General features: G+C 67.2%; 97 protein-coding genes, 1 tRNA gene and 3 rRNA genes (1 of these 101 running past the window's edge). 33 read left to right on the top strand and 68 right to left on the bottom strand.

Translation table 11 applies throughout. The features are described from left to right. On the top strand, positions 1–1092 hold the 3' portion of the coding sequence (locus EJL01_RS11640) for a PucR family transcriptional regulator (protein ID WP_125107798.1). The gene continues 360 nt to the left of window position 1, outside the view; the window shows 1092 of its 1452 coding nt (coding positions 361–1452); its start codon lies beyond the left edge, outside the window; the stop codon is at positions 1090–1092. Here EJL01_RS11640 and EJL01_RS11635 read toward each other — a convergent pair. The 13 genes from EJL01_RS11635 to EJL01_RS11575 form a co-directional block, all read right to left on the bottom strand. After that, positions 1089–2186, bottom strand: a complete 1098-nt coding sequence (locus tag EJL01_RS11635; protein ID WP_125107797.1) for a branched-chain amino acid aminotransferase — start codon at positions 2184–2186, stop codon at positions 1089–1091. The genes EJL01_RS11640 and EJL01_RS11635 overlap by 4 nt on opposite strands. A gap of 20 nt (positions 2187–2206) precedes the next feature. Next, on the bottom strand, positions 2207–3256 hold the full coding sequence (locus EJL01_RS11630) for a 3-isopropylmalate dehydrogenase (protein ID WP_125107796.1): 1050 nt from the start codon (positions 3254–3256) through the stop codon (positions 2207–2209). Between the two features lie 41 nt (positions 3257–3297). Beyond that, positions 3298–5121 (bottom strand): ABC transporter ATP-binding protein, encoded by a 1824-nt coding sequence (locus EJL01_RS11625; RefSeq protein ID WP_125107795.1) that lies wholly within the window; start codon positions 5119–5121, stop codon positions 3298–3300. A 70-nt stretch (positions 5122–5191) separates the two neighbouring features. Beyond that, on the bottom strand, positions 5192–6217 hold the full coding sequence (gene ilvC, locus EJL01_RS11620) for a ketol-acid reductoisomerase (RefSeq protein ID WP_125107794.1): 1026 nt from the start codon (positions 6215–6217) through the stop codon (positions 5192–5194). Positions 6218–6264: 47 nt separating this feature from the next. Beyond that, positions 6265–6771 (bottom strand): acetolactate synthase small subunit, encoded by a 507-nt coding sequence (gene ilvN / locus EJL01_RS11615; RefSeq protein ID WP_125107793.1) that lies wholly within the window; start codon positions 6769–6771, stop codon positions 6265–6267. A gap of 5 nt (positions 6772–6776) precedes the next feature. Further along, entirely contained in the window at positions 6777–8537 is a 1761-nt protein-coding gene (locus EJL01_RS11610) for an acetolactate synthase large subunit (RefSeq protein ID WP_125107792.1), read from the bottom strand. A gap of 29 nt (positions 8538–8566) precedes the next feature. Further along, positions 8567–10288, bottom strand: a complete 1722-nt coding sequence (ilvD, locus tag EJL01_RS11605; protein WP_125107791.1) for a dihydroxy-acid dehydratase — start codon at positions 10286–10288, stop codon at positions 8567–8569. A 9-nt stretch (positions 10289–10297) separates the two neighbouring features. After that, entirely contained in the window at positions 10298–10750 is a 453-nt protein-coding gene (gene mnhG / locus EJL01_RS11600; RefSeq protein WP_125107790.1) for a monovalent cation/H(+) antiporter subunit G, read from the bottom strand. Next, on the bottom strand, positions 10740–11168 hold the full coding sequence (locus EJL01_RS13385) for an MrpF/PhaF family protein (protein ID WP_125107789.1): 429 nt from the start codon (positions 11166–11168) through the stop codon (positions 10740–10742). Before EJL01_RS13385 ends, mnhG begins: the two co-directional genes overlap by 11 nt. Beyond that, positions 11168–11848 (bottom strand): Na+/H+ antiporter subunit E, encoded by a 681-nt coding sequence (locus EJL01_RS11590; protein WP_125107788.1) that lies wholly within the window; start codon positions 11846–11848, stop codon positions 11168–11170. The genes EJL01_RS13385 and EJL01_RS11590 overlap by 1 nt, the downstream gene beginning before the upstream one ends. After that, on the bottom strand, positions 11848–13431 hold the full coding sequence (locus tag EJL01_RS11585; protein ID WP_125107787.1) for a Na+/H+ antiporter subunit D: 1584 nt from the start codon (positions 13429–13431) through the stop codon (positions 11848–11850). The genes EJL01_RS11590 and EJL01_RS11585 overlap by 1 nt, the downstream gene beginning before the upstream one ends. Beyond that, the gene (locus EJL01_RS11580; protein ID WP_125107786.1) at positions 13428–13916 is read right to left on the bottom strand and encodes a Na(+)/H(+) antiporter subunit C; all 489 of its coding nucleotides are present in this window, start codon (positions 13914–13916) and stop codon (positions 13428–13430) included. The genes EJL01_RS11585 and EJL01_RS11580 overlap by 4 nt, the downstream gene beginning before the upstream one ends. Then, positions 13913–16894 (bottom strand): Na+/H+ antiporter subunit A, encoded by a 2982-nt coding sequence (locus EJL01_RS11575; RefSeq protein ID WP_125107785.1) that lies wholly within the window; start codon positions 16892–16894, stop codon positions 13913–13915. The genes EJL01_RS11580 and EJL01_RS11575 overlap by 4 nt, the downstream gene beginning before the upstream one ends. 77 nt (positions 16895–16971) lie before the next feature. On the opposite strand from EJL01_RS11575, the gene EJL01_RS11570 reads away from it, so the two are divergent. Then, a complete protein-coding gene (locus EJL01_RS11570; protein ID WP_125107784.1) occupies positions 16972–17775 on the top strand; it encodes a sugar phosphate isomerase/epimerase family protein in 804 nt (267 codons plus the stop codon). Between the two features lie 94 nt (positions 17776–17869). On the opposite strand, the gene rrf is transcribed toward EJL01_RS11570, so the two are convergent. From rrf to EJL01_RS11540, 6 genes are all read right to left on the bottom strand, one after another. Then, a 5S ribosomal RNA gene (rrf, locus tag EJL01_RS11565) occupies positions 17870–17986 on the bottom strand. 97 nt (positions 17987–18083) lie between these two features. Then, positions 18084–21153: ribosomal RNA gene (locus EJL01_RS11560) — 23S ribosomal RNA — on the bottom strand. A 457-nt stretch (positions 21154–21610) separates the two neighbouring features. Next, positions 21611–23133: ribosomal RNA gene (locus EJL01_RS11555) — 16S ribosomal RNA — on the bottom strand. Together the 16S, 23S and 5S rRNA genes form the textbook arrangement of a ribosomal RNA operon. 433 nt (positions 23134–23566) lie before the next feature. Further along, positions 23567–25906 (bottom strand): YhgE/Pip domain-containing protein, encoded by a 2340-nt coding sequence (locus tag EJL01_RS11550; protein ID WP_125107783.1) that lies wholly within the window; start codon positions 25904–25906, stop codon positions 23567–23569. Beyond that, the gene (locus EJL01_RS11545) at positions 25903–28842 is read right to left on the bottom strand and encodes an MMPL family transporter (RefSeq protein ID WP_125107782.1); all 2940 of its coding nucleotides are present in this window, start codon (positions 28840–28842) and stop codon (positions 25903–25905) included. The genes EJL01_RS11550 and EJL01_RS11545 overlap by 4 nt, the downstream gene beginning before the upstream one ends. 12 nt (positions 28843–28854) lie before the next feature. Continuing rightward, on the bottom strand, positions 28855–29433 hold the full coding sequence (locus EJL01_RS11540) for a TetR/AcrR family transcriptional regulator (RefSeq protein ID WP_125107781.1): 579 nt from the start codon (positions 29431–29433) through the stop codon (positions 28855–28857). A 168-nt stretch (positions 29434–29601) separates the two neighbouring features. Here EJL01_RS11540 and EJL01_RS11535 point away from each other — a divergent pair, with 168 nt between their 5' ends. Then, complete coding sequence (locus EJL01_RS11535) at positions 29602–29796, top strand: hypothetical protein (RefSeq protein WP_125107780.1); 195 nt, start codon at positions 29602–29604, stop codon at positions 29794–29796. A 104-nt stretch (positions 29797–29900) separates the two neighbouring features. Continuing rightward, a complete protein-coding gene (locus EJL01_RS11530) occupies positions 29901–30731 on the top strand; it encodes a hypothetical protein (protein WP_125107779.1) in 831 nt (276 codons plus the stop codon). 69 nt (positions 30732–30800) lie between these two features. Here EJL01_RS11530 and EJL01_RS11525 read toward each other — a convergent pair whose 3' ends face one another. From EJL01_RS11525 to EJL01_RS11495, 7 genes are all read right to left on the bottom strand, one after another. Further along, positions 30801–31445 carry a vitamin K epoxide reductase family protein gene (locus tag EJL01_RS11525; protein WP_125107778.1) on the bottom strand — a complete coding sequence of 215 codons (645 nt, stop codon included), beginning with the start codon at positions 31443–31445 and terminating at the stop codon, positions 30801–30803. Between the two features lie 3 nt (positions 31446–31448). Beyond that, the gene (locus tag EJL01_RS11520; protein ID WP_125107777.1) at positions 31449–32312 is read right to left on the bottom strand and encodes a DsbA family protein; all 864 of its coding nucleotides are present in this window, start codon (positions 32310–32312) and stop codon (positions 31449–31451) included. Positions 32313–32407: 95 nt separating this feature from the next. Continuing rightward, on the bottom strand, positions 32408–33691 hold the full coding sequence (locus EJL01_RS11515; protein WP_164509813.1) for an FAD-binding protein: 1284 nt from the start codon (positions 33689–33691) through the stop codon (positions 32408–32410). A gap of 125 nt (positions 33692–33816) precedes the next feature. Further along, a tRNA-Lys gene (locus tag EJL01_RS11510) sits at positions 33817–33889 on the bottom strand. A gap of 83 nt (positions 33890–33972) precedes the next feature. Next, positions 33973–34752 (bottom strand): amino acid ABC transporter ATP-binding protein, encoded by a 780-nt coding sequence (locus EJL01_RS11505; protein ID WP_125107775.1) that lies wholly within the window; start codon positions 34750–34752, stop codon positions 33973–33975. Continuing rightward, positions 34749–35711: an amino acid ABC transporter permease gene (locus EJL01_RS11500; protein WP_125107774.1), complete on the bottom strand. Its 963-nt coding sequence runs from the start codon at positions 35709–35711 to the stop codon at positions 34749–34751. The genes EJL01_RS11505 and EJL01_RS11500 overlap by 4 nt, the downstream gene beginning before the upstream one ends. Next, entirely contained in the window at positions 35701–36621 is a 921-nt protein-coding gene (locus EJL01_RS11495; RefSeq protein WP_125107773.1) for a transporter substrate-binding domain-containing protein, read from the bottom strand. The genes EJL01_RS11500 and EJL01_RS11495 overlap by 11 nt, the downstream gene beginning before the upstream one ends. Positions 36622–36912: 291 nt before the next feature. Here EJL01_RS11495 and EJL01_RS11490 point away from each other — a divergent pair, with 291 nt between their 5' ends. Then, positions 36913–37389, top strand: a complete 477-nt coding sequence (locus EJL01_RS11490; RefSeq protein WP_125107772.1) for a peroxiredoxin — start codon at positions 36913–36915, stop codon at positions 37387–37389. Here EJL01_RS11490 and EJL01_RS11485 read toward each other — a convergent pair whose 3' ends face one another. Beyond that, on the bottom strand, positions 37390–37800 hold the full coding sequence (locus EJL01_RS11485; RefSeq protein ID WP_125107771.1) for a hypothetical protein: 411 nt from the start codon (positions 37798–37800) through the stop codon (positions 37390–37392). It lies immediately after the preceding gene. A 164-nt stretch (positions 37801–37964) separates the two neighbouring features. Here EJL01_RS11485 and EJL01_RS11480 point away from each other — a divergent pair, with 164 nt between their 5' ends. Continuing rightward, on the top strand, positions 37965–38213 hold the full coding sequence (locus tag EJL01_RS11480; protein ID WP_125107770.1) for a WhiB family transcriptional regulator: 249 nt from the start codon (positions 37965–37967) through the stop codon (positions 38211–38213). 54 nt (positions 38214–38267) lie between these two features. Here the strand turns inward: EJL01_RS11480 and EJL01_RS11475 are convergent, their stop codons facing one another. Genes EJL01_RS11475 through EJL01_RS11465 form a run of 3 tightly spaced genes read right to left on the bottom strand, consistent with a single transcriptional unit; the run spans position 38268 to position 41750 of the window. Then, positions 38268–39773: a sensor histidine kinase gene (locus tag EJL01_RS11475; protein WP_125107769.1), complete on the bottom strand. Its 1506-nt coding sequence runs from the start codon at positions 39771–39773 to the stop codon at positions 38268–38270. A 9-nt stretch (positions 39774–39782) separates the two neighbouring features. Beyond that, positions 39783–41138, bottom strand: coding sequence for a CpaE/TadZ family protein (locus EJL01_RS11470; protein WP_125107768.1), 1356 nt, complete (start codon positions 41136–41138; stop codon positions 39783–39785). 3 nt (positions 41139–41141) lie between these two features. Then, on the bottom strand, positions 41142–41750 hold the full coding sequence (locus tag EJL01_RS11465) for an SAF domain-containing protein (RefSeq protein ID WP_164509812.1): 609 nt from the start codon (positions 41748–41750) through the stop codon (positions 41142–41144). Between the two features lie 136 nt (positions 41751–41886). On the opposite strand from EJL01_RS11465, the gene EJL01_RS11460 reads away from it, so the two are divergent. Next, a complete protein-coding gene (locus tag EJL01_RS11460) occupies positions 41887–42174 on the top strand; it encodes a helix-turn-helix domain-containing protein (protein WP_125107766.1) in 288 nt (95 codons plus the stop codon). Here the strand turns inward: EJL01_RS11460 and EJL01_RS11455 are convergent. Continuing rightward, complete coding sequence (locus EJL01_RS11455; protein WP_164509811.1) at positions 42171–42797, bottom strand: hypothetical protein; 627 nt, start codon at positions 42795–42797, stop codon at positions 42171–42173. The two genes, EJL01_RS11460 and EJL01_RS11455, sit on opposite strands and share 4 nt — an antisense overlap. 148 nt (positions 42798–42945) lie before the next feature. Here EJL01_RS11455 and EJL01_RS11450 point away from each other — a divergent pair, with 148 nt between their 5' ends. Beyond that, complete coding sequence (locus tag EJL01_RS11450; protein ID WP_125107764.1) at positions 42946–43401, top strand: Rv3235 family protein; 456 nt, start codon at positions 42946–42948, stop codon at positions 43399–43401. Positions 43402–43418: 17 nt separating this feature from the next. Here the strand turns inward: EJL01_RS11450 and EJL01_RS11445 are convergent, their stop codons facing one another. The 7 genes from EJL01_RS11445 to mtrA form a co-directional block, all read right to left on the bottom strand. Beyond that, a complete protein-coding gene (locus tag EJL01_RS11445) occupies positions 43419–44129 on the bottom strand; it encodes a tyrosine-protein phosphatase (protein ID WP_125107763.1) in 711 nt (236 codons plus the stop codon). A 2-nt stretch (positions 44130–44131) separates the two neighbouring features. Continuing rightward, positions 44132–47146 (bottom strand): preprotein translocase subunit SecA, encoded by a 3015-nt coding sequence (gene secA / locus EJL01_RS11440; protein ID WP_125107762.1) that lies wholly within the window; start codon positions 47144–47146, stop codon positions 44132–44134. Between the two features lie 118 nt (positions 47147–47264). Then, complete coding sequence (gene hpf / locus EJL01_RS11435) at positions 47265–47954, bottom strand: ribosome hibernation-promoting factor, HPF/YfiA family (RefSeq protein ID WP_125107761.1); 690 nt, start codon at positions 47952–47954, stop codon at positions 47265–47267. Between the two features lie 112 nt (positions 47955–48066). Then, on the bottom strand, positions 48067–48738 hold the full coding sequence (locus EJL01_RS11430) for a ComF family protein (protein WP_125107760.1): 672 nt from the start codon (positions 48736–48738) through the stop codon (positions 48067–48069). A 55-nt stretch (positions 48739–48793) separates the two neighbouring features. Continuing rightward, a complete protein-coding gene (locus tag EJL01_RS11425; protein WP_125107759.1) occupies positions 48794–50497 on the bottom strand; it encodes an LpqB family beta-propeller domain-containing protein in 1704 nt (567 codons plus the stop codon). After that, the gene (mtrB, locus tag EJL01_RS11420) at positions 50494–52344 is read right to left on the bottom strand and encodes an MtrAB system histidine kinase MtrB (protein ID WP_125107758.1); all 1851 of its coding nucleotides are present in this window, start codon (positions 52342–52344) and stop codon (positions 50494–50496) included. The genes EJL01_RS11425 and mtrB overlap by 4 nt, the downstream gene beginning before the upstream one ends. A 3-nt stretch (positions 52345–52347) precedes the next feature. Then, entirely contained in the window at positions 52348–53031 is a 684-nt protein-coding gene (gene mtrA, locus EJL01_RS11415; RefSeq protein WP_125107757.1) for an MtrAB system response regulator MtrA, read from the bottom strand. A 99-nt stretch (positions 53032–53130) separates the two neighbouring features. Between mtrA and EJL01_RS11410 the strand changes: the two genes are divergently transcribed. The 7 genes from EJL01_RS11410 to EJL01_RS11380 all read left to right on the top strand — a co-directional run bounded on the left by EJL01_RS11410 (position 53131) and on the right by EJL01_RS11380 (position 61113). Further along, on the top strand, positions 53131–54633 hold the full coding sequence (locus EJL01_RS11410; protein ID WP_125107756.1) for a glycerophosphoryl diester phosphodiesterase membrane domain-containing protein: 1503 nt from the start codon (positions 53131–53133) through the stop codon (positions 54631–54633). Positions 54634–54638: 5 nt separating this feature from the next. Further along, positions 54639–55286, top strand: coding sequence for a DUF4129 domain-containing protein (locus EJL01_RS11405; RefSeq protein WP_125107755.1), 648 nt, complete (start codon positions 54639–54641; stop codon positions 55284–55286). Further along, a complete protein-coding gene (locus EJL01_RS11400; RefSeq protein WP_125107754.1) occupies positions 55283–56575 on the top strand; it encodes a DUF4350 domain-containing protein in 1293 nt (430 codons plus the stop codon). Before EJL01_RS11405 ends, EJL01_RS11400 begins: the two co-directional genes overlap by 4 nt. After that, the gene (locus EJL01_RS11395) at positions 56568–57521 is read left to right on the top strand and encodes an AAA family ATPase (RefSeq protein ID WP_125107753.1); all 954 of its coding nucleotides are present in this window, start codon (positions 56568–56570) and stop codon (positions 57519–57521) included. The genes EJL01_RS11400 and EJL01_RS11395 overlap by 8 nt, the downstream gene beginning before the upstream one ends. Positions 57522–57529: 8 nt before the next feature. Further along, a complete protein-coding gene (locus EJL01_RS11390; protein ID WP_125107752.1) occupies positions 57530–58837 on the top strand; it encodes a DUF58 domain-containing protein in 1308 nt (435 codons plus the stop codon). A gap of 281 nt (positions 58838–59118) precedes the next feature. Continuing rightward, positions 59119–60588, top strand: a complete 1470-nt coding sequence (locus tag EJL01_RS11385; RefSeq protein WP_125107751.1) for an HNH endonuclease signature motif containing protein — start codon at positions 59119–59121, stop codon at positions 60586–60588. A 129-nt stretch (positions 60589–60717) separates the two neighbouring features. Beyond that, positions 60718–61113, top strand: a complete 396-nt coding sequence (locus EJL01_RS11380) for a hypothetical protein (protein ID WP_125107750.1) — start codon at positions 60718–60720, stop codon at positions 61111–61113. Between the two features lie 6 nt (positions 61114–61119). Here EJL01_RS11380 and EJL01_RS11375 read toward each other — a convergent pair whose 3' ends face one another. Genes EJL01_RS11375 through EJL01_RS11365 form a run of 3 tightly spaced genes read right to left on the bottom strand, consistent with a single transcriptional unit; the run spans position 61120 to position 64269 of the window. Then, positions 61120–61806: a response regulator transcription factor gene (locus EJL01_RS11375; RefSeq protein WP_125107749.1), complete on the bottom strand. Its 687-nt coding sequence runs from the start codon at positions 61804–61806 to the stop codon at positions 61120–61122. Beyond that, positions 61803–63284 (bottom strand): sensor histidine kinase, encoded by a 1482-nt coding sequence (locus EJL01_RS11370; RefSeq protein WP_125107748.1) that lies wholly within the window; start codon positions 63282–63284, stop codon positions 61803–61805. The genes EJL01_RS11375 and EJL01_RS11370 overlap by 4 nt, the downstream gene beginning before the upstream one ends. Beyond that, positions 63274–64269 carry a stage II sporulation protein M gene (locus EJL01_RS11365; RefSeq protein WP_125107747.1) on the bottom strand — a complete coding sequence of 332 codons (996 nt, stop codon included), beginning with the start codon at positions 64267–64269 and terminating at the stop codon, positions 63274–63276. The genes EJL01_RS11370 and EJL01_RS11365 overlap by 11 nt, the downstream gene beginning before the upstream one ends. Before the next feature lie 16 nt (positions 64270–64285). On the opposite strand from EJL01_RS11365, the gene EJL01_RS11360 reads away from it, so the two are divergent. Then, complete coding sequence (locus EJL01_RS11360) at positions 64286–65155, top strand: RDD family protein (protein WP_125107746.1); 870 nt, start codon at positions 64286–64288, stop codon at positions 65153–65155. On the opposite strand, the gene EJL01_RS11355 is transcribed toward EJL01_RS11360, so the two are convergent. From EJL01_RS11355 to EJL01_RS11335, 5 genes are all read right to left on the bottom strand, one after another. Then, a complete protein-coding gene (locus EJL01_RS11355) occupies positions 65152–67383 on the bottom strand; it encodes a hypothetical protein (protein ID WP_125107745.1) in 2232 nt (743 codons plus the stop codon). The genes EJL01_RS11360 and EJL01_RS11355 overlap by 4 nt on opposite strands. A gap of 11 nt (positions 67384–67394) precedes the next feature. After that, positions 67395–68720, bottom strand: a complete 1326-nt coding sequence (locus tag EJL01_RS11350) for an HSP90 family protein (RefSeq protein WP_125107744.1) — start codon at positions 68718–68720, stop codon at positions 67395–67397. Continuing rightward, positions 68717–69172 (bottom strand): ATP-binding protein, encoded by a 456-nt coding sequence (locus EJL01_RS11345; protein WP_125107743.1) that lies wholly within the window; start codon positions 69170–69172, stop codon positions 68717–68719. Before EJL01_RS11345 ends, EJL01_RS11350 begins: the two co-directional genes overlap by 4 nt. Before the next feature lie 21 nt (positions 69173–69193). After that, a complete protein-coding gene (locus EJL01_RS11340; RefSeq protein WP_125107742.1) occupies positions 69194–70423 on the bottom strand; it encodes an MFS transporter in 1230 nt (409 codons plus the stop codon). Positions 70424–70532: 109 nt separating this feature from the next. After that, positions 70533–72011 carry an NAD-dependent succinate-semialdehyde dehydrogenase gene (locus EJL01_RS11335; protein ID WP_125107741.1) on the bottom strand — a complete coding sequence of 493 codons (1479 nt, stop codon included), beginning with the start codon at positions 72009–72011 and terminating at the stop codon, positions 70533–70535. Positions 72012–72176: 165 nt separating this feature from the next. Here EJL01_RS11335 and EJL01_RS11330 point away from each other — a divergent pair, with 165 nt between their 5' ends. Both EJL01_RS11330 and EJL01_RS11325 read left to right on the top strand, forming a co-directional pair. Continuing rightward, on the top strand, positions 72177–72908 hold the full coding sequence (locus EJL01_RS11330; protein WP_125107740.1) for an IclR family transcriptional regulator: 732 nt from the start codon (positions 72177–72179) through the stop codon (positions 72906–72908). Between the two features lie 378 nt (positions 72909–73286). Beyond that, complete coding sequence (locus EJL01_RS11325) at positions 73287–73874, top strand: septum formation family protein (protein ID WP_125107739.1); 588 nt, start codon at positions 73287–73289, stop codon at positions 73872–73874. Positions 73875–73944: 70 nt separating this feature from the next. On the opposite strand, the gene EJL01_RS11320 is transcribed toward EJL01_RS11325, so the two are convergent. The 3 genes from EJL01_RS11320 to EJL01_RS11310 are packed head-to-tail and all read right to left on the bottom strand — an operon-like array spanning position 73945 to position 76778. After that, on the bottom strand, positions 73945–75150 hold the full coding sequence (locus EJL01_RS11320) for an NAD(P)/FAD-dependent oxidoreductase (RefSeq protein ID WP_125107738.1): 1206 nt from the start codon (positions 75148–75150) through the stop codon (positions 73945–73947). A gap of 2 nt (positions 75151–75152) precedes the next feature. Next, positions 75153–75470, bottom strand: coding sequence for a 2Fe-2S iron-sulfur cluster-binding protein (locus EJL01_RS11315; protein WP_125107737.1), 318 nt, complete (start codon positions 75468–75470; stop codon positions 75153–75155). Positions 75471–75506: 36 nt separating this feature from the next. Continuing rightward, positions 75507–76778 carry a cytochrome P450 gene (locus EJL01_RS11310; protein ID WP_125107736.1) on the bottom strand — a complete coding sequence of 424 codons (1272 nt, stop codon included), beginning with the start codon at positions 76776–76778 and terminating at the stop codon, positions 75507–75509. Positions 76779–76929: 151 nt separating this feature from the next. Here EJL01_RS11310 and EJL01_RS11305 point away from each other — a divergent pair, with 151 nt between their 5' ends. After that, the gene (locus EJL01_RS11305) at positions 76930–77847 is read left to right on the top strand and encodes a LysR family transcriptional regulator (protein WP_125107735.1); all 918 of its coding nucleotides are present in this window, start codon (positions 76930–76932) and stop codon (positions 77845–77847) included. On the opposite strand, the gene EJL01_RS11300 is transcribed toward EJL01_RS11305, so the two are convergent. Then, positions 77830–79254, bottom strand: a complete 1425-nt coding sequence (locus EJL01_RS11300; RefSeq protein ID WP_125107734.1) for an MFS transporter — start codon at positions 79252–79254, stop codon at positions 77830–77832. The two genes, EJL01_RS11305 and EJL01_RS11300, sit on opposite strands and share 18 nt — an antisense overlap. Positions 79255–79448: 194 nt before the next feature. On the opposite strand from EJL01_RS11300, the gene EJL01_RS11295 reads away from it, so the two are divergent. From EJL01_RS11295 to EJL01_RS11275, 5 genes are all read left to right on the top strand, one after another. Continuing rightward, positions 79449–80471 (top strand): AraC-like ligand-binding domain-containing protein, encoded by a 1023-nt coding sequence (locus EJL01_RS11295; protein ID WP_241209214.1) that lies wholly within the window; start codon positions 79449–79451, stop codon positions 80469–80471. A gap of 89 nt (positions 80472–80560) precedes the next feature. Beyond that, positions 80561–81454 carry a transketolase gene (locus tag EJL01_RS11290; protein WP_125107733.1) on the top strand — a complete coding sequence of 298 codons (894 nt, stop codon included), beginning with the start codon at positions 80561–80563 and terminating at the stop codon, positions 81452–81454. Beyond that, positions 81451–82374 carry a transketolase family protein gene (locus EJL01_RS11285; protein ID WP_125107732.1) on the top strand — a complete coding sequence of 308 codons (924 nt, stop codon included), beginning with the start codon at positions 81451–81453 and terminating at the stop codon, positions 82372–82374. The genes EJL01_RS11290 and EJL01_RS11285 overlap by 4 nt, the downstream gene beginning before the upstream one ends. A gap of 215 nt (positions 82375–82589) precedes the next feature. Continuing rightward, positions 82590–82862: a hypothetical protein gene (locus EJL01_RS11280; RefSeq protein WP_206427734.1), complete on the top strand. Its 273-nt coding sequence runs from the start codon at positions 82590–82592 to the stop codon at positions 82860–82862. Between the two features lie 34 nt (positions 82863–82896). Further along, complete coding sequence (locus EJL01_RS11275; protein ID WP_125107731.1) at positions 82897–83610, top strand: Pr6Pr family membrane protein; 714 nt, start codon at positions 82897–82899, stop codon at positions 83608–83610. On the opposite strand, the gene EJL01_RS11270 is transcribed toward EJL01_RS11275, so the two are convergent. The 13 genes from EJL01_RS11270 to EJL01_RS11210 form a co-directional block, all read right to left on the bottom strand. Continuing rightward, entirely contained in the window at positions 83576–84673 is a 1098-nt protein-coding gene (locus EJL01_RS11270; RefSeq protein ID WP_125107730.1) for an Atu2307/SP_0267 family LLM class monooxygenase, read from the bottom strand. The genes EJL01_RS11275 and EJL01_RS11270 overlap by 35 nt on opposite strands. A 101-nt stretch (positions 84674–84774) precedes the next feature. Continuing rightward, complete coding sequence (locus EJL01_RS11265) at positions 84775–86244, bottom strand: APC family permease (protein ID WP_125107729.1); 1470 nt, start codon at positions 86242–86244, stop codon at positions 84775–84777. Positions 86245–86278: 34 nt separating this feature from the next. Further along, positions 86279–87454 (bottom strand): N-methyl-L-tryptophan oxidase, encoded by a 1176-nt coding sequence (solA, locus tag EJL01_RS11260; protein WP_125107728.1) that lies wholly within the window; start codon positions 87452–87454, stop codon positions 86279–86281. Positions 87455–87469: 15 nt separating this feature from the next. Then, positions 87470–88603 carry a tyramine oxidase subunit B gene (locus EJL01_RS11255; protein ID WP_125107727.1) on the bottom strand — a complete coding sequence of 378 codons (1134 nt, stop codon included), beginning with the start codon at positions 88601–88603 and terminating at the stop codon, positions 87470–87472. Positions 88604–88868: 265 nt separating this feature from the next. After that, the gene (locus EJL01_RS11250; RefSeq protein WP_125107726.1) at positions 88869–90386 is read right to left on the bottom strand and encodes a GMC family oxidoreductase; all 1518 of its coding nucleotides are present in this window, start codon (positions 90384–90386) and stop codon (positions 88869–88871) included. 310 nt (positions 90387–90696) lie between these two features. Next, positions 90697–92919, bottom strand: a complete 2223-nt coding sequence (locus EJL01_RS11245; RefSeq protein ID WP_241209213.1) for an arginine/lysine/ornithine decarboxylase — start codon at positions 92917–92919, stop codon at positions 90697–90699. 30 nt (positions 92920–92949) lie between these two features. After that, a complete protein-coding gene (locus tag EJL01_RS11240; protein ID WP_125107725.1) occupies positions 92950–94272 on the bottom strand; it encodes an aminotransferase class III-fold pyridoxal phosphate-dependent enzyme in 1323 nt (440 codons plus the stop codon). Beyond that, positions 94269–95162 (bottom strand): MurR/RpiR family transcriptional regulator, encoded by an 894-nt coding sequence (locus EJL01_RS11235; protein ID WP_164509810.1) that lies wholly within the window; start codon positions 95160–95162, stop codon positions 94269–94271. Before EJL01_RS11235 ends, EJL01_RS11240 begins: the two co-directional genes overlap by 4 nt. Continuing rightward, entirely contained in the window at positions 95155–96348 is a 1194-nt protein-coding gene (locus EJL01_RS11230; RefSeq protein ID WP_125107723.1) for a M20 metallopeptidase family protein, read from the bottom strand. Before EJL01_RS11230 ends, EJL01_RS11235 begins: the two co-directional genes overlap by 8 nt. Next, positions 96345–97508 (bottom strand): amidohydrolase family protein, encoded by a 1164-nt coding sequence (locus tag EJL01_RS11225; protein WP_241209212.1) that lies wholly within the window; start codon positions 97506–97508, stop codon positions 96345–96347. Before EJL01_RS11225 ends, EJL01_RS11230 begins: the two co-directional genes overlap by 4 nt. Further along, positions 97498–98823 carry a type I glutamate--ammonia ligase gene (locus tag EJL01_RS11220; RefSeq protein WP_125107721.1) on the bottom strand — a complete coding sequence of 442 codons (1326 nt, stop codon included), beginning with the start codon at positions 98821–98823 and terminating at the stop codon, positions 97498–97500. Before EJL01_RS11220 ends, EJL01_RS11225 begins: the two co-directional genes overlap by 11 nt. Then, positions 98820–100259 (bottom strand): APC family permease, encoded by a 1440-nt coding sequence (locus EJL01_RS11215; RefSeq protein WP_125107720.1) that lies wholly within the window; start codon positions 100257–100259, stop codon positions 98820–98822. Before EJL01_RS11215 ends, EJL01_RS11220 begins: the two co-directional genes overlap by 4 nt. Positions 100260–100353: 94 nt before the next feature. Further along, entirely contained in the window at positions 100354–101028 is a 675-nt protein-coding gene (locus EJL01_RS11210) for a GntR family transcriptional regulator (protein ID WP_164509809.1), read from the bottom strand. 254 nt (positions 101029–101282) lie between these two features. Here EJL01_RS11210 and EJL01_RS11205 point away from each other — a divergent pair, with 254 nt between their 5' ends. Continuing rightward, complete coding sequence (locus EJL01_RS11205) at positions 101283–102491, top strand: MFS transporter (protein WP_241209211.1); 1209 nt, start codon at positions 101283–101285, stop codon at positions 102489–102491. 184 nt (positions 102492–102675) lie between these two features. Here the strand turns inward: EJL01_RS11205 and EJL01_RS13380 are convergent, their stop codons facing one another. Next, positions 102676–102804 (bottom strand): hypothetical protein, encoded by a 129-nt coding sequence (locus EJL01_RS13380; protein ID WP_284690529.1) that lies wholly within the window; start codon positions 102802–102804, stop codon positions 102676–102678. A 527-nt stretch (positions 102805–103331) separates the two neighbouring features. Between EJL01_RS13380 and EJL01_RS11200 the strand changes: the two genes are divergently transcribed. The 4 genes from EJL01_RS11200 to hpaD are packed head-to-tail and all read left to right on the top strand — an operon-like array spanning position 103332 to position 108193. Beyond that, positions 103332–104795 (top strand): fumarylacetoacetate hydrolase family protein, encoded by a 1464-nt coding sequence (locus EJL01_RS11200; RefSeq protein WP_125107718.1) that lies wholly within the window; start codon positions 103332–103334, stop codon positions 104793–104795. Beyond that, positions 104795–105487 carry a GntR family transcriptional regulator gene (locus EJL01_RS11195; RefSeq protein WP_125107717.1) on the top strand — a complete coding sequence of 231 codons (693 nt, stop codon included), beginning with the start codon at positions 104795–104797 and terminating at the stop codon, positions 105485–105487. Before EJL01_RS11200 ends, EJL01_RS11195 begins: the two co-directional genes overlap by 1 nt. A gap of 30 nt (positions 105488–105517) precedes the next feature. Further along, entirely contained in the window at positions 105518–107011 is a 1494-nt protein-coding gene (gene hpaE, locus EJL01_RS11190) for a 5-carboxymethyl-2-hydroxymuconate semialdehyde dehydrogenase (RefSeq protein ID WP_125107716.1), read from the top strand. 39 nt (positions 107012–107050) lie between these two features. Beyond that, positions 107051–108193: a 3,4-dihydroxyphenylacetate 2,3-dioxygenase gene (gene hpaD, locus EJL01_RS11185; RefSeq protein WP_125107715.1), complete on the top strand. Its 1143-nt coding sequence runs from the start codon at positions 107051–107053 to the stop codon at positions 108191–108193. A 144-nt stretch (positions 108194–108337) separates the two neighbouring features. On the opposite strand, the gene EJL01_RS11180 is transcribed toward hpaD, so the two are convergent. Further along, the gene (locus tag EJL01_RS11180; protein WP_241209210.1) at positions 108338–108892 is read right to left on the bottom strand and encodes a cytosine permease; all 555 of its coding nucleotides are present in this window, start codon (positions 108890–108892) and stop codon (positions 108338–108340) included. A gap of 76 nt (positions 108893–108968) precedes the next feature. After that, positions 108969–109277: a transposase gene (locus EJL01_RS13130; RefSeq protein WP_206427733.1), complete on the bottom strand. Its 309-nt coding sequence runs from the start codon at positions 109275–109277 to the stop codon at positions 108969–108971. A gap of 252 nt (positions 109278–109529) precedes the next feature. Here EJL01_RS13130 and EJL01_RS11170 point away from each other — a divergent pair, with 252 nt between their 5' ends. From EJL01_RS11170 to EJL01_RS11155, 4 genes are all read left to right on the top strand, one after another. Continuing rightward, positions 109530–110207 carry a DUF4232 domain-containing protein gene (locus EJL01_RS11170; RefSeq protein ID WP_125107714.1) on the top strand — a complete coding sequence of 226 codons (678 nt, stop codon included), beginning with the start codon at positions 109530–109532 and terminating at the stop codon, positions 110205–110207. A 136-nt stretch (positions 110208–110343) separates the two neighbouring features. After that, positions 110344–111129 (top strand): 2-oxo-hept-4-ene-1,7-dioate hydratase, encoded by a 786-nt coding sequence (gene hpaH, locus EJL01_RS11165; protein ID WP_125107713.1) that lies wholly within the window; start codon positions 110344–110346, stop codon positions 111127–111129. Next, on the top strand, positions 111114–111938 hold the full coding sequence (locus EJL01_RS11160) for an HpcH/HpaI aldolase family protein (RefSeq protein WP_125107712.1): 825 nt from the start codon (positions 111114–111116) through the stop codon (positions 111936–111938). Before hpaH ends, EJL01_RS11160 begins: the two co-directional genes overlap by 16 nt. Positions 111939–112087: 149 nt before the next feature. After that, entirely contained in the window at positions 112088–112642 is a 555-nt protein-coding gene (locus EJL01_RS11155) for a lipoprotein LpqH (protein ID WP_125107711.1), read from the top strand. Between the two features lie 70 nt (positions 112643–112712). Here the strand turns inward: EJL01_RS11155 and EJL01_RS11150 are convergent, their stop codons facing one another. Together EJL01_RS11150 and EJL01_RS11145 are read right to left on the bottom strand one after the other, a co-directional pair. After that, positions 112713–113885 (bottom strand): acetyl-CoA C-acyltransferase, encoded by a 1173-nt coding sequence (locus EJL01_RS11150; RefSeq protein ID WP_125107710.1) that lies wholly within the window; start codon positions 113883–113885, stop codon positions 112713–112715. 142 nt (positions 113886–114027) lie between these two features. Beyond that, the gene (locus EJL01_RS11145) at positions 114028–115074 is read right to left on the bottom strand and encodes an enoyl-CoA hydratase/isomerase family protein (RefSeq protein ID WP_125107709.1); all 1047 of its coding nucleotides are present in this window, start codon (positions 115072–115074) and stop codon (positions 114028–114030) included. Between the last annotated feature and the right edge of the window lie 269 nt (positions 115075–115343).

The raw sequence follows: 115343 nt of genomic DNA, 5'->3' as shown, positions 1-115343 counted from the left end.
GTCGCCGAGCTCAACGAGAGCGAGCGCGTCGCGAAGCTCGAGTCGCGCTACCGGCAGCGCCACCGCCTCGTCGAGCTACTGCTCAGCGACGGCGGGCTCGACGCCATGCTCGAGCGGCTCGAGAAAGAGACCGGCGCCCACTTCGCGGTGTCGCTCAACGGTGAGGTCGTCTCGGGCACGCTCGAGGTTGACGACCCGGCGGCGAGCGGCTGGGATGCGCTGCCAATCGCCCTCGGCAGCTCGGGCCAGGCGACGCTGCACGCGACGCGACCACGCGACGACGACCTCGTCAACGGCGCCCGCTCGCTCGTCGGGCTCTACCTCGCGCAGGCGGCCCGGCGCGTCCGTGCGGCACGCGAGCAGGCGGGGCAGGTGCTCGCCGAACTCGGCGACGACCGCTTCGATGACGCGGCCACGGCATCCCGCCTCGAGCAGCTCGGGCTGCGCCTCGACCGCAGCTACCGGATGGTCGTGGCCGAGCAGCAGCGCGGCTCGCGCGGCGAACTCGGCGGCATGCGCATCCCCGTCTCGCTGCAGGCGACGGCGACGGCGATCATCGATGACGCGCTCGTCGTGGTGCTCGACGAGCGCGTTGTCGACCCGCACATCGCGGCCGAGGTGCTGCTCGTGACGGCTCGCGCCGCCGGTATCTCGGTGCATCTCGGGGTCGGCGGCGCCTACCCCGTCAGCCCGGCGCTGCGCTGGAGTTGGTACGAGGCCCGTGATGCCCTCGCGTCGCTCGGCGATGGCGAAGAGATCGGCCACGCCGAGCGACTCTCGCTCGCCTCGCTCATCCTCAGCGCTGACGAGGCGCCGCTGGCGCAACTCGCTCAGCAGGTGCTCGGGCCGCTCGAGCGCAGCGACGCCGAGCACGGCACGGCGCTCGTCGACACCCTCGACGCCTGGCTCGCCCATTCGGGCAGCGTCACCGAGGTGGCTGACGCGCTCGGCACGCACCGCAACACGGTGCGCTATCGCATCGAGCAGATCGTGAAGGTCTCGGGGCTCGACCCGCGGGTCACGGCCGACGTCGTGCAGTTCTCACTCGCCCGCACCGCGACCCGCTTGCTGCGCCGGAGCGCCCGTCGCTAGACGAGCTGGTGCAGCCAGCTGTGGGCGTCGGGCACCTCACCGTTTTGAATGCCGGTGAGCTGCGCACGGATGCGCATGGAGAGCGAGTCGAGGGTGACCGGCGGGTTCTCGATGACGAAGTCGGTTGCCTTGAGCGTGCCGATCGGCGCGATCACGGCGGCAGTGCCGACGGCAAACGCCTCGGTGATCTCGCCCGCCGCGGCGCCCTCGCGCCACTCGTCGAGCGTGATGCGGCGGCGCTCGACCTTGTGGCCGGCTTCAGCGACGAGCTCAAGGATCGCCTCGTTCGTCACGCTCGCGAGAATCGAGTCCGACTCTGGGGTCGCGACGGTGCCGTCCTTGAACGCGAGCACGATGTTCATACCACCGAGCTCCTCGAGGTACTTCTGCTCGAACGCGTCGAGGAACAGCACCTGCTCGCAGCCGTTCGCATACGCGGTCTGCTGCGGCAGCAGGCTCGCGGCATAGTTGCCGCCGCACTTCGCCGCACCCGTGCCGCCCTTGCCCGCACGCGACAGCTCGCGCTCGAGCCAGATGCTGACCGGCTGAGTTGGGTCTTGGAAGTACGAGCCCGCGGGCGACGCGATGACGTAGTACGAGACCGACTCCGCGGCCCGCACACCGAGGAAATCCTCGTTCGCGATCATGAAGGGGCGCAGGTAGAGCGATTGGTCCTTGCCATACTCGGGCACCCAGCGCTGGTCAATCTCGACGAGTTGGCGCAGCGACTCGATGAACAGTTCCTCGGGCAGTTCCGGCAGCGCGAGGCGACGGGCCGAGCCTGCGAAGCGGGCCGCGTTGCGGTCGGGACGGAAGGTGTGCACCGTGCCGTCGGCGTGACGGTACGCCTTCATCCCCTCAAAGATCTCCTGCGCGTAGTGCAGCACCGCGCTGGCGGGATTGAGCATGAGGGGGCCGTAGGGCACGACACGGGCATCCTGCCAGCCGCCGTCCTTGGTCCAGTCGATGACCACCATGTGGTCGGTGAAGTAGTGCCCGAATCCCGGGTTCTGCAGGATTTCGGCGACCTCGGCATCCAACTTCGCGCTGCTGTTGCGCTCGATCCGGAATTCGAGTTCGGTCGTGGTCGACATGGGAGTCCTCTCAAAAAAACTTAGTTGTTGAGCTGCGCGACGATGGCGTCGCCGATCTCACTCGTGCTGCGAGGCGCGCCGTCACGGGCGACGAGGTCGGCCTCACAGGCTGCCTCGACACGGTCGGCTGCCTCGGCGTGGCCGAAGTGGCGCAGCAGCAGGGCAACCGAGAGGATGGCTGCGGTTGGGTCCGCCTTACCGGTGCCTGCAATGTCTGGTGCCGAGCCATGAACGGGTTCGAACATGCTCGGGAACGCGCCCTCGGGGTTGATGTTGCCCGAGGCTGCCAGGCCGATACCACCGGTAACGGCGCCAGCAAGGTCGGTGATGATGTCACCAAAGAGGTTGTCGGTCACGATCACGTCGAAGCGAGCGGGATCAGTGACCATGAAAATTGTAGCCGCGTCGATGTGCAGGTAGTCGACAGCCACCTCGGGGTACTCGGCGGCGACCGCGTTCACGGTGCGGTTCCAGAGCAGACCGGCGTTGATGAGCACGTTCTTCTTGTGCACAAGCGTGAGCTTGTTGCGGCGCGTCTTCGCGAGCTCGAACGCGTAGCGCACGGTGCGCTCGACGCCGTACGCGGTATTCACCGACGTCTCGGTCGCGACCTCGTGCGGGGTGCCGGTGCGCATCGTGCCGCCATTACCCGTGTAGAGGCCCTCGGTGCCCTCGCGCACGACGACGAAGTCGATGTCGCCGGGCGTCGCGAGCGGGCTGCGGGCGCTCGGCCAGAGCTTCGACGGGCGCAGGTTGATGTAGTGGTCAAACGCGAAGCGGAGCTTGAGCAGCAGGCCGCGCTCGAGGATGCCGCCCGCGAGCTTCGGGTCGTTCGGGTCGCCTCCGACGGCGCCGAGCAGCAGGGCGTCGTGGCGCTTGAGCTTGTCGAGCGCCTCGGCGCTGAGCACCTCACCGGTCGCAAGGTAGTGGGATGCGCCGTGCGGGTAGTCCGTCTCGGTGAGCTCCACCCCCTCGGGCAGCGCCGCGCGCAGCACCTTCCGCGCCTCCGTAATGACCTCGGGGCCGATTCCGTCGCCCTGAATGATCCCAAGATCTAGCTGCTGTGCCACCCGGTGTGTCCTTTCACTCACGTCCTGCCAGCTTACCGCCGCTATTCGTCGATGCCGTAGTCCTCCCGCAGCCGCTCGCGGCTCGCGGAGGTGCCCTCGAGCTGCAGCGCGAGCAGCTCGGCATAGATGCCTCCGGATGCGGCAAGCTCGGCAGGCGAGCCGATTTCGTCGATGCGACCGTCGCGCAGCGTGATGATGCGGTCGACGTCGCGGATGGTCGAGAGGCGGTGGGCAATGATGAGGCTCGTGCGGTCCCCCGCCATGAGCGCATCCAGGCCTGTCTGCACCGCGCGCTCACTCTTCGTGTCGAGCGCGCTCGTCGCCTCGTCGAGGATGAGCACCGGTGCGTCCTTGAGCATCGCGCGGGCGACGGCGATGCGCTGCTTCTGCCCGCCGGACAGCTTGAGGCCGCGCTCGCCGATGACAGCGTCGAGGCCCTTCGGGAACCCCGAGATGAAGTCCCAGGCATTCGCCCGGCGGGCCGCGTCGACGATCTCGGCCTCGCTCGCCTCGGGGCGGCCATACGAGATGTTCTCGCGGATCGTGCCGCTGAACAGCGAAGGCTCCTGAAACACGACGCCGATCTGGTCGCGCAGCGAGCGCATCTTCAGGTGCGCGATGTCCTCCCCGAACAGCTCGATGCTGCCCGAGTTCACGCGGTAGAAGCCGAGCAGCAGGCTGACGATCGTGCTCTTGCCGCCGCCCGAGCCGCTCACGAAGGCGATTCGTTCGCCGCGGCGCACGTCGAACGAGATGCCCGACAACACCGGCGTCTCCTCGTCGTAGGCGAAGCGGACGTTGTCGAAGCGCACCGGCAGGGCCATCGCCTGCCGTTCGCGGCTCTCGGCAGTTGCCGCCGGGTCGCGCAGCTCGAGGCCCTCGCGCTCATCCGGCGCCAGCTCCATCACCGTGAAGTAGTCGCGCGAGCCGGCCACCGCATGCTGGGCAGCGTCGATCATCCAGGACATCATCGACACGGGCGCCCGAGCCATGCTCACGAGCTGAATCAGCAGCACCATGTCGCCGAGGCTGAAGCGCCCCTGCGCGGTCTGGATGAACAGGATGAGGTAGATGCCGAAGAACGCGAGGTTGAGGGCGAGGCGGCGCAGGGCATCCATGCCGTGCCAGAGGCGCGACTGCGAGCCGGTGAGCCGCACGGTGGCCGTGAACTCCTCAACGAACAGCTTCCACTCGCGGCGTTCCTGCGCGAACGAGCGCACGGCGGGCAGTTGTCCCACGACCTCGCTGAAGCGACCGCGCGCGGTGTCGACGTGGGCGTTCTTTTCGTGCTCGATGCGCTGCCAGCGCTTCGACGTGAGCGCGGTGAGCCACATGTAGATCGGGAACAGCAGGAACAGCAGCAGCGCGATCGGCCACGAGTAGAACGCGGTGATGATGAGCACCGCGACCGTCGTGATCAGCATCGAGAACATGCTGTTCGCGAACGACTGCATGAACCGCGTCACCTCGGTGATCGTGCGGTCGAGGCGCGAGACGATCGTGCCCGTGAGCTCGTCGTCGAAGTAGCGCTGCGGCAATTGCAGCAGCTGGTTGTAATAGCGCGTCGACAGCAGCGAGCGCATCTTCGCGCTCATGACGTCGCCGAAGTATCCGCCCGCGGCGTCGGCGCCGGTGACCACGAGTTCAATCGCAAGAAACGCGACCGCGAGCCACACGACGCCCGCGATCGCGGCCTCGAACGTGCGCTCGCCGCCGACGATCGCGACGATCTCGTCGGTCGCCGCACCGATGATGAACGGGGTGACGAGTGCGCCGGCCGCCGAGACGAGCGTCAGCACGATGATCGCGAGGTAGTACGGGTTCAGTTCCTTCGTGTACGTAACCAGCTTCGCGAGACTCTTCACTCCTCCAATACTAGGCAAGGCGCCACCCGCGAGCGGGTGGCGCCTTGCCTCAAAAGGGTGGTGTTCGCGACTAGCGTGCGGCCTGACCGTCGGTGTAGTCGGTGTCCTGCTGCGACCACGAGAAGAGCTTGCGCAGTTCCTGACCGGTCTTCTCGATCGGGTGGCCCTGCTCCTGCTCGCGGAGCTTCTTGAACTCGGGCGCGCCAGCGTCCTGGTCCTCGATGAAGCGCTTCGCGAAGGCGCCCGACTGGATGTCCGCGAGCACTCCCTGCATGTTCTGCTTCACGTTCGCGTCGATAACGCGGGGGCCCGAAACGTAGTCGCCGTACTCGGCGGTGTCCGAGATGCTCCAGCGCTGCTTGGTGATGCCACCCTCCCACATGAGGTCGACGATGAGCTTGAGCTCGTGCAGCACCTCGAAGTACGCGATCTGCGGCTGGTAGCCCGCCTCGGTGAGCACCTCGAAGCCGGCCTGCACGAGGTGGCTCATGCCACCGCAAAGCACGGCCTGCTCGCCGAACAGGTCGGTCTCGGTCTCTTCGGTGAAGGTCGTCTTGATGACGCCGGCTCGGGTGCCACCGATCGCCTTCGCGTACGACTTCGCGGTCTCCCAGGCCGAGCCCGACGCGTCGTTCTCGACGGCGATGATGTCGGGGATGCCGCGGCCGGCCTCGTACTCGCGACGCACGGTGTGGCCCGGCGCCTTCGGGGCGACGAGGATCACGTCAACGCCGGCCGGCGGGGTGATGTAGCCGAAGCGGATGTTGAAGCCGTGCGCGAAGGCGAGTGTCTTGCCGTCGGTGAGGTTCGGCTCGATCTCCTCGGCGTAGAGCGAGCGCTGGCTCTGGTCGGGCGCGAGGATCATGATGAGGTCAGCCCACTTGGTGGCCTCGGCGTTCGTGAACACCTGGAAGCCAGCCTCTTCTGCCTTCGCGGCCGACTTCGAGCCCTCGCGGAGCGCGATTGCGACCTCGACGCCCGAGTCACGCAGGTTCTGTGCGTGCGCGTGACCCTGCGAGCCATAGCCGACGACGGCTACCTTCTTGCCTTGGATGATCGACAGGTCTGCGTCGTTGTCGTAGAAGATCTCAGCCATGTGTGATCGGTTCTCCTTGAATTCTGTTCTGGATGTGATGTTTGTGGTTAGCGCAGCACGCGCTCAGAGATGGACTTGGGGCCGCGGCCAACCGCGATTAGGCCGGACTGCACGAGCTCGCGGATGCCGTACGGTTCCAGCATGCGCAGCAGCGCCTGAACCTTGCCCGAGTCACCCGTGGTTTCGATGACGAGCGAGTCGGGGGCGACGTCCACAACACGCGCCCGGAACAGGTTCACGGCCTCGATAACTTCGGAGCGCGTCTGCTTGTCCACGCGCACCTTGACGAGGATGTGCTCCCGCTCGACCGCACTGGCTGGGTCGAGCTCAACGATCTTGATGACGTTGACCAGCTTGTTGAGCTGTTTCGTCACCTGTTCGAGCGGGAAATCTTCGACGTTCACGACCACGGTCATGCGCGAGAGGCCTTCGACCTCCGAGGCGCCGACCGCGAGTGAGTCAATGTTGAAGCCGCGGCGTGCGAACAGGCCCGCAACGCGGGTGAGAAGGCCGGGCTTGTCTTCGACGAGCAGCGAAAGAATGTGCTTCGACATCTGAGTTACTCCCCCTCGTAGGCCGGGCTGGCTTCGCGCGCGTAGCGAATGAAGCTGTTCGAGACGCCCTGCGGCACCATCGGCCACACCATGGCCTCGGCCGACACGACGAAGTCGATGACGACCGGGCGGTCGTTCGTCTCGAGCGCGAGCTTGATCGCGTCGTCGATCTCGTCTTCTTTTTCAACGCGAATGCCGAGGGCGCCGTAGGCGTCCGCGAGCTTCACGAAGTCGGGCACCCGCACCGAGGCGTGCCCCGTGTTGAGGTCGGTGTGCGAGTAGCGACCGTCGTAGAAGAGGGTCTGCCACTGACGCACCATGCCGAGCGACGAGTTGTTAATCACCGCGATCTTGATCGGGATGTTGTTGATGACGCAGGTCGCAATTTCCTGGTTCGTCATCTGGAAGCAGCCGTCACCGTCAATCGCCCACACCACGCGGTCGGGCTCGCCGACCTTGGCGCCCATGGCCGCGGGAACCGCGTAGCCCATGGTGCCGGCGCCACCGGAGTTGAGGAACGAGTTGGGCCGCTGCAGGCTGAGGAACTGCGCCGCCCACATCTGGTGCTGGCCGACGCCGGTCGCGTAGACCGCCTCGGGGCCGGTGAGGTCGCTGATGCGCTCGATGATGTGCTGCGGCGCGAGCAGGCCGTCGGTCGACGGGGCAAAGCCGCGCGGGAACTCGTTGCGGAGCCCGTTGAGGAACTCCCACCACTCGCCGAGGTCGGGCTTTTCGCCCGAGTCCTCGCGCACGGCGCGGATCACGTCGGCGAGCACCTCCTTGGCGTCACCCACGATCGGCACGTCGGCGGTGCGGATCTTCGAGATCTCGGCCGGGTCGATGTCGATGTGCACGACCTTCGAGTTCGGCGAGAACAGTTCGGACTTGCCGGTCACGCGGTCGTCAAAGCGGGCGCCGACCGTGAACAGCAGGTCGGCCTCCTGTAGCGCAAGCACCGCGGGCACAGTGCCGTGCATGCCGGGCATGCCGAGCATCTGCTCGTGGTCGTCGGGGAACACGCCGCGCGCCATGAGCGTCGTGACGACCGGCGCACCGGTGAGCTCCGCGAGTTCCTTGAGTTCGGGGGATGCGCCGGCTCGGCCGACGCCGCCGCCCGCGTAAATCACGGGCTTGCGCGCCTCGCGCAGCGCCTCGCGCGCCGCGATGATCTGCTTGCCGTGCGCCTTCGTGATGGGGCGGTAGCCGGGCAGGTCAATCTTGACGGGCCAGCTGAAGTCGAACTCGTTCTGCTGGGCGTCCTTGGTGATGTCCACGAGCACGGGGCCCGGTCGACCGGTCGAAGCGAGGTGGTACGCGCTCGCGATCGCGCCGGGCACGTCCTCGGCACGCTTCACGAGGAACGAGTGCTTCGTGACGGGCATCGTGATGCCGACGATGTCGGCTTCCTGGAACGCGTCGGTGCCCATGAGCGTCGAGAACACCTGGCCGGTGATCGCGAGCATCGGCACCGAGTCCATGTAGGCGTCGGCGATCGCGGTAACGAGGTTGGTGGCGCCGGGGCCGGAGGTGGCGATGCACACCCCGACCTTCCCGCTCGCGGCGGCATACCCCTCGGCCGCGTGGCCGGCGCCCTGTTCGTGGCGTACGAGGATGTGGTTCAGCGTCTTCGCGTCGAGGATTGCGTCGTAGGCAGGCAGAATCGCGCCGCCAGGCAGACCGAACACGTCGGTCACGCCCAGCAGTTCGAGTGTGCGCACCACGGCAGCGGCACCCGTCATCCGCTCCGGTGCAACTTGAGTTGTCATATGCGTCGATATCTCCAGTGAGAAGGGAGTTAACCCGTGACGGCACCCTCTGAGGCGGAGTGCACAAGCTTGGCGAACTTCGCGAGCACACCGCGCGTATAGCGCGGAGGCAGCGGTTCCCAGCCTTCACGGCGGGAGGAGAGCTCGGACTCGTCGACGAGTAGGTCCATAGTCCGAGCGGCGATGTCAACCCGAATGAGATCACCGTCGCGTACAAAGGCGATGGGTCCTGCATCTACTGCCTCTGGCGCGACGTGGCCGATGCACAGGCCAGTTGTGCCGCCTGAGAATCGACCGTCAGTGAGCAATAGTACATCCTTGCCGAGACCGGCTCCCTTGATCGCACCGGTGATCGCGAGCATCTCGCGCATGCCAGGGCCACCCTTCGGACCTTCGTAGCGGATCACCACGACGTCGCCGTGGTGGATCTCGCCCCGGGTCAGCGCATCCATAGCCTCACGCTCGCGCTCGAACACGCGCGCCGGGCCTTCGAACACGTCGAGGTCGAATCCGGCCGATTTCACGACGGCGCCCTCGGGGGCGAGCGTGCCGTGCAGCACCGAGATGCCGCCCTTCTCGTGGATCGGGTTGTCGAGGGTGTGGATGACCTCGCCGTCGAGCGGCTCGGGCGAGAGCTCGGCAAGGTTCTCGGCCACGGTCTTGCCGGTGCAGGTGAGCGCGTCGCCGTGGATCATGCCCGCGTCGAGCAGCGCCTTCATGACGACGGGGATGCCGCCGACGAGGTCGACGTCATTCATGACGTACTGACCGAAGGGCTTCATGTCGGCGAGGTGCGGCACCTTGTCGGCGATGCGGTTGAAGTCGTCGAGGGTGAGCTCAACCTCGGCCTCGTGCGCGATGGCGAGCAGGTGCAGCACGGCGTTCGTCGAGCCGCCCATGCACATGACGACGGCGATCGCGTTCTCGAATGCCTTCTTCGTGAGGATGTGTTCGGTGGTGATGCCGAGGCGCAGCATGTTCACGACCGCCTCGCCCGACTTGTGGGCGTAGTAGTCGCGGCGACGGTCGGCCGATGCGGGCGCGGCCGACCCCGGGATCGACATGCCGAGGGCCTCGGCGACCGAGGCCATGGTGTTCGCGGTGTAGAAGCCGCCGCAGGCGCCCTCGCCAGGGCAGATAGCCTCTTCGATGCGCTTGCGGTCTTCCTCGCTCATGAGGCCCGCCTTGCAGGCGCCGACGGCTTCGAAGGCGTCGATGACCGTGACGTTCTCCTTCAGAGTGCCGTCGGTGAGGCGCACCTTGCCGGGGTAGATCGACCCGGCGTAGAGGAACACGCTCGCGAGCTTGAGGCGCGCGGCCGCCATGAGCATGCCGGGCAGTGACTTGTCGCAACCGGCCAGCAGCACCGAGCCGTCGAGGCGCTCGGCCTCCATCACGGTCTCGACCGAGTCGGCGATGACCTCGCGCGACACGAGCGAGAAGTGCATACCCTCGTGGCCCATCGAGATGCCGTCGGAGACCGAGACGGTGCCGAACTGCAGCGGGTAGCCGCCGCCGGCGTGCACGCCCTCCTTGCAGCCCTGCGCGAGGCGGTCAAGGCTCAGGTTGCAGGGGGTGATTTCGTTCCACGAGCTCGCAATACCGATCTGGGGTTTCGCCCAGTCGTCATCGCCCATCCCGACCGCGCGAAGCATGCCGCGCGACGCGGTGGCCTCGATGCCGTCGGTAATGACGCGGGACTTCGGCTTGATGTCAACGCCGTTGGTGGATGCAGAAGCTTGCTCGGTCATGAGCCAAGTCTATAGCTTGGGTGCGTTCGGATTTCGCGACTCAGGCTCGGGCGCATCGGCGGCGTCATCGGCGATCCTGACCCGCTCGCGGGCCGCTTCTTCTTCCTCAGCACGCTGGGCGCGCTTGACCTCGTCCTCGAGTTCGTCGATGCGCAGCTCGACGTGCTCAAAGTGACGGGATCGGTAGCCGCCGCGCGCGAGCACCATACCCGCGGCGGGGGTGGTGAGGAACTGGAATATGACAATCGGCACGAGGAACGCGATCGTCCACGCGTCGGTCTGCTGCAGCGCGACGCCGACGAGGATGAACAGCAACCCGGCCGCCTGGGGCTTCGACTGCGCGTGCAGGCGCGCGATCATATCGGGGAACCTCAGCAGGCCAAGGCCCGCGGTGAACGACAGGAACGCACCCGCGAGCACAAAGATGATCGTGGCGAGATCGAGCCAGGTGTTACCGCTCACTCCGCACCTCCCGGGCTACCACATCGTGGGCGAGCTCGTGCCGCGCCGCGTCCTCATGCCCGATCGAGCCGTCGGCGTCGCGGTGCCGCTCGACGTCGTCCTGCTCAGGGAGTGCCTGGTCGGATGTGCTCGAGTTGATCGAGTTGCCCGAGCGACCGCGCGAGACAAAGCGGGCTACCGCCATGGTGCCGATCGACGCGGTCATCGCGAGGCCGAGCACGAGCGGCAGGGTCGTGGTGTGGCCGCGCAGGGCCATGTCGGCCGAGAGCACGCAGATGAGCACGGTCGCGAGCGTGTCGGAGCCGACCATGCGGTCGACGACACTCGGCCCGCGGATGATGCGGATGAGCGACATCAGGGCCGCCGAGGCGAAGAACGCCCCGATGAGCCAGATCAGCACGGTGAATAGCGGTTCCATCAGAGTTCCGCCTCCCATTCGGCTTGGCGGGCCTTGCGATCGGCCTCGCGCAGTACCTCGTAGCTCTGCTGCTCCCGCGAGGCGAAGAGCAGGGGTCGATCGTGCAGGCGCCGGTCGTCGTTGATGAGCGCGATGTCCTCGTGGTTGCCGAGCGCGACCACGATGGCGTCCTCGATCTGCTCGGCGGCGAGGCGGGCCCGCTGAATCTTCTCGTCGGTGTCGGCATCGAGCACGTGCAGGTAGAGGATGCTGCGCAGCCGGTCGACCTCGACGACGACTGAGCCCGGCACGAGCATGTTGATCTCGGCGGTGAGCGTGAGCAACCAGTCGGAGTGCACGCGCATCCGCACTGCGAGAATCGACGCTTGCGGCACCGCCTTGGGCCGCATCGCGAGCCAGGCCATCTGGAACGTCGAGCCGATGAGCCACCAGAAGAACTTCGCGAGCAGCACGATGGTGTACCAGACGTGGATGCGCCCCGACAGCAACACCGGCGGTAGCGAGAACATGCGCACGACGAGCAGCGAGAAGATGATGCCCGTGACGGCGCTGATGACGTCGAGGTGACCCCACAGCACGACCCAGAGCACGACGAGCCCGATGAGCAGCGGCAGCTGCGTCAGCAGGGCAACGCCCGGGCGCTGGAGGCGCTCGGCGCGGATGTGCGGATCGGCAGACATTAGGGCTTCGTCCCTTCTGTTCCGGCCACGATATCGATGTAGTGCGCGGGAATCGTGAGGTTGGCCGCGGCCGCGCTCGCAAATTCGTAGATCTGGCCGGCGAAGATCGTCATGCAGACGGTGACGAGCACCATCGCCGCGGTGGCGATATTCATGATCATCGAGTTCGCCTTGCGCTCGGCGACGACCTCGCCGTCGAGCGTCTCTTCGAGGTGCGAGGTGAGCGGCGACTCGAAGCCGGTCACCTCCTCCTGCGATCGCCAGAAGCCGAGGTTCCACACCCGAATGAGGGCGTAGAGGGTGAGCAGGCTCGTGAGTGCACCGATGCCGATGCCGATCCAGACGAGCCACTGAGGAACCGACAGCGCCGTGCCCTCGGCACCTGCGATGAACAACCCAAGCTTGCCGATAAAGCCCGAGAACGGCGGGATGCCCGCGAGGTTGAGCATCGGGATGAAGAACAGCACCGCCACGAACGGCGAGCGCGCGAGCATCCCGCCGAGGTGGGTCAGGGACGCCGTGCCCGCGATGCGTTCGATCAGCCCGGTCACGAGGAACAGGCCGGTCTGCACGAGAATGTGGTGCGCGATGTAATAGACCGTGGCCGACCAGCCCGCCTCAGTGCCGAGAGCGATGCCGAAGATCATGTAGCCGATGTGGCTCACGAGCGTGAACGAGAGCATACGGCGGATGCCCGCCTGGGCGACCGCACCGAGAATACCGATCACCATCGTCAGCATCGCCACGATGATGAGCAGCACCGAGATGTCATTTTTACTGAAGAGCAGCGACTCCGAGCGCAGGATCGCGTAGACACCGACCTTGGTCAGCAAGCCGGCAAACACGGCCGTAACCGGCGCGGGCGCCGAGGGGTACGAGTCGGGCAGCCAGAACGAGAGCGGGAAGAGCGCGGCCTTGATGCCGAAGCCCACGAGCAGCAGCAGGTGCAGCGGCAGCTGCACCTCCTGCGGCAGCTCTGCCATGCGCACCGCGATCTCGGCGAAGTTCACGGTGCCGACGGCGGCGAAGATCGCCGCGATCGCGACGAGGAAGATGAGCGACGACACGAGCGAGACGACGATGTACGTGATGCCGGCGCGGATGCGCGACGCCGTGCCGCCGAGCGTGATGAGCACGAAGCTCGCGACCAGCAGGATCTCGAAGCCGACGTAGAGGTTGAAGAGGTCGCCCGCGATGAACGCGTTGTAGACGCCGGCCGCGAGCACGAGATAGGTCGGGTAGAAGATCGAAACCGGCGTCTCGTCGTCACCGTCGGTGGCACCCTGGCCGATCGAGAACGCCATGACCGCGATGAGCACGATGCTCGTGACGAGCACCATGAGCGCCGAGAGGCGATCGACGACGAGCGAGATGCCGAACGGCGCCGCCCATCCCCCGACCTGAATCACGAGCGCCTGGTCGGTCTGGTGCACCGCGATAAGCAGCGCGATCGAGATCGCTAGGGCGATGACCATCGTGATGCTCGCGAACAAAATTTGCAGCCGCTGCCGACGCGCGGCGGTCAGCGTGATCGCGGCGCCGAGGAGCGGCACGAGCACGACGAGGGGAACGAGCCAACTCATACATCTCCCCCGTTCTTCGCGTCGAGTTCTTCCTTGGTACGTGCGCCCTTGATGGCCGCTTCGGCGCCTTCACCGAACTCGGTGTCGCCAGATTCGTCTTCGTCGAAGACCTCGTCGTCCTCTTCGGGGTCGACGTCCCGCAGCGAGATCGAGTCGTCATCGTCGTCGACCTCGTCGCCGTGCGCGAGGCGCCATGAGCGGTACAGCAGCGCGAGCATGAACGCCGTCGTCGCGAACGTGATGACGATCGCGGTGAGGATGAACGCCTGCGGCAGCGGGTCGGAAAACGTGGACGGGTTGGCGCCGTCGCCCATGATCGGGGCGTCGCCGAAGCTGCCCGAGGTAAGGAAGATGAGGATGTTCGTCGCGTTGCCCACGAGCATCACGGCGAGAATCATGCGGGTAAAGCTGCGCTCGAGCAGCATGTAGACGCCACAGGCGTACATGATGACCATGCCGATGAGCAGCATGACGTTGAGAGTCATCGCTGGGCACCCCCGTCGTGTCGGCGGGCCGTCGGCCGTGAGCCCGCAGTCGCGTCATCGACCGGGGTGGCGCCGCGAATCTCGGCGTCGTCGATGACGGTCGCGGCGACGTTGCGCTGGCCGAGTTGCTCTTCCTCGGCCTGGATGTCGAGCTCGGAGCCGAGCGAGCGCAGGATGTCGATGACCAGGGCGATCACGATGAGGTAGACGCCGATATCGAAGATTGTCGAGGTAACGAAGACGATCTGACCGATGCCCGCGACGTCGCTGTCGATCCAAAAGCTCATCAGCGGCGGGTGGCCAAACAGCATCGGCGCGAGGGCCGAGCCGGCCGCCAGCACCATACCGATGCCGAGCAAGCGGCCGGCGTCGACCCGCACGGCGGCGTCAAGCTCCTCACGGCCGCCCGCGAGGTAGCGCGCGGCGAGCGCAAGACCCGCGACGACGCCACCGGCGAAACCGCCGCCGGTCGAGTTGTGCCCGGCAAACAGCAAGTAGAGCGACATGATGAACAGGCCGTGGAAGATGAGCCGGACGACGACCTCGACCACGATCGAACGGTTGTCGGGGGCGAGCGAATTACCGGCGATGAGCCAGGCGCGGCGGTCCTCGCCGAACTTCTGCAGCATGGCCGCGCGCTTCTTCAGCGGGGGTCGCGGTGGTGGTGGCGTCTGTCGCTGCGAGCCACGCGCGCTGAGGTAGACGAGGCTCGCGACGCCGGTCGCGGCGGCAATAAGCACCGACAGCTCGCCCATCGTGTCCCAGCCGCGAATGTCGACGAGGGTGACGTTGACGACGTTGTACCCGTGCCCACCCTCGACCGCGAGTTCGGCAAAGCTGAGGCCGTCGGACGGTGCGATGCGGAAACCCATCGCGAGGGCGGTGATGACGCCGATGGCAATCGCCACGGCGAACGCAATCACCCAGCGCAGCCATGACGGCAGGTTGTTATCGATATGCGCGTGCTTCGCCGGCAGCCGACGCAGCACGAGCACGAACACGACGAGCGAGAGCGTCTCAATGAGCGCCTGCGTCATCGCGAGGTCGGGAGCCCCGTGCAGGGCAAAGATGATCGAAATGCCGTAGCCCGTCGCGCTAACCAGGATCACACCGTGGAAGCGTCGCTTGGTCTGCGTCACGGCAATGGATGCGAGCACGAGCACCGCCACGATCGCGAGCTGCAACCACGAGAACTCAAGGGTGAGGTCGAGCTGCGAGTAGTCGATGAACGGTAGCGGCACGACAATGGCGGCCGCGAGCACGATGAAGATAATCGCGAGGTAGAAGGGCAGCGAACCGCGCTGGGTGCTCGAGGTGACGCGGGCTGCGACCGAGTCAACGATGCGCAGCGACAGCCAGTAGCCGCGAGCCGCCTCGAAGACGGCGGGCATGAACGACTGAGCGTGCTCGACCTTGCGGCGCCCGGCGAACAGCCCGAGACCGCCCAGCAGTGTGAGTGCCGAGAGCAAAAGTGCCGGCTCGAGGCCGTGCCAGATCGCGAGGTGGTAGGGCTCCCCGGACTCGATGGCGGGCGCGGTGTCGGCGAACTGCGCGATGAGGTGATCGATCGGCGTCGCGTAGAACGGGATGACGACGGTCGCGACGACGAGGATCACCGGCGAGATCAGGTCTTCGATGTGGCTCGTCGCCTTGACCACCGGGTCGACGCCGCGCTTCGTCGCGAAGGCACCGTACAGAAAGCGACAGGTGTACGCGACGGTGAGGATCGAACCGATCGCGGTGCCGATGAGCGCGACCCAGCCCCACGAATCGCCTGCCGAGGCAGCCCCGATGAAACTCGAAAACACGGCCTCTTTCGCCACGAAGCCCCACAGCGGCGGGATGCCCGCCATCGATGCGGCCGCAATGATCGCGGTGACGGCAAGAACCGGAGCGCTACGCCCGAGACCGGAAATCTTACGAATGTCACGGGTACCCAGTTGGTGGTCGATGATGCCGACGATGAGGAACAGCGCAGCTTTGAACAGCGCGTGGCCGATCACCATGGCGACGGCGGCGAGCACTGCGTCGCGCCCGCCGAAGCCAGCGATGGTCATCATGAAGCCGAGTTGCGACACCGTGCCGTAGGCGAGAATCAGCTTGAGGTCGAACTGCCGTAGCGCACGCCACCCGCCGACCAGCATCGTAGAGACACCGATGATGACGAGCGTCTCGGAGAATCCAGGCACATCGCTGAAGGAAGGCACGAGTCGCAACACGAGGTAGACGCCGGCCTTCACCATCGAGGCGGCGTGGAGGTAGGCAGAGACCGGGGTCGGCGCAGCCATGGCACCGGGAAGCCAGAAGTGGAACGGCAACTGCGCCGACTTGGTCAGCGCGCCGACGATCACGAGCATGAGCGCCGTGATGAGGAAGCCGTTGTGAGGGATGTCCGCGGTGAGGATCTGGCTGAAAAGCGCCGAGCCGGCCGCGACGTGCAACATCACCAGGCCGACGAGCATTGCGAGCCCACCCAGCGTCGTGACGAGCAGCGCCTGCATCGCCGCACCTCGCGACGGGCGTCGACCGGTGTAGTGACCGATGAGCAGGTACGAGAGGATGCTCGTGGCCTCCCAGAACACGAACATCAGGTAAATATTGTCGGTCGTGACGAGACCGAACATGACGCCCGCGAAGCCGAGCAAGACGCCAGCGAAACGGCCGAGTCCGGGCTCATCCTTCGTGAAGTAACTCGCGCAGTAGAGCAGCACGAGCGAGCCGATAGCAGTCACGATCATCGCGAGCACCCAGCTCAGGGCGTCAATGCGGAAGTCGAGGTTCATGCCGAGCTGCGGCAGCCACTGGTACGACACGCGCCAGGTTTCGCCGGCGAAGACCTGCGGCGCGTGGCTCGCGGTCCAGATGGCAGCTACCGCCGACACTGCTGCGCCGACGTAGAAGAGAGAGGTGCCGGGGAGTTTGCGGAGGAGTGGCATGCCTACGCTCGCTACTGCGAAGAGCGCGAGCAGGAAAGCCATCCGCATCTCCCATCTATTCGAGCCACAACTTCAACCATTATACCGGCTCGCAAGGGTGTGGGGTTACGCTGACCGCGATGATCAAGATCGGTATGAGCACCTCGTGCACTTTCCCCAAACCAACGGCGCAGTCCTTCCAGATTGCGGCGGCCGCCGGCTACGACGGCATGGAGGTGATGGTGTCGACGGAAAACGACTCACGCAACCCGCACACGCTGCGTGCGCTGTCGCATCGCTTCGAACTGCCCGTGCTGTCGATTCACGCGCCGGTGCTGTTCTATACACAGTTCGTGTGGGGCACCAAGCCCGACGAAAAGCTGGTGCGCACCGTTGACCTCGCACATGAGGTCGGCGCGACGACGGTGGTCGTGCACCCGCCGTTTCGCTGGCAGGGCCAATACGCCACTCGCTTCGAGGAGCTCGTAACGAAGCTCGAGCACGACTCCGGCATCGCCATGGCCGTCGAGAACATGTTCCCGTGGAACGTCGCCGGTAGCCAGAAGGCCTATCTACCCGGCACCAACCCGATCGAGATGAACGTCGAGTCGATCACCCTCGATTTCTCGCACGCCGCGCTCTCTGGCGACGACTCGTTCGAGATGGCCAAGGCGGCCGGCGACCGCCTCCGCCACATCCACCTCTGCGATGGCGAAGCGCCAAACGACAAAAAGCGCCTCTTTGACGAACACAGGATGCCCGGTCAAGGCGGCCAGCCCGTTGAAAAGACGCTGCGCTACCTCGCTGATCGCGGCTGGGATGGCCAAGTCGTGGCCGAGGTGAATACCCGCTCGGCGCGAAAGGACGAAGCAAAGCGCCTGCACATGCTTCGCGAAACACTCGAGTTCGCGCGTGAACACACGACGGTCGACTTCCCCAACTAATCCCGGAGCTCCGGCTCCGGCCGGGGCTCGAGAAAACGTCCGGAAAAAGCAAGAAGGGGTTCCCCAAAATGGGGAACCCCTTCTCTTAAGTTAAGTTCGGCGGTGTCCTACTCTCCCACAAGGTCCCCCTTGCAGTACCATCGGCGCAAAGACGCTTAGCTTCCGGGTTCGGAATGTAACCGGGCGTTTCCATCTCGCTAAAACCACCGAAACACTTTCTAACACACTCATCGTATGTCAAGAACCACACAGGGACGCGAACAACTCACACAACAGCAACATACACATACACATACTCAGTGAGAAAATTATTGAAGTCTTCGGCGTATTAGTACCGGTCAGCTCCACACCTTACAGCGCTTCCACATCCGGCCTATCAACCCAGTCATCTACTGGACACCTCACCCCAACAAAGGGTAGGAAGTCTCATCTTGGAGCCGGCTTCCCGCTTAGATGCTTTCAGCGGTTATCCGTTCCGAACGTAGCCAATCAGCCATGCCCTTGGCAGAACAACTGACACACCAGAGGTTCGTCCTTCTCGGTCCTCTCGTACTAAAGAAAGATCTCCTCAAACTTCCAACGCGCGCAGCGGATAGAGACCGAACTGTCTCACGACGTTCTGAACCCAGCTCGCGTACCGCTTTAATGGGCGAACAGCCCAACCCTTGGGACCTACTCCAGCCCCAGGATGCGACGAGCCGACATCGAGGTGCCAAACCATGCCGTCGATATGGACTCTTGGGCAAGATCAGCCTGTTATCCCCGAGGTACCTTTTATCCGTTGAGCGACAGCGCTTCCACAAGCCACTGCCGGATCACTAGTCCCGACTTTCGTCCCTGCTCCACCTGTCAGTGTCACAGTCAAGCTCCCTTGTGCACTTACACTCGAAATCTGATTACCAACCAGACTGAGGGAACCTTTGGGCGCCTCCGTTACTCTTTGGGAGGCAACCGCCCCAGTTAAACTACCCACCAGGCACTGTCCCTGAACCGGATCACGGTTCGAAGTTAGATAATCAGAGTGACCAGAGTGGTATTTCAACAACGACTCCACCAACACTAGCGTGCCAGCTTCACAGTCTCCCACCTATCCTACACAAGCCACACCAATCACCAATACCAAGCTATAGTAAAGGTCACGGGGTCTTTTCGTCCTGCTGCGCGTAACGAGCATCTTTACTCGTACTGCAATTTCGCCGAGTTCGCGGTGGAGACAGCTGGGAAGTCGTTACGCCATTCGTGCAGGTCGGAACTTACCCGACAAGGAATTTCGCTACCTTAGGATGGTTATAGTTACCACCGCCGTTTACTGGGGCTTAAATTCTGTGCTTCGCCAAAGCTAACACTTCCTCTTAACCTTCCAGCACCGGGCAGGCGTCAGTCCGTATACATCGTCTTGCAACTTCGCACGGACCTGTGTTTTTGATAAACAGTCGCTTCCCACTAGTCTCTGCGGCCACCACACCCTTTCGGAGTAAATCCTAATAAGTGGATGGCCCCCCTTCTCCCGAAGTTACGGGGGCATTTTGCCGAGTTCCTTCACCACGATTCTCTCGAACTCCTTAGTATTCTCTACCTAACCACCTGTGTCGGTTTGGGGTACGGGCAACTCAGACCTCGCGTCGATGCTTTTCTTGGCAGCAGAGGATCACCAACTTCGCCATTACGGCTTCCGCGTCAGTTCTCAGGCATCCACGTGGCGGATTTACCAACCACGAACCCTACAACCTTGCCCGGATACAACCATTCACCCGGATTGGCTACCTTTCTGCGTCACACCTGTTACTACGCTACCCGCCCCAGCATAGGTTCGAACGCTCCATCCCCACACCACACCAAAGGCGCAGCAGGGAACTTCAGGCTCTTAGCATCACTGGATTGGATTGGACGGTCTTTCGCCGGTACGGGAATATCAACCCGTTGTCCATCGACTACGCCTGTCGGCCTCGCCTTAGGTCCCGACTTACCCAGGGAAGATTAGCTTGACCCTGGAACCCTTGGTTATTCGGAGGACGGGTTTCTCACCCGTCTTTCGCTACTCATGCCTGCATTCTCACTCGTGTACCGTCCACGACCACGTTCCCGTGCCGCTTCACCCAGTACACGACGCTCTCCTACCCAGCCCAACAAATGGACTGCCACAATTTCGGTGGTGTGCTTGAGCCCCGTTACATTGTCGGCGCGGAATCACTTGACCAGTGAGCTATTACGCACTCTTTCAAGGGTGGCTGCTTCTAAGCCAACCTCCTGGTTGTCACTGCAACTCCACATCCTTTTCCACTTAGCACACGCTTAGGGACCTTAATTGGTGGTCTGGGTTGTTTCCCTCTCGACAATGAAGCTTATCCCCCACTGTCTCACTGCTGCGCTCTCACTTACTGGCATTCGGAGTTTGGCTGACGTCAGTAACCCGGTAAGGCCCATTAGCCATCCAGTAGCTCTACCTCCAGCAAGAAACACGCAACGCTGCACCTAAATGCATTTCGGAGAGAACCAGCTATCACGAAGTTTGATTGGCCTTTCACCCCTAACCACAGCTCATCCCCCCAGTTTTCAACCTAGGTGGGTTCGGTCCTCCACGACGTCTTACCGACGCTTCAACCTGGCCATGGCTAGATCACTTCGCTTCGGGTCTAGAACATGCGACTCAACGCCCTCTTCAGACTCGCTTTCGCTACGGCTACCCCACACGGGTTAACCTCGCCACACATCACTAACTCGCAGGCTCATTCTTCAAAAGGCACGCCGTCACCCCGAAAGGCTCCGACGGATTGTAAGCAAACGGTTTCAGGAACTATTTCACTCCCCTCCCGGGGTGCTTTTCACCTTTCCCTCACGGTACTTGTCCGCTATCGGTCATCTGGAAGTATTTAGGCTTATCGGGTGGTCCCGACAGATTCACACAAAGTTTCACGGGCTCCGTGCTACTTGGGATACTCATCAGCACCAACACACTGTTTCGGATACGGGACTCCCACCCCCTACGGTCAGGCATTCAAACCTGTTCTCCTACACTGCATCAGACACTCGTCGCGTGGTAGCACGACACAACAAGTCCCACAACCCCGACCATGCAACCCCTACCAGGTATCACACACAACCGGTTTAGCCTCATCCGCGTTCGCTCGCCACTACTAACGGAATCACAATTGTTTTCTCTTCCTGCGGGTACTGAGATGTTTCACTTCCCCGCGTTCCCCCTCAACACCCTATACATTCAGGTGCGAGTAACCACAATAAATGTGGCCAGGTTTCCCCATTCGGAAATCCTCGGATCAACGCCCGTTTATCGGCTCCCCGAGGCTTATCGCAGATTACTACGTCCTTCATCGGCTCCAGATGCCAAGGCATCCACCGTTCGCTCTTAGCAACTTCAAAATCACCAAGTACGATACATAAGAATAAGAATCAAAAAAATTTGAACTCTAGAAATCTAGAAACTATTACACCACCACGCACCATCAAGCCACCAACAGCGACTCAACACTACGCGACAGCTAATAAGATGCTCGCGTCCACTATGTAGTTCTCAACATACAATCAGCACCGCCCCACACCACCGAACATTCCATTCCGTGGCCTGCAATGGTCTGCAGGAAACCGCCACCCAACCCGAAGGCCTGGCAGTTGACCGGTCCCCAAGGACCCAACAGCGTGCACACAGCGCAACAGCTCCACAACACCCCTTCCACCGGCTCGCGAACGAACCAGGTACTAACGCATCACGTCACTCCCACACTTGCCATATGTTCCACCCTTGAGCACCCACTCACCACACTCGGATGAGACTGGGCACCACGACCACACTGATTGTGACCGTGTCAATGCTCCTTAGAAAGGAGGTGATCCAGCCGCACCTTCCGGTACGGCTACCTTGTTACGACTTAGTCCTAATCACCGATCCCACCTTCGACAGCTCCCTCCACAAGGGTTAGGCCACCGGCTTCGGGTGTTACCGACTTTCATGACTTGACGGGCGGTGTGTACAAGGCCCGGGAACGTATTCACCGCAGCGTTGCTGATCTGCGATTACTAGCGACTCCGACTTCATGGGGTCGAGTTGCAGACCCCAATCCGAACTGAGACCGGCTTTTTGGGATTCGCTCCACCTCGCGGTATCGCAGCCCATTGTACCGGCCATTGTAGCATGCGTGAAGCCCAAGACATAAGGGGCATGATGATTTGACGTCATCCCCACCTTCCTCCGTGTTGACCACGGCAGTATCCCATGAGTTCCCACCATAACGTGCTGGCAACATAGGACGAGGGTTGCGCTCGTTGCCGGACTTAACCGAACATCTCACGACACGAGCTGACGACAACCATGCACCACCTGTATACCGACTGCAAGCAGGGCAACCATCTCTGGAAGTTTCCGGTATATGTCAAGCCTTGGTAAGGTTCTTCGCGTTGCATCGAATTAATCCGCATGCTCCGCCGCTTGTGCGGGCCCCCGTCAATTCCTTTGAGTTTTAGCCTTGCGGCCGTACTCCCCAGGCGGGGCGCTTAATGCGTTAGCTACGACACAGAAACCGTGGAATGGTCCCCACATCTAGCGCCCAACGTTTACGGCATGGACTACCAGGGTATCTAATCCTGTTCGCTCCCCATGCTTTCGCTCCTCAGCGTCAGTAACGGCCCAGAGATCTGCCTTCGCCATCGGTGTTCCTCCTGATATCTGCGCATTCCACCGCTACACCAGGAATTCCAATCTCCCCTACCGCACTCAAGTCTGCCCGTACCCACTGCAGGCCCGAGGTTGAGCCTCGGGATTTCACAGCAGACGCGACAAACCGCCTACGAGCTCTTTACGCCCAATAATTCCGGACAACGCTTGCACCCTACGTATTACCGCGGCTGCTGGCACGTAGTTAGCCGGTGCTTTTTCTGCAGGTACCGTCACTTTCGCTTCTTCCCTACTAAAAGAGGTTTACAACCCGAAGGCCGTCATCCCTCACGCGGCGTTGCTGCATCAGGCTTGCGCCCATTGTGCAATATTCCCCACTGCTGCCTCCCGTAGGAGTCTGGGCCGTGTCTCAGTCCCAGTGTGGCCGGTCACCCTCTCAGGCCGGCTACCCGTCGTCGCCTTGGTGGGCCTTTACCCCGCCAACAAGCTGATAGGCCGTGAGCCGATCCGAAACCGAAAAATCTTTCCAACCAGAGGAGATGCCTCCCTGGCACATATCCAGTATTAGCCACCGTTTCCGGTGGTTATTCCAGAGTTTCGGGCACGTTGCTCACGTGTTACTCACCCGTTCGCCACTAATCCACCCAGCAAGCTGGCCTTCATCGTTCGACTTGCATGTGTTAAGCACGCCGCCAGCGTTCGTCCTGAGCCAGGATCAAACTCTCCGTAAAAAATGAGTTCAATCCAGAATCAAAACACCAAAATTAATCTGGCGATCATCATCCAAAATATTAAAAAAAGGAACCAAATAAACCAGCCAGCCGAAGCTAGCCAGTCACGAGGTAACCATATAAAAAATGGCATATGACAATTTATTTAGTGCACACTGTTGAGTTCTCAAAGACCAATCGCTTTCGGTTTCTGCGGCGGTTATTTCCCTGCCGCTTCTGTCCGAAGCAACCTGATTAGCTTATACCCAGTAACTTTCGTTTGTCAACCTGGCGTTTCCGTCTTGTTCAGACTCTGTTTCCGGTCAGACCCTCGGAGCTCTTAGAGCATCAAGCTCGGCTCGTAGTGAGCCTCGCACCCGGTCTTGGGCTTTGCTGCCCCTTCCGGCGCAACTCCATAAGCTTATGACATCGAATTCCGTTGCGTCAAATCGCGTCACGCGTGACGTTCCGATAGTGCGCTGACCAGGGATTTTGCGGTGGCGTGTCGGCGTGTCGTCATGACGATGGTGGCGATCACGGCCGCCGCAGCGGTCATCAGCACCACCAAGATCGCCGGTCCAACCACCGCTCCCGTACTTGCCCCCGCATAGCCGGCCTGCATTCCGGCGGCCAACTGGGCCAACGGAGCCCAACCACTCACCGTCTCCACCCAGCCCGAACGAAGCTCGAGCGGGAAGAAGCCGCGCACGAGCAGCAGCTGCAGCGCCAACGCGACGAGCGAGGTCAGCACCGCCGTTCGGCGCTTCGCACACGCGGCGAAGAGCAGGTGCAACGCGACCGTGACCGCGGTGCCAAGTAGCGCGAACAGAATCGTGATGCCTATGCCCGCCCACGGCACCCCGAAGAACACGTGCTGCGCGAGCGTCACGACGCCGGCAACGATGAGCACGGGCTGCGCCAACCGGCGCGTGGCCGCGAGCAGGATGCTCCAGGTCGACGCGCTCGACGCAAGCATTTCATCGGTGACGAGTCCTCGACGCAGCGAGGCAATGAGCCCGGCAAGCCAAATGCCGATGGGCAGCAGGAGCGCCGCAAGCATCCCGGCGAACGTGGGGTTGTGCACGCCGTTCACCTCGGCAACGACGGGCTGCGCCACCGCTTCGGCAAACGCATCCGGGTCGCCGATCGCGTTCTTCGCCTGATCGGCGCCGTCCTGCAGCGACTGCGACATCGTGCTCGCGCCCTCGCGCAGGCTCTGGATACCGTCGCCGAGCTCGTCCCCGCCATCTACGAGCTGCTGCTGACCGTCGGCAAGCTGCGTGAGCCCGTCCGAGAGCTCGCCGGCGCCGCTCGAAAGCTCGCTCGCACCGCCGGTGAGCTGGCCACCCGCATCCTGCAGTTGCCCGCCCGCGTCGCTGAGCTGCGTCGATGCGCCGCTCAGCTGCGATGCGCCCGACGAGAGCTCGCCCGCGCCAGAGGAGAGCTCTCCCCCGCCGCTCACCAGTTCATCCCCTGCCGTCGAGAGTTCGCTCGCGCCCTGCGCCGATGCGGTGACGCCCTCGGTGTACTGCGTGAGGCCGTCGGCGAGCTGGCCCAGCTGGTCTCCGGCATCCTGAACACCTCCCACCTGGTCGATCAGCGAATTGAGTTCGCTCTCGATGCCGCCAAGGTCAACGGTGCCGCCGGGCAGCTGGTTCTGCAGCTGCTCAACCGCGCCGCGGCACGCGTCGGCCTGCGCCGGGTCAATCGCCTCGAGCTGATCGCAATATGTCGTTAGCGCGCTCGGGTCGACCGAGTCGAGCTGCGAAAGCAGGGTGCTGAGCTGCTCGAGGCCCGCGAGCGCCTGATCAATGTTGCCGCTGTTCGATTCGAGCTGGCCCGCGATGTCGTTGAGCTGGCCTGCCGCATCCTGCAACTGCCCGCTGCCCGCATCCAACTGGCCGAGCCCGTCGGCGAGCTGCTGCACCCCGTCGACGTACTGCCCAACTCCGTCGGTGTAGGTGTCGATGCCGCCAGCAAACTCGGTTACGCCGGAGGCGAGTTGGACGGCGCCCGAGGCGTACTGGCCAACACCGTCGAGGTAGGAGTCGACGCCCGAAACGTACTGTTCGACGCCGTCGCCGAACTCGCTCGCGCCGTCGCTGAGCTGCGAAGCACCGTCAGCAGCCTGGCTGCCCGCATCCGCGAGCTCCTGCGCGCCGTCTTGGTACTGCGTGAAGCCCGAACCGAGTTCGCCCGCGCCATCGGCGAGTTGCTGCGCGCCGTCGGCCGCCTGCTCGAGGCCGTCGGCCGAGTCGTTGAGCCCGTCGGCAAGCCCAACCGCTACCTGGTTCGTGAGCTGCTGCCCGAACTCGGCGGTCATACCGTCGAAGAGTTGCTGGGTGACCTCGCCGGTCATCCAATCGGCCGACTGGCTCACGGTCACGTTGATGCGCGCGGCCTCGGGCTCGCCACCGCCGAGCGACACGACCGCCGCCGAGAAGTTCTCGGGAATCTCGACGGCCGCGTATGCGGTGCCGTCGTCGAGCCGTTGCTGCGCCGTCTCGGCGTTGACGAGCTCCCAGCTATACGCGCCGGCGTTCTCGGGGTCGGTGAGCCAGGTGACGAGCAAGCGGCCCGCGACCACCTGCGTCGTCGTGCCGTCGTTGTTCGCCTGCTCGACCATCTGGTCGCTGTTCACCAGCACGACAGGAAGTGCGTCGTCGCGCTGGTTGCTGCCACTCAGCGCAGCGAAGTAGAGGCCAACAATCGCGAGCGGCAGCAAAACCGCGATGACGATGTTGCGAATACGAGCGCCGGTAAAGCCGGTCGCGGTGCGCTGCGTGCCGCTCATCGGTGCAGCTCCTTTCGAGCAGAAGAATCAAAATCGGCGGATGCTGGGCTCGCTTTCGCCCGGAGGAGGTCGATGACCTCGATCTCGCGTCCGAGCTCCCGCAGCTGTGTGGCGTCGAACGCCATGCCCGTGGTGAGGACGAGGGTGACGTCGGCCCTGATGAGTCGCTGCACGGCGGCGACCACCCGCGCGACGAGACCACCCGAGCGCGCGTCGAAGCCGAGCGCGCCGACCTCGAGCACGAGCAATTCGGGGAGCTCGACCACTGCGGCGCCCGCGAGCGCGATGGCGCGGCCGAGCGCATCCAGGCTCGTGAGGCGAGTCTGCGCCGTGAGTCGTGGGCCGTCCCAGCCCACCGCACGCAGCGCGGCATCGAGGTCGTCGATTACCGACACGACCTGATGCTCGGCCAGTTCGGTGCGCAGGTCAGTGCGGCCGAACGCGCCGTGGCGGCCGATGAGCTGGCCGAGCGACAGCTCGCGGGCCCGGTCGTCGAGATTGCCAAGGTCGGCGATCGCGACGCGCGAGATCAGCGCGGCGCCGTCACCCGGCAGCGTGCGGCCGAGCACCTGGAGCCGACCGCTATGCGGGTTCACCCGACCCGCGAGGGTCGCGGCGACGACCGCCCGCGGGGCGACGTCGCCGCGCACCACGAGCACGCCACCCGCGGGCACCTCGCCCGTGACCGGTTCGAACGGCGCCCGTTCGTTGCCCACAACAAGGTCTTCGAACGCGATCGCCGCGTGGTGCTGCTGCGCCCACTCGGCTCGCGCGCGGTACTCGCGAAGGTGCTCGCCCTCGATATCGAGGTCGGGCAAGTGGCGTTCGAGCCACTTCGGCAGTTGCCAGGCGTGCTTGCCGAACAGTGCCATGAGCGCGGGCACGAGCGTCATGCGCACGAGGAATGCGTCGAAGAAGATGCCGGCCGCGAGGCCGAGCGCGATCACCTTGATCACCCCCGCGCCCTCAGGAACAAAGGCGACGAATACGAAGAACATGATGAGCGCGGCTGCGGTGACGACGCGCGCCGCCGACGCAAAGCCCTCCTCGATCGCCTCCCTCGGTTTCAGCCCGCGCACGTGGGCCTCGCGCATGCCCGAGACGAGGAACACCTCGTAGTCCATCGCGAGACCGAACACGATGGCGAGCAGGATGACCGGCAGGAACGAGATGATCGGCCCAGGCACGATGCCCATGATCGTGCCGAGCGCGCCGTCTTGGAACACCATGACCACCACGCCGAACGCGGCGAACGCCGAGAGCAGGAAGCTCACGGCCGCCTTGAGCGGCACGAGGATCGAACGGAAAACGAGGGCGAGCAGGATGAAGCTGAGCCCGACGACGACGCCGGCGAAGGGCAAGAGCGCGCCGTTGAGCCGGTCGGTGATGTCGATCTGCACGGCCGTCGAGCCAGTGACCGAGCTCACGGCGTTGTAGTCGGCCTCGATGCCGGCCGCGAGCGCGCGGAGCGCGGCGACGGTCTTCGTCGTCTCGGGGTCGGCGGGCCCGGTCGTCGGGATCACCTGGATGATCGCCGAGTCGACCGTGGGGTTCGGCAGGGCGTCACCGGCGGATGCGACACCCGGCACCGCCGCGACGCGGCCGCGGATCGCTGCGAGATCGTCGACGAGCGTGTCGTTGTCCACCTGCGTGATGTCGAGCATGACGAGCATCGGGCCGTTGCTGCCCTCACCGAAGTGATCGGTGATCATGTCGTACGCCTCGCGGGCGGTTGCACCCTCGGCCTCGTTCTTGCCGCTCGGCAGGGAGGTCTCCATGTGCAGAGCAGGCAGGGCAGTCACCCCGAGTACGCCGATGACGAGAATGACGAACACGATGGGAGCCCGCAGCACCAGCCGCACCCATCGGCGACCCATGGTCGGCTTCGCGTTCTCGCCGGTCTCGCGTCGCCAGACGCGGCTGCCCTCCTTCGGGCGCAGGCGCTCCCCCGCGAGACCGAACAAGGCGGGCAGCAGGGTGAGGGCCGCGAGCAGCGCCATGAGGACGCCGCCCGCCGCCGCGACGCCCATGACCGAGAGGAAGGGGATGTCGACGATGAGCAAGCCAAGCAGCGCCACCATGACGGTGGCCGCGGCGAAGGTCACCGCCGAGCCACTCGTGCCGACGGAGGTCGCGGCCGATTCCTCGACCCGCATCCCCTTAGCCAGCTGGTTGCGGTGCCGCGACAAGATGAACAGGGCGTAGTCGATGCCGACCGCGATGCCGATCATTACGGCGAGCAGCGGGCTCGCGTTCGAGACGACGACGAAGCGGGTAACAAACAGCAGTACGCCCATCGTTACGCCGACCGCCATGAGCGCCGAGCCGAGCGGCAGACCGGCCGCGAGCACCGAGCCGAAGGCGACGATGAGCACGATGGCGGCGAAGGCCACGCCGATCGCCTCGGTGACGGTGAGCCCGTAGGTGATGTCCTGGTAAAGGGTGCCGCCGAACTCCACGCGCAGGCCGTCGTCTGCCAACGTCTCGGCGATGTCGACGACGTTCTGCTTGTCGTCGCCAAGCTTGTCCATCATGTCGGTGTCGAACTGCACCTGGATGATCGCGGCCTCGCCGTCGTCGCTGAGCGTGCCGGTCGCGTACTCCGAGTACGGGTCGAGCGCCTGTGTCACGTGCTCGAGGTCGCTGATGTCACTCGCGACCTGCGCGAGCTCGTCGCGGTGGGTGTCGATTGCGCTGCCGTCGGTCGTCTCGATCACGACCTGGGCGCTCAGCCCCGCGACTTCGGGGAACACCTGCGCGAGGCGGTCGAGCGCATCCTGCGACTCGCTGCCGGGAATCTCGAACGACTCGTTCATCTGCCCGCCGAGCCCCAGCCCGAGGCCCAACGCGGCGGCAAATACGACGAGCCAGGAGACAAGCACCTGCCAGGCGTGCCGAAATGAAAAGCGTCCGATGCGATAGAGAAGCAGCGCCACTGGATGAAGTCCTTAGAGCGAGGGGGCGAGGGTGAGTTGGCAGACGAGCTGCGCGATGGCGTCGAGGCTCGTGAACCCCGGGAATTCAACGTCGAACTGCGGGAAGTCGGCAGCATCGGCGTCTTCGGAGTCGACCGAGAGCACGTAGGCGATGCCGATGAACGCGACCACGGCGCGCGTCGGCGCGGTCGGATCGTTCGGCGCAAGCTTCGCCGCAACGCGCTGGATGATGTCGAGGAAGAAGTTCGCCTCGCGGGCGTCCGGCAGCGAGCGGTGGTGGAAGACGAGCATCCGCACCGCATGGCGGTTATTCACCATGAGTTCGGCCGCGCCTCGCGCCGGGTCGAAGTCGGGCTCGACGTCGAGGCGACGCTCAAGCTCGCGGCTCGCCTCGATCACCGGCGCGAGCACCGCCCGGAAGAGCTCCTCTTTACTGCCAAAGTGATAGAGCACATTCGCCTTCGTGCAGCCGCTGCGCTCGGCAATCTGCTGCAGCGAGACGCCATAGCCGCGGGCGGCGAACTCTTCGAGGGCAACGGTACGGATGCGTTCGGCGAGCTCATGCTTGGCCGGCGTGCTGGGTTCTGTCACGGGGGTCCTTCAGCGGGAGGGGCGATGCAACGTCAAGCCCTGATCGATCGGTCAGCATTAACGGTACACGCCGCCACACCGCGTCGCAATGGCCACAATGGGGCGCTAGGCTGGGTCGCGACATCGCGGCGCTGCGAGCCGCCAACCCACCGCAAGGAGTGATGACCGGTGCGCAAGTATCTACTCAACGGAGCAGTCCTTTCCGCGGTCGCGGGAATCGTGCCCGCAGTGAAGACGACGCAGGAATCGAACTCGACGCTGCGCATCGTCGCGACGTGGATTGCCGTCGGCGCCACGCTCGCCCTCGCGATCGCCGGAGTGCGCGAGCGCGTCGAAGAGGCACGCCAGGAAGAACTCGACTAGTTCCCTGAGCGCGAGTGTCGCACCCGGGTTCTGAGGCGCTGAATCCGTAGGCTTCGTGTACGCGCGCGAGTTTCGCGTGCTCACACGTAGGAAAGGGGTGCCCAATGTTCGGCTGGTTCCGCAAACTTGCCGGCCTCGGCGAACCGCAGGCAGACAGCGCTCAGAACGCTCCGGCTCCGCAGGTCGAACCGACCTCCCCGTCACAGGCCCCCGCCTCGACGCCCCAGGAGTGGGCGCAGCCGCGCGTTGCCGCGCCCCTGCAGTCGACGCCCGCACCCCGGCAGCAGGCCGCCGCTGCCCAGCCGGTCGCGCCGGCCGCCACCGTGCCTGCCGACTACGTCGTGCCAGAGCCGCCGACCGTCGCGGTGCCCGAGCACCCGGTCGTAGCGCCGGTCCAGCCCGCCCCGGCGATTGCCGAGGTCGCGCCCGCCGAGGCGCCGGTACAGGAGCCGCGGTTCGAAGCCGTCGAGCTCGACGCCGTCGATGAGGACGACTACGACGAGCCAGAGGCTGCTGCCGCCGAAACCGAGGAGCCCCGCTACGCCGGCCTCTTCCCGACGCCGTCCTGCCGTCCTGCGATGCCGCTCAGCGCGCATCCGAACTTCGCGGGGCTCGGCCTCGCGCCGGCGCCGCAACACCCGCCGCGGATGCTGCAGCCCGAGGCCGCGCTGACGACTGAGGCCCAGCTCGAGCTGCTGCGCCTGTTCGACGACCTCTTCGGCCCGCGTGGCCGCTACCGCCTCGAGTGGCGCACCGGCCGCGACCCGGGTGACGACGCGGTGTTCTCTGAGATCATGTCGGCCGACCTCGTGCGCCGTGTGCAGAACACGATCGCCGACGTCGCCGAGCTCGAGCGACCCGAACCGCTGCGCGCCATCGAGCCCGCAAAGCCGACGAGCGAAGCTGGCGACGACGAACTCAAGCGCGCGAGCTAAGCTCCCCACAACCACTTCGGGCGGGTGACCAACTGGTCACCCGCCCGAAGTGGTTGTGGGGATGTTCGCTTAGATCATGCTCAGCCGGATCGGCTCCCACATGCCCGCGAGCACGAGCCCGATGACGGCGAGGTACCAGATCACGACGACGACCCAGGCCCAGTTCGCGAGGCCGTGGCCGATTTTCACTCCCCCACGGCCGAGGCGGCCGTTCGCGAGGTTACCGATGGTGGTGAGCGTGACGGTCGGGATCGTGGCGGTCCAGATGACCATGCACCAGAGGCAGAGGGCGCGCAGCTCGAAGGCCGAGTACCACTGCAGGTAGGTGATGAGCACCGCAGCGCCGATCAGGCCAATCTGCAGGCCAACAAAGTACCAGTTCGGCAGCTTCACGCGAGCGACGATCACGACGCCCGAGACGACGGCGATCGTGAAGCAGACGAGACCGAGGATCACGTTCGGGAAGCCGAGGATCGCACCGGCGGTCGAGTTCATCGCCGGCTGGCACGTAACGAAGACGCTGAGGTCGCAGAGCAGCTCGGCGCTCGGGTCGGCGAGGTTGTGGAAGTACTCAATCGTGAGCATGAAGCTCGCGATGAGGCCAATGCCGCCGCCGATGAGGAGGGTCCACCCCGTGACGAGGGTGCGGGCGGCAGCCGGCAAGACCGCCTGACCCTCACCCTCGTCGAGGCGGTCTTCGAGGGTCGTGCTCACGGCTTAGTTCCCCGTTGTGGCGGTCGGCTCGGTCGTCGACTCAGCGGTGGCCGTCGGCTCGGTGGTCGAGTCGGTGGTGGCCGCGGGCTCAGCGCCGATGGCGTCGAGCAACTCGTCGAGCGAGGCGGGCACGGTCTCGAGCAGCGTGCCGTTCACGCCGACCGACGGGGTGCCCGAGATGCCATCTTCGCGGGCGCGCTCGGTGTTGTCGCTGATCCAGCCGCCGTAGTTGCCATCGGCGATGTTCTGGATGACCTCTTCATCGGTGAAGCCGAGGGTCTGCACGTACGACGCGTAGTCGCTGTAGCCCCAGCCGACCTGCGTCTCGGCCGGCACCGAGAAGATGCCGTTCATGACGGTGTAGAAAAGGCTCGGGTCGGAGCTGATGACGCCCGCGGTGGCCGAGCCGGCGTACTGGCCGTAGTCCTGCACGAAGCGGATCATGTGGTAGGTCACCTGCGCGTCGCCGTCGGCAATAACCTGCTCGTACGACGACTCCATGGCCGAGTGGTAGTCCTGGCAGGCAGGGCAGGAGAAGTCGAAGTAGTAGTCAAGCTTCGCGGGAGCGTCGTCGGAGCCAACCACGACGCCGCCGTCCTCCTCGACGCGGATCGGAAGGCTCACGGCGTCGCCCGCCGAGTTCGTGAGCTCGACCTCACCCTCGGCCGACGGCGTGACCTGGTTGCTGAACCACTTCGGTCCCATCACTACGAGCAGGACGATCGCCGCGATCACGACGACGGCGCCAGCCACGATGCCGAGCTGGGCGAACATCCGGCTGCGACGCTTGCGCGCCTCTTCCTTCTTGCGAAGCGCGTTGGCTTCCTCACGAAGCTGTCGAATACGGTCGCGGTCTTTACTGGCCATGCCCTGGGAGTTCCATTCGTGTTGGGAAGGTGCTGGAAGACCCAATTCTAGGTCGCCCCCATGCGAGCTCCCTAGAAATAAGTTTCCCCTAAAACCTAATGAACCAGGCGGTCCGCGACCGCGTTCCTGAAAATTGCATCCGGATCGAGGTCTCGCGCGATGTGCACGAAGTCGCTGTAGCGGGGCATCACGTCGGCGGCTTCACCGGCGGTGAAGGTGTTCCAACCCGCCCAGTTCGGCAGTCCGCCGAGGTAAATGAAGAGTTCCTCGGCCTGCCGCAGTGCCTCGAGGTTGCGGCCGGATGCGTCGCTCACGTCGAGGGCGACGGCCACCACATCCTGCCCGTACGCGGGCGACAGCCACACGTCGTCGCGCGCGACCATGCCGAGTCGCGTCTGCACGCCCGAGAACGCGCGGTTGCGCTGCGCGATGTCATGCAGCGCCTGCAGCACGAGGTCGACCTTGTAGAGCGGGAACTGGTATTCCATAGTCACGGCACTCGAGTTCGCGCCGGCGACGTCGCGCCCCTCGGCGAGCGAGCCGGTCGGCCCCTCGCGACGCTCGTCGAGCCGCTCGGCCCCGCCGCCGAACAGGCGACGCACCCCCGCGCGGAGGCGACTGAACAGGCCCGCCTTCTCGTCCTGCGCGTGCAGCGCCGACGAGAGGTTGCCGCGACGGGCCGCGACCTGCGCGGGCGACGCATCCTCGAGCCAACCGAGCGTGAGCTTGACGCCGTCGTGGCCGGGGCGCCAGGCCGCGACGTAGTAGTCGACCTTGCTGCGAGCCTCGGGCAGATCGCGCAGCATCGAACGCAGGTCGGTCTTGACTCGCTTCACGCGCAGCGCCCGGTAGCGGCGCACGCGCACGGTCACCTCGGTGACGATGCCGAGCGCGCCGAGCGAGAGGCGAGCGGCGCTCCAGAAGTGCGGGTTGCGCGATGCCGAGACTCGGAGCACGGCGCCAGTTTCGTCAATCAGGGTGACGCCGGCGACGGATGCGGGGAAGCTCGCGTCTCGCGGTGCGCCGCTGTGTCCGCCGAGCACGACACCGGCGCCGAGCGTGAGCTTCGCGTCGCTCGGGGCGCCCACCATCGACAGCCCCTCGGCTTCGAGCTGGGTCGCGGCCTGGTCGATCGTCGTGCCGGCGAGGAACGTCGCCGTGCCCGCCGCGGGGTCGACGCTGACGAGGCCACGCAGGCCGCGGAGGTCGATCGCGACGCCCGGCTGAGCGGCCTCGGCGCTGCCCTGTGGGTCGATCAGCCGCACCTGCGCGCCGGTGAGGTGTGCCCGCCGCACAGTGTCTTGCACCTGCGCAAGTGTGGTGGGACGAACGAGTTCGATCGCTGACTCGCGCTTGTCGAGAACGGTACCTGCAGCCACGCTCTGCCTTCTTTCGGATCCCAGGAAAGTCTGCGTCGTTCTATTCTGCCCCAGCATTGTCACGGTCAGGTTCACACGGAAACGAGGAATCCCCACTGCGGCGATGTCGTAGTGGGGATTTGTCGTGCGCCCCCCGGGACTTGAACCCGGAACCCGCTGATTAAGAGTCAGCTGCTCTGCCTATTGAGCTAGAGGCGCGAATCGAGCGGCGGAGTTGGTTCGTCAACCTCGCCGTACCGACTGAAAGACATTACCACCGCTCGACACGTGTTTGCAAGTCGTTAACCTACGCGCGAGAGGAACGCCTTGGTACGCGCGTGCTGCGGATTCGTGATGACGTCCCGGGGGTCGCCCTCCTCCACCACGACACCCGCATCCATAAACACGAGGTGGTCGCCGACGTCGCGCGCGAACGCCATCTCGTGCGTCACGACGACCATGGTCATGCCGCTCTCGGCGAGCTGCTTCATGACGCCGAGCACGTCACCGACGAGCTCCGGGTCGAGCGCCGAGGTCGGCTCATCGAACAGCATGAGCTTCGGCTGCATCGCGAGCGCCCGAGCGATCGCGACGCGCTGCTGTTGACCGCCCGAGAGGTGCCCGGGGTACGACTTCGCCTTGTGCGCGAGGCCGACCTGCTCGAGCAGCTCCATCGCCCGCTTCGAGGCGACCGACTTCTTCTCGTGCTTCACCCGCATCGGCGCCTCGATGATGTTCTCGAGCGCGGTCATGTGCGGGAACAGGTTGAACCGCTGAAACACCATGCCGATGTCGGCGCGCTGCGTCGACACTTCTTTCGGCGTCATCTCGTAGAGCTTCTCGCCGCGCTGCCTGTAGCCGATGAGCTCGTCCTCGACCCAGAGCCGCCCACCGTCGATCGTCTCGAGGTGGTTGATGCAGCGCAGCAGCGTCGACTTGCCCGAGCCGGACGGCCCGATCAGGCAGAGCACCTGGCCGCGGCCGACCTCGAGCGAGATGTCCTTGAGCACGGTGTTCGAGCCGAAGCTCTTGACGATGTGTTCCGCGCGCACCATCGGTGTCGCGGTGGCCGTTGCGGTCATGCACCGTCTCCCGTCGTTCGCGTCGAAGTCGCCGAGTCGGCCGTCGACACGGCCCCGGTCTGCTGGCCGACCGGCAGTTTGAGCACGCCAGTATCGGCCACGCCCGTGTCTTTTTGCGGGGCCACCCCACGGCCGAAGTAGGCCTCGAGGTAGTGCTGGCCCACCATGAGCACGCTCGTGACCACGAGGTACCAGATGCTCGCCACGATGAGCAGTGGCACCGGCTCGTAGAGCGCCGCCGAGATCTCCCGCGAGCGCGCATAGAGATCGAGCGTGAACCCGAGTGCGGTGACGAGCGACGTGGTCTTCAGCATCGAGATGAGCTCGTTGCCCGTCGGTGGAATGATGACGCGCATCGACTGCGGAATGATGATGCGCAACATGGTGTCGCGCCAGCTCATGCCGAGCGCCTTCGATGCCTCCTCCTGCCCAGCATCGACCGAGAGGATGCCCGAGCGCACGATCTCGGCCATGTACGCGGCCTCGTTGAATGCGAGGCCGAGCACGGCGAGCCAGAACAGGTCGATCGCCTCGAATGGCGCGATCGTGAAGAAGGTCGTGTCGGTGAACGGCACGCCGACCTCGATCGACCGGTAGATCGTCGACAGTAGGCCCCAAAATACGAGCTGCACGTAGACTGGCGTGCCGCGGAAGAGCCAGAGGTACAGCCACGACAGGGTGCGCAGCACCGGATTATCGCTGAGCCGCATGACGGCGAGCACGAGGCCCATGACCACCGCGAGCACCATCGAGAGGATGGTGAGCGCAAGGGTCACTCCGACGGCCTGGAATACCCGGGTGTCGAAGAGGTACGCCCCGACGAGGTGCCAGCGGAAGGTCTCGCGCGTGGCCGCGTCATAAATGACTACGGCGAGCAGCAAGACGAGAACGATCGCAACGGTCGTCCGCCAGGGGTGTCGCAGCTTGACCGCGACGATGGGGTCGGTGCTAGCTGACACCGTTGATCTCAGCTTCGTCGACGGCGCCGTCCTGAACACCCCAATTGCTGAGGATCTGTTCGTAGGTGCCCTCATCCATGAGCTCCTGCATCGCGGTCTGCACCGCCTGCGTCAGCTCGGTGTCCTTCGCAAACACAAGGCCGTACGGGGCCGCGTCGAAGACGTCGCCCTCAAGGGTGATCTTGTCGGAGGCCTGCAGCACGCTGTTTTGCGCAATCGGCGAGTCGGCGAGCATGTAGTCGGTGTTACCAAGCACGACGTCGTTCGTGGCCTCGTCCTGACCGTCCTTCTTGACGAGGTCGATCGGTGCCTCGCCGTTCGCCTCGCACTCGTCGCTCGCGGCCATGAGGTAGTCGTCGGACGTGGTGGTCGCCTGCGCGCCGATGGTGAGGCCGCACAGTGAGTCCGGCAGCGGGTCGACGTCAACGCCGCGCACGAACTGGAGGCCGGCCGAGTAGAAGTCGACGAAGTCAACCGACTTCTGGCGCTCGACGGTGTCGGAGAAGCTCGACGAGCCCATGTCGAGCGTGCCGCCGGTGACCTTCGGGATGATCTGGTCGAAGCCCTCCTTCGACCACTCGACGTCGAGGTCGAGCTTCGTGCCGATCGCCTCGACGAGTTCGACCTCCCAGCCCACCGGCTGCCCGTCGGGGCCGGCGTACTGGTTCGGGGCGTAGGTGGCGTCGGTGCCCACGCGGAGCACACCGGCACTCGAGATCTCCTCGGGCACCATGGCGGCGGCGGTGTCAGACTTCGTCACCGAGATTTCGGCGCTCTCGGTGGGGTTGGCATTGCCGCCGGTCCCCTCGGTGTTCTGCACGCAGCCGGTGAGCACAAGCGCAACCGCGGCGAAGGCGCCAATGGCGCCGAGGGCTTTCCGGGACGAACGAGCGACGGACGATTTCACCATTGCTTTTGCCTTTCAGACGCCGACGCAGCACGCTGCGCCGACACGGGAACCACCTCGCCCACCTCAATTGAGCTTCGTTGCTGCTGCGGGCCGCAAGCAACGCTGATCGCGTCGCAGCCGAGTGAGGGCGTTGGGTTCCAATTTTCAGATGTGTGGGGAGCATAACCCGCACCCGGGGCGTTGTGTGCACTCTGATGGGGAACAGACCAAAGTGTGTTCAAATTGCCGCATGATTCAGGCTGCTGCGTACATTCGTCCGTCGCGGCCGCGCCCGACCCTGAGGAGAACTCCGTGACCGAACCCATCCGACTGCAGCCCGGCGACGTCTTTCCGGAATTCACGCTGAGCGACCAGGACGGCAAGCAGGTGTCCCCCAGCGATTTCCGCGGCTCGAAGCTCGTGGTCTACACCTTCCCGCAGGCATTCACCCCGGGCTGCACGCAGGAGGCCTGCGACTTCCGCGACAGCGACGCCCGGCTCACCGCCGCGGGCTACAAGGTGCTCGCGCTCTCCGCCGACTCGGTAGACAAATTGGCAAAGTTCAAGACCGAATACGAACTGCCGTACACCCTGCTGAGCGACCCGGGCCACGAGGTGCAGACCCGCCTCGCCGCCTACGGCGAGAAGAACAACTACGGCCGCATCGTCGAGGGCGCGATCCGCTCCACCTTCCTCGTTGACGAGGACGGCAAGGTCATCGAGGCGCTCTACAACGTCAAGGCCACCGGCCACGTCGACCGGATCCTCAAGAAGCTCGGCGACAGCTAGCTACTTGAGCCGCGCGGCCACCGCGGGGTGGAAGACGAGCAGCAGACCGACGAGCGATGCCGCCGCGAGCGCCCAGCCGAGGGCGGGCATCATGTCGCCACGGATCACCGTGACCGCGGCCGCAACCTGCAGCGCCTGCCACACCGCGGTGAGCCCGCGTACCCAGCGCTGACCGAGGCAGACGCCGACGGTGAGCGCAATGAGCAGCACGGTCGCGAGCCCGGCCATGACGATGAGCGCGATCGACGACGCGACCGAGAGCGCATCCTGCGTCAAGAACTCGACGAAGAGCAGCACTGTCACCCACGCCATGACGAGTGCTTCGACCCCGAGCACCATCGCCAGAAGAATCGACGGCCACACCGGCGCGGTCGTGGCGGCCTCGGTGGGGCGTTTGCCCTCTGCGTTCACTCGAATAATCCCTTGATTGGCATGCAACTGCGTGGCAAAATACTACAGATCAGGACTTCGGCGCCCTTGCGCAAACCCGCAGTTTGGTGTGCCGCTGTCATCACGACTCCGTCTGAGAGTACGGCCTCCGCGTGCCAAAACGCGTAGACAAGGAGCCCATTTACATGGATTGGCGTGATCGCGCTGCATGCTTGCATGCTGACCCCGAGCTGTTCTTCCCGGTTGGCAACACCGGCCCCGCGATTGAACAGATCGACGCCGCCAAGTCAATCTGCTCGCGGTGCCCGGTAACCGAGCAGTGCCTGCAGTACGCACTCGACACGAACCAGGATTCTGGCGTTTGGGGTGGCCTCTCGGAGGACGAGCGTCGCGCGCTCAAGCGTCGCGCTGCGCGCGCCCGCCGCGCCAGCTAACCCAGCCAAGCAACTCAGTGCCTCGGCGGATTTTTCGTCGAGGCACTTCGTTTGTCACCCGACGCCCCAGCGGCGCGGGATGCTGATCTGCACGAGCGTGCCGCCCGCCGGGTTCTCCTGCCACGCGATGGCGCCGCCGAGCTCACCCTCGACGAGCGTCCGCACAATCTGCGTGCCGAGGCCCGAGCCCTCGTGGCCGCCGACCATGCCCACGCCGTTGTCGCGCACCTGAATGGCAAGATTGTCGTCGTCGCGCTCGACCGTGACGGCGACTTGGCCGTCGGAGCTGCCTGCCGGGAATCCGTGCTCGACCGCGTTCGTCACGAGCTCGGTCAACGCGAGGGCGAGCGGGGTCGCGAACTCGCTTGGCACGGAGCCAAACGAACCCTCGAGCACCGGTCGCACCTCGGTGCCGGTGCCGCCGGCGACCTCGATCGCGAGCCGCATGACCCGGGCGAACACCTCGTCGAAGTCGACCGACTGCGAGAAGCCGCCCGACAGGGTGTCGTGCACGACCGCGATCGACGAGACGCGACGCATCGCCTGCAGCAGTGACTCTCGGGCCTCGTCGGCCTTCGCCCGGCGGGCCTGGATGCGCAGCAGCGCCGCGACGGTCTGCAGGTTGTTCTTCACTCGGTGGTGGATCTCGCGGATCGTCGCGTCTTTGGTGATGAGTTCCTGCATCTGGTTGCGCACGTCGGTCGTGTCACGGCAAAGCACGATCGCGCCGAGCCGCTCGCCGCCGCGGCGCAGCGGAATCGCGCGCAGCGTGACCGTGACGCCGCGCGCATCCACATCGCTCATCCATGGGGCACGGCCGGTCACGACGAGCGGCAACGCCTCGTCGACCGTGACGTTGCGCTTGTCGTCGACAAGGGTCGAGGCAACTTCCGAAAAGATCTCGCCCTCGAGCTCGCCACCGAAGCCGAGCTTGTTCAGTGCCGAGAGGGCGTTCGCGCTCGCAAAGGTGACGACGCCGTCGGTGTCGAGCCGCACGAGGCCGTCCGAGGCCCGGGGCGCGCCGCGACGGGAGAACTCGGGGGCGTCGAGATCGGGAAAGTCCCCCGCCGCGATCATGTCGAAGAGGTCCTCCGAGCATTCGCGGAACGTGACCTCCTGCCGCGTCGGCTGCCGTGTGCCGGCGAGGTTCGTGTGCCGCGTGATGATCGCGATCGGCCGCTCTGAGCGCTGCGCCCGGCCGTCGGCGTGGCGTGTCGAGAACACTGGGCTTGTCGTGAGCTGCGCGGGAATCTCGTCGAACCAGTCGGGGGCAGATGAGCGAATCGTCACGCCGCGCTGGTAGACCGCCTCGACCTCCATCTCCCACTGCTCGCGCACGCGCTGACCGATGAGATCGCGATAGAACAGGGTCGGCGCCGACGCCGGTCGCGCCTGGCTGACCGCCACCCAGCGAGCCTCGGAGTCGCGCACCCAGAGCACGAGATCGGCGAGGGCGAGGTCGGCGAGCAGCTGCCAGTCAGCAAGCAGCAGCATGAGCCACTCGCGATCACTCGAATCGAGGTCGCTGTGGCGTTGTATGAGATTGGTGAGGCTCGACACGCCTCCACATTATTGGACGAGTGAGCGATCTGATTGGAGATCCGCCGGAAGCGGTGCCGCGGCGTCGGCAACGTGACCGAGCCGAAGGGCGAGCGCGTCGAGCTGCTTCGCGAGTTGTGACCTCGGCGCCGCATCGACCACCGCGATCGCCTCGGCCATCGCCCGGTCGACGGCCTTGGAGTCATCGGGCAGCAGGGTGGCGCGTTCAATGCCGCCAAAACGCAGCAACACCTGCCGCACCTGGCCGGCCGAATCGGCGCCGACCGCCCCGCGGCGCAGGCGGGTGATGACCGTCTCGAGGTGGGTCGCATCGCCACGCAGATCGACAAGGCCGAGCCGCGCCCGCAGGTAGCGCTGCAGCCCAACCGGGGTTGCTTCGCCGACCGCGACCACAGCATCCGCCACCTCGATCGCGGCGTGCGCGGCGGCGTTGCGACGAGGCGCCGCGACATCGCTCACGAGTTCCTCGTCTCGCTCGAGGTTGAAGCCGACGTCGACGACGACGAACTCGTACTCATCGCGCGCGAGCCCCAGCACCGCGCGCATCCGCTCGCTCGGCAGCTCGGGCCAGCGGGCAGGGTTACTGATGCCCGAGAGCACACGCAGGGTGCCGCGCGCACAGGCGACCTCCGAGCTCACGCGATCGAGTTCGACTGCCGAGAGCGAGCCCGCGCCGGCGAGGCGGCAGGCGGCCGCGAGCCCCGGTGCCTCGTCGGCGATGCCGAGCGCCGGTGCGACGGCCCCGCCATACGTGTCGGCGTCGACGAGCAGCACCCGCCGGCCCTGATTCACGAGCGACGCCGCGAGGGCGATCGCCACGGTGGTGACGCCCGGCGAACCGTGCGGGCCCCAGACGGCGAGGATGCGGCCGGGCGCCGGAACCGGTGGCGCGCTCGGCTCGATCGGCGGCGGCACCTCGCGCTGCGGGCTGCGTCGGCCTCGACGCGATTCTTCGCGGCGGCGGTCCTTGCGACTGCGTGGCGGCTCCTCCGGCTCGGTCTGGGCTGTGACGGGCGGCGCAGCGCGGGCGGCCTCCCCCTCGAGCAGCCGCTCAACCGCATCCCACCTGTCGTCGGCGCGGATGCGGTCGACGAGCCCGAGCTCGGTTGCCTGCCTGCGTTCGGCCTCGTTCCCCACGACGGCGATCGTGCGGGCACCGGCGCCATCGCAGGCGGCGAGGCTCCGTGGATTGAGCGTCTCGGGGCCAGCCTGCGCGAGCACGAGCTCGGGCCGGGCGCGCTCGACCGCGGCCGCGAGCGAGGCAGCGCCGGTGACGCGGTCGACGATCTCGTGGCCGGCCCGGATGATGCCCTCGAGCAGATTCGCCTCAACGTCGTAATCCACGGCCAGGATGATGCGCGCCACGAGCTACTCCCGCACCGGTTCGTGCAGCGGCACGAGCTGTAGCCGCGCCCCGTTCGAGGTCGCGCTCATGACCGTCGCGACCTCGTCGTCGGGAATGCGCAGTTCGACGTCGACCTGTGCGGTGGCGACGAAGTCGTCCTGCTCGATCACGCGAATGACCTGCGCCTGCGCGACGAGCACCTGCGGCGCGTCGTAGGTGCCCATCCGCTCACCCGCGGCGGCCGACCAGATTTCGACCGTCGTGCCGGTGCTGATGCCGCCGGGCAGTTCGCCAGGGATACTGACGACCACGGCCGCGCTCGAGGTGTCGGCGTCGCCGAGCGCCGTGAGCGGCACGAGCTCACCCGCGCCGATGGGCCGGGTAGCGATGTAGCTCTCGGCGCTCGCCTCGGTGAGGTAGAGCTCGGTCGGCGTAGCCGCCGACACCTCGACCGCGGTGAGTTGCTCGGCGGTGATCGTTTCGCCCGCGGCGACAGCCTGCCCCAGTGCGTAGACCGTCGTCGTTTGCGCCGTAGATTGCACGACGCCGACGACGCCCGCGATCGAGCCGGCAACGAGCACGATGCCGATAATGAGTCGCGGATCGACTCGGGTTCTGCGACCTTGTGCCACGTGAGCGCTCCTTGTTCGCGGGCATTGGCGGAGGCTCGTCCGCCTTGACGTGTCTATGTTGCGACATCGTCCGAACTCGCTGGGCAAGTTATCCACAGGCGGCGAGCGTGCAGGGAATCGCTGGGATACTTGAGGCATGTCTTCGAACCCCAGCCAGGGGCTTCCCCGTTTCCTCACCCTCTCCGACGTTGCCGAGATCCTCAACGTCGAACTCGACGTCGTCCGCGACCTCGTCGAGTCCAACGAACTCGCCGCGATCCGCATCGGGTCGGCCGGCGCCCTGCGCGTCGAACAGCTCGAACTCGAGCGCTTCGTCGCCGATCAGTACGAGGCTCGCCGCCGCGAGGCGATGTTCGGGCAACAGGAATTCATCGACATCCCCGAGATCACCAGCTCGGGCAGCTGGCGCGACAGCAACAACTAATTCGCGACGTCGCCGGCGACGCGCACGAGGCGAATCTCGTGGAGCGGCACGACACGAAAGGCCGCCACGTCGGGCGTGCGCCGCGGCGTATCGAGATCGTGTACCGCGAGGTCGAGGTGATCGCGCGCGACGAGATCGATGGTGCCGCGCAGCACACCAAGCGTGGTGGTCAACTCGCAGTGCACGCGTCGACGAGCCAGATCGCGCAGCGGCATGACGAAGCCGAGCCGGGCCGTAAGCGACTCGGGCGCCTCGGGTCGCGGCGCGAGCGATCGATCGAGCTGGCTGCGCGTGAGTATGACCGACCCCATGCCCGCGAGCGGCACGAGCACGCTCGCGTAGTGGCCCGCGACCGACGGGAGCCTGGCGAAGAACCATTCGGCGCCGAACTCGATCGGCTCGGCGCGCAGGCGGTCGCCGCTGAGGAGCTCAAGGTCGATGCACTCCCCCGGCTCGAGCGCCGCCTGCAGCGCGGCGAGGCGCTGGCGCAGCGTGGTGCGCGCGACGCGGAGGCGTTCGTCTTCGACTGCCTCGAGGCGCCGGGCCCGCTCGTGTTCGGCGTCAAACTGCCCCGCGAGGTCGTCGAAGAGGTCATTCCAGCGCACCCCAACAGTCTGATGCATCTCGACCACGAACCGTCAAGTTATCCACAGGATGATTCGCGCGTCAGCCGAGGGGTGGACTTATCCACAGATTTTGCCGAAACACCCCACGGCCTGGCCCCAGATTGTTGAATGGCGACGTACGCCTGCCTCTCGACAGGAGCCAACGATGCCCCAGCCGCAGTCGCGCCTCTCCACCGCCCTCAACGACGATGTTCCGCAACCGCTGCGATTTGGCGAGGGCGTGCTCACTGCACTTCCCGCGCCGAGCGGCACCGCTGCCCCGACGGGCGACCCCGAGCCGATGCTCCGTAACCTCGCGCGCGGCGTGTTCGAGGCGATGGCGGGCATCCGCGAAATCGAACAGCTGACGCGCTGGCTGGCGCCCGAGGTCGCGAGCAAACTGCTCGCGCGGGCGCAGCACGCGGCCCGCGCCCGGCAGCGCCGCGGCGGGGTGGCGATGCGCCCGAAGATCGAGCCGATCCGCTGCATCTGGCAGTCGCCTCGCGAAGGCGTCGTCGAGTCGACCGTCATCGTCGACCTCGGCAGCCGCTGCCGCGCGGTCGCGATCCGGCTCGAGTCGTACCGGGGTCGCTGGCGGGCCCAACGCCTGCACGTGCTCTAGGCCCGGCTCAGCCGTCGCTAGCGGGGCGCGATCAGCCAGTCGCAGGCCCGCTCGACCGCCGCATCCGACACCCCGTGGGCGCGCAGAAAGTCGTGCGCGTCGAAGTCCGCGGCGAACTCGCGCACCGCGTCGCCACGCGAGCGGATGATCTCGGCAAGCTCGGGCTCATCGTGCCAGCGCTCGTACGGGTGCGGCTTCTCGCGGTGCAGGTGGTGCTCGTTGACGGCGCGCACCGCAAGCTCATCCTCGTGCACGAGCACCTCGGCATCGGCGCCGAGGCGCAGCAGCAGGATGCCCATGACAAGCCCCGTGCGATCGCGGCCGGCCGAGCAGCACACGAGCGTGCCGGGCCCGGCCTCGAGCAGCTCTCCGACGGCCCCCGCGATGCGCTCGGAGAAGAACCCGACAAAGTCGGCGTAGCCCGACGGGTGGTTGAGGTACGGGTCGAAGCGTTCGCGGAACGCGGGCAATATCGGGTCTTCAACGGGTGCGAAGCGATACTCGATGGCCTCGGTGCCTTCGGCGCTGCCGCGGGGTTCACTCGGGTCGCGCAGGTCGAGCACGCGGCGCACGCCCTCGGCCTCGGCGCGCGCCCAGGCCTTGGAGCCCCAGGTCTGCGGCTGCCCCGAGCGGAACAACACCCCCGGCGCGAGTACGCCCGCGGCCACGGGGATTCCCCCGAGGTCGCGGGTGTTAAAGGCGCCGGGCCAATCGCGTTCGCGGGCCACGACTAGTTGTCGGACTCGTCGGCGACCTTCTGTCCGAACGAGCCGCGCTGCTGCTTGTGCGTCGTCGCCTGCTGCTCCCGGGCGACCGCCGAGGCCGAGCGTCCCTGTTCGCTGCCGTGCTTTGCCGGGTTGCCCGAGCGCGACTTCTTCTTCTGCGCCGGGTTCGGCTTGCCCGCGGGCTTCTTCGCGGTCGTGGTCGCGGTCGTGGTCGCGGTCGTGGTCGCGGTCGTCGCGCGCCCGCCTTCGGGCACTTCGGACTCGGTCGCGTCGCCCTCGGCCTCGCGCATCGCCGACGCCGTGCCGAGGCTCATCTCGCGGCGCATCGCGGCGCGCGTCGCGTTGACGTTGATGCGGCCGGTGCCGTCGGTGACCCGCACGTTGCCGCTCTCGTCGGCCGCCGAGTAGTTGAGCTGCTGGGTCGGCTGCGCTTCGCCGTCGAGGCTGCGCTGGCGCACCTTGATCGACTTATGCGTCGTGCCATCCTCGTGCTCGTGCTCTTCGACCTCAACCTCGGTGTTCATGAGGAACTGCACCGACTCCTCGCGAATGCCACCGAGCATCTGCTGGTACATCGTGAAGCCCTCGCGCTGGTACTCGACGAGCGGGTCGCGCTGCGAGAGCGCGCGCAGGCCAATGCCCTCCTTCAGCGCATCCATCTCGTAGAGGTGGTCGCGCCACTTGCGGTCGATCACCTGCAGCAGGATGCGGCGCTCGAGCTCGCGGCTCGCCTCCTCGCCGAGCTGCTCCTCGCGCTTCTCGTACGCAAGCTTCGCGTCGGCGATGACCTCTTCTTCGACGTTCTCGTCGGTGACCTGGTTCATGCCACCGTGCTCTTCGATGATCTCTTCGACCGTGATGCTCATGGGGTAGAGCTGCTTGAGGTCTTGTTCGAGCATCTCGACGTTCCAGTCGTCGGGGTTGCCCGCCGTGTGCTCAAGCACGATGTCGTGGATCGCGCCATTGATGAAGTCCTGCACCTTGTCTTCAAGGTCGTCGCCCTCGAGGATTGCGCGGCGGTCGGCGTAGATCGACGAACGTTGCTCGTTGAGCACGTTGTCGTACTTGAGCACGTTCTTGCGAATCTCGGCGTTGCGAGATTCAACCTGGCTCTGCGCCGACTGGATCGCGCGCGAGACGATGCGCGACTCAAGCGCGAGGTCGTCGGGCGTCGAGTCGTTGTCCATGATTGCCCGCGCGGCGCCGGTGTTGAACAGGCGCATGAGGTCGTCGGTCATCGACAGGTAGAAGCGGCTCTCGCCCGGGTCACCCTGACGGCCCGAACGACCGCGAAGCTGGTTGTCGATACGACGCGACTCGTGACGCTCGGTACCGAGCACGTAAAGACCGCCGAGCTCGGCGACCTCCTCAGCCTCCTCCTTCACCTCGTTCTTCACCTGCTCGAACACCTCGGGCCACTTCGCCTCGTACGCCTCGGCGTCCTCTTCAGGGTCGAGCCCGAGCTCGGTCATCTTCGTCACCGCGAGGAACTCGGCGTTGCCGCCGAGCATGATGTCGGTACCACGACCGGCCATGTTCGTCGCGACCGTGACGCCGCCCTTGCGGCCGGCCTGCGCGATGATCGCAGCCTCGCGAGCGTGGTTCTTTGCGTTGAGCACTTCGTGCTCGACGCCGCGCTTCGCGAGCAGCTTCGACAGGTACTCGCTCTTCTCAACCGAGGTTGTACCCACGAGCACGGGCTGGCCCGTCTCGGCGCGATCGACGATGTCTTCGACCACCTGCGCGAACTTCGCGCGTTCGTTCTTGTACACGAGGTCGGGCTTGTCGAGGCGCTGCATCGGCTTGTTCGTCGGAATCGGCACGACGCCAAGCTTGTAGGTCGACTGGAACTCGGCCGCCTCGGTCTCGGCGGTACCGGTCATGCCCGCGAGCTTTTCGTACATGAGGAAGTAGTTCTGCAGGGTCACGGTGGCGAGCGTCTGGTTCTCGGCCTTGATCGTGACGCCCTCCTTCGCCTCGATCGCCTGGTGCAGACCCTCGTTGTAGCGACGGCCCTTCAGGATGCGGCCCGTGTGCTCGTCGACGATGTTAACCTCGCCGTTCTGCACCACGTATTCCTTGTTGCGGTGGAACAGGGCCTTCGCCTTGATCGAGTTGTTCAGGAATGAGATGAGCGGCGTGTTCGCCTGCTCGTAGAGGTTCTCGATGCCGAGCTCGTCCTCGACGCGGTCGATGCCCTCCTCGAGCACACCGATCGTGCGCTTCTTCTCATCGACCTCGTAGTCGCGGCCCTCCTTGAGGCGCTTCGCGAGCTTCGCGAACTCGGTGTACCACCGGTTCACGTCACCGGAAGCGGGACCAGAGATGATGAGCGGGGTGCGCGCCTCGTCGATGAGAATCGAGTCGACCTCATCGACGATCGCGTAGTAGTGCCCACGCTGGACGAGCGCCTGCTTCGAGACCGCCATGTTGTCGCGCAGGTAGTCGAAGCCGAACTCGTTGTTCGTGCCGTAGGTAATGTCGGCGGCGTACTGCTCGCGGCGCTGGTCGGGCGTGAGGCCCGAGAGGATGCAGCCGGTCGTCATGCCGAGCGCGCGGAAGACGCGGCCCATGAGTTCTGACTGGTAGCTCGCGAGGAAGTCGTTCACCGTGACGATGTGCACGCCCTTGCCGGGGATCGCGTTGAGGTAGGCCGCGAGCGTCGCGACGAGCGTCTTCCCCTCACCGGTCTTCATCTCGGAGATGTTGCCGCCGTGCAGTGCCGCGCCGCCCATGAGCTGTACGTCGTAGTGACGCTGGCCGAGCGTGCGGCGCGCGGCCTCGCGCACGGCCGCGAACGCGAGCGGCAGCAGTTCGTCGAGGATGTCCCGGTCGCTTTTGCCCGCGTCGACACCCTCTTGGTACTGCTCGCGGAACTCATCGGTCATGTCGCGAAGCTCGTCGTCGCTGAGTTCTTCGAACTCCCCCTCGAGCCCGTTGATCTGATTTGCCAACCGCTCGAGTCGACGAAGCTGGCGGCCCTCGCCGAAGCGAAGCACCTTATCGAGGATCGAAGCCAATGAAATTCTCCTGACGTTGCGTCCGGGTACCCGGGAAACTCGCTCAATCGTACTCGCCCCGGTTCAACAAAAACTCGGGCAGGGCGGAGGGTCCGCCCTGCCCGAGTTCGGGAGTTACTTAGACCACCGAGTCGGCGGTGACTTCTTCGGGGGCGCTGCCCTCGGTCGAGCCCTCCTCATCGAGCGCGATGACACCGTAGTCCCAGCCGCGACGTCGGTAGACAACGGCGGGGCGCTCGGGGCCAGCCTCAATAAAGAGGAAGAAGTCGTGACCGAGCAGCTCCATGTGGTCGACGGCCTCGTCGGGGGTCATGCGCTTCGGCGCGAACACCTTCTCGCGAATGACGATGGGGTTGTAGTCGTACGACGATGCTTCGTCGACGCTCGCGGCCGGCTGCGCCTGCCCCGAGACAACGTCGATGACACCGGTATCAGCGGGAACGATGTCGAGGTGCGAGAAGTCCTTCGCCGACGCATCCGCGAGGCTCTGGCCGCCGTGGCGGTGCTTCTTCTTATCTTTCACCCGGCGCATCCGCTCGACGAGCTTGTCGAGCGCGATGTCGAATGCCGCATACTTGTCGCCCGCGTCGGCCTCAGCACGCATGGTCGGGAACGGTCCGAAGACCGTGATCTCAACCTTGCCCTTGTCGAGGAGGTTGCCGGCCCGGTCGGTGCGACGCTTGAGCTTCACTTCAACCGATTGGGCGCGCTCTGAAAGCTGCTGCACCTTCGCAGTGACTTTCTCTTCCGCGTACTCCTTGAATCGGTCGGGAATCTCGGTGTTGCGGCCGCTGATTGTGACGTCCATCTCACCCTCCTGATCTGCGAACTCGGGGTTCGCGAACTCGGACCCCGAGCCGGATGTGTATGTATGTCCCTCAGATACTACGAGAATCTACCTCCACGATTCCCCTACGACGTCAAGAATTTGCCGAGGTAGTGTTGTGCTTTATGACTCGAGCCACTACCGCGGCTCCGAGCACCTGCGCACCGGCCGCTTCGAGGGCCCGCTGCGCCTCGAGCAACGTCGACCCGGTGGTCGCGAAGTCGTCGACGACGATGCAGTTCGCGCCGCGAAGTTCTGGCCGCGCGCGCAGGGCACCGGCGAGATTTTCGGCCCGCTGCTCGCGGCTCAGCGCCGCCTGATCGCCCACCTTGCGGGCGTGCGCCAGCCCCGCGACGCCGGGCTGCCCGACGGCGCGCTCGAGCAGCAGCTGCACGTGGTCGAAACCGCGGGCGGCGCGCGCCGCACGACGCGACGGCACGGCGACGAGCACGGGCTCGCTGGGCCAGCCTGGCAGGCTACGCAACAGCGCGAGCAGGGATGCCCGCAGCAGCGGCGCGAGCACCGTCGCGACATCGACCCTGCCGCGCTCCTTGTAGGCGTCGGCGAGCAGCCGCAGCCGGTCGCCGTAGTGGGCCGCGGAGGCCAGCGGGAGCGAGCCGAGCATCCCCACCTCGGGCGCACACGCGGCCCGTAACTCGCGGCGGCAGGCCTCGCACACGCCGGCGTCGCGCGCGCCGCAGCCCGCGCAGCTCACAGGGAACAGGGTCGCGAGCGCGTCGCGGGCGGCCTGCAGCGGATGTGCCATGCGGCCAGGGTGGCACGCGCGGCCCGGAGCGGGGCCGCGGTATCCACAGGCCCGACTACATCTGGGCGAAGAGGAAGTTCACGACCGTTTCGGAGGCCTGCCAGCGGGTGCCCCGCGGCGCGTAGACGATGCCCTGGCGGTCGACGACGCGCATGCCGGCGAGCGTGTTCGAGCCGGCGACCTGCACGGCGTTCGGAATCGTGCCGAGCGAGGTGAGCTCGCCGCCGACCCGATAGAGGCGCACCTCGGTCGTGCCATCGCCGTCGTCGACGAGCATCGCGACGCTGTTGCCGTCGACCCACGCCACGTCGTTCGCGGTGTCTTCGGTGCCCGGCATCTCGAGCAGCAGCGGGTCGCCCAGCGCCATCGGCTCACCGCCATCGCGCATGATCGGCATGATCGCGAGGGTGACGCCGTCGCCGTCGTCGAACAGCACTGCAAGGCGGGTGCCATCGCGCGACACCTGGTGTGAGATGAAGTTCGGGGCGACGCCCGACGGAAGCGGAATTTCGAAGATCGAGCCCTCGCCAATCTTCGACACGTAGAGGCCCGTCTGCGAGGTCGACTGGGTCCACACCCAGTCCCAGTTATCGAGCGCGGGTTCGATCTGGCCGCCGCGGCTGTCGATGAGCGTCGGCGAGGTGTCGTCATAGCGCATCGCGTACGTGCCGTCTTCGGTGAGCATCGTCACCGTCTGCCGCGACGCCGAAAGGGCGCCACGAATGGGGTTGATCTCGGCCGCCGCGGCATCGACATTCTCGGTGCCGTTCGGCAGCGAGAGCGAATTGCTATTGAGGTAACCGATGCTGCCGTCCTGGTACACGAGCGGCAGCGAGTTGACGTCGGGGCTCGTGATGACGGTGTCGCCGCCCGGCAGGCTCGCGTCGATACGCGCGCCGTTGACGCGCAACTCAACCGTCTGCACCTCGTCGAGCACGGTGAGGCTTCGCTCGAGTTGCAGGCGCATGAGCGAGAGGTCGGAGGCGCTCGCCGCGGCCGAGGCATCGCCCGAGAGGTTCACGGTGGCCTGCCCGTCGGCGATCGTCACGTCCGACAGCAGCGAGGTGCCCGAGGGGAACGCCGTCGTGACGGCTTCGCCCGGGTAGAGCCACTCGGCGGGGCCGCGCAGCAGTTCCTCGACCACGCGGGTCGCGAAGTCATCGGTGTTCGGGAACCAGCGCAGGTCTTGCGTCGCGTAGCGCTGCTCGACGTCGAGGAACGTGAGCGCGGTTGAGCGGTAGAGGTCGGTGAATGCCTGGCGCATGAGCACCACACCGTCGGGTGCCTCCGAGATGCGCCACTCACCGTCGACCTGCTGCAGCGTGAACTCGAGCGCCTCGCTGCTGCTCGAGAGCTCCTCGCGGTAGACGCCGTGCGCGTTTACCTCGCCGCTCACAGCGACCGACACGTTGATGACGTCGTTGTCGTTCGTGCGCATCGACACCTGGCCCGAGGTGATGAGCACCTGTTCGGTGGGGTCCCACGACGAGGCGGCGTCATCGGTGAGGTACTGCCGCGCCGTCGCGAAGTCGTTCTGGCTGCCCGTGCCGGCGTCGATGAAGCCCTGCACAATTTCCTCGCGGCTCGCACCGTCGCTCGGGCCAGCCGGGTAATAGCGCAGGCTCTGCGTCGTCGCTTCTTCCTGCGCCGAGCCCTGCTCGACCGAGCCGGAGGTCGGAATCGATGCACACGCCGCGAGGGCAAAGATGCTCACGCCCGCCACGAGGGCGAGCAGGGCTCGGCGGATGCGCGCACTCACTTCGACTCCTCCTCGCTGTCCGTCTCATCGTCCGACGCCTCGGCCCCAGCAAGGAAGCCCGGCTCGAGCCCCGGCAGGGTGACGGGCATCGTGATCGGCTGCGTCATGACGTCCTCGTTCGAGAACCCCTCCACCTTCTCACCCTGGTGCTCGCGCGTATAGGTCTCGGCCCCCGCATCCTCAGGCAGCAGCGGCAGCGGCGACGAGACGATCGGTTCGTCAGCGGCGATCGGCAGCGTGAGGCGGAAATTCGTACCGAGCTTCGGCACCGACCACACCTCGAGCAGACCGTGGTGCAGGTGCGCGTCGTCCTTGGCGATCGCCATGCCGAGGCCGGAGCCGCCCATCGTGCGCTTACGCGAGGGGTCGGCACGCCAGAATCGCTCGAACACGTTCGCCTGCTGGTCGTCGCTCATGCCGATGCCATAGTCGCGCACCGAGAGGGCAACCGCGGTCGCGTTCGAGTCGACGGTGACGACGATCGGGCGCCCCTCGCCGTGCTCGATCGCGTTCGCGATGAGGTTGCGGGCGATGCGGTTGATGCGGCGATCGTCGAACTGCGCCATCACCGGGCGGTCTGGCGCGCGCAGCACGAGCGACTCACCGTGCTCGATCGCGACGGGAAGCATCGCAGCGATGACGTCCTCAGCCACCGCCTTGAGGTCGTGCTCCTTGCGCATGAGCTCAACCGCGCCCGCGTCGTAGCGAGAGATCTCGAGCAGGTCGGCGAGCAGCAGCTCAAAGCGCTCGACCTGGTCGTGCAGCAGCTCGGCCGCGCGCGAGAGCGTCGGGTCGAACTCGTCCTTGCGCGAGTAAACGAGGCCGCCCGCGAGCCGAATCGTGGTGAGCGGCGTGCGCAGCTCGTGCGACACATCGGAGACGAAGCGCTGCTGCACCTTCGACAGGTTCTCAAGCTGCTCGATCTGATGTTGCAGGTTGTCGGCCATGTGGTTGAACGATCGCGCGAGCGTACCGATGTCGTCCTCGCCCTTTTCGGGGATGCGCTCCTCGAGTTGGCCGGCGGCGAGCAGGCGACTCGTCTGGGCAGCGAGCCGCACCGGCTGCATGACGGCGCGCATGATCGAGCCGATGATGAGCCCGACGAGCAGCACGAGAATCGCCATCGAGATGGCGAGCGTGCGCTGCACAAAGTCGAGCGTGTCCTGCGACGACTGCAGCGAATAGACGAGGTAGAACTCGTAGTTGCCGGCGCTCGGCACCGTGACCACGCGGCCGATGACGATGCCGGGCTCGGCCTGACCGTCAGTGCCCTCCAGCGCGACCGACTGGTAGTGCACGGTGTCGGGCTCGGCGCGCACTGCCGAGCGCAGCTCATCGCTCGTGAGGTTGCGGTCGACGCCCTCCGACGCGATGTCCTGAATCACGCTCGTCGTCGATTGGTCGGGCACCCGGTAGAAGGCCCAGCCGATCGCGTTCGGAGCCTGCGCGGTCGCCGCGTCGATCGCATCCTGCCGCAGCTCCGAGATCGCGAGCTCGTCGGTCTCGCTCCCTGACTCGAGCGTCGCCTGCGCGACCGAAGCCGCGCGCTGGGCCTCGAGCTGAACATCCTGCGTGCGCGAGGTAAAGAGGTCGCGCGCAATCGAGTTGCTCATGACCAGGGCGACGGCGATCACCGTGATGCTCGTCAGCGTCACCGCGACCACCGTCGTGCGGAACGGCAGCGAGGTGCGCCAGAGAAAGCGAATGTTCTGCCAGAACTCCTTCGGGCGCCACCAGCGACCCGGAGGGGTATCGATCCAACCGGTGTCGACGCTGTTCGGCAGCCGAACCTGGATGCGCTCGGAGTCGGGATTGACGCGCCCGCCACGAAAAAGTCGAAAGCGCATCACCTAGTTGCCGGTGTGACCCGCCCGGTAGCCAACGCCGCGCACCGTCTGCACGATCTTCGGCTGGTCGGGGTCAATTTCGACCTTCGCGCGCAGGCGCTGCACGTGCACGTTGACGAGCCGGGTGTCGGCTTTAAACCGGTAGCCCCACACCTGTTCGAGGAGCTCCTCGCGCGTGAACACCCGGTTCGGCTTTGCCGCGAGCGTGTGCAGCAGGTCGAACTCGAGCGGCGTGAGGTTGATGGAGGTGTCGTCGCGCATGACCTCGTGCGCCGCGAGGTTCATCGTGAGGTCGCCGACCTTGATGACCTCGCTCGGCTCGCTCGTCGTGGCGCGCAGGCGCGTCTTGATGCGGGCGACGAGCTCCTTCGGGTCGAAGGGCTTGACGATGTAGTCGTCGGCGCCGGCCTCGAGGCCGCGCACGACGTCGGTCGTGTCGGACTTCGCGGTGAGCATGATGATCGGCACGCCAGACTCGGCGCGGATCGCCTCGCAGATCTCGATGCCGTCCATGCCCGGGAGCATGACGTCGAGCAGCACGAGGTCGGGATCTTCATCGCGGAACTTCGCGACAGCGAGCGAGCCGTCGGAGCAGAAGCTGGGGTCGTAGCCCTCTGAATCGAGCACGATGCCGATCATTTCGGCCAATGCGGTGTCGTCGTCGACGACCAAAACTCGACCCGGCACGTGTCCTCCACAATGTTGATGATCTAGGCAGAGCCTACCCGGTCGCGGTCGTTCTTGTGGACGATGAAACGCGCGGCCGCGCTGTGGGACGATGAATAGGTGAGTTACGAGCCGTACCCGAACCAGCCCGGAGCGACGCCCCAGGGTGCGAGCAATTGGCAACAACCGCAGGGGTCCGCCTCGTGGAACTTCGAAGGCGGCGCACCGCAGCAGCCGCTCGGCTGGCGCCCGCCGCCCAAGCCCGGCCTGTTCCCCCTGCGCCCGCTCACCTTCGGTGAGATCTTCAGCGCAACCTTCCGCCTGCTGCGCGTCAACGTCGCGGCGAGCTTCGGTGGCGCGTTTCTGATTCAGCTCATCACCGGGCTCGTCACTGCGGTGCTACCGACCATCGCCCTCATCATCGGCATCAACCGCATCTCGATGGCCGCGGTCGGCGATCAGGACGAACTCGCGGTTTCGATGACAACGTGGCTGTTGCTCGCGCTGATCCCGGGCATCGTGATGTCGCTGATCAGCAGCAGTCTCGTGCAGGTAATCGTGGCGCAGGTCGTCGCCGCCGGCACACTCTCACGCAAGCTCACCCTCGGCGAGGCGTTTCGCACCGCCTGGGGCCGGGTGTGGGCCGTGCTCGGCTACGTCGTTGTGGTCGCGGTCGCGAGCATCCTCATCATGGGCATCCTGCTGCTGCCCATCATCTTCTTCATCGTGATCCTCGCGCAGACCGACAACCCGGTTGTCTTGCTGCTGCTGCTCGGTATCTTCCTCGTGCTCGCGGGCGTCGCCTTCTTCTTCTGGGTGAACACGAAGCTACTCGTCGCCGTGCCGTCGATCGTGCTCGAGGGCTACGGCCCCATCAGCGCCATCGCGCGCAGCTGGCGCCTCACGAACGGCTACTTCTGGCGCACCTTCGGCATCTGGATCCTCGTCTCGCTCATCGTCAGCGTCGCGACCCAGACCATCTCGGGCATCTTCAGCTTCCTCTTCTCCTTTACGAGCGTGCTCGTGCCGTTTGGCCAGACCACGACCGGCCAGGAGGGCGTCGTCATCGGCGTCGCCATCGGCATGGCGCTGCTCTCGGTGCTGCTGTCGACCGTGCTGCAGGCGATTTCGACCGTGCTGCTCGGCGGTAACGCGGCGATCATGTACACCGACCTGCGGATGCGCAAGGAGGGGCTCAACATCCACCTCCAGCAGGCGGCCGAGGACTACAACGAGGGCCGCGAGCCAGGGCGCGACCCCTGGACCGCTCCCGACCTCGGCCCGGCCGCTCCGCCGGCCGGCTACGCGCCGCAGCAGCCGTATCCGCAGCAGAACTTCGGCCAGCCGGCCGGGTATGGGCAGGCGCCGCATGGGCAGGCTCAGCCGGGGCAGCAGACGTACGAGCAGCAGGGATACGCGCAGCCTGGATACGGGCAGGCGCAGGCCGGGCAGGAGCAGCCGTACCAGCCGTACGGCGCGTCGCCGGCATCCGACAACCCGCCGAGCTCGCCCTATGCATCGAGCGGCGCAGGCGAGCAGTCGGGCAACGACTCCGGCGCAGGCACTGACTCTGGCAACGGCACCGACCAGGCCAACGGCCCCGCGCAGCATCGACCGTTCTAGGCCGCATGACGATTCCACTCGCCCCCGACGAGGACACCGCTCGCGACTGGCTCCTGCAGGAGCTGTCGAAGGGCGAGTATCAGCAGGCGAAACCGAACCCGATCGACCAGTTTTTCAACGACCTCTGGGAGTGGTTCGCGTCGCTGTTTAACTTCACACCCAACGGCGCCTTCGGCATCAACCCAGCGTGGATCTTCATCATTCTCGGCATCATCGCGGTGGTCGTGCTCGTCGTGATCTTCGGGCGGCCCCGCGCGGTCGCTCGGCGTCGGGCCGAGCACGGCGCCGTATTCCTCGACAACGACACTCGCACGGTCGCGCAGCTGCGCGCGGCGGCGGATGCGGCCGCCGCGATGTCCGACTGGTCGCTCGCGCTCACCGAGCGCTATCGCGCGATCGCCCGCGGGCTCGCCGAACGCACCGTGATTCGCCTCCGCCCCGGTACCACGGCGCAGGGCGTCGCCGCGGCCGCGGCCGCGCCGTTCCCGGGCGAGGTCGCCGAGTTGCGCCGCGCATCCGGCTCGTTCGACCAGGTGCGCTACGCGGGGCTCGCCGCGCGCGAGGACGACTACCACCAGGTGCGCGAGCTCGACGCCCGTCTCGAGCACACGCGACCCCACCTTTTGCCCGAGCCCGAGGTGCTGACGCGATGACCGCATCCGCCACCGACACCTTGACCGCCACGGCGCCCGTCGCGGCCGAGTCACTCACGCCGGACTCCCGGGGCGCTTGGCGTCGCATCCGCAGTTGGCTTCTCGCCGTCGGCGGCCTCATCGCCGCGGCGCTCGTCACGGTGCTCGCGCTCGGCTCGATGGGCTCGGTCTCGAACCGACCCCTCGACCCGACCTCTCCGGCGCCCAACGGCGCGAAGGCGCTGTTCGAGGTGCTCGGCCAGCAGGGCGTCGACACGACGCACGCCACCTCGCTCGACGAACTCTCGTCGGGCCTCGACTCGGGTGGCTCGACGACGGTGGTGATCGACGACCCCTCGTACATCCTCGCCGAAGAGCAGATCGACCAGATCGCCGCCGGCTACTTCGGCGACATCGATCGCATCGTGCTGCTCAACCCGGCAGGCAGCAGCTACGAGCTGAGCAGCCGCGTCGCGACATTCGGCGGGCAGTATTCGTCGAACGGCGACGACCCGGATGCGGCGGCCACGTTCGACGCGGGCTCGGCCTGCGGCTTCGGCGAGCTCGCACCGTCGATCACGAACGAGGGCGGGCACGAGTACGAGCCGAGCGGCGACTCGGTGGGCTGCTACCAGGTGCGCGACGGCTACGCGGTCGTGATCGGCGTCGAGCAGGGCGTCGAGATCGTCGTGCTCGGGGCGTCGACGAACCTCACGAACGCGGTGATCGGCGAGGCCGCGAACGCCGCGATGGCGATTAACTTGCTCGGCGCGAACGAGCACCTCGTTTGGTACACGCCGTCGAGCGCCGACAGCCTCACCGACACGCCCTCGCTCGGCGACTATATTCCGCCGTGGCTGACGCCGGTGATCATCCTGCTCATCGGCGTGGGCGTTGCCTGCGTCATCTGGCGCGGCCGCCGCTTCGGCCCGCTCGTGGCCGAGCGCCTGCCCGTCACCGTGCCGGCGGCCGAGACCATCGAGGGTCGCGCCCGCCTCTACGACAACAGCGACGCGCGCCTCCACGCGCTCGACAGCATCCGCCTCGGCACCATCACCCGCCTCGCCGAGCTGCTCGGCCTGGGCCGCGGCGAGGCGAGCGATGCCGTGATCGAGGCGACCGCCCAGACCGCCGGGGTGACGCGCGAGCACGCCTACCAGGTGCTGCTCGTTGGCTACCCCGATTCCGATTCGGCGCTCGTGGACCTCGCGAACGCCGCCGCCGAGCTCGAACGGCGCGTGCGCGCCGCGACGGGCCGCACCGAGACGACACGACGACCCGCCACGAAGGAGCACCCAAGCGATGAGTGACCAGATCCGTAACCAGCTCGGCCGCGTACGTGCCGAAGTCGCGAAGGCCGTCGTCGGGCAGGACGCCGCCGTCGAGGGGCTCGTGCTCGCGCTGCTCGCCGACGGACACGTGCTGCTTGAGGGTGTGCCGGGCACCGCGAAGACGCTGCTCGTGCGCACGCTGAGCACGGTACTCGCGCTCGACACGAAGCGCGTGCAGTTCACGCCCGATCTCATGCCCGGTGACGTCACCGGTTCGCTCGTCTACGACAACAAGTCGGGTGAATTCGAGTTCCGCGAGGGGCCCGTGTTCACGAACCTGCTGCTCGCCGACGAGATCAACCGCACCCCGCCGAAGACGCAGTCGTCGCTGCTCGAGGCGATGGAAGAACGCCAGGTGTCGGCCGACGGCGTCACCCGCAAGCTGCCCGACCCGTTCATGGTCGCGGCCACGATGAACCCGATCGAGTACGAGGGCACCTACACGCTGCCCGAGGCACAGCTCGACCGATTCTTGCTCAAACTCGTGCTCGACCTGCCGCCACGCGACGCCGAAATCGAGGTGCTGCGACGCCACGCGGCCGGCTTCAACCCGCGCAACCTCGGCTCCGTCGGCGTGCAGCGCGTGCTCGGGGCGAGCGAGCTGCAGCAGGCGCGCGCCGAGGCGCAGCAGGTGCAGGTGAGCGGGGATGTGCTCGCGTACGTCGTCGACCTCGCCCGCGCAACGCGGCAGTCACCCTCGGTGCGCATGGGCGTTTCGCCCCGTGGTGCAACGGCGCTGCTGCGCGTCGCGAAGGCGAGCGCGTACCTCTACGGACACCCCGCCGTGACCCCCGACCACGTGCAGCGGATGCTGCTGCCGACCTGGCGCCACCGCGTCGTGCTCGAGCCCGAGGCCGAGCTCGAGGGGGTTTCGGCCGACTCTGTGCTGCGGTCGATCATGCAGCAGGTGCAGGTTCCGATTTAGTTTTCGTCATGGCATTTAGCGGTATCTACGTCGGCTTGCTCCTGCTCGGGGCGTTGCCAGTCATGTTGTTCGGCACAACGGCCGGCAGCGCGCTGGCCACGCTCGGCATTGTGCTGCTGGTGTGGCTGCTGCTCGGCGTCATCGACTGGCTGCTCGCGACGCCCGCCCGGCGCATCTCGATCGCCCGCGAGCTACCCGAGCGCGTGCGGCTCGGCGAGACGGTGTCGTCGACGCTGCTGCTCACGAACCTCGCCGGCCGCACCCTGAACGCGCAGGTGCGCGACGCGTGGGAGCCCTCGGCCGGCGCCCCGCGGATGCGCGAGCGCGTGCGCATCCCCGCCGGCGAGCGGCGCGCGGTCACGACCGTCTTGAAGCCGTGGCGTCGGGGAGACCGGCGCAGCGAGGTCGTTGTCGTGCGGTCGTGGGGTCCACTGCGATTGGTCGCGCGGCAGGCGACGCTGAAGTCGGCCGGGCGGGTGCGCATCCTGCCGCCCTTTAATTCGCGTCGACACCTCGCCTCGCGCGTGCAACGCCTGCGCGAGCTGGATGGGCAGACGACCCTGCAGGTGCGCGGCCAGGGCACCGAGTTCGATTCGCTGCGCGAGTACGTACGCGGCGACGATGTGCGCTCGATCGACTGGCGCGCGACCGCGCGGCAACAGGAGCTCGTCGTGCGCACTTGGCGCCCGGAGCGCGATCGCCGCGTCGTGATCATCATCGATTCGGGCCGCACCTCGGCCGCGCGCATCGACGACGAGACGCGGCTCGACACCGCGATCGAGTCGGCGCTGCTGCTCGCCGCGCTGGCAACGCGCGCCGGTGACCGCGTCGACCTGGTGTCGTACGACCAGCGCGTACGCGCGCGGGTGCAGGGGGCAAGCGGACCGACCGTGCTCGCGAAAATTACCGACGCCATGGCGAACGTCGAGCCCGAGCTGCTCGAAATGAACTGGCTCGACGTGCCGAAGCTCGTGCGCGAGGTGACGACGCACCGCGCCTTCGTCGTGCTGCTCACGACCGCCGACAACGAGGGTTCCTCGCGCGCCCTGCTCGAGGCTGTGCCCGAGCTCGCGCAGCGCCACCTTGTCTTGGTGGCCTCGGTGACCGATCCCGAAGTGGCCGAGGCCGCGCGCGATCTCAGCGAGCGCGAGACCGTATTCCGGGCCGCCGCCGCCGAGCGGTCGATGCTGGATGCGCAGCGCGTCCGCCGCGCGCTTGGCCAGCTGGGCGTCGACACGATTACCGCGACGCCGTATGAGCTGCCGCCGCGGGTTGCCGACCGGTATTTGGAGCTGAAGAAGGCTGGGCGGCTTTAGGGCGGTTGGGGGTCGGGGCTTGGTGCTGGGGTCTGTGCTGTCGGAGGCTTGTGCCGAACTGAAACTAGTCGGCAATCCGCCACGAAACCCGCCGTCCGAAGCCATGTCGGAGGCTCGTGCAAGAGTGAACCAAGACCGAAAACCTTCCCGCCAATGCTCGAAACCTCGAACATCCACCCCAACCTGATTAGAACATTATTTCTATTGCATTCGTGAACGCATCCGCATATGTTTGCTACAACGGTTCCCCCATTGACGCACCTTCGAGGAGGTGACGCCCGATGACCGCAACGACTCCCCCACCAGACTCTGCGGATGAGCCGATTCGTCGCGCACCGAAGCACCGGCCAGACGGCACCACTCCTCCACCAGAGAACGACGGGCTCAATGACGCGCTCGGGGCGATCGAAGAGATGGTCCTCAATGGTGCGAAACTCGAGCAGACCGGCGCGTACCTGAAGATGATGGGCCTCGCGCAGGCCTACGCCGTCGCGGAACACCGCACCTACGCACAGTTGCAGGAACGCTCCTCGGTAGTGAGTCCCGACGACCTGCTGCGGCTGAACCTGCGATCGATCGTCGCGGAGTTCGGGATTCACACGAACGAGTCCGACACCGCGCTACTGAACCGGGCGTATGACGCGCACCGCCTCGGCACCGACTTTGTCGTGTGGCTCGACCCGCTCCGTGAAGCGGCGGTGACGATGCGGCACGCCCGCGCACTGTTGCGGCATGCGGGGATCGTGCCGGACGCGCGGCTGGACGAATACGCCGTGAAGGTGCTGGAATTCGCGAAGGGCGAGACCGTCGCCGCGACCGACGCATTCGCGCGGAAGCTCGCCACCGAATTCGGGGCGGAAGAGTTTGAGGCGGCGTTCGAGCACGAGTACCAAGCACGCCATGTGACCATCGAGGACCGCGAGTTCGGGATGTCCCGCATCACCGCCGACGTGCCGACGTTGCAGGCGCACGCGATGTACGACCTCATGAACAAGCAAGCCAAGGCCTTGCGTGAAGAGAACGTGAACGAGGCCGACGAACACCGACGTCGCGTCCGCGCGGCGCAGGCACGCGGGGAAGACCTCTCCCCCGCCGATGCCGAGTTCGTTGAGGACCCACGCACGGTGCGGCAGTTGTTGGCCGACCTGTTCGTCGAAACCTTCCTCACAACGACGCCGCAGAGCATGCGCGAACACGAGGCCAAGGGCGGCTCGCGCGTGAACGCGACGGTGAGCATCGTGATCCCGGTGCTCAACCTCCTTAACCCCGACGCGCCGCGCGATGTCGCAACGATCAACGGGATGACCCCGATCAGCATGACCGAAGCGCGTGAGATGGCGTCGAAGGCGAAGTGCTTCCAACGCATCCTGACCGACCCGATCACCGGGCACGTGTTGACCGTCGACTCGCGCAATGCGACCCCCTCGATGCGACGGTTCCTGCAGGCGAGAGACCAAGTGTGCCTGTTCCCGGGCTGCCGCAGACCGGCGGATCAAAGCGAACTTGATCACACGATTGCGTGGGCCGCGGGCGGCAGAACCGACGTCGAAAACTTGGGACACCTCTGTCCAAAACACCACACGCTGAAACATCAACGTCCGTGGGAGTGCGAGCAACTCGGCGGCGGCAAGGTCGGGTGGAAAACGCCACGCGGCGAATGGGTCACGGTCGAACCCGCCAAGGTCGGGCCGATCTTCAAACCCGTCGAGGACCAGGGCTATGACGCGATCAACGACCCGGCACCGTTCTAACGAGGGAGGAGTCCGTCATCGAAGTCGACGAGGCTGCAAACATGAGAGATCTCTCATCTCTGCCTCATGCGGGTGACTTGACGCGCTCGATACGCTCGCAGCATCCCGAGACCGAATAGGAGACCTGCCATGCATCGCCTCGCCCCCGTGCTGCTTTCTGCCGCATCCGTGCTCGTGCTTGCGTTGCTCGCCTTCTCGGGCATCTCGATCGCGAACAGCGACCAGCAGCAGGAGGTCAGCGACGCCGTCACGATTCCCGCGAGCGGCACGCCGATTCCAACATCGACCGGAACTCCCCCGGCCACGCCGTCTGCAACGCCGAACGAGACGCCGACGGCAACGCCGACCTCCACCGACGACGCATCGGACTCCGGTTCGCTGCCCCAGCCACAGCCCGTCAACCCCGCGCCGGCACAGCCGATCCAGCCCGAGAGCGGATCAGGGTCGGGCGGCGGCAGCGGCAGCAGCTACGACGACGATGACGACGACTGGGACGACGATGACGACGATGAGTGGGACGACTAGCGCCAGCTACGAGCGCGTTGCGAGCCGGTAGCCGACTCCCCGCACCGTCTCGATACGGTCGCTGCCGAGCTTGCGGCGCAGATAGCGAATGTACACATCGACGACGTTCGACGCCGGGTCAAAGTCATAGCCCCACACGCGCGACAGCAGCTGCTCGCGCGTGAGCACCTGACCCGGATGCTCGAGCAGCTCCTGCGCGAGCGAAAACTCCCGCGCCGACAGCTCCACCTCGGCGCCGTCGACGGTCACCCGCCTGGTGCGCAGATCGAGGCGTACGCCACCGTGCTCGAGCGAGGTCGCGCTCGCCGGCGACGATGAGCCCGGCGCATCCGCCGTCGCGCGCAGGCGCAACCGCACGCGCGCGAGCAGTTCCTCGAACCGAAACGGCTTCGGCATATAGTCGTCGGCGCCGGTCTCGAGCGACTGCACGGTGTCGTCGACCGAGGTGCGCGCCGTGAGCACGATCACGGGCGTGCGCACGCCCGAGCCACGCAGCTGATCGAGCACGTCGAAGCCATCGATGTCGGGCAGGCCGATATCGAGCACGATGAGGTCAAACTCCTCGCTCAGCCCGTGATCGACGCCCTCGCGCCCCGTCGCAACACCGACCGCCGCGTATCCGGCGGCCTTGAGGCCCTTGGTGATGAAGGCCCGAATTCGAGCCTCGTCTTCGACAATGAGGATGCTGGTCACGCTGCGGCTCCGTTCGCTTCGAGTTCGGGGTCGGGTTCGGACTGACGTAGGGGAAGCACGAGGGTAAAGCGGCTGCCAACTCCGGGCTGCGACTCGAGGTCGACGGTGCCATCGTGGCCGCGGGCGATCGAGGTGACGATCGCGAGCCCGATGCCGAGCCCGCCGCCGATCGTCGGCAACTCGCCGCCATCGTCCTCGCGCTCGAAGCGCTCGAATACGCGCTGCCGCTGCTCGGGCGCGATGCCGACCCCGGCATCCTGCACCCAGATGCGCAGCAGGCCGGTGCTCGGCTCGAGGTAGGCGCCGAGCGCGATGCGGCTGCCCGGCTCGGAGTACTGCACCGCGTTGCCCGCGAGCTGCAGCAGCGCCTGCGTGATGCGCTGCGGGTCGAGGCGCACGACCACCTCGGGCCGCGAGTCGAGCTGCCAGTCGCGGTCGCCGAGCGGGCGCACCTTCTGCATGACGCCGTCGAGCAGCTCGGCAAGGTCGACCTCGCTGCGGCGCACGAAGTCGGGTCGACCCGACTTCGCGAGCAGCAAGAGATCTTCGATCAATCGGTTCATGCGCGCGAGCTCGTCGAGCACGAGCGCACGCGTGTCGGCGACCTCCTCGGGGTCGTGCTCGTCGAGCAGCTCGAGGTGCCCCTGCACGATCGTCAGCGGCGTGCGCAGCTCGTGACTCACCTCATCGAGCAGCTCGCGCTGCCCGGCAAACGCGGCCTCGAGTCGGTCGAGCATCGCGTTGATCGTGCCGACCAGCAGCGCGAGATCGTCGTTACCCTCGACTGGAATCCGGCTGCTGAGATCGGATGCCGTGACCTCCTCGGCCGTCTGGCGCGCGGCCGTGAGCGGTGCGAGCACGCGGCCAAACGCGCGCCACGCGAACAGCCCGGCGAGCGCGAGCACGACGGCGCCGACGAGCAGGCTCACGAGATGTTGCTGCAACAGTGCGTTGCGCCCGGTCGACACGTCATAGGCGATGATGAACGCATCGGTGCCGTCGGTCGGGTCGTTCGCCGCCATCGCGATCGGCACGAGCAGCACGCGATAGGTGCGCTCGGCAGTGCCAAAGGTGAGCTCGGTCGTGCCGCCCGCCCCCTCGACCTCGCGTTCGACGCGCTCGACGAACTCCGGGTCGTCCTCGACTCGCAGCGGCACCGTCGTCGGCGCCGCCCATCGCGCCTCGCCGTCGACGATGCCGAGGAAGCCCTGCCCGGGCTCCGACACCGCGCGCTCAATCGCGAGCTGCACGAGCGCCTCGGCCGACGCGAACGGCTCGCCCGTCGCCGGGTCGACGCCGTTGCGCGCGAGCTCGGTCACCTGGGCGTACGAGCGATCGAAGCCGCCGGCGACCTGCTCGTCGTAGTCGATCCAGTCGATGACGAAGTCGACGAGCGTCGTGATGAACAGCGTGATCGCGGTGATGCCAATAAGGGAGACGAGCACGCGATTGCGCAGCGACATCGCCTTAGTCGGCATAGACCTGGGTATAGCCGGCCTCGGATGCGCGCAGATCGCCGCGATGCCCGGCCCGGTACGAGCGCCTGCCGAGCACGAGGACGTAGGCGAGATACGAGCCGAGCGCGAGCGCGCCGATGCCGATCTTCACCGCCCACGGCCAGTCCTGCCGCGTGACGAAGCCCTCGACGAGTCCGGAGAGCAGCAGAAAGATCGTGGTGCCGACCGCGACGATGATGAGCGTGCGCCCGGCCGCGCCCATCGCATCCACGCGGGTGCGGTTGCCGGGCACAACGAGCGACCAGAACAGCGCGAAGCCCGCCCCGCCCGCGACGAAGATCATCGTGAGCTCGAGCAGCCCGTGCGGCGCGATCCAGAGGAAGAACGCGTCGAGGTGCCCGAACGACGCGAGCACGGCGGCCGACATGCCCAGGCTGATGCCGTTCTGAATCAACACGAAAATCGGAAAGATGCCGGTGATGCCAAACGCGATGCACTGCGCCGCGATGAACGCGTTGTTCGTGAACACCTGGGCGGTGAAGGCCGACTCGGAATACTCCGAGTAGTAGTTGATGAAGTCCTCCTCGGCATACTGCTGCAGGCCCGACTGGCTGCCGTAGAAGCTGAGGATCTCGGGGTTCGACATGTGCCAGAAGTACGAGAACACGGCCGCGACGACGGTGAGCACCGCAGCCGCGAGGGTCCACCAGCGCACGCTGTAGAGCGATGCGGGCAGCTGCTCGACGAAGAACTCGCGCAACACGACGAGCACGTTGCGGCGCACGCGGGTGAAGCGGCGGCGGGCCCGGGCGAGATCGAGCGAGAGGCGCACGCTCTCGGCGCTGTCGCCGGTGGCCGTGCGGATGGCCGAGAGGTCGGTCGCGCCGGCCTGGTAGCGCTCGATGAGCGCATCCGATTCGGCGCCGCTAAGTCGGCGGCTGCGCGACAATTCGCTGAGCCGCTCCCATTCCGCGCGTTGCGCGGCCGCGTAGGCGTCGATGTCCATGTGGTGAAATACTCTCATGTCTTCGCAGCCCGCGCCCCGAGTTGCCTCGTTTGCCGACGACGATGTCGTCATTGGCGAGGGTGTTGCCCTGAGCATCCCGGCCGCCGGCTGGCTGCTGCGCGCCGGCAGCGCCGCGATCGACGCGTTCGTGATCTTCGTTGGCTACCTGGTATCGCTGCTCGGGCTCGCCTGGATGCTCACGAACTTCCTGCAGAACAACAACGTGCAGTTCGAGGACGTGTGGGTCAACGTGATTCAGATCACCTGGGCCGTGCTCTGGTTCATTCTCGTGCCGCTCACGGTCGAGGTGCTCTCGAACGGCCGCTCGCTCGGCAAGCTCATCTTCGGCCTGCGCGTCGTGCGCGACGACGGCGGCGCGATCGGCTTCCGCCACTCGTTCGTGCGCGCCCTCGCGGGCCTCGCCGAGATCTTCCTCACGCTCGGCAGCATCGCCGCCCTCGTCGGCCTCTTCAACGGCCGCTCGAAGCGCGTCGGCGACTTCCTCGCCGGCACCTACGCGCAGTACGAGCGCGCGCCGCGGCCGCAGCCGCTCGCCCTCACGCTGCCGCCGCAGCTCGCGGGCTGGGCCCGGGTCGCCGATGTGGCGCGCCTGCCCGACCCGCTCGCCCGACGCATCCGTGACTTCTTCGTGCAGTCAGACAAGCTCTCGCCGGCGGCGCGCCAGCACCTCGCGGGTGACCTGGCGCGCCGGGCGCGACCCTACGTGCATCCGATTCCCGACGTCGACGCCGAGACGTTCCTCGTCGGCGTCAGCGTCGTGCGTCGCGACCGCGAATACCTCGGGATGCAGCGGCGCCGGCAGCGCTCGGCCCGCCTCGAGGGCGTGCTGCACGGCAACCCGCACGGCTTCCCGACCCGCGGTTAGCCTTCCTGCTGCACGTCGCGCAGCCACTGCGTGTGCAGACGCCAGCCCTGGAAGCGGTTGCCGTTGCGCGCATCGAGCGCCGTGGCAACGCCCTGCGCGATGTCTCGGAACTCCGGCCCGCGCGGGTCGTCGGGGCGGTGCGTGAGCAGGAAGTGGGCGGCGGTCGCGTAGATGTCGATGTCGACCGGCGCGCCCTCATAGTCGACGGTCTCGAGCGCGGCGTCGACGATCCAGGCGAGCTCGGCGGGGTTCGTCTCGGCGAGCTGCACGAGCACCGAGTTGGGCACCGAACCGAACTCGCTGAGGTCGCGGTCGACCTCCTCGATGCTCGCGACGACCTCGAGCACGCGCTCGGCGCTGCCGCCCTGCAGCTCGCGCCAGGCGACCCAGGCGCGCGCGGCGCGCCGGTGCTCGGCGTCGTGGGTCTCGTCGAGTACCTGCGCGGCCAGGGCCGCCGTGTAGTCGGGGCTGAACGGCGCGACGAGGCCGGCGGCCTGAAGCATCAACTTATGCTCGTCGACCTGCTCGCGCTCGTGCTCGAGCCAGCGCGTGAACGTGGTGAGGAGTTCCTTGAGTGCGTCGACATCGCCGAGCTGGGCCGCGACCTGCGCCTGGCCGAGCGCGAGCTGACTCGTCGGGCCGCCGACTTTCGCGCGCACCTCGTGCTCGAGGGTGATGAACTCGGCAACCGAGTCGATCGACACGTCGGGGTCGCCGAGGGCCTGGTGCACGACATCGACGTAACCACCCTCGGCGGCGGCGCGCACGCCGGGCTCGATGGCGTCGTTGTCATCGAGGCGCAGGCGCTGGGTGTGCGTGAGGCCCTCGAGCATGGCACGGTTGTTGCCCACGACGGCGTGCTGCATCGCGCCGAGGAAGAGCGTGCCGAACACGACGGTCGTGAGGCGAAGCTCCTGCGCCCGGGCGATGATCTTGTCGACGAGTTCGGGCTGCGTCGACTCTTCGCTGAGCTCCTGCACCGCCAGCATGGTCTCGTGGTAGCGCTTGTTCATCGACACGGGCGCGCGATCGACCGAAACGCCCTGTGTCTGTCGCGGCAGCCAGCCTGCCCGAAGGATGTGCTCGGCGCGCGCCTGCGGGTCGCCCCACACCTCCGCATCGTCGACGACGTCGAGCTTCGGCGCATCTGGCAGGCCTTCGAGCCAGAACTCGCGCAGTTCATCCTGGTGGCGGGTGGCGACACCGCCGCGCTCGTCGTGCAGCTTCGCCGCATTTTCGGCGATCTTGAACAGCAGCCAGCCCTCGTCGTTCGCCGGGTCGGCGAGCACGCGCACGCGGGCGACCGCGGCGGTGGCGCGCCAGTTCGTGTCGTCGAGGTAGAGCTGGGAGAGGAGGTGGTCGGCGAACTCCTCCGCCTCGTCGCGGCGGTGCTCGAGCACCACCAAGAGGTCGTCGGCCTCGATCTCGTCGATGAGCAAGTCGAGCTCGAACTGTTCACGCAACTCGTCGCCGATCTGCGCGGCAACCGCGCGCTGGCCGGCGCGGGCATAGAGCACGCCCTGGCGGGCGCGGAGGCTCACGAGGTGCGCCAGCTCGGGGTGGTTGGGGTCGAGCGGGCCCGGGCCGACGCCGAGGCCGGCGAGCCGCTGCTCGAGCGTGCGCAGGGCGAGCTGCGGGTCGACGCGCACGAGCATCGAGCTCTCGTATACCGAGCTGTAGGGGCTGCCGGGCTGCCAGTAGTCGTTGTCGGCGGTGAGCCACTCGTTGAGGTGCTGCAGGGTCGCGTCGCGGTCGCCGAAGTCGGCGGCGAGCTCGGCCTTCGCGAGGAACGCCTCGCCGAGGTCGAGACCCCGCTCGCGAATCTGCGCCTCGACGAGGCCGACGACCTGCTCGAGTTGGGCGCGCGGGATGCTCGGGTCGTCGACGAGCGTCGAGGCGACGGTGCTGATCGACTCGAGGAACGTCGCGAGGTTGTCGGGGTGCAGGTGGTCGCCGTACCTGGCAATGATCTGCAGGAGGCGCGCGTACGCCTCGAGCGCTTCCTGCGCCTTGCCGGTCTGCGAGAACAACGAGTACTGCCCGTAGCGGGCGCTCGCCGCGAGGTGCGGCACGCCCTCGGCCTCGCAGTCGGCGACCTGCTGTTCCCACGCCTCCGCGGTGCCGCGGTCGAGCGGCATGTCCCAGATCGCCGAGCTGCGGTCGATGAGAGCGCGGACGCGAATCGCCTGCTCGCCCTCGAGATCGGCGACTTCGTCGTATCGAATCATGAGTTTCCCTTTCAGGTGGCCGCAACGAGCAACTCGCCCAGCGCATCGGCCAGGGTTCGCTGCTCGTCAGCGTTGAGTCGTTGACCTGCCTGGAGCAGGCTGAGGAGGTAGAGGGCGCGCACGGCCTGCTGCTGCAGTTGCAGCGTGCGAGCCGCGACGACGGCACGCACGGCGTCGGCGCGCACGTTGAGTACGAGTTTCGGGCGTCGGTCGACGGGGTCGGCTTGCTTGGTGCCGCCGGTGAGGGCGGCCCACGGGTCATCGTCGGCGGCTTCTTCGGCGAAGTCGAACCCGGCGGGCGGGGGCGGCACGTGCAGCGAGAGCACCGATGCCGGGGCGAAGTCACGCAGGTCGAGCCCGACGCCGAGCTCGTCCAGCACCGGCGTCGCGACGGCCCTCAGCTGTTCGACGAATGCCTGCCGCTCGGGCTTCGGTTGCGGCAGCGCGTCGAGTTGCTCGGTACGAGAGAACAGGCTCACGCGCACGCGCGTCTGGACCCTGCCGAATGCCTCGAGCACGGCAATCGAATGCGTGTAGCCGCCGTTGACGAGCATCCCACCCTGCGCCGAGACGAGCGAGGCGTTCGCACTGAACTCCCCCACCGTCGAGGCGTAACTGATCTTGCTCGGCATCTGCGCGAACGGCACGAGGCCTGAGCTCGTCTCCCAGAGATAGTGGCGCGCGACGAACTGCAGCATGACGTCGTCGGCCGCGGCCATCGCGAGCAGGTTCGTCGAGTGCACGTCGAGGAACTGCTTGAAGCGGTCGCCGCCCTCGGCCGCGAGTCGTTCGATGCCCGTGCGCAGCTGCCGGCCGACTTCGGCCTGCACGTCGCGCACGAGCTCGGTCTCTTGCAGCGATTCGCGGGATGCGGTGAGCGTCAGCGAGCCCGCCTCGAGCGCGACCTTCACGAACGTCGCCCACTCGGGCACGAGCTGCGTGTTGTCGTCGGCGACGAACATGCCGTTCGAGAAGACGCGGTCGCCGCCGCGATGCTTGCTCGAGATCGAGTTGCTCGAGACGAACGCGAGGCCCCGCACGCCCGCGACGGGCACGTCGATCGGGAAGGCCGCGAGCGGCGACATGCCAAAGGTGCGCAAGCACCACTCGAGCGCGTCCGGCCCGGCGAGCTGCCACGGCGGCGTCTGCCGACTCACGATGCGGCCGGGGCTGCCATCAGCGCCGCGGTGCACCGTGATGGGCACCGGCAGCAGCCCGGCAAACTTCGACGCGAGCAACTCGACGCGCTCGAAACTCACCCAGCCGGCGTCTTCGGGCCGCGCCCGCACCCACACCTCGGTGCCGGGCGCCTCAAGCGGGTCGGCCGCCTCGGTCACGGTGAAGGTGCCGTCGCCGCTTCCAATCCAGAGTGCATCGTCGGTGCATTCGACTCGCGGGCGCTGCGCGAGCGCACCTCGATCTGGTCGGCAACGAGGAAGCACGAGAGCAGGCCGATGCCGAACTGGCCGAGGTAGTCGCGGCGGGCCTGCGCAAACTCGCCGCGCTTGCTCGAGGCGCCGATGGTCGAGAGCAACTGGCGGGCCTCCTGTTCCGTCAGTCCGATGCCCGCATCGCGCACGAGCAGCGCGCGGCGCGGCTCGTCGACGATGAGCTCGATCGGTGCCTGCTGGCCGGATGCGGCGGACTGGCCGAGGCGTTCGCGCGCCACCAGCGCGTCCCGCGCGTTCTGGATGAGCTCGCGCACGAACACCCGCGGGCTCGAGTAGAGGTGGTGCGAGAGGATCTCGACGATGCCGCGCAGGTCAACCTGGAAGTTCTCGGTTGTCACCCCGCCAGCATAGAGACCGTTTTATGTGCGATCTCCACGTTGCAGGTAGGCAAGCATCAGCGCGAGCACGAAGCAGAGCGCGTAGGTGCAGGCCACGGCGCCCCAGCTCGCGAGGAATCCACCCGTATGGTCGACGAGCCAGCCGATGATGGCGGGGCCCGATGCGAAGCCGAGGTACATGCCAGCCGAGACGAGGCCGGAGGCGATGCCGATGCGGGCCCGCGGCGCCGCCGCAATGATGCCGGAGTTGATGACGACATTGGCGGCGAGCGGGAGCGCGGCGTGCATCGCGATGCCAACCCAGACGAGCCACACCTGGCCGGTGATCGACGCGAGGCAGAGCGCGCCGAGGCCCGCGATGCCGCCGAGGTTCATGACCGAGATGAGCGGGGCGGGGCGGCCCCAGCTGCCGTTGACGCGGCCCCAGCCGACGCGGCTGAGGATGCCGATGACGCCGATGACGCCGAGCAGCAGGCCGCCGAGCTCGACCGGGAAGTCGAACTCGCGGATCGAGAAGAGCGATACGTAGGTGTTGACGCCCTGCGTGCCGACGGCGTTGAGGAACGAGATGGCGGCGAAGACCCAGACCGCGGGCGGCAGCTTCGTCGCCTCGCCGGGGTTGGTGACGATCGAGCCGGTCGACGGGGTCGGGGCGCCGTTCGCGGGGCGGCGCAAGCGGTTGAGCACGATCCAACTGATCGCGAAGCAGGCGGCGCTGATCGCGGCGCCGAAGGTCGCGGCGGCGGTCCAGCCGCCGACCGTCGCGATGAGGGGAAAGCTGAGGCCGGCGACGAGCATGCCCATCTGCACGCCCGATTGCTTCCAGCCCATCCAGGTCGAGCGCTGGGCGGCCGGCACGCGCGTCGCGATGAGACGGTTCGTCACCGGATTCGACATCGCCTGAGCCGGGCCGACGAACAGCGCGGCAACGATGAAGCCAGCGAAGCTGTGCCAGACGATCGTGATGGCGAAGGCGAGCAGCGTGCCGACCATGATGATCGCGAACTGCACGATGGTGCGCAGCCGGTCGGCGAGCACACCGAGCAGCGTCGACGTGAGGCCGGCCGAGAGGAAGATTGTCGAGAGGATGATGCCGAACTGGCCGTCGGTGATGCCGAACGTTTCGATGAGCGGCGCGCTCAGCGAGGTGACGCCAAAGTTGAAGACGATGCCGACCGCCATCGCGGCGATCAACACAAACAGCAGGATGCTCGGCGCGCGCTGCGCCCTACCCTCACGACTCTCCACCATCAGTTCCCTCTCCTCCACTCGCGAAGAACGGTTGAGTGGTCACTTTTTGTAGTTCTGGCGGTGCCAGAACTACAAAAAGTGACCACTCAACCGTTCTAGGTGGCCGGGGTTAGGCCGTGGCGTAGGGGTTCGGGATGGCGGTGTACTTCGTGTAGAGGTACTCCTCGATGCCCTCGAACGACCCCTCCTTGCCGAGGCCCGACTGCTTCACGCCACCGAAGGGGGCGGCCGCATTCGACAGCACGCCGACGTTGAGGCCCATCATGCCCGACTCGATGCGGTCCATCATGCGCTGGCCGCGGTCGAAGCTCTCGGTGAAGACGTACGACATGAGGCCGTACTCGGTGCCGTTCGCGAGCGCGACGGCCTCGTCCTCGGTCTCGAAGGTGATGATCGGCAGCACCGGGCCGAAGATCTCCTCGCGGAAGATCTTGGCGCCCTGGGTGATGTTCTTCAGCACGGTCGCCTCGAAGAAGTAGCCGTCGCCGTCGACCGGGCTACCGCCCGACACGACCTCGGCGCCCTGCTCCACGGCGTCGTCAACGAGCTCCTTGACCTTGTCGACGGCCTTCTGCTCGACGAGCGGGCCGATCACGACGCCGTCCTCGATGCCGGGGCCCATCTTGAAGTCGTTCACCTTCGCGGCGACGCGCTTCGAGAACTCGTCGGCGATCGACGCCTGCACGATGATGCGGTTCGCGGCGGTGCACGCCTGGCCGATGTTGCGGAACTTCGCGGCGATAACGCCCTCAACGGCCTTGTCCAGGTCGGCGTCCTCGAACACGACGAACGGGGCGTTGCCACCAAGCTCCATCGACGAGCGCAGCACCTTGTCGGCGGCCTTCTTCATAAGACCGATACCGACCGGGGTCGAGCCGGTGAACGAGATCTTGCGGAGGCGGTCATCCTCCATGATCGCGTTCGTGACGCCGCCGGTGTTGCGGGTGGTGATGACGTTGACGACGCCCTTGGGCACGCCGACCTCTTCGAGCACCTTGGCGAAGTAGAGGGTGGTGAGTGGCGTGAGCGACGCCGGCTTCACGATGACGGTGTTACCCGCCGCGAGCGCGGGGGCAATCTTGCGCGTCGCCATGGCGAGCGGGAAGTTCCACGGGGTGATGAGGAAGCAGGGGCCGACCGGGTGGTGCGACACGAACATGCGCTGCGTGCCCTCGGGGTTCTCGGCGTAGCGGCCGACGATGCGCGGCGCCTGCTCGGAGAACCAGCGAAGGAACTCGCCACCGTAGTTCACCTCGCCCTGCGCCTCGGCGAGGGGCTTGCCCATCTCGAGGGTCATGAGCAGCGCGAACTCGTCGCGGCGGGCCATGACATCGTCGAAGGCCTTACGCAGCAGCTCGGCGCGGGTGCGGGCGGGCGTGCGTGCCCACTCGTCCTTGACCGCGACGGCGGCATCGAGGGCAGCGATGCCCTGCTCGACGGATGCGTTGGCCACGCGTGCGAGCTCGGCACCGGTAGCGGGGTTGTTCACGACGAACGCGTCGCCGCCCTCGCCGTCGACCCACTCGCCGCCGATGAGCAGCTGGGTCGGAACCTTCGCGAGGAGCTCTGCCTCAGTTGGGTAGGTCATCTATGACTCCAATTCGTTGCGCTGGTATCTGGACGCGTATCACGCGCTCACGCGTCCTTCGACGGTACACCGCGAAGGTTCCGCGGCCGCTGGTGTTGCCGCACGCATCCGCCCCAGATCTTTGTGCGAAACCACAACCGATTGCGCGCGTGCCAAACTAGCGACATGGCCCCCACTACCGCGAACCGACAGACGTCCTCGCACGCGCAGACGCTTTCCCGCGGCATCCGGGCCCTCGAGGTGCTCGCCGAGGCAGGCCGACCGATCTCGATCGCCGACCTCGCCGCCGCCCTCAACGTGCACCGCTCGGTGGCCTACCGCATCCTGCGTACGCTCGAGGACCACGGGCTCGTGCGCCGCGACTCGCAGGGGCTCATCCGCCTCGGCCCACGCATGGCGCAGCTCGCGCGCGGCGTGCAGCGCGACCTGCAGACCGTCGCCCTCCCCGAGCTCACCGACCTCGCGAACCGCTTCGCCGTCACGGCGTTCGTCGGCCTGCTCGACGACGACGACATCGTCACGCTCATGAGCGTCGAGCCGCGGGTCGCGTCGACCTCGGTCGCGCAGCGCCCGGGCAGCCGGCATCCGGTCACGGCGGGCGCGGCGGGCCTCGCGGTGCGGATGCAGATGAACGGTCGCGAGCTCGACGAACTTCGGGCGCACGGCCTCGACCCCGACGACGAGGGCATCCGCGCGGCGCACCTGCGTGGCCACGCCACCTCGTCGAACGAGGCGGTGCCCGGCCTCTCGGCGCTCGCCGTGCCCCTCCCCCTCGCGGACGAGCAGCTCGCGTCGCTCGCCGTCGTGTTCCTCAACTCGGGCGAGGACCGCGACGAGGCCGCGATCGTCGCGAGCCTGCACGAGGCGGCGCGCACGATCTCAGCCGCGCTCGCGTAGCGAGCCGGGAAAGCGTCGTTGCCCCGGGGGAACACGGCATCCCCGAGGCAACGGACTCGCTCGCACCCCGGCGTTGCGGCGCGAAACTCGCAGATCTGGACTGGTCCGGCGCAACCAGCGGGGGCGGTCACAATTTCGACTCGGTTTTGATCCTGTCCATAGTTTGCACCAAGATCCCAGATAGCACAAAGCCTGGTGTACATCCGCACAAGCACGCCGATGCCGCGCACGGTCGGAGGTGTCGATCAGTCTTCGGTCTGATTCCAACGACGGGACTGCAATCTTGCGGATGACGACCCGGTCCGCCGCGAAAACTTAGGCTGTTCTCAGCCGGTTGGCGACCTGCATCCCGACCCCCCCGCAAAGAAGAGGAACATCATGTCGACTAAGAAACTGCGCACCCCTGGCATCCTCGCCGCCGTTGCGATCGCTGGGCTCGTGCTCACCGGTTGCCAGAGCGGCAACGAGCGCATCGAAGACCGCTCGAACACCGAGGCCGACGAGCAGGACACCACCGAAGAGACCACCGACACGACCGAGGAAACCACTGAGCCCGAGGAGTCGGACGAAGAAGAGTTCCAGGCTCCCGAAGAGCAGAGCGTCTTCGACCTCACCGTCGGCGATTGCGTGACGCAGCCCGAGGAAGAGTCGTCCGAGTACCAGACTCTCGAGATCGTGCCTTGCACCCAGCCGCACGAGTACGAGGTGTTCTACGAGTTCGATGTGACTGACATCGACGAGTTCGACAAGACTGCAATTGAGAACCAAATTGCAGAACAGTGCTACGGCCAACCATTCGAGGACTTCATCGGCACCGCCTACGACCAGTCGACCCTCGGCGTGCAGTACCTCATGCCGACCCAGGGCAGCTGGGATGAGAACAACGACCGTCTCGTGAGCTGCATGGTCTACGAGGCCGACGACACCAACGAGACGACACAGTCGCTCGAGGGCTCGCGCCTCTAACCCACCCCGACGAACAAAGCCCGCCCGGGCGAGGAACGAACCTCACCCGGGCGGGCTTTTTCGTGGCTGATTACGCGGGCACGAGCGCCGACTTCAGCGTGAAGCCGGGCTCGGCCGCGGCGGCCGGGGTGACGGATGCGGCGGCCGCGGAGGCGAGCAGCTTGCGGGCGGCGACGTGGTCGGCCGGCTTGTTCACCGACTCGACGCAGACGAGCCGCTCCCCCGCAAACCGCAGCACCGAGAACTTACCGGCGCTGGGATCGCCGAGCACAACCTCGGTGTCGGCGCCGTCGGCGAGGCCGGCGATCTGGAGCTTCGCGCCAGCCTGGATCGACCAGAACCACGGCACCTCGTCGTAGTCGCTCGCGCCGTGCACGATCGCACGCGCGACGTGGCGGCCCTGCTCGGTGGCGTTCTGCACCGACTCGATGCGCTGGAACTCGCCCCGCGCATCCGGGAAGCGGGCGATGTCGCCGATCGCCCAGATGCCGGGCAGGCTAGTGCGCAGCGACGCGTCGACGATAACGCCGCGGTCGGTGGCGAGGCCGGCGGCACCCGCGGCGTCGGCGAATACTGGGCAGTCGTCGACGCCGATGCCGGCGACGGTGAGGTCGGCCGGCCAGTCGGCGAGGTCTTGCTCATCGGCAAGCGCGTCGACGCCGAACACGAACTCGACGCCGGCCGCGCGCAGGTGTGCGGTGAGCCAGTCAGCGGTCGTCGCCGAGGCCGAGCGCCCGAGCAGGCGCGGGCCCCGGCTCAGCAGCGTGACCTGCTTGCCCTTCGTCGCGGCGACGGCGGCGAACTCGAGCCCGATGAAGCCGCTGCCGACCACGAGGACGCGCTCGGCGTCGGCGAGCCGGCCGCGCAACGCCTCGGCGTCGTCGGCCGTGCGCAGCACGTGCGCGCGTGCCGACGCGGCGTCGCCGCGGCGCAGGCGCCGGGCGGGCGCGCCGACCGCGAGCACCAGCTCGTCGTAGGTGAGGCGCGAGCGCTCGCCCCGTGCATCCGCGAGCTCGATCGTCCGGGCGCCCGGGTCGATGCCGCGTAGCTCGACCCCGAGGCGCAGCTCGATGCCGAGGCGCTCGTAGAACTCGGCGCCGCGCAGGGGCAGGGGCTCGTCACCCGAGGCGAGGCCGTCCTTCGACAGCGGCGGGCGCTGGTACGGCAGCCGCGTGTCGCGGTCGAGCAAGACGATCTCGCCGTCGAAGCCTTCGTCGCGCAGCGTCTCGGCCGCTTGCACACCCGCGTGCCCGGCGCCCGCGATGACGACGCGCATCGCTACACCTGCGATTCGGGCAGGTCGACGGTGAGCTCGTCGAAGTCGCGGCCCGCGAGCAGCTGGCAGCCGAGGCGCGAGTTGTCGAGGCGATCCGAGGTGGTGCACTCGAGCATCTCGTCCTCATCTTCACTCACCTCTGGCAGGTTGACGCCGTCGGGCACGTAGACGTGGCAGGTGGCGCACATGGCCTGGCCGCCGCACTCGCCGACGATGCCGGCCACGTCATTCTGCAGGGCGGCGCGCATGATCGAGGTGCCCTCGTCGACGACGACGGTGGCCGAGGTGCCGTCAACGCGGCGGTAGGTAATGCTGGGCATACGGGGTGTCCTTTCGGAAGAGTAAGCGGGGTCGGCCTAGGCGTCCCAGGTGATCGGCATGTGCGTCATGCCGCGGAAGACCCATCCCGTTTCGACGGCCTGCTGCTCGGGGTCGAGGCGCAGGCCCGGGAATTCGGCGAACAGCCGCGGCAGGGCGACGTCGGCCACCTGCGAGCGAGCGAGCCACGCGCCGGCGCAAAAGTGCACGCCGCCGCCGAACGCGAGGTGCGGCTGCTTCTCGCGGCCGAGGTCGTAGCGGTCGGCGTTCGCAAACACTGACTCGTCGCGGTTCGCCGAGAGTGCCACGACGCCGAGCTTCGCGCCGGCCGGCAGCACCGTGCCGCCGAGTTCGACCTCGCGGGTGGTCTGGCGCGGGTACATGCCGATCGGGGCGATCCACCGCACTCCCTCCTCGAAGGCGTCCTTCCACGTGCGGGTGCCGTTGAGCACGGCGGCGCGCTGCTCGGGCTCGCCGAACAGGCCCATCATGATCGTCGTGATCGCGTCGCGCGGCTCGTTGATGCCGCCGCCGATCGACATTTTGAGGTTCGCGCGGATGTTCGCGAGCGTCACCTCATCGCCGTTCGACGTGTGGATGATGTTCGAGATGAGCGTGTCGTTCGGGTGCTCCCAATAGTGCGCGATCATCTCGTCCAGGGCGATGTTCACCTCGTCGTAGCTGCGCTTCGCCTCGGCCCACAACTCGGGGTCGTCGGCGTAGTTGCCGGTGCCGTTGATCATCGTCTGTGACCAGCGGATCATGTCTTGGTCGGTCGCGTTCTCGAAGCCCATGACGCGACGCAGGTTCTCGGCCGCGTAGGGCCCGGCGAAGTGGTGCACGAACTCGACGCCCGGGCCGACCTCGCGCAGCACGGCGGCGTAGCGCTCGTAGCTCTCCTCGAACACCTGGCGCCAGCTCGCCTTGATCGCCTTCGGCTTGAGCACATTGCCGTAGGTCGCCCGCTGAACGGCGTGGTTCGGGTCGTCCATGCGCAGCATCGAGTGGCCCATCGACTTCTTCATGAGCGAGCCGCGCTCGTTCGCCGTGAAGGTTCCGGGGTCGTTGTCGACGGTGTGCACGTCCTCGTAGCGCGTCACGAAGTAGCGACCGGCCGCCGGCACGTACGGCACCGGATGCTCCTGGCGCAGCTTCGCGAACGTCGGGAACGGGTCGCGCGTGAGGTCCTCGAGCGTCACCCAGTCGGCGATGTACGTGCCGGGCAGCGGCTCAGGCGCCTCGTAGGGCGTGTACTCGGGCTCGGCGACGGCGGTCGCAGAACCGGCAAAGAACGGGCAGGTCGCAGTCATGGTGTGCTCCTCGGACGTCGGTGTCACGGTGCGGTGGGGACGCGTCGGTGCGGCCCAGTACTGCAACAATTCCACCGCGCGAACCAAAGCAAAAGCACGGAGTTTCGTAGAACATCCCCTATTTGAATGATGTTATGGGAAGATCGAGCGCATGTCCGACTTCACGCTGCGCCAGCTCGAGTACCTCGTCGCCGTCGCGGAGCACGGCACCATCGCCGCGGCCGCCGCGAGCCTGCACGTTTCAGAATCGGCGGTCGCGACCGCGCTCACCCAGCTCGAGCGAAGCCTCGGCACGACGCTGCTCGTGCGCCGCCGCGCGCACGGTGTGCAGCTCACCTCTGAGGGCACCCTCGCCGTCCAGCGCGCGCGCTCGCTGCTCGTGCAAACGCAGGATTTCCAGGCGGAGTTCTCGTCGGTCGAGCTGCGCGGTACCGTGCACATCGCGACCTACCCGACGCTCGCACCCACGCTCGCGCCGCGACTCGTGCGCAAGCTCGAGGATGCGCATCCCGGCCTGCGCGTGCAGGTGTCGACGATGCCCGCATCGCGCCTGCAACAGGAGGTTGAGCACGGTCAGGTCGACCTCGGCATTTGCTACGGCTTCGACCTCGCCGGCGACTTCGAACGCAGGGTGCTGCGCCAGCTGCACGCCCACGTCGCGCTGCCACCCGACCACCGCCTCGCCGACGCCGAGCGCGTCGACCTGCGCGAGCTCGCCGACGAACCGTTCATTCGCTACGACCAGTCACCGAGCTGGGAGCACACGCAATCGGTGCTCGAGGCTGCGGGCATTTCTGTGAACACGCGCTTCTCGACCGACGGCTACGAGCTCGCGCGCTCGTACGTCGCGGCCGGCCTCGGCTGGAGTCTCTTCGTCATGCGCTCGCTCAACGAGGGCACGCGCGACGGCGGCCACATCGTCGTGAAACCAATTTCGCCGCCACCCACCCCGACCGAAGTCGTGGCGGTGTGGCGGCGAAACCGGCCGATGCGGCGGGTACAGCCGCTCATCGACGCGCTCGTGGCGCTCGTGCAGGAGGACGCGCGAACGCTACCGGAGCTTGGTTAGTTCGTCGGCGCCGTAGTACTCGACCATGATCGCCGAGGTCTCGGTGGGCAGGCGGTCGGGGTCGAACAGGTGATACCGGCCCGACTCCTCGAAGCCGACGTCGAGCGGAATGCCGCGGCGGTCGCGGAGCACGAGCACGGCGCTGAGCGAGATGAGGATCATGACGAGCAGGTACTGCGACACGGCCTGCGTCGTGCCGAATTGCGCAACGAGCGCGGCGGCGATGGTCGGGGCGAAGGCGCCACCGAGGATCGCGCCGAGCGCGTACGAGATCGAGACGCCCGAGGTGCGCACCGACGCGGGGAAGGTCTCGGCGTACCAGGCCGCCTGCGGGCCGTATGTGAGACCGAGGCCGACGGCGAAGATGACCATGCCCACGGTGAGCCAGAGCAGGTCGCCGGTGTTCACGAACCAGAACAGCGGGAATGCGAACAGGGCCATCCAGAGGAAGCCGATGATGTACGTGTTCTTGCGACCGATGCGGTCGGCGAGGTAACCCGAGACCAACGTCGAGACGAACCACATCGCCGCCGCGATCGTGACCGCGTTGAGCACGCTCGTTCGGTCCATCGCGAGCAGCCCCTCGGGGTTCGTCGAGTAGTTGAGGATGAACCCGCCGGTGATCATGTAGCCGGCCGCGTTGTTGCCCGCGAAGACGAGGGCGAGCAGGATGACGAGCTTCCAGTGCTTGCGGAAGAGCTCGACGATGGGCATCTTGATGCGATTGCCCGTCTCCTTCATCTCGGTGAAGACCGGTGACTCCTCGACCGACTGGCGCACGATGAAGCCGACGACGACGAGCACGATCGAAAGCAGGAACGGCACGCGCCAGCCCCACTCGTTGAACGCCTCTCCGGGCGAGATGACGCCCGACATGAGCGCGAGCACGCCGGTCGCGAGCAGCATGCCGATCGGCACGCCGAGCTGCGGGAACATGCCGTAACGGCCGCGCTTGTTGACCGGGGCGTACTCAACGGCCATGAGCACCGCGCCGCCCCACTCGCCGCCGGCCGAGATGCCCTGCAGGATGCGCAGGAGGATGAGCAGAATCGGCGCGACAATGCCGACGTCTTCGTAGGTCGGCAATACGCCGATGAGCGTCGTCGCCGCGCCCATGAGCACGAGCGTGATGACGAGCATGAGTTTGCGGCCGAGGCGATCGCCATAGTGGCCGACGAGCGCCGCGCCGAGCGGGCGGAACAGGAACGAGATGCCCACCGTGAGGAAGGTGAGGATCTGGCCGATCGTGCCGCCGACCTCGGCGAAGAAGAGCTGGTTGAACACGAGGCCGGCGGCGTTCGCGTAGATGAAGAAGTCGTACCACTCAATGGTGGTGCCGACGATGGTCGCGCCGACGACGCGCCGGCGCTCTTTCGCAGAGCGCTGCTCCGCGGAGGTTTCAGACATGGGGGACTCCTTTGTCAACCACGATGCAGCGTGGCTTGGTGAGGTTCGCTTCTTCTGCGACGGAGCATGCGGGCGCTCGTCGACCGCGGAAGAAGTTGCCTCCTCAGTTTCCGTCGAATCGTATTTGAAATCAAATCTAATTCTGGGAGGATCTCCGGCCGCCTCTACGCTCGACTGGCTACGATGAGGGGCAAATGTCGCAGGCATGGATGGACACCGACGTCACCGAGGGCCCCGATGGTGCGCCCACCGGTGCTATTCACGTGCCCGGCGGCGGGCGCGACTCGTTCGGCCCGGTGAACCTCACGCTCGCGCAGTTTCAGGAGGAAGTAAACGCCTCGTTCGTGCCGCTCATCGTGACGAGCGGGCTCGGCGAGCGCTTCCGCGGCCGCATCAACGGCGTCAACGTGCACGGCGTCGGCTTCACCGACGTGCGCGCCGACCCGCAGCTCGTCGAGCGCACGCCGGAGCAGATTGCCGAGGCGACCGAGCACTTCTACAAGATCTCGTTGCACCTCGAGGGCACGGGCACGCTCCGCCAGAGCGGCCGCAGCGTCACGCTCTCCCCCGGCGACCTCGCGATCTATGACACCTCTGTGCCCTACGAGCTCGAGTTCACGCACCGCTTCCGCTCGCTCGTGATCATGCTGCCGCACGCGCGACTCAGCGTGCCGCACCGCCTCTCGTCGCAGTTCACGGCGATCCGGCTCGCCGGCTCGGAGGGGCTCGGCCGCGTGGTCTCGCCGTTTCTCGCCACCCTTGGCACGAACATGCACGAGTTGCGCGGCCCCGCGGGCGCGAAACTCGTGCAGAACGCGGTCGACCTGCTCGACACTCTGCTCTCGAACGAACTCGACCTCGTGAAGTTCGCCGCCGACCCGCACCTCTCGCTGCTGCAGCAGGTGCGCGACCGGATTGACGACAATCTGGGAGATCCGGGGCTCAGCCCGAACTCGATCGCCGCCGACGCGTTCATTTCGGTGCGCCACCTTCACAACCTCTTCCACGACCAGGGCCAGACGGTCGCGTCGTACATCCGCACGCGCCGCCTCGAGCGCACCTACCTTGACCTCACGAGCCCAGAACACGCGGATGTCTCGGTCGCCGCGATCGGCAGCCGCTGGGGCTTTAAGGACCCGGCCCACTTCTCTCGGGCCTTCAAACAGGCGTACGGCGAATCGCCCCGCGACGTGCGCCGGCACGCGCTCGGCCGCTAGCCGCGCATCCGCCCCCACCTTTCTCGTGGCGAAGGGCGCCCCACGTACAGTACGATTGGATCCAATCAGCAGATCAAGGGAGAGGCTGCATGGGACCCAACGACGCGACCCACACCACGACGGCGCCACGCATCGACGAGCTCGAAGCGCTCGCCCGCGAGGGCCGCTGGCACGTCATCAACACCGTCACCGCCTCGAAGGCCGGCCATGTCGGCGGCCCGCTCTCGGCGATGGACTTGCTCGTCGCGCTCTACTTCGCGCAGCTGCGAGTCGACCCGGAGAACCCCCAGGACCCGGGCCGCGACCGCTTCATTCTCTCGAAGGGCCACAATGCGATCGGCCTTTACTCGGTGCTCGCGATGCGCGGATTCTTCCCCATCGACGAGCTCGCGACGTTCGACCACGGCGACTCGCGCCCGCAGGGGCACCCCGACAGGCGGCTCACGCCCGGCGTGGACGCGTCGACCGGCTCGCTCGGCCAGGGCCTCTCAGCTGGCGCAGGCATGGCACTCGGCGCGAAGCGACTTGGATCCGATAACCACGTCTGGGTGATGCTCGGCGATGGCGAGATGGAAGAGGGGATGGTGTGGGAGACCGTACTCTCGGCGCCGCGCTACCGCCTCGACAACCTCACCGCGATCATCGACCTCAACGGCCTCCAGCAGTACGGCTGGCCCGCGAACGACGACGACCGCTTCGACCGCAGCGAGCCGCTCGGCCACGTCGACCTCGCCGCGGTGTTCGCCGGCTTCGGGTGGCACGTGCTCGAAATCGACGGGCACGACTTCGCCGAGATCCTCGACGCGTTCAGCACCGTCACCGAGGCGCGCGACCGCGACGGCCGCCCATCCGTGATTCTCGCGACCACCTCGAAGGGCCGCGGCATCTCGTTCACCGAGGGCACCTACGCGTGGCACAACGGCGTCGCGACCCCCGAACAACTGGCGCAGGTGCGCCTCGACCTCACGCAGGAGCAGGCATGACCGCGCAACGAAGTGTGTGGGGCGAGACCCTCGCCCGCCTCAGCGTCACCGATGAGCGCGTGATCGTGCTCGACGGCGACCTCGCCACCTCGACGAAGGCCGACACCGTCGCGAAGCAGAACCCGAAGGCGTTCGTGCAGGTTGGCATCGCCGAGCAGAACCTCGTCGGCATGGCCTTCGGCCTCGCGACGATCGGCTACCGTCCGTGGCTGTCGACGTTCGGGGTGTTTCTCACGAACCGCGCCCTCGACCAGATTCGCATGCTCGTCTCACAGACGAAGGTGCCGGTGCGCCTCTGCGCCGCCTACTCAGGCCTGCTCAACGGCTCGAGCGGCAAGACGCACCAGGACATCGAGGACTTGGCGATCATGCGCGCGATGCCGAACATGACGGTGCTCGCTCCCGCCGACGAGCACGAGGCCCGCGCGGTTACCGAATGGGCCGCTGGCTTCGACGGACCCGTCTACATTCGCTACGCCCGCGACGCGGTCGCCCCGGTCTTCGACGCCGACTACGAGTTCGAGCTCGGCGCGGTGCACACGCTGCGTCGCGGCGGCGACGTCACGCTCGTGTCGACCGGCGTGCAGGCCTCGCGCGTGCTCGAGGCGGCCGAGCTGCTCGCGGCGGCCGGCGTCGACGCGCAAGTCGTGCACCTGCCGACGCTGAAGCCGCTCGAGGACGCGCGGGTGCTCGCTGTGCTCGAGGGAGCGCCGATCGTCGTCTCGGTCGAGGAACACACCGAGATCGGTGGCCTCGGCGGCTTGCTCGCCGAAATGTTCGCGCGCCACGACGTGTCGACGCCGCTGCGCGTGCTCGGCCTCGCCGACGCCTGGTCGGAGTCGGCCCCGAACGACTTCCTGCTCGACAAGTACGGCCTCAGCCCCGAGCGCGTCGCCGAGCGAGTCCGCGCGCTGCTCTAGGAGGACTAGCGGCGATCGCGGGCGGGGGCTCCGTCGATCGGCAGGTCGATGCCGACGCCGCGTTCGGCGGCCCGAACGCGTTTCTCTCGTTCGCTCGCGAGCAGTACAAGGGTTTTCCGTTCAGCCTGCGCGACTCGCTCGCCAACGCGAAGGATGCGGGATTCTGGAAGTTCGCGTCGCAGAACGCCGGCGCCGCGCTGCGCGAACTCGGCGGCGTGATCTCGATGGACCGCTTCGTCGAGGGTGCCGCGAAGTTCGTGCCGCAGCTCGAAGGCGCGAAGGGGAAGCGTGCGCCCCGAGGTGTGCGCGCCCAGGCCGTCGACCGCCAGGGCAACATGGTCGACGACTTTGTAATTCAGCAGAGCGGTGGCGCGATGTTCCTGCGCAATGCCCCGTCGCCCGGCGCGACCTCGTCGATGGCGATCGCCGAGTACCTCGTCGACGAGCTTGCCGAGCGCTACGAGCTCGGCACGGCGCGCGCGGCGTAGGCACCGCGGCCGGAGCGTCGACTAGCGTTCCCGTATGGCGAGAACGACGACGTTGCCCGCGGTCAACCGCTACGCACGCACGAACCGGGCCGTGCATCCAGACCGAGCCTGGGTGCGCATCCTGCGCCTCGCGCTCGGCCTCGCTGCGCTCGCCGGCGTCGCCTGGAACTTCTACCGCGCCGCGAACGGCATGGTCGAGTCGACGCTGATCGAGTCGATGTCGCAGTTCACGAACATCTCGAACCTGCTGTTCGGCATCGTGCTCATCGTCGGCGCGCTGCGCGCCCGCGCGAGCCTGCCGCGGTGGTGGGACGACCTGCGCGGCGCCGCCGCGTTCTACATGGTGATGACCGGCCTCATCTACGCGATTCTCGTCGCTGCGCCGGGCGAACTGGCGCGCTGGGATCTCGAGTGGTCGAACATCCTGCTACACCGCATCACGCCGGTGCTCGGCTTCGTCGGCTGGCTCGTCATCACGCAGACACGCCGCGCCTCGTGGGGTCGGCCCCTCGCCTGGCTCGCCTACCCGCTGCTCTACCTCGTCTACACGTGGGTGCGCGGCGGCATCGTCGGCTGGTACCCGTACGGCTTTCTCGACCCGACCGGGCCCGGCGGCTGGGGCTCGGTGATCGCGACGTCGGCGCAGGTGTTCGTCGCGTTCCTCGCCGTCGCCGTCGTGCTGCACGTGCTCGGGCTGCTGCGGGTGCGGCTCGCTAGTCGGCCAACAGCTCGCGCACGCGCGGAATGACCTCTTCGCCGTAGAGCTTCAGCGACGACATCGCGTACTCGTGGGGCATCTGGCCCGACTGATACTTGAGGTCGAAGCGCTGGGCGCCGAGCGAGCGCATGCCGAATGCGATCTTGCGAGCGACGGTGTCGGGGCTGCCGACGTGCAGGGCGCCGTCGCCGGCGATGCCCGATTCGAACTGCTCGCGCGTGGCGGCCGGCCAGCCGCGCTCGGCGCCGATGCGTGTGGTGCTCGCCTGCCAGAACTCGAAGAGCTGCTCCTTCGCCTCGGCGTCGGTCGCGGCGATGTGGCCCGGCGAGTGGTAGCCGATCACGGCGCTCTCGTGGCCGAACTTCGCCTGCGCCTGCCGGTAGAGGTTCGCAAACGGCGCGAAGCGGCTCACGCCACCGCCAATGATCGCGAGCATGAGTGGGAAGTCGTAGTGCGCTGCTCGGATCACCGACTCGGGCGAGCCGCCGACCGCGACCGCCGTCGGTAGCACCCCCAGGGTACCGTCGGCCTGCGGCTCGACGGGCGGGTAGACCGAGACGTCGGTGAGGGGCTTGCGCACCGAGCCGGTCCAGGTGACGGGGCCGCCGGCCGCGAGCTGCGACCAGAGCTGCGCCTTTTCTTCGAAGAGGCGCTCGTAGTCCTGCATCTCAAAGCCGAACAGCGGGAACGACTCGGTGAACGAGCCGCGGCCGATCATGATCTCGGCGCGACCCTGCGAGAGCGCGTCGAGGGTCGACCAGCGCTCGTAGAGGCGCACCGGGTCGTCCGAGCTGAGCACCGTCACGGCCGAGCCGAGGCGGATGCGCTCGGTCTGCGCCGCGATCGCCGCGAGCACCATCTCGGGCGACGACACGGCGAAGTCGTCGCGGTGGTGCTCGCCGATGCCGATGAGGTCGATGCCGACCTCATCGGCGAACACGCCCTGCTCGACGATCTCGCGGATCGTCTGCGCGTGGCTGTTCAGCTCACCGTCGGCGCGCTGCGTAAGGTCGCCGAACGTGTTGATGCCGAACACGAGGGCATCGGGGTCTACCTCGGCCTGGATCTCTGCCGCGCTGGTCTGGTCGGTCATCGCTCGCTCCAATTTGCTTGAAAAGTCATTCAGCACAATTGAACACGAGCCGACGCGCTTCCATTCCCAGGATGCGCGCCGGCCCGTGCGCGAACGAGCTCCTAGCTGAGCTCGTCGACCCCGACGACCTCAGTCTTCGGGGTCATTTCGGCACCGATGAGCGCGTACCGCTCGGGCCGCGCGCCGCGGAGCCAGAGCGTGTAGAGCACGCCGACGATGCCCGGCACGATGATCAGCGCGGGCAGGATGAACGTGGTCGCGTTCGACTCCTCCTGGCCGAGCATGAGGTCGAAGTTCATGAGCACGAGCACGAACACGACCGCGAGCGCGACGCCCGAGATCGCCGGCGCGACGAGCCGCGACCAGATGCCGACGCCCCGAGCATCCCGCCGGAAGAACGCGATGACGGCGATGGCGACGAGCACCATGAGCAGCACGAGGCCGAAGGCGCCCGTGTTCGTGAGCCACGTGAACATCGTGAGCACGGGGAACAGCGGGTCACCGGTGTCGGCGATGATGAAGCCGATCGTGGCGAGCAGCGCGAGGAGGCTCTGCGTGAGCGAGCCGACAACGGGCGAGCCTGAGCGGTTGAGGCGTCCGAAGGCCTTCGGCAGTACCTCCTCGCGCCCGAGCTCCGAGAAGTAGCGCGAGACGGCGTTGTGGAACGACATGAGCGCCGCGAACAGGCTGGTAATAAAGAGGACATTCGCGAAGTCGACGAGGATGCTCGCGGCGTGCTCTCCGAGGAACGCGAAGAGCAGGCCGGGGCCAAGTTCGGCCGACTGCTCGACGATGTTCGACTGGCCGTAGGCAACGGTGAGCGACCACGCCGAGATGGCATAGAAGACGCCGATGACGATGACCGCGAGGAAGGTCGCGCGGGCGATCGTGCGGCGAGGGTCCTTCGCCTCGTTCGCGTAGATCGCCGCCGATTCGAAGCCCATGAACGCGGCCACGCCGAAGGCGAGAAGCACACCGACGCCCGGGGTGAACAGCGACGCGGGGTTGACCGGCTCGAGGCTGTACCCCTCGGGCGCGACCGTGAGGGCGATGATGTCGAACACGAGCACGACGAGGAACTCGAGCGCGACGAGCACGCCGATGACCTTCGCCGAGAAGTCGACGCGGAACAGCCCGAGGGCGCCAACGATGACGATGCCGACGAGCACCCAGAGCCACCACGGCGTGGTGATGCCGAAGCGGCTAGACAGCCAGTCGGCGATGCTGAAGCCGAACATCGCGAAGATGCCGATCTGCATGCAGGCGTAGGCGACGACGGCCGAGACCGCGGTGCCGACACCCATGGGGCGGCCGAGGCCGCGGGCGACGTAGGCGTAGAACGCGCCGGCGTTCTCGATGTGCCGGGCCATGGCGGCGTAGCCAAAGGCGAACACCGCGAACACCGCGGCGAGCACGATGTAGCTCGCGGGCACGCCCGTGAGCCCGCTGACGGCGAAGCCGGTCGGCGCCCCGCCCGCGATCGCGGTGAGGGGTGCCGACGCGGCGATGATCATGAAGGCAATCGCAAGCACGCCAAGGCGGCGCTGCGGCAGAGGTGACGACGTTGTCATCGGAGTGCTTTCTTTTCGGTTCGGTCGGGGAGGGTTAGTGCCCGGTGCCCGAGTAGGCACCGTGCTCGGCGAGGTAGTCGAAGTGGGTGGCGAGGGTAAACGCCTCGTTGCCGAAGCGCGCCTCGCCCTCGAGGGCGAGCTCGGTCGCGGCGGCGCCGAACGCTGTCGCGAACTTGAAGCCGTGGCCCGAGAGTCCCGCCGCGACGATGATGCGCTCGCTCGGGCTGAGGTCGAGCACCGGCAGTCGGTTCGGGGTGTAGGCGCAGTGGTGCACGCTCGCGCGCACCGGCTCGGGGTTGATGCCATTGAGCAGTTCGGCGGCACGCTGGCCGAGCAGGTTGAGCTGGTCGGACGTGTACTCGGTGGGCACGTCGGCGACGTCACGCTCGACCGGCCACACCGGATTGCCCGAGGCCTTGATGCTGTAGCCGTCGAGCGTGGGCACGCCGAAGAAGTGGGTGCTGCCGTGGTCCCGCAGGAACGTTGGAAACTTGTCGGGGGTGAACTGCGAGGGGTCCTTCACCATGAACCAGGTGAGGCCGAGCGGCAGCAGGCGCAGCAGCGCGTCGAGCCCGGGCAGCACTCGCTTCGTCCACGAGCCGCTCGCGACGATGACCTTGTCGGCCTGAATCGTGCCCTGCGTGGTGCGCACCGCTACGCCGCCCGGCCGCTCGTCGAGGCCGAGCACCTCGGTGTTGAAGCGGAGATCGGCGCCCGCGTTTTCGGCAAGCTCGAGGGCCGACATAATCGCGACCTCGGGGCGGAGCCCGCCGCCGTACTCGTCGAGCACGGCCACGTCGCCGTCAAAGATGTTGTGCTGGGGGTAGGCCCTGCGGAGTTCCTCGGTGCTGAACACCCGGTGCGGCAGGTCGTAGTCGCGCACGCAGTCGAGCGTGGTCTGGAACTCGGGCTGCGACTCCTGCGCGATCGAGAGCGTGCCGGCCTCGAGGTAGATCTCGCGGCCCGACTCCACCTGCAGCTCGCGCCAGAGCTCGCGCGACTCGAGCAGCATCGGCACGTAGAGGCCGCCCTCGTGATAGGCGGCGCGGAACACGCGGGACTCCCCCGCGTACGAGCCGTGCGAGTGCACGCGGCCGTACTGCTCGATGCCGATGACGTTTGCCTCCTGGCGCTTCGCGAGCTGCCAGGCGGTCATCGACCCGACCGAACCGAGGCCGATGACGACGATGGTGGGCTTGTGCTGTGCCATCTTGCTGTTCCTTATCTACGCGCGCGCGGGCGCATCCCAGAGGTTGAGCGAGGTGCCGATGCCGCGCTCGACGGCGTTGCGGTAGACCGCGGTGCCCCACGCGACGTCTTCGATCGGCATGCCGCCGACCGAGAAGAGGATGATCTCGTCGTCGTTCCGGCGCCCTTCCGCGGTGCCGTTGAGCACATCCGGCAGGTTTTCGAAGCGCTCGGACGCGAGCGTGCCGGCGCCGACGCGGTCGAGCAGATACATGCCGAGCAGGCCGACGTATTCGTGCGCGGGGGCGGGCAGCTCGCGCTGCCACTCCTCGTAGAGGCCGCGGTGGTCGGCGAAGTGGCGAGCACCGTCGACGAGCGCCTCGTCGATCATGATGTCGGCGGGCAGCGACACGAACGCGCCGGGCTTGAGCCACTCGCGCTCGAGGCGGAGGTAGTGCTCGCTGCCGGCGGGAGTCGTCGGCGCGATCGAGACGATGTCGCTGTCGCGCACCGCCTCCTCGACCGTGTCGACCGTCCGCACGTCGAGCTGGGGGAACGTCGCGCGCGCCCAGTCGACGAACGCCTGCGTGCTGCCCGCGCTGCGACCCTTCACCTTGACCGTCGTGATGCTCGGGCGCACCGCGACGAACGCCTCGAGCGAGGTCTGGTTCATGACGCCGGGGGCGACGATGCCGACCGTGCGCGCATCCCGGGTCGCGAGGTGGCGCGCGCCGACGCCCGGCACCGCGCCGGTGCGGTAGGCGCTGAGCAGGTTCGCCGACATGTAGGCGACGGGGGCCCCGGTGTCGGCGTCCGAAAGCGTGAACATGAGGATCGAGCGGGGCAGGCCGTGCTCGCGGTTCGCGAGGTTCGAGCCGTAGAACTTGCAGCCCGACATGCGGAAGCTGCCGCCGAGGTACGCCGGCATCGCCATGAAGCGGCGGTGGGGGCCGTCGGCGGGCATGCCCTCGTGCTCGGGTTGCGCCGGGAACGTCACCATCGCGCCGTGCGAGTTGCCCTCGGCCCCGGCCATCCGAAAGTCGCCGCGGCCCGCGAGCTGCAGGGTCTCCTCCATGACGTCGACGCACTGGGGCATCTCGGTGACGCCGGCCGCGATCATGTCGGGTTCGTTCAGGTACAGAAAGTCGATGCGGGCTCCATTGCCGCTCATAGTCAGTCCTTCGAGGTTGCGTCGAGGGGTTCCGCTTTGTGGGCGGACGGCCTCGCTGCCGTTGAGCGTTAACGCTAGGCCGGGCCGCGGCGCCGGAGGCCGGTTTGGGCGCGCCTGTGCGCTCGGGGGCAAGCGTTGGGCCGCCCGAGTCATCCCGCGGCAGTTGCGCGGGAGGTTGCGCGGCGGGTGTCGGAAACACGGCCGGCCCACCGCATCCGCCCTCGTCGGGGTGGATGCGGTGGGCCAGCTTGGTGGGGTTGTGGCGCTAGTTGCCGAGTATGAAGTCGGCGCCGCGCTCGCCGATCATGACCGACGGCGCATTCGTGTTGCCGCTCGTGACCGAGGGCATGACCGAGGCGTCGATGACGCGCACGCCCTCGAGGCCGCGCACCTTGAGGCTCGTCGGGTCGACGACGGCGAGGTCGTCGCCGCCCATGCGGCAAGTGCCGACCTGGTGGTGGTAGGTCACGCAGTTCTTGCGGGCGTAGGCGGCGATCTCTTCGTCGGTCTGCACCTCGGGGCCAGGGTAGACCTCGACGGCGCCCCACCCCTCGGCGAGCGGGGCCTGCGCCGCGATTTCGCGGCACTGCTTCACCGAATTGACAAGGCTCGTGATGTCTTCGTCGGTCGAAAGAATCTGCGGGTCGAGCAGCGCGACGTCGTGCGGGTCATTCGACGCGAGGCGGAACGTGCCGCGCGAGGTCGGGCGCACCAGACCGGCGTGGAGGGTGATCGCATTCGGAATCGGCTCTTGGAACTCGCTCACCATCGGCACGTCGAAGTAGATTGGCTGGGTGTCGGGCACGTCGGAGCCCTCGCGGAACGTCGTGAAGTGGTGCATCTGTGAAACCGGCTCGTTGACGTCGCGCTCGGGGATGTCGCGGGTCGTGGTCTGCGCAATGACCGGCGCGAGCACGTGGTCCTGCAGGTTCTCGCCGACGCCCGGCAGCTCGTGCTGCACGTCGATGCCGACCTCGGTGAGGTGGTCGCGCGGGCCGATGCCGCTGAGCAGCAGGATTCGCGGGGTGTCGAGCGCGCCGGCCGAGAGGATGACCTCGTCGGCGGTGAACTGCTCGGTCGCGCCGTCGATTTCGGCCTCGATGCCGGTGACGCGGTCGCCATCAAGCAGCAGCTTCGTCACCCACACGCCGGTGCGGATCGTGAGGTTCTCGTGGTCCTTGATCGGGTCGACGTAGGCGCGGTAGGAGCTGCGGCGCTCGCCGTCACGCACGGTGAGTTGCTCCCAGCCGACGCCCTCGATTGACTCGCCGTTGTAGTCGGGGTTCGCGGGCACGCCGGCCGCGACCGCGGCCTCGTGCATCGCTTCGAAGACCGGATTGTGCCGGTAACCGTCGACGGTGATGTCGAGCAGTCCGTCGCGGCCCCGCAGCTCGTCGTCGCCGACCGTGGTCTTTTCTATGCGCTTGAACACGGGCGCAACGTCAGCCCAGCTCCAGCCCTCGGCGCCCTCGCGCTCCCAGCGGTCGTAGTCGCCGTGCGCGCCGCGCACCCAGATGGTGGCGTTGAGCGAGTGCGAGCCGCCGAGCACCTTGCCTCGCGGCCAGTGCAGCTTGCGGTCGGCCGCGCCGGCCTGCGGGGTCGTGAAGTAGCCCCAGTCGTCCTTGCTGAGCCAGAGCTCGCCGAGGCGGCCGACGTCTTGAATCGCGGGGTTGACGTCCGACCCACCGGCTTCGATCAGGGTGACCTGGTGGCCCGCATCGATGAGGCGGCGGGTGACGACCGAACCGGCCGAACCGGCGCCGACGACGATGAAGTGCGACATGTACTCTCCCTTGAGTTGGCGCCAGCCATCATGGATGACGCGGTAAGCGCGACTCTACGAAAACTGACTGAAGAGTCAGTATTTTCGGACGGCGGGCTGCGCGCGTTGTGAAGGACCGTGCGCTGGGCGACAAGTGGGGTCGCGGCGGGTGCGGTCGCAACCGCAGCAAACCTAGAAAACCGCATCGGATAGTCAGAGCCGTTGCCCTCGCGGGTGACGTTGACCGCACAGGGTGTCCCCGACATCCCACTTTTCGCGGAAAAACTGGGACGTTGGGGACACTCTGCGGCAGGAAAACCGCCCCAGCGCCCTACTCGACGACGCAGGCGACGGTGTGGGTGCCGTCGGCGGCCGTGCCGAGGCCGTGGGTGATGCCGTTGAAGCCAGGGAACTGCGCCGCGAGCTCAGCCTCGACCCGCAGGTACTCGACGATGCGCTCGGTCACCCGCTCCCCCGGCACGAGCAACGGGATGCCCGGCGGGTACGGCGTCAGCAGCACGGCGGTGACGCGCCCCGCGAGCTCGTCGATCGCGACGTGCTCGATGCGGCCCGAGGTCATCGCGGCCCACGCATCCGTCGGCAGCAGCGCAACCTCCGGCGCATCCAGGTAGATGTCGGTCGTGAGGTTCGCGATATCGAAGCCGCGGTAGGCCGCGTGCAGGCGATCGCACAGCTCGCGCAGACCGAGCTCGGCATACTGCGGATGCTCATCGGCGAACTCGGGCATCGCCTCGCGCACCTCAACGTCGCGATCGTAGAGCCGCTTGAAGCGGTGCAGCTCGGCGATGAGCGTGTTCCAGCGCCCCTTCGTGACGCCGATCGTGAAGAGAATGAACAGCGAGTAGAGCCCTGTCTTCTCGACGACGACCCCGTGTTCGGCGAGGTACTTCGAGAGCACAAGCCCGGGAATCCCGCTCTCGCCAAACTCCCCCGAGGTCGATAGGCCGGGCGTGGTCAGCGTCACCTTGATCGGGTCGAGCATCGTGAAGCCGTCATCGACTGCGTCGAAGCCGTGCCACGTCTGCTCGCTCGTGAGCTCCCACTCCGAGCGCTCGGCGAGCCCCTCGCGCGGCGGCGTGTCGGGCCCCCACACGCCGAACCACCAGTCGCCCTCCGGCTGCTCGTCGCCGATGCGGATGATCGCGCGGCGGAACTCCATCGCCTCGGTGATCGCCTCCTCGATGAGCGCGTGCCCGCCGACGCCGCGCATCATCTCGGCCGAGATGTCGCAGCTCGCGATGATCGCGTACTGCGGCGACGTCGAGGTGTGCATGAGGTACGCCTCGTTGAAGATGTTCGTGTCGAGCCTCGACGACTCGGCGTTCTGCACGAGAATCTGCGACGCCTGCGACAGCCCCGCGAGCAGCTTGTGCGTCGACTGCGTCGCGTACACGAGCGACTGTTCGGTGCGCTCGGCGCGATCGTCGACCGCGTGCATCCCGCGGTAAAGCTCGTGGAAGCGCGCGTGCGGTAGCCAGGCCTCGTCGAAGTGCAGCACGTCGACGTGCCCGTCGAGCGTGCGCTTGATCTCGGCGGCGTTGTAGACGATGCCGTCGTACGTGCTCTGGGTGAGCGTGAGGATGCGCGGGGTGCGGGTCTTGTCGGCAATGAACGGATGCGCCTCGATCTTGCGTCGGATCTCGGCCGGGTCGAACTCGCTGCGCGGGATCGGCCCGATGATGCCGGCGCGGTTGCGCGTGGGCATGAGGTAGATCGGAATCGCGCCGGTGAGCATGATGGCGTGGAGGATCGACTTGTGGCAGTTGCGGTCGACGAGGACGATGTCGCCGGGGCCGACGGCCGAGTTCCAGACGATCTTGTTCGAGGTCGACGTGCCGTTCGTCACGAAGTAGAGGTGGTCGGCGCCAAAGGTCTCGGCGGCGCGGGCCTCGGACTCGGCGACCGGGCCGGTGTGGTCGAGCAGCTGCCCGAGCTCCTCAACCGCATTGCAGACGTCGCTGCGCAACAGGTTTTCGCCGAAGAACTGGTGGAACAGCGTGCCGGCCGGCGACTTGAGAAACGCGGTACCGCCCGAGTGCCCCGGGCAGTGCCACGAGTAGGCCCCGTCGTTCGCGTAGTTCGTCAGCGCGCGGAAGAATGGCGGCGCGAGCCGTTCGACGTAGCGCGTCGCCTCGCGCTGCAGGGTGCGCGCGACAAATTCGGGGGTGTCCTCATAGGCGTTGATGACGCCCTCGATTTCGCGCAGCACCTCGGTCGGCAGTTGGCGGGCGGTGAGCTGCTCGCCAAAGAGGAACAGCGGCAGCTCGGCGTTCACAGCGCGGATCTCGCGCACGAACTCCTGCAGGTCGCCATGCTCGGCCTCGCCAGCCGCGTCCGGCACGACGTAGACGACGAGCGCCTTGTCGTTGAGGGTGCGCGCGAACGCGCTCGGGTTCGCGACCGAGGTGACGTCGACCGCGGCCGAGCCGAGCTCGCGCAGCTCGGCCATGAGCCGTGCGATCGAGGCGGTGAGTTCGGTGCCGACCGGGCGCGTGCCCGCGGCAAAGGCGACGGAGAGTCCGGAGTGTTGCACTGTCGTTCCTTTCTATAGAGATGGGCGCGGCTACCAGCCGCCGAATTCGGTGAGGATGCTGCGGGGCACGTCGCCCGCGACCGCGTCGTCGGCGGCGCGGAGGATGACGTCGAGGCCGGCGTCGAGCTCGACGTCGGTGATGCCGAGCGGCGGCGTGATTTCAAGCACGTTGTCGCGCACGACGTAGAGCACGCAACCGAGCTCCCACGCGCGGTACACGGTGAGGGCAGCGAGTTCGGCGCCCGTGCTGCCACCGGCGTCACCGAACTCGACGCCGAGCAGCAGGCCGCGGCCGCGCACCTCGGTAATCGCGGCGGCACCGGGCCGCCCGGCCGCCCGGGCCCCGGCGAGCCGCTGCCGCGCAGGCGCCTCGAGCCCGGCTGCGTTGCGGGCGAGGTTGCCGTCGGCGAGCAGGTCGAGCACCGCGTGGGCTGCGGCGACCGGCACCGGGCTGCCCGCGGTGGTGAGCAGGGCGGATGCGCGCGGTGAGCCGAGCGCCGACGCCGGGCCGACGACGGCCGAGATCGGCAGGCCGCCGCCGAGCGACTTACCGAGCGTGACGAGGTCCGGCTCGATACCGCTCGCCTCGAAGGCAAACAGGCGGCCGGTGCGGCCGAGACCCGCCTTCACCTCGTCGACGATGAGCAGCGTGCTGGTGTCGTCGCACGCGCGGCGCAGCATCGGCAAGAAGTCGGCGTGGGGCACGCGCACGCCGCCGTCGCACTGCACCGCCTCGACGATGACCGCGGCGGTCTCGCGCGCGGCGAGGGCAGCCTCGAGCTCGGCGGTGACGCGCTCCAGACCGGCCGCGTCGGTCGGATAGTCGAGCACGTGGCCGTGCGCGCTCGCACCGGGCTCGACCCCCATGCCCGAGACCGCAGCCGAGGGGCCGTGCCCGCCGTGGTAGCTCCCGCTGAACGACAGGATGCCCGCGCGGCCGGTCGCGCTGCGGGCCGCGGCGATGGCGACCGTGTTTGCGTCGGTGCCGCCGAGGCCGAGGTAGGCGCGCTCGGCGAGCCGCACCGGCACGAGGTCGACGAGGCGCTGCGCGAGCCGGGTCGTCTCGGCTACGGCCGACGAGAGCACCGAGGCACCGGCGCCACGCAGCGCGGCCGCGTGCACCGCATCCGCAATCGCCAGGTTGCCGTGCCCGAACGCCGACGCGGTCCAGCTCGCCGAGAAGTCGAGCAGCTCGCGGCCCGCGGGTGTGACGAGCGTGCAGCCTTGGCCCGACGCGACCACGAGCGGGAAAAAACGGAGGTGCTCGACGCCCGCCACCGAGTCCTGGTCGTCGGCGTAGGCGGCGAGCTCGACCTCGCGCGCGGCGTCGGTGAGTGCCTGGGGCGCGGTCATGAGTCCTCCCGGGTGCCCGACTCGAGTTCGGTGCGGAGTGGATCGATTTGGCGCAGGCGCGCGATGCCCGCGTCGCCGAGCTGCTCGACGGCGAGCTCGCAGAGACCCTCGACGAGGGCGAGGCCCGGCACGAGGCTGTCGGAGGGGCCGTTCGCCTCGACGCGACAGCTCATGACGACGTCGGCGATGGCAGCGATCGGTGAAAGCCAGCGGTCGGTGATGAGTGCGACGCGCGCGCCGTGCGACTTCGCCTGCCGCACGATGCGCTCGGTCTCGGGGGTGTAGCGGCGGAAGTCGAAGACGACCCATACGTCGGTCTTCGCGCCGGTGTCGACAAGCTGCGTCGCGAGCTCGACCGGGTCGCGCGGGCATTCGAGCACGTTCGGGCGGAACAGCAGGAGCTCTTTCACGAGGTGCTGCGCGAGCAGGCCCGAATAGAGCCCGCCTCGCGCCGTGATGCGCAGCTTCGGGTCGGCGAGCCAGCTCACGAGCTGGCGCACCTCGTCATCGCGGAGCGAGTCGAAGGTGCGCTCAATTCCCTCGGTGAAGGCGCGTTGCGAGGCCGCGAGCGTGCCGACCTTGACGCTGCCCGACGCGGATTCGCGCCGCAGGGCCTGGCTCAGCGCCGAGTCCTCGCGCGTGCCGAGCTCGTGGCGCAGGCGGTCCTGAAACTCGCGGAACCCATCGAAGCCGAGCGACTGCGCGAATCGCACGATCGTCGCGCTGCTCACCGCGGCGCGTTCGGCGAGCTGCGTCACGGTGCCAAGTCCCGCCGCCGGGTAGTCGGCGACGAGCGCGCGGGCGGTGCGCTTCTCGGCGGCCGTGAACTCGGCGAAGTGCAGCTTGATCAGCTCGGCGACGCTGCGGTCGGCCGCCGTCTCGTCACTCACGGGGCGCCCCCTCGGCCTCGAGCCGGTGGCAGGCCGCGAGATAGCCGGCGATGAACGTGCGCGCGACGCGCTCGAGTGCGCCGTCGTCGGGCAGGAAGGTCGCGTCGTGCAGCGAGGCCTTGCCCGCGCTGCGCACGCCGACGAAGCACATCGCGCTCGGCACGACCTCACTGAAGAACGAGAAGTCGTCGGCACCGAGCGAGCGCATCGGCTCGGTCGGCTGCAGCCCGGCCCGCTCGATCTCGGTGTCGAGCACCTCGACGAGCTCGTGATCGTTGATGAGCGCCGGCTCGCCCTCGGTGTGGCGAAGGGTGCCGGTGCAGTCGTACGCCGTGGCCTGCGCGGCGACGAAGCGGCTGATCGCCTCGACGAGCCGCTCGGTCGTGTCTGGCCCCGTCGTGCGAATCGTGGCGAGGATACGCCCGTGATCGGGCAGCACGTTTGCCGCGCCGTTGCCGACCTGGATCGTGCCGACGCTGATGACGACCGGCTCCATCGGGTCGACAATGCGGCGCAGCATCTCGGGCAGGCCCATGACAATCTGCGCGACCGCGGCGGCGACGTCAGCGCCCGCGTGCGGGTACGCGCCGTGGCCGCCCTGGCCCGCGACCTCGATCTCAAGCTCGCCGGCCTCGGCGTTGACGAAGCCCGCGCCGGTCGACACCGCCCCGAGCGCGACGCCCGGATGCACGTGCACGCCGATGACGTGCGCGACGCGTTGCGCGCCGAGCACGCCGGCCCCTTCAATGTCGCGGGCGCCCGAGGGATACGCCTCCTCGCGCGGCTGCAGCAGCGGCACGAGCGCGTAGGGCAGCCCGAGCCCGCGGGCCGCGCGCACCACCGCGGTGAGCGCGGCGAGGTGCACGTCGTGCCCGCAGGCGTGCATCGCGCCGTTCGTCGACGACCAGTCGAGCCCGGTCGCCTCGGCGATGGGCAGCGCATCCAGTTCGCCGCGCAGGCCGACGCTCGGGCCGGTGCGCGGGCCGATGCGGCCGTAACCGCCGGTGTCGGCGACCGGCGTGATCTCGATGCCCATTGCTTCGGCGACACGCTTCGCGGTGCCGGCTTCGGCGCCGCTGAGCTCCGGCGTCTGGTGAAGTTCGCGGCGCAACCGCACGGCGCCGGGGAGCTCAGCCGCGAGCGCGGTGAGCCACTGCTCGCGCAGGGTGTCGAGTGCCTCGCTCACCGGCCCGCCTCCCGGTCGTCGACGCCATAGAGTCGGGCGGCGTTGTCGTAGCCGATCATGCGGGCCACGCGACGGCACTCGTCGACGGGCCAGTCGTCGACCTCGTGGAAGCGGCGCAGCGTCTCGGCCAGGCCAGCGCGGAACAGCTCGGTGCCGAGGTAGTAGAGCTCGGCCGCGCCGAACGCGTCGCTCGAGAACAGGATCTTGCTGAACGGCGCGAGCTCGAGCGACTCGGCGACGATCGCGGCCGAGCGGGCGCCGGTGTAGTTCACAGCGAGCCCGACGTCGAAGTAGACGTGCGGGAACACGTCGGCGAGGTAGCCCGCCTCGCGGTGGAACGGGTAGCAGTGCAGCAGCGCGAAGCGGGCGCCGGTGTCGGCCGATGCGCGCAGCAGCTTCGTGAGCAGCAGCGGGTTGCAGCGGTCGAGATCGACGTCGTCGTCGCCGTAGCCGATGTGGAACTGCAGCACGCACGCCCGGTCGATGGCGAGCCAGATGAGGTGGCGAATCATGACCGGGTCGTCGAGCCGCAGCGGCGCGCTCGCCTGGAGCATCCTCCCGGCTGCGGCAACCGCCTCGGCTTGCGTGGGCCGCGCGGCGTCAAAGTCGAGGCCGATGCGGTACGCCGCGATCGACTTGACGCCGACCGCGTGCTCGAGCCGCGCATCCAGCTCGGTCTCGATGGCGTCGAGCAGCTCGGCGGCCGTCGTACCCGCGTCGTGCGCGGCCTCGGCGACCTGCTCGGCGAGGCGCTCGAGGCGCACGATCTCGTGGGCCGTGGCGCCGGTGAGCCGCGCCATGTCGTCGACGGTGTTGATCGTGTCGGCGGCGTGGCCGGTTTCGATGCCGAGCGTGCGGATGTTCGCGGCGCGTAGGAAGCGCGTATTGACCTCGTCGGCGCCGAGCTCGCGGCGACGTTCGAGGTACGCCTCGGGCGTCGCGAATGGCTCGAGGTCGAGCACCGTCGCGCACTTCGCGCGAATCTGGAAGCCCACCTGCGAGTCGAAGCGGGTCGTGCCGACGGTCGCCGGGCGCGAGGATTCGGAGATGAGCGCCTCGAACTCTTCTCGGTCGAGGTCGTTCGTGACGACGCCGTGGCAGTGGTGGTCGAACAGCGCGACGTCGTCGACGCGCGCGAGCGGGTCGTCGTTAGAAGACACGGTTGTACACCTCGCAGCGCTCGGCCGGGCTGAGCGGTTCAACATGCTCGAGCTCGTCGCGCTTGATCGCGACGAACGTGTCGATGAGGTTCGGCGAGAACCAGCCGCGCACGGTCTCGTCGGCGAGCAGCGTCTCGATGGCTTCGGGCAGGCTCTTTGGCAGGCAGGTCAGGTCGCGGTGTTCGCCCTCGAGGTCGACCTCGCCGTGAATGACCGGGGCCGGCTCGAGCTCGCCGCGCAGGCCCGCGATGCCCGCGCGCAGAATCATGCCGAGCAGCAGCCACGGGTTGGCGCCGATGTCGCCGCCACGGAACTCGAAGTGGAGCTGGCGCTCGGGGTCGCGGCCGTCGACCTCGTTGGTCGGGCAGACGCGCACGAGCGCCTCGCGGTTCTGCAGGCCGAGGAAGGCGGATGCGGTCGACCAGTTGTGCGGCGCGAGCCGGTCGTAGCTCGTGACGAGCGGCGCGAACAGCGCGGTCATGGCCGGCGCGTGGGCGATGATGCCCGCGGCGAAGCGGCCCGCGAGCTCGGAGACGCGGCCGTCGCGGCTCGCGTCGAACACGAGCGACTCACCGTTCGGGCCGTAGAGGCCGAAGTGCACGTGCACGCCGTTGCCGCCCGAGCCGGGCGAGGTAGTCGGGGCGAAACTGACGCTGCGGCCGTTCGCGTCATAGACGTCGCGCACGATGTCGCGCACGAGCACGGCGCGGTCGGCCGCGGTGAGCGGGTCGGACGGCTTGACCGTGATCTCAAACTGGTGCGGCGCGTACTCGGGCAGCCAGTTCTCGGGCTCGACGCCGGCACGGTGCAGCACGTCGACGAGCTGTGAGCCGACCGGCTCGGCGTTGCGGAAGTCCTGCAGCGAGAACGGGTGCGGGTCGCTCGTCGCGCTGAGCTCGACGAACTCGTGCTCGAAGGCCGAGGTCACCGTGATGCCGAAGTCGCGCTCGAGCTCGGCCACCGCATCCTTGAGGAAGGTGCGCGGACACGACTCCCACGGCCGGCCGTCGGTCTCGACGATGTCGGCGAAGATGAGGTCGAACGCCGGGCGGCCCGGCACACCCTCGATGCGGGTGCGCGACGCTAGGTCGGGCTTGAGCCGCAGGTCACCCGAGGCGCCGTACGGGATGCCGTCGACGATATGCCCCAGCGGGCCGATGCCGAGGTTCGCCGGCACCCAGCCGAGGGTCGTGTCGGAGTCGAAGTCGGCGGCGCGCATCGCGCGGCCCTTCGTGCGGGCGGCGAGGTCGCTCGTCGCGAAAAAGACGAGCTCGTCGTCGCCGGGCTGCTGCTGGGGCTGCTGCTTGGTGCTCATGCGTCAATCTCCTCAATGGTGAGGCGGCCGCCGATGCGCTTCGCGAGCGCGGGCCAGCTCACCACGATGATCAGGCCGACGAGGCACCAGGCCCCGGCGATCCACGGGAAGTAGGTATATGGGGCGACCTGGCCGGCCACCTGAATGACGTAGACGTAGACCAGGTACACAAGGCCGGCGATCGGGAAGATGAGCTCCCACTTCGCGATGCCCGAGTTCGGGCGGAATGTGTGGCGGATCACGCCGACCGAGGTCATGCCGTAGGCGATGACCATGCAGAGCGTGCCGATGGTGGCGTACCAGTAGTACGCGTCGACGCTCGTGGCGCCGAATGCACCGAGCGCGAGCGCCATGAGGGTCGTGAGCACGACCGCGACCGAGACGGCCACCGTCGGCACCTTGGTCACGGGGTGCTGGCTGGCGAGGCGCTTCGGGCCGAAGCCGTCACGCGCGAGCGCGAAGAGCAAGCGGGATGCGGCGGTCGACGAGCTGAGGAACGCGCCGAAGGCGACGAGGAACGCGATGATCGAGATGAGCACCGCGAACCACGAGCCGATGTAGGTCGACGCGAGGGTCGTCAGCGTCGACGCGGCGCTCGCGAATGCCTCGATGCCGGCGGCGTCGGTGCCAAAGCCGAGCGTCTGCGCGAACATCATGAACACGTAGACAAGGCCACCGATGATGACCGCCATGAGCAGCGAGCGCGGGATGACACGCTTGGGGTTGTCGGTCTCTTCGCCGAGCGAGGAGCCCGACTCGAAGCCGGCCCAGCTGAGGAAGCCGAAGACCGAGGCGGTCATGATCGCGGTGATCGGGGCGTCACCCGGCGTGAGCGTCGAGAGGTCGATGCCGGTGCTGACCGGGGCGTTGCCGGTGGCGATGGTCACGAGGATCACGACGGCGAGCACGAGCATTGCGGCGACGCCGACGAAGCCAATGCCGAGCAGCGTGCGGGCGACGATTGCCGACTCGCGCAGGTTGAGCACGAGGGCGATGACGCCGACGACGACCGCGACGATCATCCACGTGCCCGGGGCCATAACGACGCCCATTTCACCGAGCATCGCCTCGAAGAACACGGCACAGGCACCGACGATGCAGGCCGCGAAGAAGATGTAGGTGCCGAGCAGCGCGAAGCCGCCGAAGAAGCCGGCGCGCGGGCCGAGCGTAATGCCGGCGAGCGCGTAGACCGAGCCAGCGTGGGTGATGCGGCGGGTGAGTCGCACGAAGCCGTAAGCGACGAGCAGCGTGCCGATGAATGAGATGAGGAAGGTGAAGGGGACGGCCTTGCCGACGAGTCCCGCGACGCCGATGCCGTTGAGCGACATCGCCATAACGGGGCCCATAAAGCCGATGGAAATCGCCGTGATTTCCCAGGTGTGCAGCGGGCGCTTTGCTGGCGCGCTGGTGGTGGTGACGACGTCGTCGTGTGCCATGGGATGGCCTTTCATCCGCAATGCGTGGTTGTGAAAGGTACGTTACAACAGCGCTTCGTTATATGGCTATTGAAATTTTTGATTCAGTCGATCGTTAGCGGAAAATCTCGGGATGCTCGGCGAGGTTGAGGCGCGTGCGCCGCACGTGCAGCTCAATGATCTGGCCGGCCTCGTAGACGTCGCGCGCCGCGCACGCCTTCACCAGCAGCTGGTGGTCATGATCCGACGCGCGATCACCATGCGGCCGCGCGTTGTTCACGTATTGGCGCCGATAGTGCTGGGTGCGATCCCAGAGGTTTCGCACCGTGTCGGCGAGCAGATGCGTCGAGCCGGGTGCGTAGGTGATGTCGTGAAACTCGCGGTCGAGCTGAACAAATCGCTCAGGATCCTCGGCCTCGGCCATCTCATCCGCAAGCCGCTGCAGCTCCGCAAGCTGGTCGCCGGTGAGCTGCGGCAGGGTGTATTCGAACAGCAGCGGCTCGATCCGCTCGCGCATCCGATAGAGCTCGGCGCACTCGTCGGCGCTCAACCGGGTGACCCGCGCCCCGGCGTTCGCGACGTGCGAGACGAGGCCCTTCGCGGCGAGGATACGCAGGGCGTCACGGATCGGTGCTCGCGTCGTGCCGTACCGATCGGCGAGGTCGACCTGCCCGAGCCGCGCGCCGGGAAGGAACTCGCCCGAGAGAATGTCGTCGCGCAGCAACTGCGCGATATGCTCGCCCGTCTGCCCGTGCGCGGCGGACGCGAGGTTCATCGACTCAGATGCCATGTGGTGATTATCGCGGAGCCGCGCGCCGCTCGCGCTTTGGCGCCATTTTTGGAGATTTGGGCGAGATGTATCCGGCATCGAAGTGTAATTGGCGACAATACTGACATACGATGCTCTCTGTCGCGGGTTGCCCATCCCTCGACCCGACTCGGCAACGTCGCCAGCACATCCACCCGGTGCACTGACGCGCCGCAGCCGAACTCCCCCGGGCCCACCCCACCACCCTGCCGCGCGCACCGTCGAGCGCGACACCGATGAAAGGACGCCGTGATGGCACAGACCACCACACACGACCCGTCACCGTCGAGCCACACCACCATCTCGCTCGCAGAGCGCCGGCGATCCTCTCGGTGTTTGCCGTCTTCGCCGTCGGCTTCCTGATGCGGCCCATCGGTGGCATCTTCTTCGGCTGGCTCGGCGACCGCATCGGCCGCAAGGCCGTGCTGCTCACCACGATGCTCATGATGGCGGCCGCCTGCTTCCTCATCGGCCTCATGCCGACCTTCGCGATGGTCGGTGTGTGGGCCTCGGTGTTCCTCCTCGTACTGCGCTGCGTGCAGGGCTTTGCGCACGGCGGCGAGTCCACCGCATCCATCACCTACATTGCCGAGATCGCGCCGAACGACCGGCGCGGCCAGTGGGGCTCGGTAACGGGCGTGTCGATCATCGGTGGCAGCGTGCTCGCGTTCCTCGTCGGCGCGCTGCTCAACTCGACGCTCGGCGACGAGGCGATGGGCGAGTACGGCTGGCGCATTCCCTTCTTTGTCGCTGGCGTCATGGCACTCGTCGTGCTCTGGATGCGCCGCAAGATGAGCGAGAGCGACGTCTTCGAGAATGCCGCTCAGGAGGTCGAGCACCCGAAGGTGCCGCGCCGCCGCGTCATCGCGATGACGGTGCGCATCATCGCGCTCATCTCGGGCGTCACCTGCTTCAACTACGTGTGGATGACCTATATGACCACGTACGCGATCAACGAGCAGGGCATGGACTCGAGCGCGGCGTACTGGGCGACTGTCATCGGCCAGCTCGCCTGCGTCGTTGTGAGCCCGTTCCTCGGCCGCCTCAGCGACCGCATCGGCCGCAAGCCGATGTACGTTCTCTTCGCGGTGCTCGCGATTGGCGTGACCGTGCCGTTCAGCCTGCTCGTCAACGACCAGCCGTGGACGCTGACGTTGACCGTCGGCCTCGCCCTGTCGATCTGGGCGCTCGCGAACTCGCCCCTCGCCGCGGTGCAGGCCGAGAGCCTGCCGACCTACGTGCGCGGCCGCGGCATCGGCTTCGCCTATTCGCTCGCCGTCGCCGTATTCGGTGGCACCGCGCCGTACCTGAACCAGCTGTTCGTGTCGCTCGAGCAGCCGTGGCTGTTCAACGCCTACGTCATGGGGCTGTGCGGCGTGACGCTGATCGCGTCGTTCTTCTTCCGCGAGACGAAGGGCGCTGACCTCAACAAGCTTGAGGTGTAAGGGGTCGGAGTTCGCTGCCCGAAGCCGCCAGGTTGTGAGGCCCGGCGGCTTTTGGCGTTTCCGGGGTAGGTGGCGGTTCGCGGTGGTGCGGTTTTGGGCAAGGACGAGGGATGTGGACGGGGCGTTGGCAGGGCTGGTTCGGTGGGGCGCGGGGTGTGTCGGTGGCTCTCGAGGCTGGCTTCGGCTAGCGCGCGGCCGGGGCCGCACGGATGGCCCCACCGCATCCGGATGCTGGCGACAGCTGAGCGCGCACCTCGCGCTGGCCACGCAGGGTGTCGCCGAAGTCCCACTTTTCGCGCGAAAACCGGGACATTGGGGACACTCTGCGCCACCTCGATGAGACAACCCGGTCGTGACCACCACAGGGTGTCCCTGAAATCCCACTTTTCGCGAAGAAAGTGGGATGGCGGGGACACTTTGCGGCTTGGGTGCCGCCTAAGCGGCAGCGTCACTCCCCGCCCGCGTTGAGGCGACGCTCCGACTCGCGCGCTAGCGTGGCCAGGGCATCCAGCAAAGCAAGTGAGTAAGGGACCTGGCCGCACCTGCGGGTGAGTCCGCGCCGCGCATCCGACCCACCGACAACGCGCCAAGCCACGCCAACCAGCGCGGCCGAAGCCACGACGTCGGCCGAACCGGCGCACCCGAACGAGCCCAGCGCACCAGCCCAGGCGCGCGCATCCAGCACGAGCCCGCGCTTCGGGCCCCGGCCAAACCACCGGCCCAAACCCCCAAAACTGAGCCTCTGCTGAATGCCCCTTGCGCTCGGCAGGCGATCGTATATCATTTCGTATATCAGCTGCTCACCCGCAGCAGCATCGCAGCGACGCGAAGGGAAACGCAATGTCAGTCGACTTCACCGACCGCACCAACCGCCCCGGCAAGATTCTTGCCTTGCACCTGAACTACCTTTCACGCATCGCCGAGCGCGGCCGCTCCCCCAAGTTCCCCGGCTACTTCATCAAGGCCGGCACGTCGATCGCCAACACCGGCGACACCATCGAGCGACCAAAGGGCACCGAGCTGCTCGCGTTCGAGGGCGAGATCGCCCTCATCATCGGCGAGACCTGCCGCCGCGTCAGCCCCGAAGAGGGCTGGTCGAAGGTCAGCGGCGTCACCGCCGCGAACGACTGGGGCCTCTACGACCTCCGCCACGCCGACAAGGGCTCGAACGTGAAGAACAAGTCGGGCGACGGCTTCACGCCGCTCGGCCCCGAGGTCATCCCGGCCGCCGACCTCGACCCGCAGGCCCTGCGCGTGCGCACCTGGCTCAACGGCCAGCTCGTGCAAGACGACACCACGGCCGAGCTCGCGTTCCCCTTCGGCCAGCTCGTCGCCGACCTCTCGCAGCTCATGACGCTCGAGGCGGGCGACATCATCCTCACCGGCACGCCCTCGGGCAGCTCGGTCGCGCAGCCCGGCGACGTCGTCGAGGTCGAGGTGGATGCGCCTACCGCCGACGGCGCGCCCTCGACCGGCCGCCTGGTCACGAACGTTGTCGAGTCGGCGTACGAGATGGCGGCATTCGGGGCGCAGCCGAAGGTTGACGACACCCAGCGCGAGGAGGCGTGGGGCTCGAAGGCGAAAGCCGGACTCACCGACCCGCGCGCCGTCATCACGCAGGAACTGCGCGAGAAGGTCGCCGAGACCGCCGTCGCCACGCTCTGGGCGCAGCTGCGCAAGCGCGGCGTCGAGAATTGCTCGATCGATGGCCCGACCACGAACCACCCCGGCCGCCGCATCCTCGGCTACGCGAAGACCCTGCGCTACGTGCCGAACCGCGAAGACCTCTTCAAGAAGTTCGGCGGCGGCTACAACGCGCAGAAGCAGGCGATGGATTCGGTCAAGCCCGGCGACGTCGTCGTCATGGAGGCCCGCGGAGAGAAAGGCACCGGCACCCTCGGCGACGTGCTCGCCCTGCGCGCCCAGGTGCTCGGCGCATCCGGCGTGGTCACCGACGGCGGCGTGCGCGACTCGGCCGCGGTCGCCGAACTCGGCATCCCGGTCTACTCGAACGGCTCGCACCCGGCCGTGCTCGGCCGCCGCCACGTGCCGTGGGAGTTCGACGCGACGATCGCCTGCGGCGGCACCACGGTGCAGCCCGGCGACGTCATCGTCGGCGACGACGACGGCGTCATCGTGATTCCGCCGCACCTGTTCGCAGAGGTCGTCAACGACGCGTTCGAGCAGGAAAAGCAGGATGCGTGGGTCTTTGACCAGGTCAAGGCCGGCAACAAGGTCGACGGCCTCTTCCCTCCCACCGGAGAGTGGAAGCAGAAGTACGAGGCCTGGAAGGCCGGCGAATAATGACCACCGCCGTCGAACCCTCGAAGACGCAGCAGGCGTACAACTACTTGCGCGAACGCATCACCTCGGGTGCGTTCGGCCCTGGCTACCGACTCGTGCTCGCGCAGATCTCGAACGATCTCGGCTGCTCGACGGTGCCGGTGCGCGAGGCGATTCGGATGCTCGAGGCCGAGGGCGCGGTGACGTTCGTCCACAACGTGGGCGCGCAGGTGACGATGCTCAACAGCGACGTCTACCACGAGACGATGGAGACGCTCAGCCTCGTCGAGGGCTACGCCACCGCGAAGTCGGCGCCGAAGCTCACGCCCGAGAACCTCGCCGAGGCGCGCGAACTCAACGCGCAGATGCGCGCCCTCACTGAGCTCGAACTCCTCGACGCCGCGAAGTTCACGCGCCTCAACCAGGAGTTCCACGGCGTGCTGTTCCAGCACTGCGACAACTCGCACATCGCCGACCTCGTGCGCCGCGGCTGGCACCGGCTCGAAACCATGCGCGAATCGTCGTTCGCGTTCGTGCCCGGCCGCTCCACCGCATCCGTCGAGGAGCACGAGGCGCTCATCGCACTCATTGAATCCGGCGCATCCCACGACCAAATCGAAACCCAGGCGCGCGAGCACCGGCTCAACACCATGAACGCGGTGCTGCGCTCGCTCAACGCCAAGACCGACCAGGCCCGAGGCCCGCGCGCCTAGCCACATCACCCACCAAGTAAGGAAAATCGCATGACTACTCGTCCCGCAGATCTCCCGAGCCACATCCAGCTCTACATCGACGGTGAGTTCGTCGACGCCAAGTCCGGCAAGACCTTCGACGTGATCAACCCCGCCACCAACGAGACCTACATGACCACGGCCTCGGGCGACAAGGACGACGTCGACCTCGCCGTCGCCGCCGCCCAGCGCGCCTTCGACGAGGGCAGCTGGTCGCGCGCCCTCAACCGCGACCGCTCGCGCGTGCTGCACAAGATCGCCGACATCATCGAGTCGCGCGACGAGCGCCTCGCCCTCATCGAGAGCTGGGACTCGGGCCTGCCGATCACCCAGGCGAAGGGCCAGGCCCGCCGCGCGGCCGAGAACTTCCGCTTCTTCGCCGACCTCATCGTCTCGCAGCAGGACAACGCGTTCCGCGTGCCCGGCCGCCAGATGAACTACGTCAACCGCAAGCCGATCGGCGTCGCCGGCCTCATCACGCCCTGGAACGTGCCGTTCATGCAGGAGTCGTGGAAGCTCGCGCCGGCCATCGCGACCGGGAACAGCGTCGTGCTCAAGCCCGCCAGCTACACCCCGCTCTCGGCCGCCCTGTGGCCCGAGATCTTCGAAGAAGCCGGCCTACCAAAGGGCGTCTTCAACCTCGTGTTCGGCTCGGGCAGCACCGCGGGCGACGCGCTCGTGAAGCACCCGAACGTGCCCCTCATCTCGTTCACCGGCGACAGCTCGACCGGCGCGACCCTCTCGACGAACGCCGCGCCGATGCTCAAGGGCCTCTCGCTCGAGCTCGGCGGCAAGAGCCCCGCCGTCGTGTTCGCCGACGCCGACATCGAGGCCGCGCTCGACGCGACCGTCTTCGGCGTCTTCAGCCTCAACGGCGAGCGTTGCACCGCCGGTTCGCGCGTACTCGTGCAGCGCGACATCTACGACGACTTCGTGGCTCGCTTCGCCGAGCGCGCGAAGAACATCATCGTCGGCGAGCCCGGCGACCCGAAGACCGAGGTCGCGGCGCTCGTGCACCCGACCCACTTCGAGAAGGTCATGGAGTACATCGAGATCGGTAAGTCGGAGGGTCGCCTCCTCGCCGGTGGCGGTCGCCCCGAGAACTTCCCCGAGGGCACCTACGTTGCGCCGACCGTCTTCGCCGATGTGAAGCCCGATGCCCGCATCTTCCAGGAAGAGATCTTCGGCCCGGTCGTCGCGATCACCCCGTTCGACACCGATGAGGAGGCGCTCGAGCTCGCGAACAACACGAAGTACGGCCTCGCCGCCTACGTGTGGACCTCGAACCTCAAGCGCGCGCACAACTTCGCCGGCGCGATCGAGTCGGGCATGGTGTGGGTCAACTCGAACAACGTTCGTGACCTGCGCACCCCGTTCGGCGGCGTGAAGGCGTCGGGCCTTGGCCGCGAGGGCGGCTACCGCTCGGTCGACTTCTACACGACGCAGCAGTCGATTCAGATCACGCTGAACGAGGCGCACAGCCCGCGCTTCGGCACCGGCAAGTAGTCCCGCATCCCCACCACATAGCTACACGGAAGTAGAACAATGTCTGCATTTAGAGAAGAAGACCGCACGTCGGCCGGCTTCTACGTCACCAAGGAAGCCCCGATCGAGCCCGCGAACCCAGTCGCGACCCCGAAGGCCGAAGCGCCGGACATCCTGCGCTGCGCCTACATGGATCTCGTCGTCACCGACCTCGCGCAGTCGCGCGAGTTCTACGTCGACATTCTTGGCCTGCACGTGACCGAGGAGGACGACGAAGCGATCTACCTGCGCTCGACCGAGGAGTTCATCCACCACAACCTCGTGCTGCGCCAGGGCCCCGTTGCCGCCGTCGCCGCGTTCTCGTACCGCGTGCGCACGCCGGAAGACCTCGACAAAGCCGTCGCCTTCTACGAGGAGCTCGGCTGCCGCGTCGAGCGCCGCCCCGAGGGCTTCACGAAGGGCATCGGCGACTCGGTGCGCGTTGAGGACCCGCTCGGGTTCCCCTACGAGTTCTTCTACGAGACCGACCACGTCGAGCGCCTCTCGTGGCGCTACGACCTGCAGATTCCGGGCGAGCTCGTGCGCCTCGACCACTTCAACCAGGTCACCCCGGATGTGCCGCGCGCCGTGCGCCACTACCAGGACCTCGGTTTCCGCGTGACCGAGGACATCCAGGACAAGGACGGCACCGTCTATGCCGCCTGGATGCGCCGCAAGCCGACCGTGCACGACACCGCCGCGACCGGCGGCGATGGCCCCCGTATGCACCACATCGCATTCGCGACGCACGAGAAGCACAACATCCTCGCGATCTGCGACAAGCTCGGCGCGCTACGCCGCTCGGATGCGATCGAGCGAGGCCCCGGCCGCCACGGCGTCTCGAACGCGTTCTACCTCTACCTCCGCGACCCCGACGGCCACCGCGTCGAGATCTACACGCAGGACTACTACACCGGCGACCCCGACAACCCCGTCGTCACCTGGGATGTGCACGACAACCAGCGCCGTGACTGGTGGGGCAACCCGGTCGTGCCCTCGTGGTACACCGACGCCTCGCTCGTGCTCGACCTCGACGGCAAGCCGCAGCCGGTGATCGCCCGCACCGACGCATCCGAGATGGCGCAGACCATCGGCGCCGACGGTTTCTCGTACACCCGCGACGGCGACGACACCAAGGGCTTCAAGGTAGGCAACCAGCTCTAACGAGCATCCCGCCGCTCGTCAAGGCCGCCCGGGCCGCCCGGTGCATCCGCCCTGCCCTGAGCGGCGCCACCAACAGTTGAGTGGTCGTTTTTTGTAGTTTCCAGAGCGGAAACACTACAAAAAACGACCACTCAACTGGTTTTTTTAGGCGGATGCGGACCGGGGTTGGGATGCGGCGCGGGTCGGGGTGGCGCGGGTGCCGTCGCCGAAGAGGCGGACGATGATGAGGTACGCGACGACGGTGACGGTGAAGCCGACAAGCCAGGCGATGTCGATGAACTGGAGCGGCTCGGCGAGCGGGCCCGTGAACAGCGGCGTCACCATGAACGGCACCTGCGCGAGCAGGCCGATCGCATAGGTCGACAGGCCCACCGGGTTCCAGCGGCCGTACTTGCCGTCGCGGTCGAACAGCGCGCTGATGTCATACTCGCCCTTGCGCACAACGAAGTAGTCGGTGAGGTTGATCGCCGACCACGGAATCAGCACGTAGAGCAGCAGCGTCAAGAAGCTCTCGAACATCGTCATGAAGTCGCCCTGCCCGAGAACCGCGATGAGCGTCGCGACCGAACCGCACACGATCGTCGTCCACACCCGCGTGCGCGAGGTAATCACCAACCCGCGGAAGCTCGACTGCATCGTCGTCAGCGCGTTCATCACCGCCCGACGACCTCGCTTGGGGTGATGGGATTCTGCAGCCACCGATAGTAAGGCTGGCGGGAGAGCTTCAAGACCCGGCACGTCACCGTCACAGGGATCCCTGCATCGGCGAGCTCTGTCACGAGCGGGTAGAACCTTTTCTCGGCAAGTTCGCCTGCGACAGATACGCTGCCGCCCGCCTGAGCACCTCGTTCTCCTGCTCCAGCAGCCGGTTCCGTTTCCGCAACTCGCGGATCTCCGCCGCCTCCGCTCGGGACTGGCCCGGCTTCACCCCCTCATCGATATCGGCACGACGCATCCACTTTTGCAGTGTCATCGGGTGGACGCCGAAGTCTCTCGCGATCTGCTCGATCGTGACACCAGGCTCACGACTGAGGGCGACACGGACCACGTCGTCACGGAACTCTTTCGGGTAGGGCTTAGGCACAATGCCATCCTTCCAGGCCCACCCTCACCGGCAAGCCAGATCAGATGTCACTTAACCATGCAGCAGACCCGTTGCCCGCGTGCCTGGCCGGCTTGCCACAGCGGTTGCCCGCGTGCCTGGCTGGCTTGCCGCAGCGGTTGCCATTGTGACTGGCCGCCCCACGAACTGTTGAGTGGTCGTTTTTTGTAGTTATTCCGCCTCACAAACTACAAAAAACGACCACTCAACGCTGTTTTCGAAGAGAATGGGGGTGTGGGGAGATGGCGAGGGATGCGGGCGGCGGCCGGATGCGCGGCGGCCGTGGCGCTGTTGGCCGCGTGCGCGAGCACGGCCGGGTCGCGCATCCCCGAGGCGGATGTTGGCGAGACCGCCGGGGCACCCGACAGCGTCGACGGGGCCAGCGCATCCGCGGCCGGCGAGGCCGACTCGAGTGGCGCATCCGAGCAGCCGTCCGGGCCGCTTGAGGGCTGGGTGACGCATCGCGAATCCGCGATACCGGCGAGCTGCGACGGCACGAGCCAGCTCGCGATTGGCTTCGGCATCGTCGATGCCGCGACGGGCAGCCGGTATCTCGGCGTCGAGGTACTCAACTGCTCGGATGCGCCGGTCACGCTGAGCGAGCCGCCGACGTTCGCGACGGAGACGCTCGACGGCGTCGAGATCGACGTCGAGTGGGAGGCTTCGCCCGGATCCGCATCCGCCCCGACGATCGGCCCCAACGAATCGGCGACGATCGAGCTCTCGTGGCAGTCGAACGGCCGCTGCGAGCGCGGCGCGCAGGTGCTCGAGGTGACGATCGCCGGCGCATCCGGCCGCGTCGAAGACTGCCTCCAACTCGGCAACGACCCGGGCTGGGACGACCCGGCCACCGCATCCGACGCCTACGGCACCGACCCCACCACCGCATCCTGGCGCTACCCCGCCAACTAGCGGTTGAGTGGTCGTTTTTTGTAGTTTCCAGCGCCTGGAAACTACAAAAAACGACCACTCAACCGTTGGAGGGCAAGGGCGGGAACCGTGAGAGGGCATTCGGGCTGGGCGGAGGCAAATCAAATATGATCGGCGCATGCTTGCCAATGACGACATCAGAAAGATTGCCGAGGAGCTCGCCGACGCCGAGCGCACTCACACGGTGATCCCGCGCATCACCGCCCGCTACCCCGACGCGACCGTCGAGGACTCCTACGCAATCCAGGGCGTTTGGCGCGACAGTCAGGTCGACGCCGGCCGCAAGCTCGTCGGACGCAAGATCGGCCTCACCTCGAAGGCGATGCAGGCCGCCACCGGCATCACCGAGCCCGACTACGGTGTCATGTTCGACGACACCGTCTACGAAAACGGCTCGGTCATCGACTTCGACCAGTTCACCAACGTGCGCATCGAGGTCGAGCTCGCGTTCGTGCTCAAGGCACCACTCGAGGGCCCGAACTGCTCGCTGTTCGACGTCATCCGCGCCACCGAGTTCGTTACCCCCGCACTTGAGGTACTCAACTCGCACATCGAGATGGAGGGCCGCACGATCGTCGACACCATCTCGGACAACGCGGCCTACGGAGGCATGGTGCTCGGCGGCGTGCCGATGCGCCCCGACGAGATCGACCTGCGCTGGGTCTCGGCGCTCCTCTACAAGAACGAGACGATCGAAGAGACCGGCGTCGCCGCGGGCGTGCTCAACCACCCCGCCACGGGCGTCGCCTGGCTCGCGAACAAGTTCCACCAGCACGGCTCGCGCCTCGAGGCCGGCGAGATCATCCTCGCCGGCTCGTTCACCCGCCCCATGTGGGTCGAGCGCGGCGACTCGGTCGTGTGTGACTACGGAAAGATGGGCACCATTTCATGTCGTTTTCTCTAGAGCTTCCTCCCACCTTCGCACAGCGCCTCGCTGACGCCGACCGCGGCCTCGCGGGCATGTGGCTCTGCTCGGGCTCGACGGTGAACGCCGAGATCGCGGCCGGCTCGGGCCTCGACTGGGTTCTCATCGACGGCGAGCACGCCCCGCTCTCGCTCGAGTCGATCCAGACCCAGCTGCAGATCCTCGCCGCCTACCCCGCGACCCCGGTCGTGCGCGTGCCCGTGAACAACGAGGTCATCATCAAGCAGTACCTCGACCTCGGCGCGCAGAACCTGCTCGTGCCGATGGTGAATTCGGGCGAGGATGCGGCTGCCGCGGTTCGCGCGGTGCGCTACCCGCCCGCTGGCGTGCGCGGCGTCGGCGCCGCCCTCTCGCGCGGGGGCCGCTGGAACCGCGTCGACAGCTACCTGAAGCGCGCGAACGACGAGCTCGTGTCGCTGTTTGTGCAGATCGAGTCGGCCGACGCGGTCGACAACGTCGAGGCAATCGTGAACACCGACGGCGTCGACGGCATCTTCATCGGCCCGAGCGACCTCGCTGCTTCGATGGGTTTCATCGGCCAGCAGACGCATCCGGATGTGCTGGCCGGCGTGCGCTCGGCGATCGCGGCCGCCCGCGCGGCGGGCAAGCCGGTCGGCATCAACGCGTTCGACCAGCAGGTCGCGCTCGGCTACCTCGACGACGGCATGGACTTCATCCTCGTTGCCGCCGACGTGTCGCTGCTCGCCCGCGCATCCGAGAAGCTCGCCGACACGTTCATCCACAAGCGTGTCGGCAGCGCCGGTCAAGGTGAGCGCGCCAGCTACTAAGCGATGCGAGTGGCGCCAGCCCCGAGCAGCACGTGTCGTCGGCCTTCGGGCTGAGATCGACGACCAGCGCTATCGCGGGCTGGTGCCGCGCAAATAGCATCCAAGCAGCGCCCCGCAACGACCTGCGCGGCCGTCAGAAAGGCACTGCAATGAACCGCAAGCACCTCATCTCTCTCGTCGCCGCAGCCTCGCTGCTCGCGACCCTGACCGCCTGCAGCAGCGGCGACGCCGACGAGCCGGCCACCGACAGCAACCAGGATTCGAGCGACACCGGCAGCAACGAGTCGGAAGACACGACGAGCGAAGACTCGGCAGCCGAGGAAGACGGCGCGAGCAGCGGTTCGGGCGACTTCTCGCTCACGGTCGACGGCCAGTCGGTCGAATTCGGCGACGCGACCGTCACCTGCGCCGACTCGGAGCTGGGCTTCGCGATCTCGGTCGCCTCGCCCGACCTCGACGCGTCGTCCGGCCAGGCACTCGGCGCCGTGCTCACGAGCGCCGAATACGCAACCGTTGAGTCGCTCGGCCTGACCGATGGCCACGGCAACAGCCTCGCCTACGCGGCGGGCACCGGCCAGGGATCGGCCGAGGCGACCGTCGACGGCAACACCTACACGATCTCGGGTGAGGCCATGTCGACCAACCTCTCGGATCCGACGAGCATTGACACCGTGCCGTTCGAGTTCACGGTGACCTGCCCGTAGTCGGCAGCCGCACGCACAGCGGGCCGGGTGACGCACAACGCGTCGCCCGGCCCGCTTTCGTGTGCCCAGGCTAGAGCGCGCGCAGCACGACCGCGCTGCCCTGCCCGCCACCGCCACAGATGCCGACGGCGCCGAGCGAGCCCGTGCCCGCGGTCTGCAGCTGGCGCGCGAGGGTGCCGACGATGCGGGCACCGGATGCGCCAATCGGGTGGCCGAGCGCGATCGCCCCGCCGTGCTGGTTGACTACGTCGAGGTCGATGCCGAGCTCGCGCGCCGACTGCACGCCGACGGCCGCGAAGGCCTCGTTGATCTCGACAGCGGCGAGGTCGGATGCGCTGGCTGCGTCGATCTTCGCGAGCGCGGCCGAGATCGCGCGCGCGGGCTGCGAGTGGAGGTGGTTGTCGGGGCCGGCGACGAACGCGGTCGCCTCGATGCGCGCGAGCGGCGTGAGGCCGAGCCGTTCGGCGGCGGCCTCGCTCACGATGACGAGCGCGGCGGCGCCGTCGGTGATCTGCGAGGCGTTGCCGGCGGTGATCGTGCCATCCTTCGTGAACGCCGGGCGCAGGCCAGCGAGCGACTCGGTCGTCGTTTCAGGGCGCACGCCGTCGTCGGCGTCGATGACGGTGTCGCCCTTGCGCGAGGTCACCGTGAACGGCGCGATCTCGCCGGCGAAGAACTCGGCCGAGGCCGCCGCGCGCTGGTGCGAGGTCGCCGAGAACGCGTCCTGCTCTTCGCGGGTGAGCCCGAGCGGCACGTTGCCTTCTTCGGTGAGCGCGCCCATCGCGACCTGGTCGAAGGCGTCCGAGAGGCCGTCGTGGTCGACGGTGTCGATGAAGGTCGCGGGGCCGTACTTCACGCCGGCGCGCAGCGGCGCGACGTGCGGGGCGAGCGACATCGACTCCTGCCCGATGGCGACGACGACGTCAGCCTCGCCCGCCGCGATGACGCGCGCGGCCTGCGACACCGCCTCAGTGCCCGAGAGGCACACTGCGTTGATCGTGATGGCCGGCACATTCATCGAAATGCCCGCACCGACTGAGCTCTGGCGGGCCGGGTTCTGGCCCGCGCCGGCCTGCAGCACCTGGCCGGCGACGACGAGGTCGACCTCGTCGGGGCTGACGCCCGCGCGCTCGAGCGCGGCCTTCGCGGCGTGCGCGCCGAGCACGGTGGCGGGCTGCGCCGCGAGCTTGCCGGTGAACCGGGTAAAGGGAGTGCGGGCGTACCCCGCCACGAGTGCGGCCATGAGAGTGCTCCTCGAATCTCGGCCGCGAGCGAACCCGCGGCGTTGCGACGTGTGGGCCCGAAGCGCGGGCCGTTCAGTTTCTATTGTGCCTGCCTCCACCGACATCGGGCTGCACGCGGCGCTGCTGCCCGCCCGGCGCCGCCTATCCGAACAGCGCGGCGGTCGCGTCGGTCTCGAACATGCGCGAGATCTCGGCCGGGTCGACGTCCTCGAGCCGCGGCGGCTGCCACTGCGGATCGTTGTCCTTGTCAACGACGGGCGCCCGCACGCCCTCGGCGAAGTCGGGCGCCGTCGCGAGGTGCATCCCCACCCGGTACTCGCGCGCGACCGCGGCCCGCAGACCCGGCTCGGCCCGCGCATCCCGCAGCAGCCGCGCGGTCACCTCGAGCGAGGTCGGGGACATCTGCCGGATGCTCGCTGCGGCCTCCCCCGCGGCCGCCTGCCCCGCCGCGGCCAGCGCATCCAGCTCAGAGAGAACATCCGTCACCCGCTCGTGCCGGTAGGCGACGTCGATCCAGTCGCGCTGCGGCAGGAGCTCGGGCTCGGGCGCGGGTTCGGCGAAGCGCGCGACCACCGCATCCGCAGCCTCAGTCTCGAGCGCCTCGAGCAGCTCCCCGAGCCGCGCCGACGGCACGAACGCGTCGGCGAATCCACCGGCGATCGCGTCGCCCGCGCCGAACGTGCCCGCGGTGAGCGCAACGTGCATCCCCACCTCGCCGGGCATCTCGGCGAGCCGCCAGCTGCCGCCGACGTCGGGCAGAAAACCGATGCGCACCTCGGGCATGCTGAGGCGGCTGCGCTCGGTGACGATGCGGTGCGAGGCGTGGGCGCTGAGGCCGATGCCGCCGCCGAAGGTGATGCCGTCGAGCAGCGTCACGTACGGCATCGGCAATTCGTTGAGCTTCACGTCGAGCCGATACTCGAGCGCGAGAAAGTCGTAGAACAGCTGCGGGTTGCCCGCCTCGAGCGCCAGGCGCGACTCGGCGATGTCGCCGCCGGCGCAGAGGGCGCGCTCCCCCGCGCCCGTGAGCGCGAGCTGGCGGATGCTCGGGTCGGCGAGCCACGCATCCACCTGCGCGTCGATGAGCTGCAACATCTCGAACGAGAGGGCATTGAGCTGCCTCGGGCGGTTCAGGGTGATGAGGCCGAGGTGGCCGCGCTGGTCAAAGAGCACCGGTGAAGCTGTCATAGCGGTCTCCACCCTAGCCCGGCGGTGCTGCACGGGCCTCGGCAACTCTGCCGGCGCATCCGTGCGTGAACGTGTTCGGCCCCGAGCCGAATCGTGCCGTGTAACGCTCGGACCGGGACCCGGCGACAACCATAATTGGACATTGTCCGTGTTGTCTTCGTGCCTTCACACAAGGATTCGGCCGCGGATCGTGCCAGTTCGTGCATTCATCAATGCGGATGGCCCACCGATCGCCTACAGCGCAACGATTTCGGGTTTCGGGAAGGCCT

It is taken from the genome of Gulosibacter massiliensis, assembly GCF_900626105.1.
Taxonomy (GTDB): Bacteria; Actinomycetota; Actinomycetes; order Actinomycetales; family Microbacteriaceae; genus Gulosibacter; species Gulosibacter sediminis.
The sequence above is the reverse complement of the archived record's forward strand: the minus strand, read 5'-3'. Positions and strand labels throughout refer to the sequence as shown.

Bases quoted from the DNA above. Each gene is read 5' to 3' on its own strand.
- EJL01_RS11325 (WP_125107739.1), top strand. From the start codon at position 73,287: ATGTCGACTAAGAAACTGCGCACCCCTGGCATCCTCGCCGCCGTTGCG.
- EJL01_RS11200 (WP_125107718.1), top strand. From the start codon at position 103,332: ATGTCAGTCGACTTCACCGACCGCACCAACCGCCCCGGCAAGATTCTT.
- EJL01_RS11150 (WP_125107710.1), bottom strand. From the start codon at position 113,885: ATGGCCGCACTCGTGGCGGGGTACGCCCGCACTCCCTTTACCCGGTTC.
- ilvN (WP_125107793.1), bottom strand. From the start codon at position 6,771: ATGTCGAAGCACATTCTTTCGCTGCTCGTCGAAGACAAGCCCGGCCTT.
- ilvC (WP_125107794.1), bottom strand. From the start codon at position 6,217: ATGGCTGAGATCTTCTACGACAACGACGCAGACCTGTCGATCATCCAA.
- EJL01_RS11250 (WP_125107726.1), bottom strand. From the start codon at position 90,386: ATGTCGCACTTCATCGTCGTCGGCGCCGGTTCGGCCGGTTCGGTCGTC.
- ilvD (WP_125107791.1), bottom strand. From the start codon at position 10,288: ATGACCGAGCAAGCTTCTGCATCCACCAACGGCGTTGACATCAAGCCG.
- EJL01_RS11570 (WP_125107784.1), top strand. From the start codon at position 16,972: ATGATCAAGATCGGTATGAGCACCTCGTGCACTTTCCCCAAACCAACG.
- EJL01_RS11450 (WP_125107764.1), top strand. From the start codon at position 42,946: ATGCCCCAGCCGCAGTCGCGCCTCTCCACCGCCCTCAACGACGATGTT.
- EJL01_RS11480 (WP_125107770.1), top strand. From the start codon at position 37,965: ATGGATTGGCGTGATCGCGCTGCATGCTTGCATGCTGACCCCGAGCTG.
- EJL01_RS11255 (WP_125107727.1), bottom strand. From the start codon at position 88,603: ATGAGCGGCAATGGAGCCCGCATCGACTTTCTGTACCTGAACGAACCC.
- EJL01_RS11285 (WP_125107732.1), top strand. From the start codon at position 81,451: ATGACCGCGCAACGAAGTGTGTGGGGCGAGACCCTCGCCCGCCTCAGC.
- hpaH (WP_125107713.1), top strand. From the start codon at position 110,344: ATGCTTGCCAATGACGACATCAGAAAGATTGCCGAGGAGCTCGCCGAC.
- EJL01_RS11340 (WP_125107742.1), bottom strand. From the start codon at position 70,423: ATGGTGGAGAGTCGTGAGGGTAGGGCGCAGCGCGCGCCGAGCATCCTG.
- EJL01_RS11305 (WP_125107735.1), top strand. From the start codon at position 76,930: ATGTCCGACTTCACGCTGCGCCAGCTCGAGTACCTCGTCGCCGTCGCG.
- EJL01_RS11405 (WP_125107755.1), top strand. From the start codon at position 54,639: ATGACGATTCCACTCGCCCCCGACGAGGACACCGCTCGCGACTGGCTC.
- hpaD (WP_125107715.1), top strand. From the start codon at position 107,051: ATGTCTGCATTTAGAGAAGAAGACCGCACGTCGGCCGGCTTCTACGTC.
- EJL01_RS11355 (WP_125107745.1), bottom strand. From the start codon at position 67,383: ATGATTCGATACGACGAAGTCGCCGATCTCGAGGGCGAGCAGGCGATT.
- EJL01_RS11310 (WP_125107736.1), bottom strand. From the start codon at position 76,778: ATGACTGCGACCTGCCCGTTCTTTGCCGGTTCTGCGACCGCCGTCGCC.
- EJL01_RS11195 (WP_125107717.1), top strand. From the start codon at position 104,795: ATGACCACCGCCGTCGAACCCTCGAAGACGCAGCAGGCGTACAACTAC.
- EJL01_RS11300 (WP_125107734.1), bottom strand. From the start codon at position 79,254: ATGTCTGAAACCTCCGCGGAGCAGCGCTCTGCGAAAGAGCGCCGGCGC.
- EJL01_RS11585 (WP_125107787.1), bottom strand. From the start codon at position 13,431: ATGAGTTGGCTCGTTCCCCTCGTCGTGCTCGTGCCGCTCCTCGGCGCC.
- EJL01_RS11155 (WP_125107711.1), top strand. From the start codon at position 112,088: ATGAACCGCAAGCACCTCATCTCTCTCGTCGCCGCAGCCTCGCTGCTC.
- solA (WP_125107728.1), bottom strand. From the start codon at position 87,454: ATGGCACAGCACAAGCCCACCATCGTCGTCATCGGCCTCGGTTCGGTC.
- EJL01_RS11505 (WP_125107775.1), bottom strand. From the start codon at position 34,752: ATGACCGCAACGGCCACCGCGACACCGATGGTGCGCGCGGAACACATC.
- EJL01_RS11315 (WP_125107737.1), bottom strand. From the start codon at position 75,470: ATGCCCAGCATTACCTACCGCCGCGTTGACGGCACCTCGGCCACCGTC.
- EJL01_RS11390 (WP_125107752.1), top strand. From the start codon at position 57,530: ATGGCATTTAGCGGTATCTACGTCGGCTTGCTCCTGCTCGGGGCGTTG.
- EJL01_RS11520 (WP_125107777.1), bottom strand. From the start codon at position 32,312: ATGGCCAGTAAAGACCGCGACCGTATTCGACAGCTTCGTGAGGAAGCC.
- EJL01_RS11495 (WP_125107773.1), bottom strand. From the start codon at position 36,621: ATGGTGAAATCGTCCGTCGCTCGTTCGTCCCGGAAAGCCCTCGGCGCC.
- EJL01_RS11575 (WP_125107785.1), bottom strand. From the start codon at position 16,894: ATGGCTTTCCTGCTCGCGCTCTTCGCAGTAGCGAGCGTAGGCATGCCA.
- EJL01_RS11220 (WP_125107721.1), bottom strand. From the start codon at position 98,823: ATGAGCACCAAGCAGCAGCCCCAGCAGCAGCCCGGCGACGACGAGCTC.
- mtrB (WP_125107758.1), bottom strand. From the start codon at position 52,344: ATGCGCTTTCGACTTTTTCGTGGCGGGCGCGTCAATCCCGACTCCGAG.
- EJL01_RS11550 (WP_125107783.1), bottom strand. From the start codon at position 25,906: ATGAGCGGCACGCAGCGCACCGCGACCGGCTTTACCGGCGCTCGTATT.
- EJL01_RS13385 (WP_125107789.1), bottom strand. From the start codon at position 11,168: ATGGAACCGCTATTCACCGTGCTGATCTGGCTCATCGGGGCGTTCTTC.
- EJL01_RS11275 (WP_125107731.1), top strand. From the start codon at position 82,897: ATGGCGAGAACGACGACGTTGCCCGCGGTCAACCGCTACGCACGCACG.
- EJL01_RS11290 (WP_125107733.1), top strand. From the start codon at position 80,561: ATGGGACCCAACGACGCGACCCACACCACGACGGCGCCACGCATCGAC.
- EJL01_RS11460 (WP_125107766.1), top strand. From the start codon at position 41,887: ATGTCTTCGAACCCCAGCCAGGGGCTTCCCCGTTTCCTCACCCTCTCC.
- hpf (WP_125107761.1), bottom strand. From the start codon at position 47,954: ATGGACGTCACAATCAGCGGCCGCAACACCGAGATTCCCGACCGATTC.
- EJL01_RS11270 (WP_125107730.1), bottom strand. From the start codon at position 84,673: ATGACCGACCAGACCAGCGCGGCAGAGATCCAGGCCGAGGTAGACCCC.
- EJL01_RS11530 (WP_125107779.1), top strand. From the start codon at position 29,901: ATGTTCGGCTGGTTCCGCAAACTTGCCGGCCTCGGCGAACCGCAGGCA.
- EJL01_RS11210 (WP_164509809.1), bottom strand. From the start codon at position 101,028: ATGGCATCTGAGTCGATGAACCTCGCGTCCGCCGCGCACGGGCAGACG.
- EJL01_RS11580 (WP_125107786.1), bottom strand. From the start codon at position 13,916: ATGACTCTCAACGTCATGCTGCTCATCGGCATGGTCATCATGTACGCC.
- EJL01_RS11335 (WP_125107741.1), bottom strand. From the start codon at position 72,011: ATGACCTACCCAACTGAGGCAGAGCTCCTCGCGAAGGTTCCGACCCAG.
- EJL01_RS11430 (WP_125107760.1), bottom strand. From the start codon at position 48,738: ATGGCACATCCGCTGCAGGCCGCCCGCGACGCGCTCGCGACCCTGTTC.
- EJL01_RS11360 (WP_125107746.1), top strand. From the start codon at position 64,286: ATGTCTTCGCAGCCCGCGCCCCGAGTTGCCTCGTTTGCCGACGACGAT.
- EJL01_RS11320 (WP_125107738.1), bottom strand. From the start codon at position 75,150: ATGCGCGTCGTCATCGCGGGCGCCGGGCACGCGGGTGTGCAAGCGGCC.
- hpaE (WP_125107716.1), top strand. From the start codon at position 105,518: ATGACTACTCGTCCCGCAGATCTCCCGAGCCACATCCAGCTCTACATC.
- EJL01_RS11330 (WP_125107740.1), top strand. From the start codon at position 72,177: ATGGCCCCCACTACCGCGAACCGACAGACGTCCTCGCACGCGCAGACG.
- EJL01_RS13380 (WP_284690529.1), bottom strand. From the start codon at position 102,804: ATGTCCCGGTTTTCGCGCGAAAAGTGGGACTTCGGCGACACCCTGCGT.
- EJL01_RS11240 (WP_125107725.1), bottom strand. From the start codon at position 94,272: ATGACCGCGCCCCAGGCACTCACCGACGCCGCGCGCGAGGTCGAGCTC.
- EJL01_RS11455 (WP_164509811.1), bottom strand. From the start codon at position 42,797: ATGCATCAGACTGTTGGGGTGCGCTGGAATGACCTCTTCGACGACCTC.
- EJL01_RS11295 (WP_241209214.1), top strand. From the start codon at position 79,449: ATGTCGCAGGCATGGATGGACACCGACGTCACCGAGGGCCCCGATGGT.
- EJL01_RS11265 (WP_125107729.1), bottom strand. From the start codon at position 86,244: ATGACAACGTCGTCACCTCTGCCGCAGCGCCGCCTTGGCGTGCTTGCG.
- EJL01_RS11400 (WP_125107754.1), top strand. From the start codon at position 55,283: ATGACCGCATCCGCCACCGACACCTTGACCGCCACGGCGCCCGTCGCG.
- EJL01_RS11365 (WP_125107747.1), bottom strand. From the start codon at position 64,269: ATGGACATCGACGCCTACGCGGCCGCGCAACGCGCGGAATGGGAGCGG.
- EJL01_RS11160 (WP_125107712.1), top strand. From the start codon at position 111,114: ATGTCGTTTTCTCTAGAGCTTCCTCCCACCTTCGCACAGCGCCTCGCT.
- EJL01_RS11635 (WP_125107797.1), bottom strand. From the start codon at position 2,186: ATGTCGACCACGACCGAACTCGAATTCCGGATCGAGCGCAACAGCAGC.
- EJL01_RS11215 (WP_125107720.1), bottom strand. From the start codon at position 100,259: ATGGCACACGACGACGTCGTCACCACCACCAGCGCGCCAGCAAAGCGC.
- EJL01_RS11395 (WP_125107753.1), top strand. From the start codon at position 56,568: ATGAGTGACCAGATCCGTAACCAGCTCGGCCGCGTACGTGCCGAAGTC.
- EJL01_RS11590 (WP_125107788.1), bottom strand. From the start codon at position 11,848: ATGTCTGCCGATCCGCACATCCGCGCCGAGCGCCTCCAGCGCCCGGGC.
- EJL01_RS11205 (WP_241209211.1), top strand. From the start codon at position 101,283: ATGAAAGGACGCCGTGATGGCACAGACCACCACACACGACCCGTCACC.
- EJL01_RS11145 (WP_125107709.1), bottom strand. From the start codon at position 115,074: ATGACAGCTTCACCGGTGCTCTTTGACCAGCGCGGCCACCTCGGCCTC.
- EJL01_RS11610 (WP_125107792.1), bottom strand. From the start codon at position 8,537: ATGACAACTCAAGTTGCACCGGAGCGGATGACGGGTGCCGCTGCCGTG.
- EJL01_RS11370 (WP_125107748.1), bottom strand. From the start codon at position 63,284: ATGCCGACTAAGGCGATGTCGCTGCGCAATCGCGTGCTCGTCTCCCTT.
- EJL01_RS11380 (WP_125107750.1), top strand. From the start codon at position 60,718: ATGCATCGCCTCGCCCCCGTGCTGCTTTCTGCCGCATCCGTGCTCGTG.
- EJL01_RS11385 (WP_125107751.1), top strand. From the start codon at position 59,119: ATGACCGCAACGACTCCCCCACCAGACTCTGCGGATGAGCCGATTCGT.